A 114,152-nucleotide genomic window follows, 5' to 3' on the forward strand; every position below is an offset into this window, starting at 1 on the left:
CGTCGGGCTGAACATAGGTGACGCGCGCCATCAGTTCGTGCCCTTCGCGTGCGCCGGGCAGCCCGCCGCCGCCGCCAGCGCATCGAGATCGGCCGGCGCATGCGCCGCGGCGACTCGCCGCTTGTAGCGCACCCGGCACGGCTGGTCGGGCCAATAGGTGCCTGCACCGGCGATCGGGCGCGGCGTGTCGATCAACTCCATGCCATAGCGCTGGAGCAGGATGGCGATCAGCGCCTTCATCTCCATCCGCGCGAAATTGACCCCGGCGCAGCGGTGCATGCCGCCGCCAAAGCCGATCAGGCTGTTCGATTCGACCTTGGCATCCGCGCGTTCGGTGTTGAACCGTTCGGGATCATAATCGTCGGGCCGGTCGAACAGCTCGCTCATCCGGTGGCTGACCGACGGCGCGAGCAAGACCCAGTCGCCTTCGCGAACCTGATATCCGTCGCGCTCGAAATCGGCCGCCGCCTTGCGGATCATCGTGAAGGCGACGGGGTGCAGGCGCTCGGTCTCGCGCAGCGCGAGATCCATCTTCTGCATCGCGATCGCCTGCTCCCAGCTGAGGTCGGCGCCCGATGCCGAACCCAATATCGCCCCGATCTCTTCGCGCAGCACCTGCTGATAGTCGCGGTTCTGAAGAATATCGATCATCGCCCAGCTGACCTGTCCGGCGGTCGTTTCATGCCCGGCCCAGACGAGCAGCAGGATCATGTGGATGATCAGTTCGTCGGGAATCGGACGGCCGTCGGGATAGGTCGACGCGACCATGTCCTGAAAAAAGTCGGCGGGCTCGACCGGATGCGCGCGCCGCTGCTTGATCCAGTCGCCGAGGATGCGGTGGAGCTTTTTCTTCGCGGCCTGGCTGCGACGCATCTTCTTCGTCGGGAGCCAGAGCGGCAGGACGAATTCCATCCCGCCCGAAAAGTCGCGGAACAGATCGAAGAATTCATGGCCGAGCTTCTGCTTGAAATCGCGCCCCATGAAGCTGTGCGCCGCAATGTCCATCACCACCGGGCCGAGCGTCGAGACCAGATCGAACTCGCCGCTGTCACCGAGCCGGTGACACAGCGCCATCGCCTCCTCGGCCATCACCGGCACATATTGCTTCATCGCCGACGCCTTGAAGCGCGGCATGATGACCGCGCGCTGGTTCAGATATTCCTCCATCTCGGCGAAGGAATAAAAATCGGGCGAGAACATCTTGTGGAAAAAGGGCATCGATTCGCGGATCGACAGCAGCTTGTCGGTTTCCTGAAAGACGAAGCGATTGTTGTCGGGGCCCAGCATCACGACCATGTTCCGCCCGCCCATGCGGAAGGAATAGATCGGGCCATGGTCGTGATAGCCCTTGCGCAGCAGGCCCACGGGGTCCTTGAAGAAGCTGGTGAGGTGGCCGAGGAACGGCATTCCGCCGTCCATCGCGGGCGGCTTCATCGCAATTGCCGACATGCTGATTCTCCTCTCGACGCCGTCTGCGCGGCCGACGGGAAGGAGTATCGCGCGCGGGCGGCGCATCGCCGAGCGCGCGGCGTCCAAGTAGCGAATTTCAATCCTTAGAGGATCGCTTGGCGCGCCTTTCGGTGCCGAGCGAGCCCGACCCGACGTCGCGCGCGACCATCGGCAGCGGAATCGGAGTCGAGGCGATGAGCAGCCCGACGTTGGTCTTGACCGCGGGCGGCAGCGGCGCGTCGCGCGCAATCAGGTCGCGAACCTCGCGGAACAGGCTCGCGAGCCGGCGTTCGAGCAATGCGCGCGACGCGTCGGACAGCTCGCCGATCTCGAATTCCCATATCGATCCCGGGGTGGAGAAATCATATTGCAGGAACTCCTCCTTGACCCGCCGGTCGAAGAAGCGCCGCATCGGCCCGCCGCGCCGCCAGCCGATGCTGCGCGCGGTCATCAGCCGGATGACATTGCCGGGGAGGAGCTGGATCAGCCCGATCCGCTCGAGCTTGAGCAGCGCGGGGATCAGCTGCGTCTGGTCGATGCCATAATCGGCTTCGATCCGCTCGACCGTCCAGCCGCCGAGCGCGAGGTGAAAACAGAAAAGCGCGAGCGGCTCGTCGACCAGCGCCTGTTCCTGCGCGTCGGTGAGCGTCGCCGGCATCGCGGGCCGCATCTCGTCGGCCATGCGCGCGAGCGCGAGGAAGTCGATGCCCGCGATCTCGCAGATCTCGTCGATCCGCGCGAGCGTGAAGCTCTGCTGCGCAAAGGTGCGCCGGACGCTCGCATGGCTGATGCCGAGCGCGCTCGCGACATCGGCGTAGGTCAGCCCGCACTCCTTCAACACACGCTTCAGCGCCTCGACCAGATAGGCGCTTTGCGTGTGCAGGGGCTCGGCTGCCGTCATCGGGCGCTTATCACCCTAAAGGATCGACGCCTCAAGCGCGCAGAAACTGTGGCACAACCGCGCATCGACGATGCGGTCGGGGCATTCGGGATCGAACCAGCGGTCGATCCGCGCCCAATGATAGGGGTGCATCATATAGGGGCCCATCAGCCCGCCGGCGTCGGCATATTCCTGTTCCCACACATGCGTCCAGCGCCGCGCGCCGACCGCGGCTTCGGCGCGACTGAGCTGCCAGTTGCGGATCGCGGGGATGTAATGCGGCATCATCTGCGTTTCGGCCTCGAAGCCCTCGACAATGGTGGGATCGGTGCCTTCGTCGACGCTGAGCAGCAAGACGCGGTAGACGCCGTCCGCGAGGTCGGGCGCCTGCTTGCCGCCCGGCGAACCCTGATAGTCGGCGCCGTCGACCGCATCGCCCGCGAGCAAGGGCGCGAGCGCCGCCCCGAAAGCGTCGCGCTGTTCGGCGCTGTCGAACGCGAAATGCGCGAGCAGGTCGCCGCCGCAATGGCTGCCCGGCAGCGTCGGCCCAACGAGCGTGCGATACGCCGTATGTGTCCTTGCAAGCGCGCGCAGTTCGTCCGCGAGCGGCGCCAGCCGCGCGGCGTCGGCAAGCGTGACGAGACGGGTCAGCTTAAACATCGCAGAGGCTTTCGATGTCGTCGGGCGCGGCCGCGAAGAAGCGGCGGCGGCTCACCGCGCGCGCGTCGACCTCGGCCCACCAGGCCCCGATATCGGGGTTGTTGCCGCCGACGAAACGCATCTGCCACCACGCCCCCGGACCGGCGAGCGACCAGCGAAACACGAGCGTGTTGGACTGATCGTCGAGCCACATCGGCGGGCTGACGAGACATTGTTCAAGAACCATCCCCCGCGCCCGCGCGCCGGGCGCATAGCGCGCCAGATAGTCGTCGAGCAGCGCCTTGCCCTCGCCGGGCTTCGCGACGATCTCGTCGATCGCATGCACCATCGGCGCGGCGGCGGTCGGGTCATCAGCCGTCATGGGGCGTCACCTCCAGGATGATCTTGCCGCGGACATGCTGGCCTTCGATGCGGCGGTGGGCTTCCGCGGCCTCGCCGAGCGGCAGGATTTCGATCGCGGGCGGCCGGACCGCGCCCGCATCGCATAGCGCGGCCAGCTCCTTGAGGTGCTGCGGAAGGCGCATGACGGCATTCATGTTCGACAGGATGCTCACCCCGTTCGCCGCGGCATGCGCAACCTCGTCGGCGCTCGCCTGCGATACCAGCGTTGCGATCTCGACATAGCGGCCGCCCGGCGCGACGATATCGACCGCGGACGGGAGCAGGCTGCCGAGCCCGACCGCGTCGAGCACCAGATCGACGCCGCCCGGTGCCCATTTGCGCACCGCCTCTGCGACATCGCCGGCGCGATAATCGATCGCATGATCCGCGCCGAACTCCCGGACATAGGCGATGTTGTCGGGGCCGCAGGTCACCGCGACGCGCGCGCCGAGCGCATGGGCGATCTGGATGCCGATGCTGCCGACCCCGCCCGCGCCGCCGTTGATGAGGACGGCTTGCCCTGCCTTCAACGCGCCGACATCGGCAAGCCCGCCATAGGCCGTCGTCCCCGCAACCGGCAGCGTCGCCGCCTGCGCGAAGCTCCATCCTTGCGGCAACGGCGCAAGAAACACCGCGTCGGCGATGCAATATTCCGCATAGGAACCGTCGCGCCCCTGCCCCTGTTTCGACATGCCGAACACGCGATCGCCGGGGCCGAAGGCCTCGACGCCCTCGCCCACCGCCTCGACGATACCGGCGAAGTCGAAACCGAGCACGAACGGGAAATAATATTGGATATAGGCCGACAGCTTTCCCTCGCGCGTCTTCCAGTCGGCGGGGTTTACCCCGGCGCATACGACCCGCACCAGCACCTCGCCCGCCGTCGGCTCGGGGGTCGGCAAATCGCCCCAGTGCAGCATGTCCGCACCGCCGAAATTCTCGATGATCATCGCACGCATGGTGCCTCCTTATTTCGCCGCCTGCGCCCGGAAATGCGGGATCACATGCGTTCCGATGTTGCGGATCGTTTCGAGGATCGCCTCGTGCGGCACCGCGCCCATCTGGAAGAGGAAGAGGATTTCGTCGGCGCCCGCGTCGAACAGGCGCTGGACGTAACGGATGCAGTCGTCGGCGGTGCCATAGGCGTCCTGCACCTCCTCATAGGCGCCGGTATGCTCGGTCCCGATGCTGATCTTTTCCTCGGACAGATAGGCGACGACCGCCGCCTTTTCCTGCTGCAGGATCGCCGCCTGCTCGTCGCCCGACAGGTCCTCGACGGTCGGCTTGGGCCCGCCCTGATACCAGTAACCGAGCGATTCGACGAAGAAGCGCTGGCCGCGCAGACCGATCTTGCGCGCTTTCTCGCGGTCGTCGAGGACGAGCGCCGGGCAGAGCGCGGCGAGATGCTCGGTCGGCCGGAAACCGACCTGGTGCTCGGCTTTGCGGTTCGCCCAAGCGGCGCGATAGATCGCATTCTTGCTCGCGATGTCGTCGGGTCCGGCGAAGCCCAGCACCAGCGCGCCGATGCCGCGCGCGCCCGCGGTGGTCAGCGCGTCGGCACGCGTGCACGCCATATAGAGCGGCGGGTGCGGGTCCTGATACGGCTTGGGATGGATCGGTCGGCGCGGGATGCGGATATGCGTGCCGTCATGCTCGATCTCGTCCTCGACCATGATCTTCGGGATCAGATACATGCTCTCGTCGATCATCGGCTGGAGTTCGGCGAGGTCGTAGCCGAAGGTGCCCGCTTCCTGCTGGGTGCCGCCCTTGCCCATGCCGAAATGGACGCGGCCGTTCGACAAGATGTCGAGCGTCGCGATCCGCTCGGCGACCTTGACCGGATGGTTCATCGCGGGCGGCAGGCAGACGACGCCGTGCCCGATGCCGAGCCGCGTCGTCTTGCCGGCGAGGAAGGCGAGAAAGGTCTCGGGCGCCGACATATGCGCATATTGGGTGAGCGCAGTGTGCTCGACCGCCCACACGGTGTCGAAGCCCATTTCCTCGGCGAGCACCGCCTGCTCGATAATTTCGTGAAAACAACGCGCTTCGTTCTCGCGCGAGGTGTCCACCATCTGCGCTTCGTAAATGATCGAGAATTTCATGGCCCGCGATCCTCTCCGCCATCTGCTTTTCGGCGTGCATAGGGCGGCGGAAGGGCTCCGTTCCTCGTCCAATTGGATCAATTCGCGCCGCGCCGCCGATGCTAGGCAAGGCACGACATTGGGCAGGAAGAGGAATTGCGATGAGCATGTTCGACGGCAAGGTCGCGCTGGTGACCGGCGCGGCTTCGGGGATCGGCGTTGCGGCGTCGCTTCGCTTCGCCGAAGAGGGCGCCGCGGTCGTCGTTGCCGACATCAACGAGGCCGGCGCCGAAGCGATCGCCGATCGGATCCGCACCCTTGGCGGGCGCGCGCGCGCGATCCGCTGCGACGTCAGCAGCGCCGCGGACAATGACGCGATGGTCGCCGCCGCGCGGCAGGATTTCGGACGGCTCGACGCGGCCTTCCTCAACGCCGGCGCCTATGCGCAGACCGGCTTCGACGAGTCCGACGCTGCGACGTTCGACAGCATGATCGCGATCAACCTGAAGGGTGCGTTTCTCGGCCTGCAGGCGGTGCTGCCCGCGCTCAATCCGGGCGGCGCTGCCGTGGTCACCGCCTCGACCTCGGGAATGATCGGCCTCAACGTCGCCGCGGCCTACAGCGCCGCCAAGCACGGCGTGATCGGCGCGGTGCGCTCGGCCGCACAGAGCTTCGCGCGGCGCGGGCTGCGCGTCAACGCGATCTGCCCCGGGCCGGTCGCGACCGCGATCCTCGGCGTAAACGAATCGGCGCCGATTCAGCCCGCCGACGCGCTGGCGCTTCCCGGTGCCGATGGCGTGCTGCTGCCGCAGCATATCGCCGAGATCGCGCTGTTCCTCGCCAGCCCGCGTTCGGGCGGGATCAACGGACAGTCGCTGATCGCCGATGCCGGCTTTCTGTCCAGCTATCCCCCCATGCCCGAATGAGCCGAGGATGGCGTCAGTCGCGCTCGACGCGGATGCGGCTAAGCCGCGTCTTCGCGATCAGCCAGCGGCCGCGCGCCTTGCGATAGCAGTCATGATAATGCCCGAAGCCATGGCGCGAGCGGCCGGCAAGATCGCTTCCCTCACCTGCCCAGAAATGGTCGTCCATCGCCCAGATGCCCTCGGCGTCGCGCGCGCCGGTGAAGCGGATTTCGAAGCTGTGGACATGGTGGACGGTCGCGGCTCCTTCGAGCGCCGCGGTGACTCCCGCCACAAAATTATCGGCGCCGGTGGTCAGCAACTGCTCGTCGGGCTCGCCGCCCGGCATTTCGCGGAAATCGCCGACCATGTCGTCGGTCAGCAGACTGCGCAGCAAGGGCCAGTCCTTGGTGTCCAGCGCGCGCAGATAGCGCGCCTTGAGCAGTCTTATCTCCTCGATCGCGGCGAGGTTGACGGCTTCGGTCATGATCTATTTCCCCTCCAGGAAGGCGGCTCGATAGGCCGCGAAACGCTGTTCGACATCGGAGCGGACCAGACCGAAATCTTCAAGCGTATATTTGTGCGGCGCGCGATCCTCGCGCTTGTTCGCCTCGATCCACTCGGCCATGCCCGCGCGCACCGCGTCGGTGACCGCGACCCCCGCAGCTTCGAGCACGCGCGTCCCCTGCGCGATCGGGTCGCCGAGCAGGTCGGCATAGCGGACGTCGATAAAATTCTGCCCTGCGACCGCACCGCGCACCGCCATGAAACGCTCGAGCAGTTCGGCAAGCCGCGGCACCCAGAAGGCCGCGACACTTTCGCGATCCACATCGTCCGAGACCATCTGGTAAAGGCTGTGTTCCATGCTGCAATAGCTCGGCACCGTCGCGACCGGATCGCGGTGCGTCATCACGATCTTCGCCTCGGGGAACACCTCGATCACCGCGTCGAGCGCGAGCAGGTGGCCGGGGGTCTTGAGCACCCATTTGGCGCCCTTGCGGCTTTGGTCCTGCCATTGCAGCGACTGGAGGATTTGCCCCAGGTCGCGGTAGCATTGAACGCGGTCGTTCTCGGTCAGCCAGCGCGCATAGCCCGGCACATGATAGGTCCCCTCGATCATCGTGCTCGAATAGAGCTGGCCGAGGATGATCAGTTCCTCGTCGGGCTGGTCGATGCTCATCGGATGGATCGACATCAGATCGGGGATCGTCGCGAGCATATAGTCGAGGAAACCGCGCGCCGCCTCACGCCGCGGTTCGGGATCGCCGCGTTCCTCGCCCGGGAAAGGCGCATAATTCTGCGTCTCGAACCAGCGCGTGCCGGTCATCCCGGGCGCCGACGCGAGCATGCGGTGGAGCATCGTGCTGCCCGTGCGCGGCAGTCCGACGACCACCGCGGCAACCTCGACCGTCTCGTCCAGAATTTCGGGATGGCGCTTGATCAGATCGACGTGGCGCAGCCGGTTGACCAGGCCGCTCACGATCATCGCCGCCGCGCTGCCGACGCCCGCTTCGCTCAATCGCGCCTCGTCGTTCAGCGCGGGAATCAGCGCGTCGATATTGGCGAAAAACCACGTGTCGCCGAAATCCGAAAGCCCCGTCTGCTCGCATGCGCGCGCCACCAGCGTCGCGCGATCCGGCACTCGGCCAACCATCTCTCCCATCCCGTAAACCTTCCGCATTACGTAGATACTTTGCCAATCCAAATACGATATTCGTATATAAATGACGTATCATCTACGCAAAATAGCATACAAAGGTCAAGGGCTGCCGCGTTCGGGCATTCCGGCATGGAGCAGATGGACGAGCTGCGACTGGCGGCGCGCGCCGGTTTTCGCAAAGATCGAGCGCAGGTGCGAGCGCGCCGTATTGTGCGCGATGCCGAGCCGGTCGGCCGCCTCGACCAGCGAGCCGCCGCCGGCAAGCGCCGCAGCCAGCATCGCCTCCATACGCGTCAATTGGAACAGGTCGCGGATCGCTTCGGGATCGGGCGCCGCCTCCTGCCCCGGATCACTGACGAACAGCGCGAGCGCCGCGCCCTTGCCGCCGCGCATGAACGCCGGGGTCGTCACCGCCTTGGCGACGACGCCGAGGTCGCGCCCGCCCGACGGCCGCTCGATGCGGAAGCGCTGCGGCGGCGCCGCGACCGGATCTGCCTCCGAGCGCAGCATCTTGAGCAGCTTTTCGAGCGCGCGGTGCGCGTCGGCGGCCGCGAGCCGCAGTTTTCCACCCGCGACAACGACGCCATCGGCCTCGGCGAGCAGCCGCTCGGCGACGGCATTGGCGCGGACCACCTTGCCGTCATGGTCGAGGATGATCGCCGCGACCCCCATTTGCTCGACGACGCCGCGATAGACGCCATGTTCGGCGCCCGATGCCTGCAGCCGTTCGAACAGGCGGATCGCGTTGTGCAGGTGCGGCACGATATCCTGCAGCGCCTCGCGCTCGGCGACCGCGAAATCGCTGCGGCTGTTGTCGCGCGTCACGCGCAGCCGCGCCTCGAACCCGCTGTCGAAACGCAGGTCGACGCCAAGGATCTGGTCGCCGCCCGCCGCCTCGAGGAAGTCGCGCCAGAAATCGCTCATCCGCGTGTCGCCCTGCACGAAGTCGGTGAACGCGGTCACCTTGCCTTCGGGCAGCCCCTTGAACGGGTCGTCGACGAAAAAGCTTTCGATATAATCCTCGGCGGTCTGCGGATCGCCGCCCGGCGTCACCAGCGTCCCCGGCCGGCTCGCGCCCGGCATCGTCAGGATCAGCGTCGCATAGCTCGCGTCGAGACAGAGCGCGAGGCTGCGGAGAAAATCTTCCCACGGCGTCTCGGCCAGCAGGCCGCCGAACAAATCGGACAGCAGGCCGGAAAACGCCGCGTTCATCCCGTCCGTTCTCACCGCCATTTCCTCATTTCCATCCATTCCATCCCACAAACAGGAGAGCTTTGCCATGCCCGTTGATCCCGCCCTCGTGCCGCTCCTCGATATGATCAACAACCTGCCGCACATGAACCCGCCGTTCGATGCGGCGGCGTTCCGGCTGGGCGATGAACAGCCGATGCCGGCGTTCAAGGCCGATGTCGCCGAAGTTCGCGACCTGACGCTCGACACCGCCGCCGGTCCGGTTCGCGCGCGCCTTTACCACCCCGCGCCCGGCACCGCGCTGCCGCTGCTTTTCTTCATGCACGGCGGCGGCTGGGTGTTCGGCACGATCGAGACGCACGATCCGCTGTGCCGCGCGCTCGCGTCGGCGGCCGAGGTTGCCGTGCTGTCGCTCGAATATCCGCTGGCGCCCGAGCATCGCTATCCGGTCGCGCTCGACACGATGCGCGCGGCGCTCGCCGCGGCGGTCGATCAGGCCGATACGCTCGACATCGATCCCGCGCGCATCGCGGTCGGCGGCGACAGCGCCGGCGGCAATCTGTCCGCCGCGCTCTGCCTCGACGCGCGCGACAAGGGCGGTCCCGCGATCGCGCACCAGCTGCTCCTCTACCCCGTCATCGACAATGATTTCAGCCGCGCGTCGCACAGCGAAAATGCCTCGGGCTACCTCCTCAGCAGCGCGATGATGCAATGGTTCTGGGGGCAATATCTGGGCGACGCGGAACGGACGCCCGAAGCTCTGGCGGCGCCAATCCGCGCCGCGAGCCTCGCCGGCCTGCCGTCGGCGACCGTGATCACCGCCGAATATGACCCGCTGCGCGACGAGGGCAACGCCTTTGCCGAGCGGCTTGCCGCCGAGGGAGTCGCGGTGACGCACAGCCAGGTGCCTGGCGTGATCCACGGCTTTGCGAGCATGCTCGGCATGCTGCCGCAAGCCGACATCGCGGTGGGCACCGCGGCCCGCGGCCTCCGGACCGCTTTCAAGATGGACGCCGTGACGGCGTAATCGCGCGGCGGGGGTCTGCACCGTCCGGTTCAGCCCCCGTAACCGCCCGCAACCGCAATCTGCTGCCCGGTTATGTAGGCGGCTTTGGACGAGGCAAGGAAGACAGCGGCATGACCGATTTCCTCGGGACGCCCCCAACGCTTGAGCGACAGATTCTTGTGCACCTCGGCGGTCCAGGCGTCGTCGAACACGCCCTGTTTCGAAAGCTCGAGAAACATGCCGGCCTCGATCACGCCGACGAGGATGGAGTTGGCGCGAATGCCATGCTTCCCCTCCTCGCGCGCGATGCCTTTGACCAGCGCCTCGTTCGCGGCCTTGGGCGCGACCGAGAGGCCGTCCTTGTCGGGCCAGCGCAGGTCGCCCGCCGACCCCAGATGCACGAACGAACCGCCACCCTTCGCGCGCATGTGCGGAATGACATGGTGCGCGGCGTTGAAGAAGCCGTGGACTTCGACATCGATCGCGCGGCGCCATTGTTCGGGGGTCGTGTCGGCGAGGTGGACCTGCGCGACGAGCGGGCCCGCGCCCCACAGCAAAGTGTGGATGCGCCCGTGCGCGGCGACGGCATCGGCGATGGCGGCGACCAGGCCGGTATCGTCGGTGACGTCGCACTGGTGCAGGCTCGCCTTGCGCCCCGATGCCTCGATGCGCGCGGCCAGCGCCTCGGCCTCCGCCCGTTTCGAGCGCCACGCGATCGCGACATCGCTCCCCGCCGCGGCAAATTCGCCCGCGACCGCGGCGCCGATGCCGCCGGTCGCGCCGAAAATCAGCGTCGCGCCTTCGGGAAATTGACGAACTTCACCCATATTCACCCTCCTTGACCCGCAGAATATTGCATAATGTTGGTAATAGTGAGATATGTTATCGAAATGCGATGGCATCGCAAGTTTTCAAAACGCATAGAGACAATGCCTGATCCGAAACCGGGCATGATGGGAGATTTTCAATGGCGACAACCGCAGACTATGGACTGGGCGAACAGGTCTTTCCGCGCGGCTGGTTCATGATCGCCGCCGCCGCCGAACTCGAAGGCACGAAACCCCTCGCCGTCCGCTTTTTCGGCCGCGACCGGGTGCTCTATCGCGGCGAGTCGGGGCAGGTCTATCTGGTCGATGCCTATTGCCCGCACATGGGCGCGCATCTGGCGAAGAACGAAACGAGCTTCGTGATCCGCGACGATGAGCATGTGCAGGGCGACTCGATCCGCTGCCCCTATCATGGCTGGCGCTTCGGCCCCGACGGCAAATGCAACCAGATCCCCTATTCGCCGCAGCGGATCCCCGCGGCGGCCAGGCTCGAGAATTGGCCGGTGATCGAACGCGCGGGCTGCATCTGGATGTGGCACGATCCCGAAGGGCTCGAACCCGAATATGAGCTGCCGTCGTTCGAGGAATATGATCAGCCGCATTGGGTGAAGTGGGAGCTCGACCGGCTGGGCGAACTCGCCAGCCATCCGGTCGAGATCCTCGACAATATGGCCGACCGCGCCCATTTCGAACCCGTCCACGGCAATGACGCCGTCGACCTGTTCGAGAATGATTTCGACGGCCACCGCGTCGTCCAGCGGCTGCGCGCGGGGCACCGCACGCTGCAGGGCGACGCGCCGCTCGAAACCGACACCTGGTATACCGGACCGGGCATATTGCAGTCGCGCATGTCGGGACAATTCCCCTCGATCATCATGATCGCGCACACCCCCGTCGACGACGGCGTGGTCAAGGTGTGGCACGCGCTGCTGGTCAAGGTGCCCAATGCCGAGCCCAACGCCGACGATGTCGCGATGGCGCGCGCCTATCAGGCGGCCGCCTGCGCCGCCTTCGCGCAGGATTTCGAAATCTGGTCGAACAAGAAGCCGTGCGTCAACCCGATGGCGGTGCAGGGCGACGGCCCGATCGGCAAGCTGCGCATCTGGTATCGCCAGTTCTACAACCCCCGCGCGCGCGCCGAAGAGTTTCAGAAGCGCGTCAACGGCACCCACGTCACCCGCGGCACCTTGTCGGCACCGTTCGAACAAAAGGTCGCCTGACCGGCGGCACCATAAACAGAAAACAGGAGAAATTGCGTGGCAAGACTCGCAGGTAAGGTTGCGATTGTAACGGGTGCGGCACAGGGAATGGGCGCCGCGACCGCGCGGCTCTTCGCGGCCGAGGGCGCCAAAGTGGTGCTGTGCGACGTCGTCGAGGACAAGGGACAGGAAACCGCGGCCGAAATCGGCGAGAGTGCCGTCTTCGAAAAGCTCGACGTGCGCTCGGAGGCCGACTGGGACCGCGTCGTCGCCGCGACGGTCCAGCGCTTCGGCCAGCTCGACATCTTGATCAACAATGCCGCGGTCGTCCATTTCAGCCCGATCGAGGCGATGCCCGCCGGGGATATCGAACGCGTCCTCGCGATCAATGTGATGGGAACGATGCTCGGCGCCAAATATGCCGCGCGCGAAATGACCAAGGCCGGGCGCGGCGTCATCGTCAACATCTCGTCGGTCGACGGCCTTCGCGGCTGCAACGGGCTGTCGGCCTATACCGCGAGCAAATGGGCGGTGCGCGGGCTGTCGAAATCGCTCGCCTTTGAACTGGGCCCGCGCGGCATTCGCGTCTGCACCGTCCACCCCGGCGGCGTGAACACGCAAATGGGCAACCCGACGGGGCTCACCGGCGACGCGGTCAATGTCGGTTACGAGCGCGTGCCGCTCCAGCGCATCGGCGAGCCCGAGGAAATCGCGCGCGCCAGCCTGTTTATCGCCTCCGACGATGCGAGCTATATCAGCGGCGCCGAGTTGGCGGTCGATGGCGGCTGGTCGGCGGGCTATTACCAGCCCTTCCTTCCCGGCGCGCCGGCAAGCCTGATGGGGCAGCCGTGATCCGCGTCGATTTCGGCTGACGGGGGCGCGGCGATGCAAACGGCCGTGGGTATCGCCGACCCCTTCGACCCGGTGCGGATCGGGCCGATCACCTTGCGTAACCGCTTCATCCGTTCGGGCGCGAACGAGATGATGAGCAAGGCGACCCTCCCCACCCGCGCGCTCCTCGACTTCCACCGCGCCTATGCGCGCGGCGGCGTGGGGATGACGACGCTCGCCTATCTTGCGGTCTCGCCCGACGGACGGACACTGCCCGGACAGGGAATGTTGAGCGCCGAGAGTGTGCCGCATTATCGCGCGGTCACGGACGCGATCCATGCCGGGGGTGCGAAGGCGTCGGCGCAGATCACCCATGGCGGCAGCTTTTGCCAGATCGACGACCTGTCGACGCCGCGCGCGATGTCGGCGTCGGGCGGGATCGACAAGATGGGAGTCTTGAAGGGCCGCTTTTTCCAGCGCGCGATGACGCGCGCCGACATGGCGATGGTGACGGGCGAGTTCGAGCACGCCGCCGAGCTGGCCGAAGAAGCGGGTTTCGATGCGCTCGAAATCCATATGGGGCATGGTTATCTGCTCAACCAGTTCATCTCGCCGCTCTCCAACTTCCGCAAGGATGGCTATGGCGGATCGGCGGCGAACCGCGCGCGTTTTCCCGCCGAGGTGCTGGCGGCGGTCAAGCGGGCCACGGGCGGGCGGCTCGCGATCCTCGCCAAGATCAACCTGACCGATGCGGTGCCGAGAGGTGCGACCGTCGACGATGCGATCGTCACCGCGCGCGCGCTCGAAGCGGCGGGCGCCGACATGCTGGTGCTGTCGGCGGGGCGCAATATCGAAAGCACCTGGGCGATGTTCGGCAGCGCGCTGCCCTATGACGATCTGGCCGCGATGCAGGGCGGGTGGCTGGCGAAACTGCAATTCGCGATCCTGAAACGCAGCGTGCCGAAGCTGCCGCCGTTCCGCGAAAATTACCTGATGGAATCGGCGCTGAAGCTGAAGGCGGCGCTGGGTCCCTCGCCGATGAAGCTCGCCTATCTCGGCGGCGTCCAGTCGCTCGCCGGGGCGCGGCGCGCGGTGGCCGAAGGGTTCGATGCGATCGCGCTGGCCCGCGCGCTGATCCACGACCCCGCATTGATCGGAAAATGGCAGAGCGGGACCACCGACATATCGGGCTGCACCGCGTGCAACCGCTGCGTCGCCGCGATGTACGGCCCGTCGGGAACGCATTGCCCCGAGGTCGGCAACGCGCTCGACCCCGGACTCAAGGATATATTTGCGGGAGAAGAATATGCCGAACCTGCTTGAGAAGAAGGTCGTCGTCATCAGCGGAGTCGGCCCCGGCATGGGACAGGCGATGGCGCGGATCGCCGCCGCCGAGGGCGCGAAAGTCGGGATCGGCGCGCGCAACAAGGATTTCATCGAAGCCGTTGCCAAAGAGATACGCGCGGGCGGCGGCGAGGCGGTCGCGGTGCCGACCGATGTTGGCAATGCGGACGCGTGCGCGGCGCTGGCGAACGCGACCGCCGACGCGTTCGGACGGATCGACGGGCTGGTCAACACCGCCTATATCCACGGCGAATGGGTGACGGTGGACGAGGCCGATCCCGAGGATTGGGCGAAGGTGTTCGACGTTAATTGCCTCGGCGCGCTCCGGATGACGCAGGCGGTGCTCCCCGCGATGAAGGCGGCGGGCGGCGGCGCGGTGGTCAACGTCGCCACCATGTCGCAGGTCAACCCCTTCCCCGGCGAGGGCGGCTATGCCACCGGGAAAGGCGGGCTGACCACGATGACCAGGCACATGGCCAAGGATCTTGGCCGCTTCAACATCCGGGTCAACGCGACGCGGATGGGCTGGATCGGCGGCAGGCCCGTCCATGATTATATCGACCGCGCGGTCGCGGACGGCGCCGATCGCGACGCCGTGGTCGGCGAGATCACCGGGCGCATCCCGCTCGGCGTCATTCCGCCCGAGGAGGATTGCGCGAAGAGCGTGCTGTTCTTCCTCTCCGATTATGCGAAAATGGTCACCGGCGCGACGCTCGACGTCAACGGCGGCCAGTATATGGCGCCCTGACGATGACCGAGGGCCCTATCCTGTCGCCCGATGTCTGGCGCGCCTTCTGCCGGCGGCTCGAGGCCGCGGGCGAGATCGTGACGGGTCTGGAATCCGCCGCAAACCCGCTCGACCGCGCCGAGGGCTATCGCTACCTCACCCGGCTGCTCCGCATCGCGCTCGACATGCAGCTCGAGCATGCCGACCCCGATTTTCCGAGTTTCTACGCCGCGTCGCACGAAACGGCGAAGATCGGCGCCGACAATCCCGACAACATCTATATGAACGCGACCGTGTCGGGCGCGCGGCGCTATCGCATCCGGGGCAAACGCGGCAGCGTGCCGATCCTGAGTTTCGGGACGAAGGCCAATCGCTATGCCGTCGATGGGACGATGGCCTCGACCGGCGAGCTCGATTCGGCCGACATGGCGGTCGCCCCCGACGGATCGTTCGAGATCATCGTCAGCCGCGACAAGGCCGAGGGCAACTGGCTGCCACTGGCCGACGACAGCTCGATGGCGATCGTGCGCCAGACCTTTCTCGACCGCCGGACCGAAGTGCCCGCGGCGGTGACGATCGAGGCGATCGACGGCCCCGCTTACCCCGCGCCGCTTTCCGCCGACGCGCTCGCGGCGGCGCTCGAACGCACCACCGCCTTCGTCGCCGGCACCGCGCAGACCTTCGTCCAGTGGGCCGAGGATTTCCGCGCGAGCCAGATGAACCGGCTGGCGACGATCGACCAGACGCGCTTTTTCCGCGCCGGCGGCGATCCGACGATCTTCTATCTCCACGGCTGGTGGCAGCTCGAACCCGGCGAGGCGCTGCGCATCGACACGCGCATCCCCGCGTGCAGCTTCTGGAATTTCCAGCTCGACAATGTCTGGATGGAATCGCTCGATTATCGCTACCACCGCATCCATGTGAACGGGCGCAGCGCGCGGCTGAACGACGACGGCACGCTCACGCTGATCGTCGGCACGCGCGATCCGGGCTTCGGCAACTGGATCGATACCGCGGGGCACCATCAGGGCACGATGCTGCTGCGCTGGATCGGCGCCACCGAGCATCCCATCCCCGAAACGAAGGTGATCCGCATCGATGACCGACCTTGAATCCCGCATCGCGCGGCTCGAAGCCGAAAGCGATATCCGCCGCCTGAAGGCGCGCTACCTGAACGCCTGCGATGCCAAGGATGTCGATGCGATCCGCGCCTGCTTCACCGAGGACGCGGTGATCGATTTTCCGCCGATCGGCGAATTCGGCCTCGACGGGCTGATCGACGTGTTCACGCAGATGGCGGCGACGACGCCGATCACCGACGTGCATCAGGGGCATAATGCCGAGATCGAGGTGACGGACGACGCGGCAAGCGCGCGCTGGAACCTCGGCTATGCGACCTATGACCCGCGCGCGGGGACTTTCCGGTTGCTCGCCAATTTCTACCACGACCGCTATCGCCGCACCCCCGACGGCTGGCGGATCTGCTACACGCGGTCCGAACCGCGCGCGATCGTCGACGGCGTATTGGCGAAGGACGGGATCAGGGCGAGTTGGATCGCCGGCTAATGCTCAATCGACGAGCGCGCACCAGCGATAGTCGTGCTTGATGAAATTCTGCCCGAGGCTGTAGCGCACCCGCCGGACGCCGGGGATTTTGTCGATCGTCTGATGGAGGAAATCGGTCAGTTCATTGCCGTTTTCGACCAGCGTCATCGCCAGCACGTCGGCGCGGCCGAGCGTCGTCGCGACAAAGCCGATCTCGGGCAGGCTCGCCAGGCTCTCGGCCACTCGCTCGATATCGGCGGCGCTGTCCGCCTCGACCCACAGATAGGCGAGGATCGGGTTGCGGAGCCGGTTGGCGTTGGTGACCGCGGCGACGCGGATCACCCGGTTGTCGAGGAGGCGCTTCAGCCGCGAGCGGATCGTGCCTTCGGTGAGGTCGAATTCGCGGCCGATCTCGCGGTTCGAAACCCGCGCGTCATGGCCGAGGCGTTCGATGATCTTGTGATCGAGGTCGTCGAGGCTGATCCTCGTGCTCATAGCGGGGCCCACTCCGGATTATATTTGAATACTTTGAGCGCGAGGCTGGGGAATATCCGCTCGACTCCGTCGATCTTGGCAATCACGCCGGTCAGGAGATGCTGCATCTCCTCGAGCGTTTCGGCGACGACCTGGATTTCGAGGTCATGCGTGCCGATCGCGACATTGACGGTGATCACCCGCTCCAGCTCTGCGATTTCGGCGCCGACGTCGCCCGCGGACCGCCCCTTCACCTGCACGCCGACGGGCGCGAGATAGCCGAAACCCATCGCCGCGAGGTCGCGCATCGCGACGACACGCACCATCCGGGCATCCTCCAGCCGGCGCAGGCGGGTGCGCACGGTCGCTTCGTTCAGCCCCATTTCGCGCGCGATGTCGCGGTTCGCGATCCGGCCGTTCTTGCGAAGCGCGGCGATGATCTGCTCGTCGACATCGTCGAGCGCGAGCATCGCGTCGCCTTGGCTCGCGTTCGCGGCCTTGCCCCGCGTCCTTTTCCCGGCCTTGGTTGCCGTACGCAACGCCCGTTCTCCCCTGTTGAACCCGCGCCCCGTGCGGCGGCGCGCCGGTGCGATCGATCAGGGCTTCCACAGACCGCATCGCCGCGCCACTGTCAACATTCATCGACCGCGACGCCGGATATATAACAGTTTGCGTAAAGATTTTTCCTTTCAAAAACGCAATCATTATGTAGAACGACATATAGACCGGAAATAGCGAGTTTTCCGAGGCAGGAGCAATAAGGGTGGCCGTTCACGAAGTCGACATATTGGTGATCGGATCGGGCGCGGGCGCCCTGACCGCGGCGTTCACCGCCGCCGACGCGGGCGCCGAGGTGCTGGTTGTCGAGAAAAGCGCGCGTTACGGCGGGACTTCGGCGACCTCGGGCGGCGGCATCTGGATTCCGAACAGCGACGACGCGCGCGCCAGGGGCCATGCCGACGATCCGCAGGAAGCGCTCGGCTATATCAAGACGCTGATCGGCGACGATGTGCCCGAAACCAAGCTCGCGGCCTATGTCGACAATGCGCACCGGATGCTCGCCTATCTCGAGGAGCGTTCGCACGTCCACTATACCGCCTATGCCTATTCGGACTATCATATGGACGTTGCCGGCGCGCGCGACGGCTGGCGGACGCACGATCCGATCCCGCTGATGGCCGACCGGCTGGGTGCCGATTTCGAGCGCATGGAACCGCCGCACACGCTTACGCTGACTTTCGGCCGCTTCACCTGGACGATGGAGGAAGCCAAACTGCTCCTGACCATGAGCCCCGGCGCCAAGCCTCTGCTCTTCAAGCTGATGCTCAAATATATGTTCGACCTGCCCTGGCGCTTCAAAACCAAGCGCTCGCGACGGCTGACCGGCGGCAATGCGCTGATCGGGCGGCTCAAGCTGTCGATCGACGAAAAGGGCGTGCCGATCTGGCTGAACGCGCCGATGGTCGAGTTGGTTAGCAACAGCAAAGGCATCACCGGCGCGATCGTCGAGCGCGACGGCGAACGGATCGAGGTCCGCGCGCGCCGCGGCGTGATCATCGCGAGCGGCGGCTTCGACCATGATGCCGCGCTGCGCGCGAAATATCTGCCGCAACCGACCTCGGCCGACTGGAGCGCCGGGGTGCCGAGCAACACCGGCGATGGGCTGAAGGCCGGGCTCGCCGTCGGCGCCGCGACCGCGCTGATGGATTCGGCATGGTGGGGGCCCGGCTTCCTGCTCGAAGGCGAGGATCGCGCGCGAATCCTGTTCGTCGAACGCGCGCTGCCATCCTCGATCATCGTCAACCAGGCGGGCAAACGTTACATGAACGAGGCGGCATCCTATCATGTCGCGGGGGGCGAGATGCACCGCCGCAACACCCCCGAAGCGCCCACCGCGCCGTCGTGGTTCGTGTTCGACGCGCGCTATCGCGGCAAATATATGCTCGGGCCGATGATGGCGGGCAAGCCGTCGGCCGACGGCCGCATCCCCGAGGCGATGCGCAAGATATTGAAGAAATCCGCGACGATCGCCGGGCTCGCCAAGGAGATCGGCGTCGACGCCGCGGTGCTGTCGAAGGAAATCGCGCGCTTCAACGCCAATGCGCTCAAGGGCGAGGATCCCGATTTCGGACGCGGCGCGTCCGCCTATGACCGGCATTATGGCGATGCCTCGGTGACGCCGAACCCGACGCTCGCGCCGATCGCCGAAGCGCCCTTCTATGCGATCCCGATCTATCCGTGCGATCTCGGCACCAACGGCGGACTGCTCGCCAACGACAATGGTCAGGTGCTCGGCGAGGATGGCAAGCCGCTCGGCGGGCTCTATGCGATCGGCAACGCCTCGGCGGCGGCGATGGGGCGGACCTATCCGGGCGCGGGCGCGACGCTGGGTCCGGCGATGACCTTCGGCTGGCTCGCCGCGCGCCACGCGATGCGGGTGAATCAATAACGTCAACGTCGGGAACCGCCGGAAGCGGACAGAAAATCCTCCCTGTGGCAAAGCCATGGGGAGGTGGCAGCCCGTAGGGCTGACGGAGGGGCTAATGACGCAGCGTCGCTGCCCCTCCACCACTCGCTTCGCGAGCGGTCCCCCTCCCCATCGCTTCGCGACAGGGAGGATCTTAGGGTAGCTCCCCACTCCCAGCCCGGAGTGAGAGGGTGCCCCCTCAGCGCGCCAGATAGCCGCCGTCGACCGCGAGCGGGTGGCCCGTGATGAAGCTCGCCTTGTCCGAACAGAGGAAGATCACCGCGTCGGCGATCTCCTGCGCTTCGCCGATGCGGTTCATCGGGTGCATTTCGGCGACGAAGCGCGCCGCGGCTTCTTCCTTCACCACCGCATCGACCATCGGGGTGCGGATCGCGCCGGGGCAGACCGCGTTGATGCGGATGCCCTGCGCGGCATAGCGCATCGCCGCCGAGCGCGTGAGCCCGACGACCGCATGCTTCGACCCGCAGTACCCGGCGCCGCCGGCGCCCGCCATGCCCGCGATCGACGCCGTGTTGACGATCGCCCCGCGCCCCGCCTTTTCCATATGGCGAAGCTCGGCCGTCATGCAGAGCAGTAGCCCGCGCTGGTTGACCGCGATGCTGCGGTCATAGGCGTCGAGGTCGCCCCAAGGGGTTTCCATGCCTTCGAGCGCGACGCCGGCATTGTTGAAGGCGCAATCGAGCCGTCCCCAGCGCGCGGCGACATCGTCGACAAAGGCATCGACCGCACTCGCATCGGTGACATCGAGCGCGCCATGATGCGCCTCGCCGCCGTCGGCGCGGATCAGCGCGGCGGTTTCGGCGGCGCCGTCGGCGTTGAGATCACCGATCGCGACCTTCGCCCCCTCGGCGGCAAAAGCCAGCGCCGCGGCGCGGCCGATGCCGCTGCCCCCGCCGGTGACGAAAGCCGTTTTTCCTTCGAACAACAGCGCCATCGCCGCCTCCTTTTGCTTCAGACGATTTCGAACAGGCCCGCGGCGCCCATGCCGCCCGCGACGCACATCGAGACGACCGCATAGCGGACGCCGCGGCGCTTGCCCTCGATCAGCGCATGCCCGACGAGGCGCGAGCCCGTCATCCCGAACGGATGGCCGATCGCGATGCCGCCGCCGTTGACGTTGAGCTTGTCGGGATCGATGCCGAGCTTGTCGCGGCAATAGAGCGCCTGGCTGGCGAACGCCTCGTTGATTTCCCAGAGGCCGATATCGTCGACCTTGAGCCCCGCGCGGTCGAGCAGCTTGGGAATCGCGAAGACCGGACCGATGCCCATTTCCTCGGCCTTGCAGCCCGCGACCTGAAAGCCGCGATAGATGCCGAGGACCGGGAGACCTTCCTTCTCGGCCATCGCGCGGTCCATCACGACCTGCGCCGAGGCGCCATCGGAGAGCTGGCTCGCGTTGCCCGCGGTGACATAACGGCCTTCCTTGACGACCAGCCCGTCCTTGAACACTGGCTTGAGCCCCGCAAGCTTTTCGGCGGTGGTGTCGCCGCGCACGCCCTCGTCGCGCGCCAGCGTCACTTCTTCCTTGCCCGTCTCATTGCCTTCCTTGTCGAACAAAGCCTTCTCGACGGTGATCGGCACGATCTCTTGCGCGAAACGGCCCGCGGCCTGTGCCGCGCCCGCGCGCTGCTGGCTTATGGCCGAAAACTCGTCCTGCGCCTCGCGGCTGATGCCATAGCGATCGGCGACGATCTCCGCCGTCTCGATCATCGCCATATAGGCGTGGGGATCGGCGGCCTTGACGAATTCGGAGCGGTTGCGGAACTGCGGCGCGTGTTTGTTGAGCGTGAGCGAGATGTTCTCCATCCCGCCCGCGACCGCGACGTCGATCTCGTCGCACATGATCCCGCGCGCGGCGAGCGCGAGCGCGTTGAGCCCCGACGAGCATTTGCGATCGAGCGTGAAGCCACCGGTGCTGTCGGGCAGCACCGAACCATGCACCGCGAGCCGGCCGAGATTATAGCTTTGCGTGTTCCAGTGGTTGCCGACGCCCAGATAGACGTCGTCGACGCGCGCCGGATCGATCCCGGCGCGTTCGATCGCAGCGTTGACGACATGCGCGGCGAGCACCGGCGCCTCGGTGTCGTTGAACGCACCGCGATAGGCCTTGCCGACGCCGGTGCGCGCGGTCGAAACAATCGCTGCTTCGCGCACCATCTCAGCCCTCGACCGCGCGCATGTTGGCGGGGCTCCAATAGGCGCGCATCTCGGTCACCTTGCCGTCGGCATCGAATTTGAAGGTATCGATCACCTCGATCTCCTTCGGCCCGTCGAAGTCGACGAGCACGGTGAAGGCGAAGGCGGCATAGTCGCCGCCGGTGCGGACCGGGCCGTCGAGGCGCAGCTTCGCCTTCGCCTGCATCGACATCGAATAAAAAGCGTGGATCGCGTCGCGACCCTGGTGGATCGGGGTGCCGATCGGATCCTCGACCGTCGCGTCGGCGGCGTAGATATCGGCCGCCATGCCGGCGTCACCCTTGTCGAACGCTTCGACATAGCGCTCGACGGCGCGGACCATTTCCTCGTGACTGGGCATGATATTATTCTCCGATAGATTGGGGCAAAGGTCAGCGCGGCGTCAGCCGCCGAAGTCCCATTGGTGACCCCATTCGTCTTCCTTGATGCTGATCGTCGGGGTGAAGCTGTTCCAGTCGGGCTGGATGCCGCCGAAGCCATATTCGATGTCGAAGCCGCCGGGGCTGCGCATGTAGAAGCTGACCATCTTGTCGTTCATATGCTTGCCGAGGCTCGACGAGATATGGACACCCGCCGCCTTGGCGCGGTCGAGCGCGCGGCCGACATCGTCGAGCCCCGGCACCTCGACCATCATGTGGACGAGCCCGCTCGGCACCGGGAATTCGGCGAGCGCGACGCTATGATGGCGCGGATTGTCGCAATGGAGGAAATGAAGGCCGAGCCCCGGATCGTCGGGACCGCCGCCCTGCATATAGACGCGCATCTCGTCGGTATCGCCGAAGCCGAGCAGCTCGATATAGAAAGCGCGCGTCTCGGCGAGCTTCGCCGCGGGCAGCACGACATGCCCCATCCCCATCTCGCCGGTGACGAATTCGGACACGCCCGCGGGCGAGACGAAGGGGTCGCCGTCGACGACGCGGCCCCAGCCGATTTCGAGCCGGTTGCCCGACGGATCGGCGCAGCGGACGAATTCGACGACATGGCGATCCTTCGCCTCGTCGGCCGACGCGGGCTCGACCGCGACCCCCGCATCGCGCAGCCCCGCGATGCCGCGATCATACGCGGCCTTGTCGGGATAGACGAGCCCCGCGGCGTGGAAGCTTTCGCCGTCGCGCTTGCGAATCAACATGCGGAACGGCCGCTCGTCCATGCGCAGGCGCAGCCCGCCGTCATGATCGATCGCCTGCATTCCCAGCACATTCTCGCCGTAGGCGCGCCATGCTTCGACGTCGGCCGTATCGACCACGACATAGGCCAGTGACCTGATTGCCATTCGCTCAATCCCCTACATCCATATGCGCATCCGGCGCACCAATTTGAGCGGAAGCTACAAGCGAAATCTAGCCTTATCAAGTGTAATACGTAGAGATTTGCATTAAAATCTACGCAAACCGTATATTCAAATGCGCGTCGTCATCCGGGTGCGATCGCTCCGGCGCGCAACCGCCGCTACGGCAAGCGATGCTTTGCGTATCGCGGCCGCAGCCACGCTACGCAGCCCGGCCCTTCAAACCGCCCTCCTCGCCATTTTGCACAGAAAGTCGATTGACAGCTTGCGTAGAAAAATGCATCATTCACTACGAATATTGAAGCAATAGACTCATGCGGGCGACCGCAAGCGCACAAAATACCCGAGGAGAGCATATGGCCACCGCCCCGAAGCAAGCCGCCGACACCGCGCTGCCCACCCCCTCAGCGCTGGTCGAACGCGCCCGCGCGATGATCCCGACGCTCAAGGCGCGCGCGCGCCAGACCACGCTCGACGGCAACGTGTCCGCAGCAACCGTCGCCGAGATGCAGGAGGCGGGATTCTTCCGCATCCTGCAGCCGAAGCGCTGGGGCGGCTATGAAATGCACCCCAATGTCTTTTTCGAGGTGCAGAAGGCGCTCGCCGAAGGCTGCATGTCGACGGGCTGGATCTATGGCGTGCTTGGGTGCCATCCCTATGAACTCGCGCTCTTCCACGACGAGGCGCAGCGCGAGGTGTGGGGCGACAATGGCGGCGCGATGCTCGTCTCGTCGACCTATCAGCCGGTGGGCAAGGTCGAGAAGGCCGAGGGCGGCTTTTACCTGTCGGGCCGCTGGGGCTTTTCCTCGGGCTCGACGCATTGCGGCTGGGTGCTGCTCGGCGCGCTCAACTTCGATACCGATGGCGGCCCGCCCGATATGCGCACCTTCCTGCTCCCGCGCGGCGACTATCAGGTCATCGAGGGGACGTGGGACGTCTTCGGATTGCAGGGCACCGGCAGCTTCGACATTCTCGTCGAGCGCGTCTTCGTCCCCGAGCACCGCACGCACCGGGCGAGCGACGGCTTCGCCTGCACCAACCCCGGGCAGGCCGAGAATGACGGCCCGCTCTATCGCCTGCCCTGGGCGCAGGTCTTCGTCCGCTCGGTATCGACCGCGGCATTCGGCGGCGCCCGCGCGGCGGTAAACGCCGCGATGGAGATCATGCAGGGCCGCATCTCGACCAACACGGGCAAGGCGTCGAAGGCCGACCCGCTGCTCCACGGCGCGATCGCCAAGGCGCATGCGCAGATCCTCGAGATGGAGCTGACGCATCAGGCGACCTTCGACCGGCTGATGGCGAAGAGCGAGAGCGGCGAGCCGATCACGCTCGAGGAACGCGCGCTTTATGCCTATCAAAGCTCGACCGTCGTGCGGCGGCTCGCCGAGCTGGTCGACGGCATGGTCCAGCTTCTCGGCGGCCGCGCGATCTATATGTCGAGCGCGATCATCCAGCCGTGGCTCGACCTCAACGCCGCGCGCGCGCACGTCGCCAACGACCCCGGCAATCGCACCACCGACGTCGTGATGACGATGCTCGGCGAACCGCCCGCCTTCACATTCATGTAAGCGAGGAAACGATCATGGGAGAGATGACGGAAGCGACCCACCGCGTCGCGGGCGGATATGACATCCACATCAAGGAAGCCGGCGAAGGTCCCGCGCTGGTGTTCGTCCACGGCAGCGGCCCCGGCGCGTCGGGGCTGTCGAACTTTCGCCAGAATGTCGATGCGTTCGTCGCCGCCGGATACCGCGTCATCCTGCCCGACATGATCGGCTATGGCGCCTCGTCGCAGCCCGCCGACATCGATTATACGCTGACGCTGTTCACCGACACGCTCTATGAGGCGCTGAAGGCGCACGGGATCGAGCACGCGACGCTGATCGGCAATTCGCTGGGCGGCGGCGTCGCGATCCAGATGACCGCCGACCATCCCGAATTCGTCGAGCGGCTGATCCTGATGGCGCCCGGCTGTATCGAGGAGCTTGACGTCTATTTCGCGATGCCCGGCATCGCCGACATGCGCTCTTCCTTCGGCAGCCCCGATTTCGACCTCGCCGCGCAGCGCCGCCTCGGCGAAAGCCTGGTCCATGACCCGAAGCACATCACCGAGGCGCTGGTCGAGGAGCGCTTCGCGGTCGCGAGCAAACAGCCCAAGGAAGTGATCACGCGGATGCGGACGCACAATGTCCGCCCGCGGCTTGGCGAGATCAAGGTTCCCATCCTGCTTTTCTGGGGCCAGAACGAACGCTTCATGCCGCTATCGGGCATCCAGTATTTCTTCGAGGCCTGCGACGATGTGCGCTGCGTGACCTTCAACAAGGTCGGCCACTGGGTGCAGGTCGAGCGCGCGAACGAGTTCAACCGCTATGCGATAGAGTTCCTCGATGAGCATCGCTGAAACTTACGGACGTGAGCTTTACGACGCGCTGCGGGCGCGCCGCACGGTCGCGCCGCTGATCGCGCGCGACGCGGCGCTGACGATCGACGACGCCTATGCGATCAGCCTCGACTTCCTGTCGCGGCGGCTGGCGGACGGCGAGCGCGTCGTCGGCAAGAAGATCGGCGTGACGTCGAAGGCGGTGCAGGACATGCTCGGCGTCCACCAGCCCGATTTCGGCTTTCTCACCGACTGGATGCATGTCGAGGGCGACATCGACGTCGATGCGAAGGCGCTGATCGCGCCGCGCGCCGAGGCCGAGATCGCCTTCATCCTGAGGGACGCCCTCAACGGCCCCGGCGTCACCGCCGCCGACGTCATCGCGGCGACCGAAAGCATCGCGCCCTGCTTCGAAATCGTCGACAGCCGGATCGACGACTGGAAAATAAGTATCGTTGACACCGTTGCCGACAACGCCTCGTGCGGGGTCTTTATACTCGGTAAGGAACGGATCGATCCGCGCAGGCTCGATCTGCCGAACCTTCATGTCGCGGTGGCAAAGAACGGCACGCCGCTCTCCGAAGGCTATGGTCACGCGGTGCAGGGCGACCCTGCGCAGGCGGTCGCCTGGCTCGCCAATACGCTTGGCGCGCATGGCGTCACGCTCGATGCCGGCGACATCATCCTGTCGGGCAGCCTCGTCCCGCTCGCGCCCGCGGTGAAGGGCGACATTTTCGAAATGATCCTCGGCGACGGCCGCCGCACGCTTGGCCACTGCGTCGCGCGCTTTGTATAAGGAAGACCCATGACCCGCGTGAAGGCAGCGATCATCGGTTCGGGTAATATCGGCACCGACCTGATGATCAAGATGATCAAATATCCGCAGAATATGGAGCTGGTCGCGGTCGTCGGCATCGACGAGAAGTCCGAGGGCCTCGCGATGGCGCGCGAACGCGGCGTCGCGACGACGCATGAGGGGCTGGGCGGGCTGAAGGCGATGGACGTCTATCCCGAGATCGGCATCGTCTTCGACGCGACCAGCGCCTATGCGCACAAGGTCCACGACGCCGCGCTGCGCGCCGACGGCAAGCAGGTCGTCGACCTGACTCCGGCGGCGATCGGCCCCTATACGATCCCGACCGTCAACGGCGACGCCAACCTCGACGCCGGCAACGTCAATATGGTGACGTGCGGCGGGCAGGCGACGATCCCGATGGTCGCCGCAGTCTCCCAAGTCGCCACCGTCCATTATGCCGAGATCGTCGCATCGGTCTCGTCGCGCTCGGCGGGCCCCGGCACGCGCGCCAATATCGACGAGTTTACCCGCACGACGGCCGGAGCCATCGAAAAGGTCGGCGGCGCCGCGCAAGGCAAGGCGATCATCATCCTCAATCCCGCCGAACCGCCGATGATCATGCGCGACACCGTGTTCACCTTGTCCGAAGGCGCCGACGAGGACACCATCCGCGCGTCGGTCGAAGCGATGGTCAAAAAGGTGCAAGCCTATGTGCCCGGCTACCGCTTGAAGCAGGAGGTGCAGTTCGAGCGCTTCGGCGACAACAACAAACTCAAGATTCCCGGGCGCGGCGAGTTCACCGGCATCAAGACGATGATCCTGCTCGAGGTCGAGGGCGCGGGCGATTATCTGCCCCCCTATTCGGGCAATCTCGACATCATGACCGCGGCGGCGAAGGCGACGGGCGAGCTATTGGCGGAACGCATCCGCGATGGAAAGAAGGTGACGGCATGAGCGTGAAGTTCAACGTCGAAGCGGGCGACAAGCTCTATATTCAGGACGTCACGCTCCGCGACGGGATGCACGCGATCCGCCACATGTACGGCATCGACCATGTGCAGGCGATCGCCAAGGCGCTCGACGAAGCGGGGGTCGACGCGATCGAGGTCGCGCACGGCGATGGCCTCAATGGCGCGAGCTTCAACTATGGCTTCGGCGCACACACCGACTGGGAATGGCTGGAGGCGGTCGCTTCGGTGCTGACGAAATCGGTACTCACGACGCTGATCCTGCCCGGCGTCGGCACCGTCGAGGAACTTCGCCGCGCCTATGACCTCGGCGTCCGCTCGGTGCGCGTCGCGACGCATTGCACCGAGGCCGACGTCTCGAAGCAGCATATCGGCATCGCGCGCGACCTCGGCATGGACGTCGCGGGCTTCCTGATGATGAGCCATATGATCGACGCCGAGGCGCTCGCAGCGCAGGCGGTCCTCATGGAAAGCTATGGCGCCCAGTGCGTCTATGTCACCGACAGCGGCGGCGCGCTCGACATGGACGGGGTGAAAGCGCGGCTCGAAGCCTATGACCGCGTGCTGGGGCCCGAAACGCAGCGCGGCATCCACGCGCACCATAATCTGTCGCTCGGCGTCGCCAACAGCATCGTCGCGGCGCAGCAAGGCGCGGTGCGCATCGACGCGTCGCTTACCGGCATGGGCGCGGGCGCGGGCAACGCGCCGCTCGAAGTCTTCATCGCCGCCGTCGACCGCAAGGGCTGGAACCACGGCTGCGACGTCAACAGGCTGATGGACGCGGCGGAGGATCTGGTGCGTCCGCTGCAGGATCGCCCGGTCCGCGTCGATCGCGAAACGCTCGCGCTCGGCTATGCGGGCGTCTATTCCTCCTTCCTGCGTCACGCCGAAAAAGCGGCCGAAACCTATGGCCTCGACACGCGCACGATCCTCGTCGAACTCGGCCGCCGCAAGATGGTCGGCGGGCAGGAGGATATGATCGTCGACGTCGCGCTCGACATGCTGAAGGCGCGCGAGACCGCCGCATGACGGGCTTCTCCGCCGCTCGCCCCTTTTCTCACGAACAGGTCGAGCGCTGGGACGCCGAAACCGATGTCGCGATCGTCGGCTTCGGTGCCGCGGGCGCCTGCGCGGCGATCGAGGCGGCGGAAACCGGCGCCGCGGTGATGCTGTTCGAGGCGGCGTCGGGCAGCGGCGGCGCTTCGGCCTTGTCAGGCGGCGAAATCTATCTCGGCGGCGGCGGCGGCACCGATGCCCAGCGCGCCGCGGGCTTTACCGACACCACCGAAGCGCTCGAAGCCTATCTGATGATGGCGGGCGGCCCCGATGCCGATGCCGCAAAGGTCGCGCTCTATGCGCGCGAAAGCCTCGGCCATTATCAGTGGCTCAAGGATCAGGGGATTCCGTACAAGGGGAGCTTCCTTCCCGGCAAGATCATCGAGCCCGCCGATGACGACACGCTCATCTGGTCGGGCAGCGAGGCGGCCTGGCCCTTTTCCGAAACCGCGACGCCGGCGCCGCGCGGACACACGATCCAGTTCATGGGCTGGGGCGGCGGGCGCAAGCTGATGGACATATTCGAGACGCGGGTTCGCGCGCTCGGCGTCAACGTTCAATGCGACGCCCGCGTGCTGTCGCTCGTCGCCGACATGTACGGCCGCGTCACCGGTCTGGTCGTCCGTATCGACGGCCAGCCGCGATATATTCGCGCGCGGGGGGGCGTGGTGCTCGCGACCGGCGGTTTCTGCATGAACGACGACATGCTCCGCCGCCACGCACCGCAGACGCTGCGCCTCGCGAACCCGATCGGCGAGAACGACAATGGTTCGGGTATCTTGATGGGCATGGGCGTCGGCGGCGACGCGATCCACATGGACGAGTTTTTCACGACGTGCCCGTGGATCATGCCCGAAAGCCTCGTGAAGGGCATTTTCGTCAACGAACGCGGGCAGCGCTTCATCAACGAGGATTGCTATCACGGCCGCGTCAGCCGGACGATGCTCGACCAGCCCGGCGACCGTGTCTTCCTGCTCGTCGACAACGCGATTTTCGCGCGGCCGCTCGACCTTGCGCAGATCGAGATTGCCGCAGTGGGCGACAGCTGGGAAGAGGTCGAACGTGAACTGGGGATGCCCGAAGCGACGCTCGCGGCGACCGTCCAGACCTTCAACCGCTATGCGGTCGAAGGTCATGATCCCGTATTCCGAAAGGCGCCCGAATGGCTGAAGGTGCTGGACGAAGGCCCGTTCGCGGCGCTGGAACTCAATATCCGCACGAGCTTCTTTTCCTTCTTCACGCTGGGCGGGCTCAACACGCGGCCGTCAGGCGAGGTGCTCGACCGCACCGGCAAACCCGTCCCCGGCCTATATGCTGCGGGCCGCGCCACGTCGGGCCTGCCGCGCTGGGGGCATGGCTATAGCTCGGGCCTCAGCCTCGCCGACTGCACCTTTTTCGGGCGCATGGCGGGGCGGCAAGCGGCGGGCGCTGGCTAGTATACCACCGCCGGATTGGGCTCGCGCGGGCTGCCGAGCATCTCGCGGTGCGATGGCGGCGTCTTGCCGCGGTCGGTGATGCCGTAACGCCCCGCGATCTCGGCGCCGATCAGCGTGTGCCCCGAAAGCTCGTCGCCCTTGGGATCGCTGGCGATCGCGTGGATGATATGCCCGGTGAACTGCGGCATCTCGGCCATCGCCATGAAGCCCTCATATTGCTCCTTGTGGACCTCGGCAGCATTCAGCGCCCGCTCGGTTATCTGCGGCCCCAGCCAGATCGACACGGCGCGCACTCCGTGCGGGCGGAAGTCGACCGCCATGTCGTGCGCGAGCTTGTCGACGCCGGCCTTCTGCGCGCCATAGGCGGGGCCGTGCATATAGCAGCTCGCTCCGAAGGAGGAGGTGAAGGCGATCAGCCCCTCCCCCTGCTCGACCATCATCTTCGCCGCGTGCCAACTCGCGACATAGGCCGAGCGCAGCCCGACATCGATAATCCCGACCGCCGCCAGTTCCTTCTCCCAAAAGGGCGCCTGCTCGATCAGCTGATGATGGATATGCGTCGCATTGTTGACGAGAATGTCGATCCGCCCCGCCTCGGCACGCACGCGGTCGAACAGCGCCGCGATCTGCGCGTCGTTGCCATGGTCGCAGGCGACCGCGATCCCCTTGCCCCCCGCCGCGGTCACCGCCGCCGCGGTTTCGTGGATCGTCCCCGCAAGCGGTTTGCCGTCCCAGCCGACCGCATGGCTATGGCCGACGCTGCGCCCGGTGACGAAGACCGTCATCCCTTTTTCGCCGAGCCCGATCGCGATGCCCTTGCCCGCGCCGCGGCTGGCGCCCGTCACGACGGCGACTGCCGGATTCGTCATATGCGTCTCCTCGAATGCGCGGCCCGTCAGGCCGGAAGCCTTGCGTCCACCATCTCGAAATCGGCAAAATCGGGCGCCGCCATCACTTCGGCGAAGCGGCCATAGCTCCATGGCCAGGTCATCGGCACGCCGTCCTTGCCGAGATACCAACTCGAACAGCCCGACGCGAAGATCGTGCCTCTGGCGGCCTCGGTGCGCGCTTCGTCATAGCGCGCCATCGCATCGGCGGTGACGCAGATTTCGGCGCAATCGCCGCTCGTAACCCGGTCGAGAAGCTGCTCGATATAACCCCATTGGCGCTCGGCGACGTCGATCAGCGAGAAATTGCCGACCGGCCCCGTCGGCCCGTTCAAAAAGAAGAAGTTGGGGAAATCGGGGAGCGAGATCGCATTATAGGCGGCCGCATGGCTACTCCACATGGCGTCGAGCGACGCGCCGCCGCGCCCGGTCACCACCGCGGGGCGGATAAAGCGGTCGGCGTGGAAGCCCGTCGCGAGGATGATGAGATCGAGTTCGTGGAGCACCCCGTCGCGGGTGCGGATGCCCGCGGGCTCGATCCGCTCGATCCCCTCGATCACGACATCGACGTCATGCTGCTGCACGAGCTGATAATAGTCGGGCGAGAAAATGAGCCGCTTGCACGCCGCGCGGTAATCGGGACGCAGCTTTTCGCGAAGCACCGGGTCGGCGACCCCCTGCTCCAGATTGTCGCGCACGATCGTCTCGATGATGTGCATTTCCTCGCTGTCGGGCTTGATGATGCCTTCGGTGAAGCGGAACACATTGGCGAGATAGTCGGGGTCGTAGCGGATCGCATCGATCAACGCCGGGTCCTCGCGGAACGCCGCGCGCTGCTCCTCGCTATAGGGAATGTTCGGCATCGGCATGATCCATTGCGGCGAGCGCTGGAAATGACCGAGCTTGCCCGCACGGCCCGCGAGCGCCGAGACGAGCTGCACCCCCGTCGAGCCGCTGCCGACGACGCCGATGCGCTGCCCGTCGAGCGGAATATTTTCGTCCCAGCGTGCGCTGTGCGCGACGGTGCCGGCGAAACTCTCGAGCCCCTCGATCTCTGGCATGCGCGGGTGATGGAGCACGCCCGTCGCGGTGATCACGACATCGGCCTCGACGGTCATCCCGGCCTTGGTCGTGACCGTCCAGACGCCGCCCGCATAGGTGCAGCTGTCGACCTCCTGCCCAAAATGCGCGATTTCGCGCAGGTCGAAGCGGTCGGTGACGTCCTCGAAATAATCCTGGATTTCGGGTCCGGGCGCCAGATAGCTGCTCCATTCGGCGTTCGGCGCGAAGCTGTAGGTATAGGCGTGCGCGGGAACGTCGCAATTGAGCCCCGGATAACGGTTTTCGCGCCAGGTGCCGCCGACGGTATGCGCCTTTTCGAGCAGAGTGACGTTACGATGGCCCGCCTCGCGGAGCCTTATGCTCGCCAATATGCCCGACATGCCCGCCCCGATGACGACATATCGCAAATCCAGATTGCGCTGCACGCTGTCCACTCCGCTTGATTGTTTCGCTATTCCTCCTTCCCTAGGCAGCCCTTCCGGGCCCGACATCACTCAAACGGACGATATCGTACGGCCGTGTCAGCCTTCGACCGCGCGCCGGTAGTGCGGCAGCGCGACGAGCAGCAGCGCGACGATCAACGGCAGCACGACCGCGCCGGCGATCGCGATCGAATAGCCGAGCGCCGCCTGGTCGCCGAAACCGAAATCGGTGATCGCGGCGATGACGCTCGCGCCGAGCCCGGTGCCGATCAGGTTGACGCAGAGCAGCGAGATCGCGGTGACCTGCCCGCGCAGTTGGTTCGGCGTGACATCCTGGATCGCGGTCAGCATCACCCCCTGCGACGCCTGTCCGATCAGCGTGCCGATCGCCATCATCGTCAGCGACAGGAAGGCCGTCGGCATCAGCGGCGCGGCGATCAGCGGCAGGCCTTTCAGGATCGTGGCGATCAGCACGACGCGCATGTTCGCGTCGGCGCGCCCGCTCTGCATCAGCCGCCCCGCGAACCAGCCGCCCGACAGCGTGCCGATCGTGCCGCAGGTCAGCATGATCATCCCGTAAGACATCCCGACTTCGGCGGGGCTCATGCCATAGCTGCGGATCAGGAAGGTCGGAAACCACAGCGCCGTGCCGATCGCCAGAAGTGCAATCAGGGCGAGCGAGCCGATCAGCGAACCGAACAGCGCCCAACGCTCGGAAATATAGTCGAACCCTTCGCGCAGGCTGCTTTGCACCGACAGGTTCGCCGCGAGTTCCTGTCGCGCCGGCTCGCGAATCATCATCATCAGCGCGGCGACGATCAATCCGGGCGCCGCAACGCACAGGAACACCATCTGCCACGGTTCGAAACTGCCGAGCCATGGCAATGTCGCACCGCCGGCTTTTGTGAACCGCGCGAGCAGCCAGCCGCCGATCAAAAGCGCGAGGCCGCCGCCGATCGGATAGCCGATCGCATAGAAACTGATCGCCAGCGCCCGCCGCCGCCGCTCGAAATAGTCGCTGATCAGCGAATAGGCGGTCGGGCTGAGCGTCGCTTCGCCGACCCCAACGCCAACGCGCGCGAGGAAGAGACCGATAAAGCTGCTGGTAAAGCCGCAGGCGGCGGTCATCGCGGACCAGAACAGCACCCCCCAGACGATCAGCGTCGCGCGCCTTTTGGTGCGGTCGACAAAGCGGCCGATGGGCAGCGCGGCGATGCTGTAGAGCAAGGAAAAGGCGAAGCCCTGGAGCAGGCTGATCTCGAAATCGCTGAGGCCGAGGTCTTTCTGGATCGGCTCGACCATCAGCGTCAGCACGCGCGCGTCGATCGCGCTGAAGCAATAGCCGACGAAGAGGATAGCGACGACAAGCCAGCGATAGACGCCGCGAGAGGGTGCGGCGCCTGTCGCCGGCTCGTCGGCTGCCGCTGCCGCGGTCACCATGCCGAGGGCGGATCCCGCCGCGCCAGTATCTGTTCGGTCCGCGCAGCAATCAGCACATCATTCTCCCCGCTCTCGGGCAGCAGCCAGAAGCGCCCCGCGCGCACCCCGTCAAGCGCGAACGCCGAAACCTCGTCGGGCTCGGTCAGTTTGAGCTGGAGCCCGGTGGTGCGCACCAGATCCTCCATCGTGCGATAGGCGACCTTCGTCTGCGCTTCATTCTCGACATAGTCGGCCGGCCGCACTTCGCCCGACGCCATGATCGCGGTGTTCACCGTGTGCGGGCCGGGGAAGAGGACAGCGGCGCGCAGCTTGCCGCCCTCGCGCAAAAGCTGCTGATGCAGCACTTCGGAGATGCTGGTCACCGCGGCCTTGGTCGCGGCATAGATCGGCGTGTTGGGCAGCGAGCGCAGCCCGCCGTTGGTCGAGCTGGTGTTGATCACGACGCCCTCTTCGCCCGCCTCGATCATGCGCGGCACAAAGGCGGCGATGCCGTGGACGACGCCAAGGACATTGACGTCGATCCCCCAGCGCCAGTCGCTGAGCGGCAGCGTCCAGATCTTGCGCTGCGCCTCGCCGAGGCCGACCCCGGCATTGTTGAAGAGCAGATGCACCGTGCCGAACCGCTCGAACACCCGGTCGGCGAGAGCGCGCACCGACGCCTCTTTCGTCACGTCGCACGCGATCGCCAGCACCTCGCCGTCACCCAGCGCGTCGATCTCGGCGCGCACCGCTTCGAGCCGCGAAGGATCGATGTCGGCGATCACGACATGCGCCCCGGCGCGCGCGAGGTCGGCGCACAGACATTTGCCGACCCCGCTCGCTCCGCCGGTGACGACCGCCACCCGGCCCGAAAAATCCCGCATCAGGCGGCCTTCCGCGCGCCGAGTTCGAGACCGGTGTTGCGCGGGTCGTCATGACGCCCGACCCAGTGCGGCGCGATCCATTCGCCGGGCACCTTGCGCAGCAAAGTGCCGCCGGTCGCGGTGCCGCCCTCGACATATTCCATGTCGATTAGGCGGCGGACGGGGATGTCGGCGAGCGGGTCATACGGCGATTCGCGCAAGGTGATCGTCCCCGTCATGGCGCGGCGGCCGTTGTAATTGCGCTGCCAGTTGAGGCGAGTGAGGAAGACGTCGCCGTCGAACGCGCCCGGGGTGTCGATCGACGGCATGCCCTTGTAACAGAAAAGATGCTCCTCGAAGGTCAGCGGCGCGTCGATCGCCTCGCCGATCACCCCCTCGATCTCGAAATAGGCGACGCCGTGGCGCGAGCAGGTCGCGCGCAGATGGTCGCCGTTGCGTTCGAAATTCGTCTCGGCGATCTTCTTGGGCTCGCCGAAACGTTCGCGGCCCGAGGTCACGACGGTTTCGCCCTCCATCGCCATGTGGAAGCAATAGGCGCCCGGTGCGCCCTCGTGGGTGCAGTTGACCCCGACGGTCAGCGCGCCGATCTCGACGGTGTCGGTCTCGGTGACGTGCATCGCGACATGGACCATCTGGAGCCAGATTTCGGGCCGCTCGATCGCCACCAGCGGCTGCGGCAACAGCGCCGCGATCACCTCGGGATCGGTTTCATAGGTGGCGCGGATTCCGTAGACGGTGTTTTTGAGCATTCCTGGCGCGCGCGTTTCGACGGGCCCCTGAACATAACGCAGTCTGGACATCGCAATTCTCCCGATGGCGCCCGCGGGCGCGGTGAGCGGATCGATCCGCATGGAACAGAAATGGGTTGCTATTCGGCCGCTTCGACGAGGCGGCTTCCGTCGGGCCCGTCGGCGTAAAATTGCTCGAAATAGCGGCGGAAGCGCAGGATCGGGCCGTCGCCGTCGCACAGATACGGCCGCGCGCGATGGATCTTGTTGTGCCAGATCGGAATGTCGCCCTCGACGCCCTTCTGTCCGCAGGTATTTTCGATCGCCGCCTCGATCGCCTTTTCCTGCGGCGATCCGGGCTCGACCTTCGGATGGGTGAAGCAGAAACGGAGCTCGACATCGTCGGCCTCGACCGGGGTCGCGATGACGAGCAGCGACAGCTCGACGAGCCCGCTCAGCCGCGTGAACTTCTGCCCCGCGCCGTTCTGGACCGTCTCGACCGAGTAAGGGAGCTGCTTGCGCTCGCCCGTCGGCAGGTCGATCGTGCGGTGGCCCCGCGCGACGCTGCGCCGGCGGACGCCGTCATAATCGGTCTCGCCCTCGGGCACCGCGTCCATCGCGTGGACATAGGCGAAATGCGCGACGTCGACGCCATTTTCGGCAATTTCCTGCGGGTTGCTGGCGAAACGCCATTCGCGCTTCGTCGGTTCGGCAAAGGCCGGGTCGGTGAATTCGGGATAACCGATGACGTCGAACATCGGCGCCGCGTCGTCGGGGTGATACCAGGCCCAGATCACGCCGCTGCTTTCGATCACGGGGTATGACTTCGCCAGCGGCTCGCGCTTGGCGCGTGGCGGGAAAGCCTTGGCATAGGGAATCTTGCTGCAGAAGCCGTCGGGACGGAATGCCCAATGGTGGAAGGGGCAGCGCAGGCTGTCGCCCTCGACCTGCCCGCCATGCCCCATATGCGCGCCGAGATGCGGGCAATAGGCGTCGAGCAGCCCGGCCTCGCCGCTTTCGTTGCGGAAGAGCACGAGGTCGCGCCCGAAATAATGGACAGGCCGGACGTCACCGACTTTCAGCTCTGCACCATAACCGACCCCGAACCAGCCATAGGGGATGGGCATCGGAAAGCGTTCAACCTTTGGCAACGTCAGTCTCCCGGATGGCCGTCCTTGCCGGGCGGCTCTTGTGAGGCGAGTGTATCGATTGCCGCGCCCGAGGTAAGACCCAAATGGCGCACAGTTTGTGCGTCGTGACGAACAATGGCGATCTGTCGGGGCAACAGCCTTTGGCCAGGCCGGCGAAGCTTTGGCAAAGCTTGCGCGTCAGCGCCGGCTGTCCACCGCAACCCAGTTGGTTTCCCAGTTCGCCCCGCCGTCGGCCGAAAACGCCTGTTCAAAGCGCGCGGAGTTCGACCCGACGTCCAGGATCAGGAAGCGAACGAGCACGGTCCGATCGCCGACGCTATCCACGCCATAGAAGACCCCCCGCCCCTCGCCATCGAACGCGCCGGTCACCGGCGACGTGAGGAGTCCGCTGCGGACATTCGCGAAGTTGAGCGTCCATTGGCGGGCTTTGGGATTATAGAGCCGAAGCGAAACACCCTCGATCTTGCCCGCTGGCCCTTCGACCGAAAGCTCAACCAGATTGGCGCGGGCGCCCATAATAGCCCGAACCTCGCTTGTGCCGCGATATTCGACCCAGCGCGTCGATCCGGCCAAGGGCTCCGGCAGATAGCGCAGCTGCGTCGTCCAGCTTCCGATTTCCCAATCGAAATCGCGGCTTCCGTCGCGCGGCTGCGCTACGCTTGGCGATTCATCCTGGGCGAAGGCTGGTGTGGCGCAGCAGGGAACCGAGACGGCTAGGGCAAGCGCGCCCACGATATACGTCAGCGACGCGTTCACCATGGCTCTCTCCCTCTCGTCAGGCAATATACGGTTCCGGCTCGTCGGTAACTGAAGTGCCCCTAATATCGCGCCGCGAGCGATGCCGCCATCGACGGGCGGACCTTCACGCGCGAGAATTGGCGAACCAGATAGTCGATGAAGGCGCGCGTCGCGACCGACATGATGCCGGGCGAATAGACGACCCAGCATTTGCGGTCGTAAAAGGACCATTCGGCATCGAGCGCGAGCATCCCGCCGCTCGCGAGGTCCTGGCGAACGATGCTGACCGGCAGGCTCGCGATGCCGAGCCCCTTGCGCGCCGCGCTGCGCAGCGCGATGCCGCTGTTGCTCATCCAGCGCGGACCCACCTTGACGCTGATCTCGTCGTTGAAACTCATCGTCGCGCTGAGGTCGGTCAGGCAGTCGTGCTCGATCAAATCCTGCGGCGTTTCGGGCCAGCCGCGCGCGGCGACATATTGGGGCGCGGCGCACAGACAATAGGAGAGGTAGCCGAAGGTGCGCGCGCGCAGGTTCGAATTGGGCAAGACACCGTAACGGATAACGACGTCGAACCGCTCCTGCACGATTTCATTCTCGTTGAGATAGGCGATCGGCTCGATCACGATGCCGGGATGGTCGGTGCTGAATTCGGCCAGCAGCGCCGACATGAAATCCGACCCGAAGATGTCGCTGAGCCCCACGCGCAGGCGCCCGACGGGTTCGGTGCTGTAACGCCCGACCTGCTTTTCGACTTCGCTGAGGCGCATCTGCAGTTCGGCGCATTCGCGGTGGAAGCTTTCGCCCGCGCCGGTCAGCGACAGGCGGCGGGTGGTGCGGACGAGCAGCTGGACGCCCAACCGCTCCTCCAGTTCGTGCACCGTCTTGCTGATATAGGATTTGGAAACCCCCAGATGATCGCCCGCGGCAGTGAAACTGCCCTGCTCGACAACCGCCAGAAATTCCTCGATTCCACGCCAGCTCGACATCGTCCCATCCCAAAAGGCCGGGATGCTCTATCAAGCAGGCGCCCGAATGCAATCGGCTATCGGCCCCTCCCCCGAAGGGAAGGGGCGCGGTTCGTCACTCCGCCGCCTGCTTGACGAAGAGTTCGCGGCGCGGGCCAATTTCGCTCGCGACCTTCCACAGCGCGTCGGCATCGACGTCGTAAACATCGAGCGCGTTGATCCCGAGCATCGCCTGGATGTCGTCGTCGGGCAGGCCGCCGAGGCTGACCGTCATCTTCTCGAGCGTGCTCGGCCAGGTGCCTTCGGGGTGCGGATAGTCGGTGCCCCACAAGATACGGTCGACGCCGATGTCGTAATAGGCCTGCGTCGTTTCCTCGTCGGGCAGCGCCGAACAGCCGACCCACACGTTGCGCGCGAAATACTCGCTCGGTTTCATGCTCATATTGGCATAATAATCACCGAGCTTGCCGCTCGTGTGCTTGGCCGAGGCGCGGATGTCCATCAGCTGCATCACCCACGGGAACCAGAATTCGCCGCCCGCCTCGGTGAAACAGACCTTGAGCTCGGGATACTCCTCGAACACCCCGCCGAAGGTCATCGACCACAAGGGCCGCGTCATCCAGAAGGCGAATTCGCAGAGATAGGTGCCGATCCAGCCTGGCTGCGTCGTGTCATAGCCCGGCGACGCCCCCGAATGGAAATGCAGCGGCATGTTATAGTCCTGCAGCATCGCCCAGATCCGGTGATATTTGGTGTGGTTGTAAAGGTCATACCCCTCGGTCAGCGCCGGGAAGAAGACGCCCTTCAGCCCGTTCTTGCGCGCCCATTCGATCTCCTTCGCGGTTTCGTCGAGATCGTAGAGCGCGGGGATCACGGCGAGGCCGATGCGGCGGTGCGGATCGTCCTGGCAGAATTCGGCGAGCCAGCGGTTGTGCGCGCGCGCGCCCGCCCATTGCAGCTCGGCACGCGCGGGCGACGGCTTCAACCCGATGTCGGCGCCGAAGGGCGGCGCGTTGCGTTCGGTGATGCCGTCAGGGAAGAGCACTTCGGCCGCGACGCCGTCCTGATTGAGCACGCGGTTGCGGATCGTGCCGTCCCACGCGCCTTCGAGGCCGTCGCCGACGCGCGCGCGCCACTTGGTGTTGAAATCGTCGATCAGGAAGCGCTTCTCATGCTCTTCGCGCGCCTTGATCTCGAGCTGGACGGTCTCGTCGAATTGCTGATGATATTTCGATTCGAGATAGTCGCGATAGCGCTCGGGCGGGAGGCCGACGTGGCCGTCCGACGAAATGACAAGATAACGGTCCATATTTCCTCTCCGCTTCATTTTTCCAGATGCGCGCCCCGCCCCGCTCAAGCCGGACGGGCGCATCGCCATGACCCGACACTATGCGCTTCGCGCGCGGGAAAAAGCGGCCCGGCGGCAACGCACTATCGCTCGTCATGGACAATGGCCGGGCAAGGGAGCCGGGTCATGGGGCCGGATCAGATGGTCGAGCAGCAGCAGCGCGCCGATCGCCACCGCGATGGCGAAGGGCGCGGGCTGCCACCATTGATAGGCCATCGAGGCCAGGATCGGCGGCAAGGTGATCGACGCACCCGCGATCAACGTCGTCGCCGAGGCGATGCCGACCTGCTCCCTCGCCGAGCCGGCGAGCGACGCGGCGGCGCTGAAGCCCGGCCGCGCCAGACCATAGCCGAAACTGGCGAGCACGAACCCCAGCACCGCCGCCGCGATGCCGCTATCGAGCGCCGCCGCGGCATTGCCGGCGACGGCGAGCGCGACGCCCCAGCGCATCATCGACAGGGGCGAAAGCGTGAGCAGCCGCACGAGTCCCCATTGGGCGAGCAGCGCGGCGACGGCTCCCGCCGTCATCGCGATGCCGATCATCTGCTGCGCGGTCATGGCGCCGCCGCGCGCGCGGTCGATGATCACGAAGCCGATCGTATAGAGGTTGATCGCCTGCGCCGAGCACAGCAGCAGCCCGAAATTGAGGTGCCGCCCGATCGCCTTGCGCCGCCACACATCGGTGAGCGACGGCGCGTCGCGGTCGGATGAGACCGCCGCCGCCGCGGGCGGCGCCTTCGGAAGCAGCCGCCACGATCCCGCCAGCGCCAGCGCGCCCAGCAAGGCGAAGCCGAGCATCGGTCCCAAGGGGCCCAAAGGTTCGATCATCATCGCGGGGGCGATCGCGGGCCCGACGATCGTGCCGAGGCTGAGCGCGCCGGCAAGCCCGGTGATCGCGTGCGTCCGCTCCGCCCCCTCGGTCCGCGCCGCGACCAGCGCCTGCGTCGCGGTCGCCGCCGCCGAACCGAGCAGGCCATAGATGGAGCGCAGCAGGGCAAAGCAGCCGAAGGTCGCGAGCGGCGGCAGGATCGCGAGCAGCCCGAGCTCGACCGACAGCGCGCAGCCGCCCATCGACAGGATGAAGCCGACCAGCCCGGCCCGAATATAGAATGTCGGCCCGGCGCGCCCGATCCGCGCCACCCAGAAGGGCGAGCTGACCGCCCAGGTCAGCGCCGACACCGAAAAGATGCCGGCGACGAGGAAATCGGGGATACGCAGCATGCGGCCGATCGCCGGCATCACCGACACGAGGCCGATGTTGCCGATCGCCGTCAGAAAGGTCACCGCCCCCAGAAAGGGCAGCACCCATCGCGACCCCGCCGAGGACGGGGAGAGAAAGGCCGGCATCGGATGGCCCCGATCAGAAGCGGATGCGCAGCTCTCCGCCGAAGCTGCGCGGATCGCCGAACTGGCTGAGCGTCAGCACGCCGAGATTGATCGCGCTGACCAGATATTCCTTGTCGGTCAGATTCTTGCCCCACAGCGCGACCTCGGCCGTGGTGCCGCCGCCGAGTTCGATATCGGTGAGCGCGATGCGCCCGTCGAGCAATCCATAGGACGGCATCTTCGAGAGCGGGTCGGGGGTGATCGACGAATATTGGCTGCTGCGCCAGCTGTAATTCAGCCCCGCCTCGATCCGCCCGGCGCCCACATCGTGGCGATAGAGCGCGCCGATCTGGTAATTCCACTTGGGCACGCGCGACAGGACATAGGTGTCGGTGACGTCGGTGCCGTCGGGCAGGATGAAATCGGTGTAGCGCGCATCGACATAACCGCCGCCGAAATTGATCGTGAAGCCGTCGACCGGACGCAGCGTCCCCTCGACCTCGAAGCCGGTGAATTTCGCCTTGCCCGCGTTGATGATGTTCGTCGTCACCAGCGAGGGCACGAACACCCCGGCCTGGAAATCCTTGTAGACCGAATGATAGACTGCGGCGTTGAGGTTGAGCGCGTTGCCGAGCCCCGCATATTTCATGCCGAGTTCGAACGAGGTCAGCTTTTCGGGATTATAGGCCGTCATGAAGGCCGTGTTGGTCGCGGCGGTATCGTTGATGCCCCCGCTCTTGAACCCGGTCGCGAAGCGGCCGTAGACCGAAAAATCGGGCTGGAATTTATAGAGGATGTTGAATTCGGGGTTGAAGCGTTTCCACACCCCCGAATTTTCGAGCGGGATGAGGTCGGTATAGCCGATCCCGCCCGCCCCCGGCCGCGCGCCGGCGGCGGGTTCGCCGCTGCGGGTGACCGGATTGCCGTTCGCGTCGCGCTCGAACACGCCCGATCCGGGCGCCGCCGGATTGGCACGATAGGCCGAATTGGACAGCAGAAGCTCGTAGGCATGCTTCGATTCGCGCGTGTAGCGCAGCCCGACCGACGCGGTCAGCTTCTCTTCGAGCGCCTGCGGCGTCCAGGCGAGCTGGCCATAGCCCGCATAGGATTTGGACCCGCCGCCGCGTTCGCTGATGTCGAAGGCGTTGCCCCCGAACTGGAAGTTCCAGCGCGGATTATAGACGTCATAATCGTCGTTCAGATAGAAGAAGCCGAGCGTGTATTTGAAATCGCCCGCGGTCCCGATCGCCTGCAATTCCTGCGTGAACTGCTTGTAATCATTGTCGAGGATGATGCGCAAAAGGTCGAGCGGGCTGCCGTCGAAGTCGCTCGCCGACCGCGTTATCGCGGTGCGCCGCGCAGTGATCGACTTCAGCGTCAGATCGCCGAGCCCCGGCTCCCATTCGAGCGTCAGCGCATGCCCGTTGGTGCGATAGTCGCTGCGAAGCGCGCTCTGCGCCCCGATCTCGCGCGTCCGTCCATCGACGACATAAGGCGCCATCAGCGCGTTGACGAAAGCGGTCGCGCCCGACCCGGTGACCGCGGTCGCGGCGAGCTGGTTCGGCGTGCCCTTGCTGTCCGAAATGTCATAGCTGTAGAGCGCGCTGAAGCTGTCCGACGGCCGCCACAGAAGGTCGGCGCGCGCCGCCCATAATTCTTCCTCGCCGAAATTCTTCCCCGTCGCCGAATTGCGATAATAGCCGCCGTCGAGCTTGGTGATCAGGCCGACCTTGGCGCTGAACCCCGCGACCTCGGGCAGGTCGACCGAAATGCGCTGGTTGAACTGCCCCCAACTGCCCGCACCCGCCAGAAATTGCCCGCCGAACTCGCCGCTCGGCTTGCGCGTGATCAGATTGACCGCGCCGCCGATCGTGTTCTTGCCGTACAAGGTGCCCTGCGGCCCGCGCAGCACCTCGACGCGCTCGAGGTCGACGGTGTCGAAGGCGGCACCGGTCGACTTCCCGATCGGTACGCCGTCGATATAGAGCCCCACCGGCTGGTCGCGGGCAAGGCTGGTATCGGCCGACGGCGACAGGCCGCGGATCGTGATCAGCGGACCATAGCTGTTGCCGATCGTTTCGTTGATCTGGATGTTCGGGACGACCGTCGCGATGTCCGACACGGTGCGAACCTGCGCGCGGTCGATCGCGGCGCTGCTGACCGCGGAGACCGAAATCGGCACGTCGACAAGCCGCTCCTCGCGGCGCTGCGCGGTGACGACGATATCGCCCTCGGCTGGCGCGGAACTGTCCGCCGCTTCGGCTTCGGACGCCACCTGCGCCATCACCACCGATGAATTGAGCGCCGTCGCGGCCATGACCGCCCAAAGGGCAGCTTTGCGGAATGCCATAATTCCTCCCTCTCCAACCGCGGCTCTTTGTGGCCGCCCATATCCGGGCTTCTTCCTGTTTGGCCCGATTACGGAGCGGGACGATAACCGACCCTCGATGGCGATAAAGCGCGCCATCGTAACTACACTGTTCACCCTTGTGGCGAATAAGAAGCCGGGTGACCGCAACAATGCGCGAGGCATTTCGCCTTCCTGCGCGGGATTTTTCAGGGCCTGAACGCGCCGGTCGAACGGGAAATGGCGCCATTCCGATAGGATCGCAAAACGCAGCCTGAAAGCCGGAATCACGAAGCGGCGGCGCGATCGATCACGCCAAGCCGATCGGCAACCGGCTCAATAGATCGTGTATCCTCCGTCAATCACGATCGCATCGCCAAGGTGAAAGCTGGAGTGCTTGCTCGCGAGATAGACGGCGATGGCAGAAAAATCGTCGCCGTCGCCCCAGCGACCGACGGGCGCGCGGCTGATCACATTCTCGTTGAACTTGTCCCAACCCTGCAGGCGCTCGGTCATGTCGGACCGCGTCCAGCCGGGCAGGATGCTGTTGACGCGGATAGCATGCGGCGCGAGCTCGACGGCCATCGCACGGCTGAGCGACAGGACCGCGCCCTTGGTCGCACCATAATGCTCGTTGCGGGCGGCGCCGTGAATCGATGCCGTCGAGGCGATCGAAACCAGCGATCCGCCGCGGTCGCCCGACTTGCCGCGTTCGATCATATGGGCGGCCGCCTCGCGCAGCGTGTAGAAAACCCCATATACGTTGATCGATTGCAGCTTTTCGAAATCGGCCTGGCTGATCTCGAACATGTCACGGCGGGGAATGCCGATGCCGGCATTGGCGATCGCCTGATCGATTCGGCCGAACTCCTCGACGATCGCGGCGATGCCGGCCTTCACCGCCGCTTCGTCGGCGACGTCGACCTGCGCGCAGCGAACCGCCCCGCCGAACGCCTCGAGCTCGGCGACGGCGCGCTCGTTCTTTTCAGCCTTGTTGCCCCAGATCACGACGCTCGCGCCGTGCATCGCAAGGCCCTTCGCCATGCCGAGCCCGATCCCGCCATTGCCGCCGGTCACCAGAGCGACCTTTCCCGCAAGATCAAACAATCCCTTGCTCATTTCCATCCTCCCGAAGGCCGCACCCGGCCGGTTCTCGCCAAGTTTCTGTCCTGCTCACCCCTTTCTGACAAGCCGTGTTTCGACAAGCGATCCTGGAAACTTCGCGGCTTCCGTAGATTGCATGGAAGGGCGTTTAACTATAGTATATAGATAATGCAAAGCCTGCAGAATGACGGCCCGGCCGGGCCGAAAAGGGAGAGGCAGATGGCGGGCCGGTTAGACAAAAAGATCATCGTCCTTTCGGGCGGCACCCGCGGAATGGGCGAGGCGCAGGTCCGCGGGATGGTTCGCGAGGGCGCGCAGGTTATTTTCGGCGGGCGGGACAGAGCGGCGGGGGCGGCGATCGAAGCCGATCTTGGCGGCGGCGCGCACTATCGGCCGCTCGACGTCACAAGCGCGGACGACTGGAAAGCCATCATCGACTCTGCCGTCAGCCGGTTCGGCCGGGTCGACGGGCTCGTCAACAATGCGGGCGTGGGTGCCACCCACGCTCTGACCGAGATCAGCGACGAAGCATGGGCGGACATCATCGCGGTCAATCAGACCGGCGTCTTCTTCGGAATGCGCGAGGGCGCGCGCGCGATGCTGGAAACGGGCGGCGGGTCGATCGTCAACGTCGCGTCGCCCGCGGGAACCAAGGCGCATTCGATGCTCGTCGCCTATTCGGCCGCGAAGGCGGCGGTGATCGGAATGTCGCGCGCCGCCGCGAAGGAACTTGCGCCGCACGGCATCCGGGTGAACACGATGATTCCGGGCTTCTTCGCCACGCGCCTCCTCACCGAGACGACGAATAGCCAGGCGCTGGAACGCGGTGCGCAGCTGACCCCGCTCGGGCGGGTGGCGCAGCCGGACGAGAGCGTGGGAGCGATGCTGTACCTGCTTTCGGACGAAAGCAGCTTCGTGACGGGGACGCAGATCGTCGTCGACGGGGGCTATACGGCGTGAGCGATGCCCCAACGGTCACGGTCGACCACGAGGGGGCGGTCGCCGTCATCCGCTATGCCAATGCGCCGTCGGGCCTTATCTCGAACAAGGGCGCCACGCTTCTGGCCGACAGGATCGGCCATGAACTGGCGCGCGAGGCGACGCGATGTCTGGTCCTGACCGGCGGCGAGGAAGGCGTGTTCATCCGGCACGCCGACGTGTCGCAGATCAGGCGCGCCGGCGACGCCGTCGCGAGCGGGACGATACGACCCGAAGATTTCGCCGCCTCGCCTTTCGCCCGCATCGGCCATATGCTCGACGCGTCGGAAAAGCCCGTGATTGCCGCGATCAACGGCGTCTGCATGGGCGGCGGTCTCGAAATCGCGCTGGCCTGCACCTTGCGGATCGCGGCTTCCTCCCCGAACTATCCGATCGGTCTGCCCGAGATCCGGATCGGAATTTTCCCCGGTGCGGGCGGGATCGCCCGCTTGGCGCGGCTGATCGGCGCGCACCGTGCGCGCCGTTTCGCGCTCGAGGGTGCGATCGTAAATGCCGGGGCGGCCGCCGAATTGGGGTTGATCGACGAACTGGCGGCGGATCCCGTCGGGCGCGCGATCGATTTGGCGACCATATTTACGGGCCGCCATCCGGCGGCCGTCGCGGCGATCATGGAACTTGCCGCCACCGAGGATGACGACAGCGCGATCGAGCGGTCCATGATTCGTTTCGGCGAACTGGTCGGAGGGTCCCGCGAAATCCGTCACAGGCTCTCCGCTTTTGCGAAAGGCAATCGCTCGCTGGAGGATATGGACTGACGCGACCGGCGCCTTATGGTTTCGAGGTCAGGCGTTCCTCTCGAACGCATATTGCCCCTCGGGCAGGCTCACCCACGGCAGCGCGGTCGAGGTCCAGACGCTGACCGTCGGCACGAACGGCGCGGGATCGTCGAGCGTTCCCGCCTTGACGATCAAAAGCCCCTTGCCGTCGGTGGGCTCCGAGAAGATCGGCGAGCCGCAGCGACCGCAGAATTTGCGCAGCACCGCATTGCCGGAGAAAGTGTCCCTGTCTTCATAGACCGCGAGGTCGCCTTCATGGCTGACCGCTGCCCCTTTGAAGAGCAGGTTGACCGAAAAGGCGCTGCCCGATTGCCGACGGCAATTGATGCAATGGCACTGCGCCACCACCATCGGATCGCCCTCGGCGCGATATCGCACCGCGCCGCAATTGCACCCGCCTTCGATCACTGCGTTCGATCCTTCTTGCCATAACGGAACCGGAAACCGTCGAGCAGGATATCGAGCGTCTCGACGAACAAGGCCTCGTCGGAAACCGGCGACTTCGAGAGCGCTTCGGCGAGACGGGGATATCGCGCTTCATCGACCGCCGGCATCGCCGCGTGATGATGCGCCTTCGCCGCCGCGTCGAAAAGTGCTTTGCCATAGGTCAGCTTTTCGAGCGCCTCGAGAATGGCGAGGTGGTGCTCCGGCGCATAGGGACAGTCCGAAAGGCCGCGTTCATAGGCGCCAAGCATCAGTTCGCGCGGGAAGAAGCGCAGCATCAGCGGTCCGGCATGGGCGTGGCACAGCATCACGCGCCGCGTCGCAACGGCAAGGTCGACGACGCGCTCTTCCCAGGACGAACCCGGCTTTTCACCGCGTCCCACCTCAACCAGCAATGTCTTCGCGATCATGTGAAGCAGCTCGTCGCGGTTCTTGAAATGATAATAGAGCGACGGCGCCTGGACGTTGAGTTCGCGCGCCACGGCCTGCACCGAAAGTGCGTCGAGACCCTTGCGATCGAGAAGCTCGATCGAGGTGCGGACCGCAATCTCGCGCGTGATCAGCGGGGTCAGCGGCCTCCCCGGCCCCTGCCTTCGCTTCGCTTGGCTGGACGGCAAAAGCATTCCTTTCCTATTGGCGTTAGGCCAATAGATGCCATCCCTGCGCCGCTTTGAACAGTAAAAGCCGCCTTTCCTTCTCCTGGCGCGCTCAAAACCGCTCCGTGCGATCACGCGAAGCGCCATTCGCGCAGCGTTTCGCTCGCCACGATCCTCCCGGCCGCGCCGACGGGGTCGGCGTCGGGATCGACCAGCCGTCGTAGCGTATCATTGTCGCCGGGCGGCACATGGGCGAGCGTCCGCGCATTATCGGGTGTCCGGGCCACGACAACGCCCGCCTTGGGCGAGCCGTCGCGTCGGTAGAGGACCGTGTAGCTTTCGATGGTCGCGTCACCAAGATGGTCGCGCGCCAGCGCCGGAATATCGTCACGCATTGCATCAGCCTCCGCTTGAAAGTCGTAGCTGCGGGGAAAGGACGCGGCCGGGATCGGTGCGCTGCTGATCACGATGCTGTGATTGTGCGTCGCATAGCCGCCGTTGGCGAACAAAAGCCCATTCCCCCCCGTCTTGCGCAGCCGGTCGGTCATGCTCGCGATCGCATGGCCCATATAATTGCCGATCGGGCCGCCGCCGAAGGTGAGGCCGCCGAAAACCGTCGCCGGCCGGTCGACGGGCCAGTCGATCAGCCGCCGCGCAAGCTTGGGAATGCAAGGGAAGCAGCTATAGAGTTCGACGACGTCGAGATCGCCCGGATCGACCGCATTCAGCGTCAGCGTCCGGCGGATCGATACCGCCATGCTCGCGCTATGATCGTAACGGTCGCGCTGGAGCGGGCTGTTCGGCTCGTGCGCCGCCGCCCCATTGCCGATGTAAATCCATCGATCCTCGGCGATCCCGCGCCGGCGCGCCTCGGCCACGCTGGTGACGATGAAAGCGGCGCCCTGATTGACCGAAGCGTTAGCGACCATCAGCTTGTTGTATGGAAAGGCGATCGGCCGGTTGCTCTCGGAAGCGGTCGTCACCTCGGCGGCGCTGACACCCTTGCGAATCCACGCGTGCGGGTTGGTGGCGGCAACTTCCGAAAAAAGCGACCATATCCGGCCGCTTTCATCCTGCGCTTCGGCGAGGCTCTGCCCCAGCGAAGCGCGCAACGCATTTTCGTAGAGCGGATAGACATCGACCGGCGCGACCAGCCCATATTGCTGCGCATAGCTCGGCTCGCGCCGCGCGGCCGCCTCGCGCGTCGCATCGACGCGGCGTCCCGGCTCCTGCGCCGCGGCGCGCGCGGCGGCCGTCCGCAGTGCCTCGGCGCCGCACACGAGCGCGATCCGGCACTCGCCCGCACCGACGCGATTCGCCGCTTCGTTCAGCAGCATGACCGGGCTGTCGCCGTTCGGGCCGTCGGTCTGCAGCATCGTCGCAGGCGCGATCCCGAGTTCCGCCGCCAGCGGACCCTGCGCGTCGCGGATTTCGCGGAACGAGATCTGCTGAACGATGCCGAGAAAATCCGCGTCCGCCAGCAGGGCCTGGCCCGCATCCTTCTCCGCGATCCGCAGCGCCGCCGCCATCAGTTCGATCGGGCTGCGCCCCTCGGCGGGAATCTCCGGCCGGTCGTTGATCTGGCCAACGCCGACGATGATCGGGGTCTTTTCTTCCGTCATACCGATATCCTCAGCGCGCCTGCCAGACCGGCTCGCGCTTCTCGGCGAAAGCCCGCGGCCCCTCGCGCGCGTCCGCCGAAGTGAAGACAAGACGCGTTTCCTGCTTGTTCGCCTCCCAGAACGCATCGTCGGTTGCGATCCGGCCTTCGGCGATGCCCTTCGCGATGCGTTTGCTCGCCTGGACGGCGAGCGGCGCATTGATGGCGATACGGCCCGCAAAGTCGATCGCCGCGTCCATCAGTTCGCTTTGCGATACGACGCGGTTCACAAAGCCGAGATCGAGCGCCCGCTGCGCGGTGATCGGCTCGCCGGTCAGCAGAATCTCCATCGCCACTTTCTCGGGCAGTTGCTGCGCGATACGGAACGCGCCGCCCGCCGCGGCGATGATCCCGCGCTTCACTTCGGGCAGCCCGAACTGGGCCGTGTCGGCCGCGATGACGATGTCCGAAGCCAGCGCAAGCTCCGTTCCCCCACCGAGCGCGAAGCCGTTGACCGCGGCGATGATCGGCTTGCTGATCGGGTGGCGCACGAAGCCCGCGAAGCCCCATGCCCGCTGCGCCTTGTCCTCGGGCTCCAGCCGCTCGCCGCGCGCGACGGCCTTGAGGTCGGCGCCCGCGCAAAAAGCCTGATCGCCGGCGCCCGTGACGATCACGACACGGATATCCGGATCGGTATCTGCCTGTTCGAGCCCTTCGCCGAGCCCGACATGCACCGCGGCATTGACCGCGTTGCGCGCTTCGGGCCGGTTGATCGTCAGGATCAGCACATGGCCCCGGCGTTCGGCGAGCACCGCTGGGGGTGGCGTGTCGGTCATCTTCTTTCTCCGAACTCGGGCGACTAAAGGCCCATTATCTTGGCGATGATGTTGCGCTGAATCTCGTTGGTCCCCGCATAGATCGACGCCGCGCGCTCGCTGACGTAGCGCATCGGTGCGATCGCGGCCTCGCGCGGCCCGACGAAGCCATCGTCGGCATGCGGGAAATGGACAGGGCCCGCCGAGACCCCGGCTTGGGGTTGATAAGCCATGCCGTAGCGGCCCGCGGCGAGCAGGCGGAGTTCGGTGATGCGCTGCTGAAGCTCGGTGCCGCGGATCTTCATCAGCGACGGGATGGCGTGCGGGTAGCGCCCCGCGCTGGCGTCGCTCATCGCGCGGAATTCGAAAACCTCGAGCGCGAGCACGTCGATCCGCGCCTGTGCGATCGCGTCGGCAAAGGCGGCATCGTCGATCAGGCGGCCGCCATCGTCGCCGCGCACCTCGCCCGCGAATTGCTCGATTTCGTCGAGGTCGATCTGAAGCCCCGGCGCATAGGCCGATCCGCCGCGTTCGAATTCGAGCAGATATTTGGCGACGGTCCAGCCATCGCCGATCGCGCCGACGACGTTGGACTTGGGCACGCGCACGGCGTCGAGAAAAATCTCGTTCTGGATATTCTCGCCCGCCGGCGACACGGTCGGAACGACGGTGACCCCTGGGCTCGCCATGTCGATGAGCAGGAAGGTGATCCCTTGCTGCGGCCGGTCGAGCGTCGCGGTGCGCACCAGGAAGAAGCCCCAGTTGGCGGCGTGCGCATGGGTGCTCCACAATTTCTGCCCCGTGACGACGAGGTGATCGCCATCATCCTCGGCGCGGCATTTCAGGCTGGCGAGATCGGATCCCGATCCGGTTTCGGAATAGCCCTGGCACCAGAAATGCTCACCCGACAGCATGCGCGGCAGGAAGAAGGCTTTCTGCGCATCGCTACCATGGCCGATGATCGCGGGCCCGCACATCTGCACCCCCATCGGCGACACCGGCGGCGCGCCCGCCGCGATGCGTTCGCGCTGCCAGATATAGCGTTGCGCAAGGCTCCAGCCGGTGCCGCCATGTTCGACCGGCCATGCGGGTGCGACCCAGCCCTTTTCGTGCAGGATCGCCTGCCAGGCGCGGGCATGGCCGGGATCGGCATAGACGCTTGTCATATGCGCGCCGCTCGCGCGCAATTCGTCGGTAAGTTTTTCGGTGAGAAAGGCGCGCACTTCGTCACGGAAGGCGATCTCTTCGGCGCTCCAGGCGATTTCCATCACGCTCTCCTCAGTCCGCGCGCGACAGCGCCGCGAAGCGGCGGCGATGATAGTCGGCCGAACCGAATTCGCTTTCGATGACGGTGGCGCGGCGGAAATAATGGCTCACCCGGACCTCGTCGGTCATGCCCATGCCGCCGTGGAGCTGAATCGCATTCTGCCCGACGAAGCGGCAGGCGCCCGCAACCGTTACCTTCATCGCCGATACGGCGCGGGCGCGCTCCGCCGGCGCGGCATCGAGGCTGAGCACGGCGCGATAGACCGCCGAGGTCGCCAGCTCGGTCTGCATATACATGTCGACCATCCGGTGCTGCAGCACCTGGAAGCTCGCGATCGGTTGGCCGAACTGGCGGCGCTCCTTCGTGAAGGCGATAGTGTCGTCGAGCATCACGCGCATAACGCCCAGCGCCTCGGCGCCGAGCATCGCCGTCGCGATATCGCAAAGCCGCTCGATCGCCTCTTCACCGCGCAGGAGAAGTGCTGCTTCTGGAAGCGATACCGCATCGAACAGGACATCGGCGGCGCGCCGGCCGTCGATCGTCGGATAGTTTTGCAGCGACAGGCCCGCAGCGTCGGCCTCGACGAGCAAGAGCACGGGTTCGTCACTGTCGCGGGCGGTGACGAGCAGGTGCGTGACATAGGGCGCCGCCGTGACGACGACCTTGCGCCCGTCGATGCGCCAACCCGCCCCCGTCCCGGTTGCGGCGGTTGCGGGCGCTGCCGGATCGAAGCGGCTTTCCGCTTCGGCCCAGGCGAAAGCGCATCGCATAGCGCCCGACACGATCGCCGCCAGTTCGGCTTCGCGTCCGCCTGCGGCGCCGAGTGCGGCTGCCCCGATGACCGACGTTTCCAGAAACGGTTCGACGAGCAGATTCGCGCCGAGTTCCTCGGACACGACCATCATATCGATCGCGTTGCCGCCGGCCCCGCCCGCCGTTTCGGCGACACCAACGCCCAATATGCCGAGGTCTTCGGCGAGCCCGCGCCACAGCGATTCGCTCCAGCCCGACGCGCTGCGGGCGCTCGCCGTGCGCGCCGAAAAGCCGTTTTCGCGTTCGAGATAGCCCCGCAGCGCATCGCGCAGCTGGTGCTGATCATCGGTAAAGCTGAAGTCCATCGGCACCTCTCCGTGAGATGCCCGCTAACATAGATGTCTCGCTGCCGCAAAAAGAATTAGTCGATTAATTAACTTTTCTTCTGCCCTTAGATATGGCAAGCGGCGGGTCTGCCCGAACCGCCCTCATCCGGGACGGCGGCGAGCGGACAAGCGCTGCAAAGCGGAAAGGTGTGAATATGTCCAACCGGCCGCTTTCCGGCATTCGCGTTGTCGACGGCGTACGGGGACCGCTGGCGATGATCGGGCGATATCTGGCCGACCTCGGCGCCGAAATCGACCGCTTCGTGCCGGCGGAGGAGGACGATAGCGCCGAAGCGATCGTCGCCAACGCCGGGAAACGACACCACGCCGGGGATTTGGCGAGCGCGGCCGCCGCGAAGGCGATCGAACGGGCGCATATCGTTCTTGCCGGTCCGGCGGCGGGTATCGACCTCGCTTCGCTTCGCCGCACGCGCCCCCGCCTCGTCACGATGACGGTCAGCGATTTCGGCGAAAGCGGCCCGCTTTCGGACTGGCGCGCGACCGGACCGGTGCTCCATGCGCTGTCGGCCGTCCTGTCGCGGTCCGGCATCCGCAGCCGCGAACCGCTGCTCCCGCCCGGCGACCTCGCCTATCAATGCGCTGCGCCGCAGGCGGTATTCGCGCTGCTGGGGGCGCTCTATCGCGTGCTCGGCGGCGGCGACGGCGCGCATTTCGATTTCGCGGCGCTCGACGGCGCGGTGCAGGGGCTCGACCCCGGCTTCGGCATCAACGGCAGCGCGACGATGGGCAAGCCCGTGGGGCTGTTGCTGCGCGACCGCCCGCGCGCGGGTTTCCAATATCCGATTCTGCGCTGCGCCGACGGCTATGTGCGCATCTGCCTGCTCGCCAAGCGCCAGTGGCGCGGTATGTTCCGCTGGATGGGCGAGCCCGAACAATTCGCCTCGCCCGACTTCGACCGGACGTCGCACCGCTACGCTTCGGCGGAATTGCTGCCCTATATCGCCGGCTTCTTCACCGACCGGTGCCGCGTCGACCTCGAGCGCGAGGGACAGGAGCATGGCGTCCCGATCGCGTCGGTGCTGACGCTGGGCGAATTTCTGGACAGCGAGCATGCAGCGGCGCGCAGCGCCGTCACCACTCTCCCGGACGGCACGCGGCTGCCCAACGGGTTCCTGACTATCGACGGCGAGCGCATGGGGCCGCTGCCCGCTCCGGAAGACACGACGTTTCCCGAGCTTCGCACCGATGCGCCCCTCGCCCCCTTCGGCGGCCTCAAGGTCCTCGACCTCGGCGTCATCGTCGTCGGTGCGGAAGGCGCGCGCCTGCTCGGCGACCTCGGCGCCGATGTTGTCAAGATCGAGAGCCAGGCCTTTCCCGACGGTAGCCGCCAATCCTATCTGGACCACGGCATGTCGGTCAGCTTCGCCGCCGGCCACCGCAACAAGCGTAGCCTGGGCATCGACCTGCGCAGCGACGAGGGGCGCCGGCTCTTCCTCGATCTTGTGAAGCGGGCCGACGTCGTCTGCTCCAACTTCAAGCCGGGCACGATGGAGAAACTGGGGCTCGGCGAAGCCGAACTGCGCGCCGTCAATCCGCGAATCGTCGTTTCCGAAAGCTCGGCCTTCGGCGACACCGGCCCGTGGAGCGGACGGATGGGCTATGGCCCGCTCGTTCGCGCCTCGACCGGGTTGACGCTCGCCTGGCGCTATCCCGACGACCCGCAGAGCTTCAGCGATTCGATCACCGTCTATCCCGACCATGTCGCGGGCCGGATCTGCGCGATCGGGGTTGCCGCGCTGCTGATCCGGCGGCTGCGCACGGGGCGCGGCGGTGTCGCCAAGGTCGCGCAGTCCGAAGTGATGATCGGCCATTTCGCCGCCGACGTCGCGCGCGGCACGCCAGCGGGCGGCGCACCCGCCGACTGGCCGTGGGGCGTGTTCCGCGCCGCGGGCGAAGACGAATGGTGCGTCATCACCATCACCTCGGACGCCGACTGGGCGCGCCTGTGCGATGCAATCGGCTACGCCGAAGGACTGGCGTTCGATACGGCGGCCCAGCGCCTCGCGGCGCGCGAAGCCATCGACGCGCGGATCGGGGCGTGGCTCGCGGACAGATCTCCCCGCGAGGCTGCGGTAGCGTTGCAGGCGGCGGGCATCGCCGCCGCCCCGATGCTGCGCCTCGCCGAACTCCCCGACTTTCCCTATTATCGCGAGCGCGGCTTCTATCGCATCGAGGATCATCCGTGGTTGCAGGAGGATGTGGTCGGCGACGCCTATCTCGCAAAGACCACCGACCTGCCCGCCCCGCCGCAGCGCCCCGCCCCGCTGAGCGGCGAGCAGAGCGGCGAGGTCATCGCCGAATGGCTCGGCTTCGACGAAGCGGCCATCGAAGGTTTGACCGAGGCCGCGATCCTCGAACCGCTCGCCGAAACGACGCGCCGACAGGCCGAAGACCATATGGCAAGCCGCGAACCCGCGACCGCCACCAACCGCTGGAAATAGACCGGCCGCTTAGCCGATAACTCGATAATCTTCCGAGAGGAAGATCGGCGAATTGGGCAGGTCGATGAACTTCCTCTCGTCCGCGAGCAGCAATGCGCCCGCCTCCCGTCCCGCCTCGGTCGCGCCGGCGGCGGCAAAGCTTTTCATATCGTCCCACCAGAGCTGCGCGACGCCGTCGAAATCGAGCCCCGCCGAGCCGCGAACGTCGGCGAGCGGAAAGGCACCGGGCAAGGTCAGGCTGTGCGACTGGACATATTTGCGGATGCCGAGCGCCGCGGCGTGCGCGCGAACCAGCGGCGCGTGCCGGTTGCGCCAATAGTCCTGGAACGCCTCGCGCGTCAGGTCCGGCAGTCGTTTGAGGCAGAAAGTCACTCGCAGCATTCGCTTTTCTCCATTGCTCGGCGCATCGGCGCGCCTAGCGCGCCACTTCGTCATTGCACCCTTTCCTTAAATCTATATATAGTAGATAAAAGATGCAACGGGCGCGCGAGCGGCGTGGCGGGAAAGGATGACGGGGCGAATGAGCTATCAATCGGCAACGGGCCCGATCGGCGCCGAAGGGCGCTACTGGGACGCGCTTCAGGAGGGACGGCTGGAACTGCCGCGTTGCACGGGATGCGGGCAATGGCACTGGCCCGCCGTGTGGCGGTGTGGCGCCTGCGGCGGCTGGGATCATGAGTGGGTCGAACAGCCGATCAAGGGCGAGGTCTTCACCTATACCCGCACGCACCATCCGTTCGGCGGAGCCGAGGCCTTCACAAAGCCCTTTTCGACGCTGGTCGTCACGCTGAAGTCGGTTCCGATCCGCCTCGTCGGTGTGCTCGAAGGCGACGAGACGGGACTCAGGATCGGCGCCCCGGTCACCGGAACGATCGCGCGCACCGCGTTCGGCGACGCCCAAATCCCCGCGCTGCGCTGGAGCCTCGCATGAGCATCAATCTGTCCGGCCTGACGGCGGCCGCCGGCGTCGGTTATCATCAGTATAAGCGCGGCACCGCGCCGCTTCCCGAACGCGGCGTCCTCGTTCGCGCCATCGTCGATGCGTGCGAGGATGCGGGCTTCGATCCGGCCGATGTCGATGGCTTCGTCTCCTATGGCGACGACAAGAACGAGCCCGTGCGGCTGATGCCCGACCTCGGCACCAAGGCGATCAACTGGTCGGCGCAGGTGTGGGGCGGCGGCGGCGGCGGGATCGCCGGGGCGTTCGGCATCGCCGCGTCGGCAATCCTGACCGGACAGGCACGCGCCGTGGTCGTGTTCCGCGCGCTGGTCGAGGGGAACAGCGGGCGGCTGTCGGCGGCGGTGATGGCGCATCACCTCAACGATCATATGGTGGCATCGGGCATCCTCGCGCCTGCGCAGGTCTGCGCGATGCGCGCGCAGCGCATGTTCGAATATCATGGCGTGCCCTATGAGCTTTGCGAGGAACTGGTTCGCGCCTCCTACTATCATGGTAGCCGCAACCCCGATGCGGTCGCCTATGGCAAAGACTTCGACCATGAGGAATATCGCGGGTCGCGGATCATCGCCGAGCCCTTTCACCTGTTCGATTGCAGCCGCGAAAATGACGGCGCGGGCGCGATCCTGCTCGTGTCGACCGAGATGGCGCGCGACCTGAAGAAAAAGCCGGTCAAACTGCTGTCGGTCGCGCAGGGGACCGAGGCGGGTTATGGCGACCTGCTCGAAAATGACGCGACCGAGCTTTATCCGACGGCGGGTTTTCGCGCGATCCGCGACCGGCTCTTCGGCACCGCGGGACTGACCCCGGCCGATATCGACATCGTCCAGCTCTACGAGAATTTCAGCGCGCAGGGCATCGCGTCGCTGATCGATCACGGCTTCTGCACTTATGAAAATGTCGCCGATCTGGTCCGTTTCGAAAATCTGATCGCGCCCGGCGGCAAGCTGCCCGTCAATACGTCGGGCGGCAATCTGGCGCATGGGTTCGTCCACGGCTTCGTGACCGCGGTCGAAGCCGTGCGCTGCCTGCGCGGCGAAAGCCCGAACCCCGTCCCCGGCGCGCGCACCTGCCTGCTCGCGGGCGGGCCGGGCGCGCCGACGATCAGTTCGGCGATCTTCGGGGTCGATTGATCAGGTGACGGTGTAGATGCCGCCGCTAACCGGCAGCAGCACGCCCGTCACCCATGCCCCGGCGCGCGAAGACAGGTAGATCACCGCGCCCGCGATATCGTCCATCTCGCCCGCCCGCGCGCCGAGCGGCGTGACGAAGCTCTTGGGCACCGCGTCGCCCGCGCTCATGCCGAGAAATTTTTCGGTCAACCGCGAGGGGAAGAGCCCGGGCGCGATGGCGTTGCAACTGATGTTGCGCTTGGCAAGATGGCGGCCGAGGTGGCGCGACATCATCGCGACCCCCGACTTGCTCGAGGCATAGGCGAAATTTTCGAGATGGCCCGGATTGAGCGCGGCGATCGACGCGATGTTGATCACGCGCGCGGGGTCGCCAACCGCAGCGCCGCTTTCGAGGCTTGGCAGCAATTTGCGCGTGAGCAGGAAGGGCGCGGTCAAGTTGAGGCTCAGCACGGCGTCGAAATCCTCGCGCCCATCGGCATCGAGCGGCGTCGGACGATCGGTTCCAGCGTTGTTGACCAGGATATGGAGCGGCCGGTCGCCAAGCGCCTCCGCAACGCGCGCGATCCCTTCCTCGGTCGCGACGTCGGCTGCGACGCCTTGCGCATGGCCCCCGAGTTCGGCGACGATCGCCTCGACATCGCCCGCGCCGCGCGCGACCACCCACACCTCGACGCCCGCCTGCGCCAGCCCGCGCGCGATCATCCGGCCGATACCCGAGGTTGCGCCGGTCACCAGCGCGCGCTTGCCCGCGACGTCGAACAGCCCGGCGATGTAATCTGCGCTCATGCGAGCGCGCCGGGAGCCTGCGGCAGGAACACGGTCTTGACCTCGGTGAAGGGCTCGATGCCCTCGGGCCCGCCTTCGCGGCCGACGCCCGATTTCTTGAAGCCGCCAAAGGGATTGGTCAGGTCGAAGTCGCGGCCATTCTGGGTGAAATGGCCGGTGCGGATGCGTCGCGCGACGCCGTAGGCGCGATCGGTGTCGTGCGTATAGACGCCGCCCGACAGGCCGAACTGGCTGTCGTTGGCGATCGCGATCGCCTCCTCGACGCTGTCATAGGGGATCACCGCGGTGACCGGACCGAAGATTTCCTCCTGCGCGATGCTCATAGCGTTGGTCGCGTCGGCGAAGACCGTCGGCTCGACATAATAGCCGCTGTTCAGCGACGGCGGGCGGCGGCCGCCGGTCGCGATCCGCGCGCCCTCGGCGACGCCCTTGTCGAAATAGCTCGACACTTTCGCATGGTGCCGCGCCATCGCGAGCGGCCCCATCGCCGTCGCCGCATCGAGCGGGTCGCCGACGCTGGTCGCCGCCATCGCCGCGGCGAGGCTTTCGACATAAGCATCCTTGCGCGCGCGCGGGACGAGGACGCGGCTGAAATTGATGCACACCTGCCCGCAGAGCAGGGTGATCATCGGCGCCAGCGCGGGTCCCATCGCCTCGGGCTCGAAATCGTCGAGAACGATCGCCGCCGACTTGCCGCCCAGTTCCATCGTAAAGCGCGCCATGCGGCCGGCGCAGACCTGCGCGATATGCAGCCCGACCTCGGTCGAACCGGTGAAGGCGACCTTGTCGACGCCCGGGTGGCGGACAAGCAGGTCCGACGCCTCGCGGTCGGCGGGCAGCAAATTGATCACGCCCTCGGGGAAACCCGCCTCTTCGGCGGCTTCGGCGAGCATGAAGGCCTCGAGCGGGGTTTCGGGCGCGGGTTTCAGGATCACGGTGCATCCGGTCGCAAGCGCGGGCGCCAGCTTGATGAGCAGCGAAGCGAGCGGACCGTTCCACGGCGCGATCGCTGCGACGACACCGACGGGCTCGCGCACCACCACTGCGACCTTCGACATCATGCCGTTCGAAGGACGCACATCCTCGAACGGATAGGCTTCGGCGAGCCCGGCATAATAGTCGAGCAGCCCCGCGGTGCCCGCGCCCGATCCCTGCGCCATCCCGATCGGCACCCCGACCTGCGCGATCCACGCGCTGTCGAGCGCCGCGCCGCGCCGCTGCAGCGCCTGCGACAGCGCGCGCATATAGGTCGCGCGTTCGGCCGCCGACAGACGCGGCCACGGCCCCTCGTCGAATGCCTTGCGCGCCGCCGCGACCGCGCGCTCGACCTCGGGCGCGCCCGCCGCGACGACCTCGCCGAACGCCTCTTCGGTCGCCGGATTGATCACCGTAAAGCGGCCGCTGCCCTCGACGGGGATCCATCGCCCGCCGATGAACAGCTTGTCGGGATGCGCCACTTGCGCGTTGGCTTGGCCGATCATTCTACTCTCCTGATGTCATATTCAGCGTTTGTGGTCGTCGTGCTCGGACAGGAATGTGCCGAAGGTCTCGCCCCCGCCGGGCGCATCGGTCATGCTCGCGATCATCCAGTCATATTCGGCCTGCCAGCCCGCGAGCGGTGAGCGCGTCAGGCTAGCGTCGACGAGCGACTTGATGCCTGCGATACCCTGCGGCGGATTGGCGGCGATGGCGGAGGCGAGCGCGAGCGCGCGCGCCTCGAGTTCAGAAGCCTCGACGATTTCGTTCACCAGCCCGATGCGTTCCGCTTCTCCCGCGCCGACGACCTGCCCCGTCATCAAGATCGCCTTGGCGCGTGGCGCCCCGACCGCCCGCGGCAGCGACCATGTGGCGTTGGCGCCGCCATAGCCGACCGCCGTCACCTTGAAGCGAAAGCCGGGGGTCGCGATGCGCATGTCACAGGCAAGCGCGAGCAGCGCGCCGGCGCCGAAACAGATGCCGTCGATCGCGGCGATGACCGGCAGTGGATGCGCGGCGACGCGGCCGAACACCGGGTCGCGCGCCTCGAACGCGCGGCGCATCGCTGCGGCGTCGAACCCCGCCATTTCATGGATATCGAAGCCCGCGCTGAACGCCTTGCCGCCGCGCGCGCCGATCACGATCGCCCGGATATCGGGGTCGGCTGCGGCCCGGTCGAGCTGCTCGGCGAAGGCCAAGAAGGTCGGCGTATCATAGGCGTTATGCACCTCGGGCCGGTTGAAAATCAGGTGCAGTACGCCCGGAGCGGGGGCCTCGACGATCAGCGTCGGTTCGGTCGTCATCGGCGGATCCTCAACTTTTGGACGGCATATGCGCCGCCTGATCGGGGTCGAAGGCAGTCACCATTTCATAGCCCAGCGACGCTTCGAAAATCGGCATCGCGCTGCGCAGCCAATGGTTGAGCGCGCGCTTGCTGAGCTCGACCGCGAGCGGCGACCGTTCGGCGAGCGTCGCGGCATAGCGCAAGGCAAGCGGCAGCACCTCGGCGGGCGGCACGGCGTCGGACACCAGCCCGATCCGCTCGGCCTCGCGTCCGCTGAGCTTGTCGCCGGTGAGCAGGTAACGCTTCGCCTTCGCCATCGAGCAAAGCAAGGGCCAGACCATCGCGGCATGATCGCCCGCGGCGAGGCCGATGCGGAGATGCCCGTCGGAGAGGTTCGCCGCTTCGTTCACCACCGAAATATCGGCGATCAGCCCGAGCGCAAGGCCGATCCCCGCGGCGGGCCCGTTGATCGCCGATACGAGCGGTTTACGCATCTCGATCAGCGCGGTCAGGATCTGCGACGTCTCGCGCATCATCCTTATCTTGTTGGCATAATCATTGCCGTCGCCCGCGATATCGGCCCAGTCGCCGCCGACGCAAAAGGCCCGCCCCGCCCCCGTCACCACCGCGGCGCGCGCCTCGGGATCGGCGTCGATCAGCGCGGGCAGCCGGGCGAGTTCGCTGTGCAGCGCGTCGTTCGTCGCATTCATCCGCTCGGGGCGGTTCAGCGTCAGCAGGACGACGCCCGGCATCGGGCGCTCGGCCGTGATATGCTGAAAATCATAGGCGGCGGCTTCGCTCATGCGGCGGTGCGGATCATTTCGGCCGCCTTCTCGCCGATCATGATCGTCGCCGCATTGGTGTTGCCGCTGGTGATCTGCGGCATGATCGAGGCGTCGGCGACGCGCAGTCGCCCGACGCCGCGGACGCGGCATTGGGGATCGACGACCGAGCCCGCGTCCGATCCCATGCGGCAGCTGCCGACCGGGTGATAGGTGATCATCGCCTTGGCGCGGACATATTCCTCCCAGCCCGCGTCGTCGCGCGGCACCGGGTCGGGCGACCGGTCGCCGAGCGTGATGGCACTCAATGCGGGCATCGCGAACAGCTTGTCGACCAGCTTCATCGCGCCGATCAGCGTGTCGACGTCGGCGCGCTCGCCGAGCAATTTATGATTGATCACCGGCTCAAGCGCGTCGCCGAGTTCGACCCGGCCGCGCGACTTCGGCCGCGTCAGCGACACATTGATGCTGACGCATGGCTCCTTGGGCATCACCGCCTCGGCCGACGACACCGTATCGGGCTCGACATTGTAGGCGAGCGGCATGAAGTGGAGCTGGACGTCGGGTTCTTCGAGGCGCTCGCGCGTCCGCGCAAGTCCCATCGCCTGCACCGCGGGCGCTCCCATCGGGCCGGACTTGTTCCAGAAGAATTTGGCGAGATGCCGGACCATGTCGAGCGGCCCGACCTGGCTGTTGAGCGTCGGCACGCTGACGAACTTGTTCTGGGTGATGCCGGGATGCTCCTGCAGATTATGGCCGACCTCGCGCCGGTCCGCCTGCACCGCTATCCCGCGTGCCTGCAGATAATCGCCCGCGCCGATGCCGGAGCGGAGCAGCAAGGCTGGCGAACCCATCGCCCCCGCAGCGACGATCACCTCGCGGCGGGCGCGAAGAATCTTCGCATCGCCGCCTTGCCGGTAGCGGATGCCGACCGCCTCGCCATTCTCGATCAGGATCGTTTCGACATGCGCATTGGTGATCGTCATCAGGTTCGGACGCTTCCGCGCCTCGCGCAGATAAGCCTTCTCGGTGCTGCACCGCCAGCCGTCGCGCTGGGTCGCCTGCGTAAGATACGCCCCCTCCATCTGCCCGCCATTATAATCGTCGAGCCGCGCCAGGCCATATTGCTCGCAAGCGCGAAGGAACAAGTCGCACAGCGGGTGCGGGTCGCGCATCGGTGACACCGACAGCGGCCCCTGCAACCCGTGGTTCTGGTTCGGCGCTCCCGCCCAGCTTTCGCTGCGCAGGAAATAGGGAAAGACGCTGTCGAAGTTCCAACCCGTCGCGCCCAGCCGCTCCCACGCGTCGAAGTCGGCGCGGGTGCCGCGGATATAGACCTGACCGTTGATCGAACTGCCGCCGCCGAGCATGCGCCCACCGGACCAGATGAAGCGCCGCCCGTTGATCGATTCGTCGGGTAGCTGCCAATATTTCCAGTCGTAACGGTCGTCGACGAGCATTTTCGCGAAGCCGACGGGCATCTGAACCATCAGCCCGGTCGATTCGCCGCCCGCCTCGACCAGCGCGACGCGGACCGCGGGATTTTCGCTCAGCCGTGCCGCCAGCACGCAGCCCGCGCTTCCCCCGCCCACGACGATATAGTCCGCCTCCTCGCCCAACATGCACTCTCCATCAATCGACTAATTAATTTTACGCTCCATAGGCGCGTTCGTTGACACGGTCACCATGCAATATTAATTGATCAATTGAAAGTGGGTTGATCCACAGCGACCGGGACAGGAAAAACCATATGCCGAGCGTCAATTTCCATAATGCCGACGGCAGCGTCGAGACCGTCGAAATCGCGGCCGGAAACTCGGTCATGCGCGGTGCGCGCGACAATATGGTCGAGGGGATCGAGGCCGATTGCGGCGGCGTCTGCGCCTGCGCGACCTGCCACATCTATGTCGCCCCCGAATGGCTGGAGCGCGTCGGCCCCGCTGGCGCCGACGAGAGCGAGATGCTCGACTGTGTCAATGACCCGCGCCCGAACAGCCGCCTTTCTTGCCAGATCGCGATGACCGACGAACTGGAGGGCTTGACAGTCTTCCTGCCCGAGTCCCAACGATAGGCTGGGCGAACATATCGGACATGGGAATGGCCAGGGGAATGGACGGAGAGAGCGGCTTGACGATCAAGGCGGCGCGGCGCGAGGAACGGTCGGCATCGGCCGAGGCGCTTTTGAACGCGACGGCGCAGCTTCTGTCCGAGGCAACGACGATCGACGTTTCGCTGAACGAGATTTCGCAGCGCGCGTCGGTCAATTCGGCGATGATCAAATATTATTTCGGCAACAAGGAAGGGCTGTTGCTCGCGCTTCTCGAACGCGATGCCGAGACCGCGATGACCGCGCTCAAGGCCTTGAGCGAAATGGAAATTCCGGCGCAAAAGAAGCTGAAGATCCACATCAACGGCATCATCAACGCCTATTATCGCTCGCCCTACATCAATCGGCTGATCCACTATATGGTCGAGTCCGGAAGCCCCGCGGCGAGCAAGCGCGTCGCGCAGATCTTCATCGAGCCGATGATCGACGTCTATCGCGACATCGTCGCGCAGGGGGTGCGCGAAGGCGTGCTGAAGGAGGTCGACCCCGGCCTGCTCTATTATTGCCTCGTCGGTGCGGCGGACCATATTTTCCACGCGGGCTATTCGGTGCCGTCGACGCTCGGCGTCGACCGGCTCGACGACGGCATCAAGCAGAAATATGCCGAACTGGTCTGCGACATCTATCTGCGCGGCCTCGCACCCTGACATCACGCCGGGTGTAGCGCCGTCAGTTCGACCGCGATCCCGTCCATCAGCGTCGTCCCCGACACCGCCTCGACCACGTCGGGGCCGTGGCCGAGCAGGATGTTCACATTCGCGCCGCCAGCGCGGTTGGCACGCTGCCAACCGCCGGTGCCGTGACCGAAGCAATGCGGATAGGAGACGGTGCCGCGCCGGTGGTCGTCATTGATCTCGACCTCGACCTCGATCGCCCCGAACCGGTTCGACAGCGTCGCGCGGTCGCCGTCTGAGAGGCCGCGTTCGGCGGCATCGTCGGAATGGATATGCAGCGTCGGCTTTTGCGAGCGGATCAGCCGGTCGACATTGTGGAGCCAGCCATTGTGAGAGCGCATGTCGCGTCTTGAAAGCAGTTTAAGACCGTCGACCGGCGCCGCCGCGAACAGCCGGTCGAGTTCGGCGCCAACCATATCGTCCCACAGGTGAATCCTGCCGTCGGCGTGCGCGATCTTCTCCTGATTGCCCCAGGGGATCGGGATGTCGAGCATCACGCCATGCGGATGGTCGCGCAGCTTGTCGATCGACCAGTCGCCATGCACGCCCGCCGGCCCCTGCCGGATCGCGCCGTCGAGCACCTCGAGCGGGCGCATCTGGCCGCCCGCCGCCTGCGCCGCGACCTCGTCGGGCGAAGCGGCGGGCATGCGCAGCCTCATCCGCGCCAATATGTCGCAGAAGGTGTCGAACTCGCTCCGCGCTTCCCCGACCGGCGCGATCACGGGCTCGGTATATTGCAGGAAGGGTTGCACCATGCTCATGAACGGCACCATCGGCAGGTCGGCTCGCTCGTAAAAGGTCAGGCCCGGCAGCACATAATCGGCGTAGGACCCCGCCTCGTTGATATAGAGGTCGAACGAGACCGACAGCTCGAGCTGCTCGAGCCCGCGCCGCAGCCGGTCGCCGCCCGGCGCCGCGAGCAGCACATTGCCGCCGAGCGACAACAGCGCGCGAACCTTGCCGGGGCCGGGTTCGAGGATGTCGTCGGGCATCACCGCCGAGGGCAGGAATTGCGTCACGCTCGGGAAATTTCCGACGCGGCTGCGCACCTCGTCATAGCCGCCGGTCGTGGCGCGGTCGCTGCCCGCGAGCACCGGGGTCGCAAAGGTGCTGCCGCCTTCATGGCCGAAGGTGCCGCCGACCATGTTGAGCGCCGAGAGCAGGAAATTGGCAAGCGTCGCATGCGGCCCGCGGCAGATGCCGACACGGCCGTAGCACACCGATTTCGGGCTGGCGGTGAGCCGGCGCGCGAGGGACTTGATCGTCTCGACCGCCATGCCTGTGCGCCGCGCCGCATCGTCATAATCGATTCCCGCGAGCGCTGCCCGAAGCTCGGGCCAGCCCGCGCAGCGTTCCGCCAGAAACGCCTCGTCGGCCAGCCCCTCGTCGGCGAGCGTCTTGAGCATCGCCAGCATCAGCCAGCAGTCCGAATTGGGCTCGATCGCGACATGTTCGTAGCGCGCCGCGGTCTCGCTGCGCCGCGGATCGACAACGACGACCCCGCCGCGCGCCGCGACCGCGTCGAGCTGGTGTCGGACGCGCGGGGTGAAGATCAGCGATCCGTGCGAGATCAGCGGATTGGCCCCGAAGATCAGCATGAAGTCGGCGTTGTTAACGTCGGGCACGTCGATCGTCAGCGGGCTGCCGTAGAGGATCCAGTTGGCGGTGAAGCGGGCATTGGTGTCCTGCGATCCCGCGCCATAAATCTTCGTCGTGCCCAGCGCCTTCAGGAACATGCGGAACCCCGTCATGCCGTCGGTCGCATAGGCGGGCGGATTGCCCTGATAGCTCGCGACCGCATCGGGGCCATGTTCGGCGATGATCGCCGACAGCCGCGCCGCGATATCGTCCAGCGCCTCGTCCCAGCTCACCGGCTCGAAGCGCCCCGGCGCGACGCGCTTCATCGGCCGTGTTACCCGGTCGGGATCGTGCGTCACGCCATGATAGGCGATCCCCTTGACGCAGGCATGCCCCTGCGACGACGGATTGTCGGGGTCGGGCCGCGCCCGCACGACCTTGCCATCCTCGACCGTCGCCACCAGCCCGCACACCGCGGTGCAGATGCGGCAGAAGGTCACATGGTCGCCGTCCTCGCCCGTTGCTGGCCGCATGATTCGCTCCGGTTAATTGATCGATTAGAACCTTTCATTCTTTTCGCCGACTGTCCAGATTTCCGTGAATGTAAAGCCAACCCAACGGCATAGAAATCACCATAAGGCGCCGATTTCTCTCATGCGGAGCTATATAACAGTTAATCGATTGGTTGACACGACTCGCCATTTGATCGAAATTGCCTCGCGAAAAGACTTATGGGCGCACAGGCGAGAGGATCGAGCGATGGCGGACGTCAAAGATTATGCGGTGGAAGAGTTCAGCCAGCACGACCGCGCACTGATGCAGCGCCCCTATGATTTCTACGACAAGGTGCGCGAGACCGGCTGCCCGGTCGCGCGGTCGGAGCAGCTCGGAGGCTTCTGGTACACGACAAACTATGCCGCGACGCGGCGTGTCTACGACGATTTCCGCACCTTCAGCTCGGCCGACGGCACCGCGCTTCCCAAACAGCCGTTGCCGCTCTATCCGATCGACCTCGACCCGCCGCAACAGACGCGGATGCGCAAGCTGCTGAACCCCATCTTCCTGCCCGACGCGATTCAGAAATATCGCCCGCGCTTCGAGGCGATCATCACCGAACTTCTGGACGAGATTGCGCCCAAGGGTGAGGCCGAACTGCAGGAGCAGCTTGTCCGGCCCACGCTCGCCACGGTCATCATGCCCTTCCTTGGCGTGCCGAGAGACGATTGGGAGATGCTGGCGCACAAGCTGGACTTCCTGACCCGGATGCGGGTCGAGGATCCCGAAACCTGCGCGAAATATGGCGTCGAGCTCAGCGACTATCTCTATGAATTTGCGACGCGGCGGCGCGGCACGCCGCCCGAAGACGATCTGATGCAGATATTGATCGATGCGCGAATCAACGACGAGGCGCTGACCGACGAGGAAATCGTCGGCATCGCGACGCTCGTCCTGTTCGGCGGCCTCGACACGACCAGCGCCGTCGTCGGCATGGCGCTCTGGTATCTGATCGAACACCCCGACGACCGCGCCCGCCTGCTGGGGGGCGAGGTGGATTTCCCGAGCGCACTGCACGAATTCGTCCGCTACACCTCCCCGATCCAGGGGCTGCGGCGAACCGTCACGCGCGACACCGAACTCGAAGGCTGCCCGCTGAAGGCCGGGGACTATGTCATGGCGATGAACGGCGCCGCCAACCACGATCCCGGCAAATTTCCGGACCCCGACCAGGTTCGCTTCGACCGACCGATCGGAAACGAACATGACCATCTCGGCTTCGGCGGCGGAGCGCATATCTGCATCGGGCAGCATTTCGCCAAGACGCTGATGGAAACACTCATCCGTGCAATATTCGACCGCCTGCCGGACCTTCGGATCCAGCCGGATTTTCAGCCCGCTTTCGCGGTCGGCGAGTCGCGGGTGCTGAAGACATTGCCGGTCACCTTCCGCGCATCCTGACCATCCTATAGGGTGGACCGCAACCCGCGTTCCGCCCCATCAACAGGATCATGATGTGCTGAAGCTGACCGCTGAAGAAACCGCCTTTCAGGGCGAAGTGCGCGCCTTTTTCGCGCGCGATTATCCCGCACATGTCATCGCGAAGAACGGGGCGGGGCAGCGGCTGACCAAGCAGGATCATATCGACGCGCAGCGCGCGCTTCACGCGCGTGGCTGGCTCGGCGTCGGCTGGCCGCGCGAGGTCGGGGGTACGGGCTGGACGCCAACCGAACGCTATATCTTCGATCAGGAGCTCGAACTGGCGCACGCCGCGGCGATCATTCCGATGGCGGTGATCTATATCGGGCCGATTATCGCCGCCTTCGGATCGGATCAGCAAAAGGCCGAATGGCTGCCCGCAATCCTCGAATCGCGCAGCTTCTGGGCACAGGGCTATTCGGAGCCCGAAGCCGGGTCGGACCTCGCTTCGCTGCGCTTTTCGGCGGTGCGCGACGGCGAGGATTATATCCTGAACGGCACCAAGATCTGGACCTCGGGCGCGCAGTGGGCCGACTGGATCTTCTGCCTCGCGCGCACCAGCCGTGAAGAGCGCAAGCAGCAGGGCATTTCGCTGATCTGCGCCCCGCTCGACCTTCCAGGCATCAGCATCCACCCGATCCGCCTGATCGACGGCTCGGACGAACTCAACCGCATCGAGTTCGACAATGTCCGCGTTCCCGTCGCCAACCGCATCGGCGAGGAGGGGCAGGCGTGGCACTATGCCAACGTCCTGCTCAAGAACGAGCGCCTGTCCTACGCGCATATCGGGGCCAAGAAGCGCGATCTGGCGCAGCTGCTCAAGGAAGCGACGCGACTGCCCGCGAACGGCGGCGGCACGATGAACCGCGACCCGGCCTTCCGCCTTGCCCATGCCCGCGTCGAAGCGCGGCTCGCGGCAATCGAGGCGTCGATCCTGCGCGCGCTGCGCGGCGAGATTTCGATGGCGACCGCGGCGGCGCTCAAGAGCGCCTGCACCGAATGCGCGCAGGCGATCACCGAACTCGGCATCGACCTTGCCGGCCGCAGCCGGCTGCCGATGCTCGACCGCGATCGCGCCGATTGGGCGGCGACGGCGCCCGCGACTTCGCCCTTCGGCCCGGCGGCCGTCCAATCCTATCTCTTCGAGCGCGCGCAGACCATCTACGGCGGATCGACCGAAGTGCAGAAGAATATCATCTGGCGTGCGCTCGCGGGGATGGCGCGATGAGCGGCGCATCCGAAGCCGAACAGGCGATGCTGCGCGATGCGGTGCGCGCTTACCTCGCTAGGGACAGCAAGCCCAGTTGGGCCGATTTCGCGGACCGTCTCGGCATCGGCGCGGCGCTGCTCGACGCGCGGCAGGGCGCGATCATCGCCGAAGAGATCGGGCGAGCGCGAGCGCCTCTGCCTTTTGCGGAGGTGGCGACGACGACCTGGCTGCTCGACCGCTGCGGCGCTCCCGCCCCGCCCGCCACGGCGATCGCGACGCTCGCCTGGGCCGAGCCCGGCCTGCGCTACGACTTTGCCGGAATCGCCGCGACCGCGCGCCGCGAAGGCGGCGGCTGGCGGCTCAACGGAACAAAGTCGGTCGCCGGCTGGGCGGCCGAGGCCGATACGATTCTCATCACCGCGCGTACCGGCGACGACAGCCTGTCACTCTTCCGGATCGATCCCGCCAAGGCCGCAGGCCTCAGCCTCTCAACCTATCGCATGATCGACAGCCACCCCGCCGCCGACCTGTCATTCGAGAATCATGCTCTCCCCGCCGACGCATTGATTGGTCCCGAAGGCGGGGCCAGCGACCTGCTCGAAGAAGCGCGCGACCGCGCGCTAGCGCTGCTCGCCGCGGAGGCGGTGGGGCTGCTCGACAGCCTGCTCGAACAGACGGTCGCCTACACCGGTCAGCGGCGTCAGTTCGGCCAGCCGATCGCCGGCTTTCAGGCGCTGCAGCACCGGATGGTCGACATGTATCTCGAATGCGAGCTGGCGCGTTCTTCGGCTTGGCTGGCGGTGGAAGCTCTCGACCAAGAAGCCCCCGGACGCGGCCGCGCGGTGTCGAGCGCGATGGTCAATATCGCCCGCGCCTGCCGCTTCGTCGGCCAGCAGGCGATCCAGCTCCACGGCGGGATGGGGATGACCGACGAGCTGCCGATCGGTCACTATGTCAAGCGCGCGATGGCGATCGAGGTGTTGTGGGCCGACGCCGACTGGCACCTCGCCCGGATCGCCGGGCTCTAGGGCCGGACGCGCATGCCGGAGCAGCGCGCCCTTTACCGCCCGTCAGGCCGACTTCTTGGGCACGAAGATCACCTTGGGAAAGGTGAATTCGCGCAGGCCATCGGCACCATTTTCGACGCCGAATCCCGACTGTTTGGCGCCCGCAAAGGGGATATGCGGGCCATTCTGGAAATTGTCGTTGATCCACACCGTTCCCGTCTCGATCCGGTCCGCAACCGCGACCGCCGCGTCGATATCCTTCGACCACACCGCGCCCGCAAGGCCGTAGTCGCAATTGTTCGCGCGCGCGACGACATCGTCGATGCTAGAAAAGCGCAGCAAAGGCAGCACTGGGCCGAACGCCTCCTCGGTCACCACCGCCGCATCCTCGGGCGGGTTGTCTACAAGCGTCAGCGGAATGAAATAGCCATCGCCCTCGGGCACCTCAGCGCCCTGCAGCAAGCTCAGCCCCTCGGCGCGCGCGCCGTCGATCAGCGTGCGGACCCGGTCGTACTGCGCCCGGTTCTGCACCGGGCCATATTGAACGCCCTGCTGCGCCCCGTCGCCGACCACGGCTTCCTTCGCCAGCCGGTGAAAGGCCTCCAGCATCTCGTCATAGATGTCGTCGTGGATATACATGCGCTTGGTGGCGATGCAGACCTGCGCGGTGTTGTAGAAGGAGCCGAAGAACAGCTTCGGCGCGACCTCTTCCACATCGACATCGGGCAGTACGATCGCGGCGTCGTTGCCGCCGAGTTCGAGCGTGATGCGCTTGAGGTCGCGCGACGCCGCCTCCATCACCCGTTTGCCCGTCGCGGTCGATCCGGTGAAGCTGATCTTGGCAAAGCCCGGATGCGCGGTCATCAACGGCCCGAGCGCATCGTCGCCCGAGATGACGTTATAAACGCCGGGCGGCAGGATATCGCGCCACAGTTCGGCGAGCTTCAGCGAACAGAGCGGGGTGTAGGGCGACGGCTTCAGCACCATCGTATTGCCCGCGAGCAGCGCCGGCGCGATCTTCCACATCGCCAGCAGGAACGGAAAATTCCACGGCACGATCGCCGCGACGACACCGAGCGGCTCGTGCTTGACGATCACCTGCCGCGTCTCGCTATCCTCGACGATCTCATTGGCGAGTTCCTGCCGCGCGACCGATTTCAGCCACCAGGCGCCCATCTGCACTTCGCCCTTCGCGAGCGCCGTCGGCCGCCCCTGCTCGGCGACGAACAGGGCGGTGAACTGGTCGAGATGCGGCTCGATCGCCTTCGCCGCCTTGACCAGCAGGTCGCGCCGCCCTTCCCAGCCGAGCGCCTTCCACGCGGGCAGCGCGCGCTTCGCCGCGGCAACCGCCAGATCGAGCTCGGCCTGCCCGGCACAAGGCGCCGACGCGAAAGCCTTTCCGGTCGCCGGGTTGATCACATCGACGCGCGCGGCTGTGTCGACCGCGGCGCCATCGATGGTCAGCGTATAATCGTTGGTGAAGTCCATTTTTCCCTCGCCCTGCCTGATCGGAAATCCAGCTTTTCCAAACCGGTTTGCACCATTTGCCCGGATAATCAAATACTATTAGATAATGAGTGATATTTATGAGGAGAAGGCGATGAACGAGAGTCCGGCGACGCGGCTGCGGCCCGGTGAGGACGGCGTGCATTTCACCTTCTGCCGTTTGTGCGAAGCGCATTGCGGGCTTGCGGCAAAGGTCGAGCACGGGCGCATCACCGACGTCCAGCCCGACAAGGCGAATCCTCATTCGCAGGGGCATGTCTGTCTGAAGGGGATTACCTTCCACAATGTCACTTACGATCCCGACCGCATCCTGACACCGATGAAGCGTGTCGGCGGCCCGGGCGAATTCGTGTCCGTAGGCTGGGACGAAGCGCTGGACGACATCGCCGCGCGGCTGGGCGCCGTGATCGATACGCACGGCCCCGACGCGGTCGCGTCGTACAAGGGCAATCCGATCGCCTTCGGCATCGACGTGTCGTTCAGCCTCAAGGCGTTCCTGGGGACGCTGGGCATCACCAAATATTATGGCGCGGGGTCGCAGGACACCAATGCACGGCTGACCGCCTGCTACATCGCCTTCGGGTCGGCGGTGACCTATGAAATTCCCGATCTGCCGCATAACGACATGCTGCTGATGTTCGGTGCCAACCCGCTGGTCTCGAACGGATCGATGGTCTGGTCGCCGCGCGTGCGCCACGATCTCGACGCGATTGCGGAACGCGGGCGCGTCGTCGTGGTCGATCCGCGCCGCACCGAGACCGCGCGCCGCTACCAGCATGTCGCGGTGCGCGCGAACGGCGACGTCTGGCTGCTGCTCGGGCTGCTCCGCGTCTTGATCGACGAAGAATTGTACGATGCCGCCTATATCGACGCGCATAGCAATGGCTTTACCGATCTCGCCGGCGCGGTGACGCAATATGCGCTGACCGACTGCGCCGAGCGCGCCGGCGTCGATGCCGACACCATCACCGAACTCGCACGCAGCTTCGCCGCAACGCCGCGCGCCGTCGCTTATGGCCGCCTCGGCGTCTGCCGCGGACCGCACGCGACGCTCGAGAATTTCCTGCTGATCGCGCTCAACCTGCTCGGCGGCAAATTGGGACGAAAGGGCGGCGCGATCTTCAGCCGCACGATCCTCGGCGGGGCGCAAAAGGTGCTGACCGGCGGTTATGGCGATACGCGCAGCCGCGTCGGCGATTTCCCAAGCGTCGCGCAATTCCTCGCCTCGGCGATGCTGCCGGCGGACATATTGGAGCCGGGCGAGGGGCAGGTGCGCGCGATGATCCTGACCGGCGGCAATATGGTGATGTCGGCGCCGGGCGGGCAGGCGCTGATCGATGCGCTGCAACAGCTCGACCTGATCGTCGCGCTCGATCTCTATCAGACCGAGAGCAACCGCTATGCCGACTATATCCTGCCGGTACCGACCTTCTTCGAGCGCGACGATTACCCGATGGCGGGGCTCGGATCGATGATCCGCCCGTTTGTGCAAGTGACCGATGCGGTCATCCCGCCGGTGGGCGAGGCGCGCTCCGAATGGGAGATTTTCAATGCGATCCTGACCCGCATGGGCAAGCCGACGCATGGCCGGCCGATGGACGATCTCGACAAGGCCTTCCGCCTCGGCCCCGCCGGCGACCAAATGGGCGCGAGCGACGGCTGGAGCTTCGACACGCTGCGCGAGGTCCCGCATGGCGTGATGGTCGACCTGCCCGATCCCTATGACCCTTGGCCGAGGATTGTGTGGCCCGATGGCCGCGCGCTGCTGTGGCACGAGATGATCGCCGCCGAATTCGCGCGCCTGATGCCCGCGCCGTCCGACACGCTGCGCCTGATCACGCACCGCGACATCCGCTCGCTCAACAGCTGGCTGCACAATGTCCCGCGCCTCGTCCGCAGCCAGCATCCCGATCTGCTGATGCATCCGGGCGATGCCGCGCGGCTCGACCTTGCCGATGGCGAGGCCGTCGAGCTGTCCACCGGCACCGCCACCGTCACCGTCCGCATCGCAATTACCGAGGATATGCGCCCCGGCACCGTCAGCTATCCGCACGGATGGGGCCATCATGGCGGCTGGCGGCACGCCAATGCGCAGGGCGGCAGCAACATCAACTGGCTGCTACCGATCGGCGAGCAAGCGGTCGAAGCGATTTCGGGTACGACGATCATGGACGGGCTCGAAGTATCGATCCGGAAACTGGCTACCATCGCTGAAACAACCGCCGCCTGAGAGGAGCGGCCGGCGCCGCGCCGCGATTTTGCGACTTGTTCGCATTGCCAGCCTTGCTAACGACGTCGCGATGCAGCATTCCCGGTCGGGAGCAGGAGATCGGCAATGGACAGCGGCCCGGCGGCAGCCCGGACGGACGATAATTCGACACAGGAGCGCATCCTGCGCGCCGCCTATGATTGTTTCGAGCAATATGGGATTGCAAAGACGACGATCGAGAATATCGCGAGCCGCGCCAAGGTGTCGCGGCCGACCGTCTATAAATATTATCCGAGCAAGGATGCGATCCTCGACGAGATTTCGGTGCGCGAGACGTGGCGCGTCAACAGCGAAGTGCGGCGGCGGCTGGTGCGCTCAGACGATTTTGCCGATTTCCTGACCGATACGCTGCTGCTCGTCATCCGACTGGCCAACGAGAATATCTATATCCGCCGCATGGTCGAAAGCATCGAGTTTCAGGAGTCGGTGATTTCGCCGAGCAGCCTGATGCAGCAGTTGCAGCGCACCTGGTGGACGAACCTGTTCGAACAGGCGCGCGCGCGCGGCGAAATCGCGGCCGACCTCGAGATCGACGAGATTATCTATTGGCTCGCCCGCGCGCAAGCGATGCTGATGCTTCAGGTCGCCTCGCCGCAGATCGACGATGCCGAAAAGCGTCGTTTCATCCGGCGCTTCATCGTCCAGCCCCTGCTCGCCGGCAGCGAAATACGATAACGCCTCCATCACCGACTTGACGGCCCCTCGCCAAGCTGACACAGATATTTAATCAATTGATTAAGTAGCCGGGCGACCAAGCCGCGGGCATGGGAGATCTGCGACCGATGACCGACGATCTGGCGGGCCCGATGCCCGCCAATCCCCGATATGGTGACGGCTATTTCGTCCGGTCGACGGTGTTTCGCCGCCGCGCTCCCGATCGGGTCGAGGCGGTAATGGAGGATCCTTTCCACGCGTTGGCGCTGTCGATCCATCACGACGATCGCGCGCTGACCGCCGTGGCGAGCCGCTGGGAACGCCATCCGCTAACCAGCTGCGCGGGTGCCGAGCGCGCGCTGTCCGGCCTTGCCGGCCTACCGCTGATCGCGGATTTGCGCACGCGCTGGCTGCAGACCGAACCGGCGCTGCAATGCACCCATATGTTCGACACGCTGCGCCTCGCCGCCGCGCATATCGCGCAAGACCGCGACGATCGGCGTTATGACGTCATCCTGCCCGACGCCAATGCCGACAAGCAGCCGGTCCGCCTCCTTCAGGATGGCGCGCCCGTGCTGGAAATCGAAATCGACGCCGAATTCCGGATCACCGCGCCCTCGCTCTATGCTGGCGCCCCCTTGCTCGCAGGCTTCGCGCGCTGGGCGACCGAACGGCTGTCGGCAGAGGAGTTCGAACGCCTATTCCTGATCCAGCGCGGCGCCTTCGTCGGACGCGGGCAACGCATGGACATCACGCAATATTATGGACGCGCGGGCGCCTTGTCGGGCCCATCGCCCGCCGCCTGTTTCGGCTCGCAGCCCGAACGCTATGCGACCTCGCTCCGCCTCGCCAATGCACGCCCCGGCCTCCGCCGCGAGGATGCCGCCCGCTTCCCCTTCGCCTGACTGCTGCAGGAAGAACCGATGTCCGATATGCCCTTCCCCACTGCCGAACAGGCGATCACCCGCCATCTGCTCGAACGACAGGCGCGCGAGCATCCCGACGATCTCTACATGCGCTTTCAGGACGGCAGCGAATGGAGTTTCGCCGAGGCGCTCGATCAGGCGCATCGCGCCGCAGCCGCCTTGCAGAAACTGGGCGTCGGCCAAGGCGACCATGTGTTTAACTGGTTGCCCAACGGCAAGGCGGCCGTGCGCGCATGGCTCGGTACGCATATGCTCGGCGGCGTTTTCGTGCCCGCCAATCTCGCCTATCGCGGCAGCCTGCTCCGCCACGTGCTGTGGCTCGCCGACGCGAAGGTCGGGCTGGTCCACCGCGACCTCATGCCCCGTCTTGCCGATGTCGAGCGCGGCATGCTCGAACAGGTGATCGTTATCGGCGGCGACGCCGATCCCGTCGACGGCCTCACACTCCACGGCGAGGATATTTTGACCGCGCCGGGCAGCGCGGGCGACCTCGCCCGGCCGCTCGCGCCGTGGGACAATATGGCGATCATCTTCACCTCGGGCACCACCGGCCCGTCGAAGGCGGTGATGTGTTCCTATGCCCATATGTGGACCTTCTACCATGCGGCGATGCCGGCGATGATCGGACGCGAATATCGCCATCTCGCACATCTGCCGATCTTCCATTCGGGCGGCTTCGGCTGCCTTTACGGACAGCTCTCGAACGCCGGCTCGGTGGTGCTCGTCGAATCGTTCAAGACCGACCAGTTCTGGCAGATCGTCCGCGAGCATGGGGCGAATACGACGACGCTGCTCGGGGCAATGATCCCCTTCCTGCTCAGCACCCCGCCGTCGGACGACGACAGGAACCACAGCCTCAAATCGGTGAGCGCGGTTCCCTACACCGCCGACGTCAAGGCGTTCACCGCGCGCTTCGGGGTCGGCGCCTTCGCCGCCTACAGCATGACCGAACTCGCCAATCCGGTGCAGAGTCCGCTCAATCCCGACAAGATCGGCGTCGCCGGGCGGCTGCGCGCGGGGCAGCATATCCGGCTGGTCGACGAACATGATATCGAGGTGCCCGAAGGCGCGGTCGGCGAGGCGATCCTGCGCTGCGACCAGCCCTGGACGATGTTCACCGAATATTACAAGAATCCCGAGGCCACCGCCGAAACCTGGCGCAACGGCTGGCTGCACACCGGCGACCTGCTGCGCCGCGACGCCGACGGCGATTATTTCTTCGTCGACCGCCGCAAGGACGCGATCCGCCGCCGCGGCGAGAATATCTCCGCCTATGAGGTCGAACAGGAAATCCGCGCCTTTGCCGGCGTCAAGGAAGCCGCGGTGATCGGGGTCGCGAGCGACAAGACCGAGGATGAAGTGATGGCGTGCATCATGCCCGCCGAAGGCGCCGAGGTCGACCTCAAGACACTGACCGATTTCCTCGCCACCCGCCTGCCGCATTATATGGTGCCGCGCTACTTCCGGCTGATGCCCGACCTGCCGCGCACCCCGACGCAGAAGATCCAGAAATATGCGCTGCGCGACGACGGCATTACCGCCGACACCTGGGACCGCGAGGCGGCGGGGATCAGGTTGCGGCGGGAACGGATCGGCTGAGCCGGTCCCACGTCGCCGCGTTCACCGGGCTTTCGCGGAGCCCCGCCTTGCGAATCTTGCCCGTCGGGGTGCGCGGCAGGTCGTCGACGAACTCGACGAAGCGCGGCACCATATAGCGCGGCAACCGCTCGGCGAGATAATCGACAAGCTCGCCCTCGCCGAGCGGCGCCGAACCGTTGAGTTTCACCGCGATCTTGATCTCGTCCTCGTCGGCCCGCGCATTGCCCGGAAGCGCGGGGACATCGGCCGCCTTCACTCCGATCGCCGCGGCTTCGGCGACCGCCGGATGCGCGCGCACCTCGCCTTCCAGTTCCAATGAGGAGACATTGTTGCCGCGCACGCGCAGATAATCGTTGGCACGGTCGAGGAAGTAGAAATAGCCGTCGGGATCGCGGCGCAGGATATCGCCCGTCGCATACCAGCCGTCGCGCCACGCTTTCCGGTTCGCCTCGGGCTTATTGAGATAGCCCCTCGTGATCAGGAACGGCGCCTTGCCACGGATCAGCAGTTCGCCCGCCTGCCCGTCGGGTAGATCGCGGCCCTCGGCATCGACGATGCGCACCTCGTAAAGCGGCGACAATTTGCCGCAGGTCTGCGCGTTCGGCAGGTTCGACGCGTTCAGCGGAAAGCCGATTTCGGTCATCCCCCAGCCTGTGCAGACCCGGACCCCGAAGCGCGTCTCGAAATCGCGATAGTCGGGCAGCACCGGGTTCATCAGCACCCCTTGCAGCGGATTGTCGGCATCATCGACTCGCCGTTCGACGTTCATCAGGAAACCGGCGATCCCCATCAGCTGCGTGTGCGTGCAGCCATGTTCGCGTACATCGGCCCAATAATGGCGGACCGAAAACCGGCTGCGGAACACCATATGCCCGCCGCGCACCGCCGCGAAAACGAAGCCGACGCGCCCCGACGAATGGAAGGTCGGCCAGGGCGAATAATAGACCGGCACCTGATCCGGATCGATCACCTCACCGCTGAAATTATGCTGCACCTGCTGGATCGAACCCCAGGCCTGCAGCACGCCTTTGGAGGGGCCGGTGGTGCCCGAGGTGTAGATGACGGCGTTGGTGTCGGCGAGCGTGGGTTCGGCGTGATCGATGCGCGGCGCGTCCGCCTCGACCGACGCCAGCGTCGCGATCGATATGGCACTGGCGCAGACCTCATCGTCGATCGTGATGATCCGCTCGAGCGTTTCGAGCCGGTCGCGGACCGCATTGACCTGATCGACGCAGGCGTTGCTGGTGATCAGCACCCGCGCGCGGCAGTCGTTCAGCGCATAGGCCAGCAGATTGCCCTTATATTCGGGATTGATCGGCACCTCGAGCGCACCGCGCCAACCAAGCCCGATCCACGCGCAATAGGCCGCAAGGCACGGATCGAGCATCGTCGCGACGCACTCGCCGGGTTCGATACCCAGCGCGGCCATCGCGTCGGCAACACGGAGCGCGGCGTCGTGGAACTCGCCGCCGTTCATCGTGCCGCCCGCCACGTCGGTGATCAACGGCGCCGACGGATCGCGCGCCGCACGTTCGCGGATCAGCACCGGGACCGAGGGCATATTCAGCGTGTCGACCATATCTCTCCCCGCGCTTCGCTTTGCCGGAACACCGGCGCGTAAAGTCGCATTTTCCACAAAGCCCTTTTTATATAGGTTTTTGCTATTTACAATGCTACATATATGTAAAGGCAATTGCTCCACATATCGCGCCGAGCCGTTGCTGTCCGATCAGAAAATGCGGAGAGTCGAATGTATCTGAGCCCCGAACATAACCGTCAGGTGGCGGAAAAGCTGTTCCGGCATATCCGCGACAACAGCACCGACATGATCGAGGAAACCTACGAATATCCGCTTTCGGTCTATTCGGACCCCGACATCGCCGTCGCCGAACGCGAGAAAATCTTCGAACATTATCCGATGATGGCGCTGCACAGCAGCCAGCTGCCCGAATCGGGCAGCTATGTGACCGTGAAACTCAACCGCAGCGAGGCTCTCGTCACACGCGGCAAGGACGGCCAAGTCCGCGCCTTCCTCAACATGTGCCGCCATCGCGGCGCGACGCTGGTGACGCAGGCCGAGGGCAAGCAAGGCCGCTTCTCCTGCCCCTATCACGGCTGGACCTACACCAACGAGGGCGAGCTGATCGGCCTGACCTTCAAACAGACGCTGGGGCTCAGCCTGCCGTGCCGCGAGCGCAATCTGATCGCTTTGCCGTGCGAGGAGCGTCACGGCTTCGTCTGGATCGTCGAAAATCCCGAAGGGTCGATCGACGTCGCCGCGCACCTCGGCCCGGTGATGGACGGCGTGCTCGCCAATTACGGCCTCGACCGCCAATATTTCTATCGCGAGGCCTTTTTCGAGTTCGACCAGAACTGGAAGATCATGGTCGACGGGCTGACCGACGGCTATCATGTCCAGTGGGTCCATGGCCCGACGATCCGGCCCTATTTCTACATGAATATGATGGCGCGGGTCGAGGGCACCGGCGACCATGCGGTGACGACGACGCCGCGGCGCAAGATCGACGAGATATTGGGGAGCGAACCGGGCGAACACGACCTCGACCCCTATGTCGTTTACGGCAATATGGTCTTCCCGAACGTCAGCATCCAGCTGCACCCGCATCATGCCGAATTCTGGACGATGTATCAGGACGTCCATAATCCCGGCCGCTCGCGCGTCCACTTACGCTTCCTCACACCCAAGGCGCCCGGCGACTATGACGAAAAGGGTCAGGCCGTCCTCGCCAAGAATTGGGACATCGCCGAGGCCGCGATCCTGAATGAGGACGTGCCGGTCGGCGACAGCATCCAGCACTCGGCGAATATGCCCAATACCGGCACGATGCTGCTCGCGCACAACGAAGTCATCAACCAGCAGTTTCACCGCAGCTACGACCGGGTGATGGCGGGACCGGCCGTGGTGCCGATGCAGACGCGCGCCGTACGCGGCTGACGAAGCTTTCCTCGCCTTTCGCTACACGCCAAGCTTGGCGAGTGTCTTGAGGTCCGAAATCGCCGCACAGGCGCGTTCGCTGTTCGCCGAACACACCGCTTCGGGATGCGCCTCCACGGGGCACATCACCCACATGAAGGCCCACATGGCATAACGCGCATAATCATCCCATGCCGCGCCGAAAGCTGGCGCGGCGACCCCGGCATCGGTCAGTGCCGACAGATAGTGCCGCAGCAGCGCGCGCTCATGGAGCCGCCGGTCCTCGACCGTCAGCGAGGTCATCATGAATCCGGCAAGATCGAAGGCCCAATGGCCGATCATCGAATGCTGCCAGTCGAGATAGCCCGGCGCATCGTCGATGAAAAACAGGTTTCCGCCCTGCGAATCCCCATGGAGCACGCACAGCGGATGATCGCGCAAATGATCGATCAGCCGGTTTAGCGCCGCTTGCATCCGCGGCCTGTCGGTCTGTTCGGCGGTAAGGAAAGCGAAACGCGGCAGTCGCTGAGCATTGTCCCACAGACCGAAATACTGATCGACCACGCCCGCGCCGGCGATCGCTCCGCCAGGGACGAGCCAATCGAGATGCGCCGTATCGCGGCCGCTCCAGAATCGCGCGTGGAGCCGCGCCTGTATCGTCAGAACCCGGGCCGCCATGTCGGGGGTCAGCGGCTCGGTCGCCCGCCCGAAGCGCGCACCACGCAGCAACAGGTCTTCCAGCACGACGACGCCGTTGTTCGTCGCCTTGTCGATCGCGCCGTAAAAGCTGTCGGGCAGGCTGATATCGAGCAACGGTGCAAGGTCGCGGTAAAATAGCACTTCATTGGAAAAGGCATTCCCCTGACTGGCTCCCTTCGGATCGAACCCACCCTTGACCCACAGCGACGGCGGGCCGCTGGGGGCGCCGACGTCATAGTCCAGTTCAAAACGGCATTTTTGGGCCGTACCGTCGACAAACCCTTCCATGCGCGCCGCCGCGACGCGCGCGCCGGGGAAGCGGCCGGCGAGCGAGCGTCCGATCCAGTCGGCAGAGATATCCGCAATTGTCGCGGGTACGCTGGCGGCCAACATCAGAGCGCCAGCTCCGCCTTCATCGCGGCGGTCAGGACCTTCAGCTCATTGACTTCCAGAAAGCCCTCGCCGATGCGGCCGCCGCATTCATATTCGGTCAGCCCGTTCATCGCGTGCCAGCCGACGCCCCCCATCAGCGCCGCATCGCGGACACGGCCCTTGACGTGGTAGCGGCGGCCGGATGCTGTCGCGATCCGCGCATCGCATCCGCGCGGGGTGATGCCGTCGTCGGCGACCACCGCGTCGAAACGCACCGCCGTCACCAGGTGGATCTCGCCGCCGTCCCACACCCAGCCAAAGGGGAAATAGCCGTCGTTGCTAACGAATCCGAACACGCTGATCGCGAAATCCACACCGAAGGACGCCCAAAGCCAGCGGTGCGAGATATTGGTCGAAAAATCGCGCGCGCCCCAGCTATGATCCGACCAGCCCGACGCCTGGAGGGCGATCGAGCGCGATGGCGTCCGCAGCGTCCCCGACACCTGCCCCATCAATTCATAATGCCGGTCGCCGAGCACCACGTCGCCGCGATCGAGCGACAGCTCGACGGGATCGCAACTGGCCGCGAAGTTCAGATCGAGCATGACGCCGTTCGCATAGTCGACGCCCAGCGCCAGCCGCCGCGGATCGTCGCTCGACCGGACGTGCAGGGCGCCGATCTTCATATCGTCATAATCGCTGTCGGGCATCGGCATCCCATGCGCCTGCGATCGGCCGATGACCTCCCCGTCGACCATGGTCCAGCTCCACACATGGGTGTCGCGGTGGCCGACGGGCGCGAGGCTGATGTGATTGGCGCCGCAAGCCCGATTCTCAAGATCGACCCAGCCGACGTAAAAGCTTTCCTGCCAGCGCGGATCGCCGTCCGGCTGATGGCGACGGCAGTCTTCGATTGTGACCTTGTGCATGATCAATCCTTGTCGGGGGTGGAGCGGAGGGGAGGAAAGCCGGGGATCATCGCCGTCACCGTCGGTCGCGGCATGTGGCTGGCGGCATAGGCGCCGCCGTCGACGGGGATGCTCGCGCCGTTGATGTATCGGCCCTCGCCCGAAAGGAGCAACGCCGCGATACCGCCGATATCGTCAGCTTTGCCCCAGGCGCCGAGATGAAAATCGAGCAATTGCTGACGAAAGCCCGGATGGCCGAGAACCGTTTCGATCCGGTCGGATCCCGAATCGACAAAGCCGAGATTCAGGCAGTTGCAGCGAATGTCGTAGCGCGCATAATAGGCGGCGATCGAGCGCGTCAGCGCGACGATACCGCCCTTTGCGGCACTATAGGCATCATGACCGATGTTACCGCGCACGCCCGCGAGCGAGCCGATCGTCAGCAGCGCACCGCCGCGCCCTCCCTTCAGCATAGCCCTTGTTGCATGCTTCGCGGTCAGAAAAACCGACGTCAGATCGGCGGCGATCAGCCGGTTCCAGCCGTCCAGCGTGATTTCGGTGACCGGCCCGTCGAGCGCGCCCAGGCTCAGATCGGCGGCGTTGGCGACACAGCCGTCGAGCCGCCCCCAATGCTGGAGGCATTGGTCAAAAGCGCGCGCGACGGCCGCCTCGTCGGTCACGTCGATCGGCACGAACCGCGCGTCGCCGCCGTCGGAAGCGATGGCGGCGCACACCGCCTCTCCCCTTTCGACGTTGCGCCCGGTGACGACGACCCGCGCTCCGGCCCTCGCGCATCGACGCGCGACCGCCTCGCCCACGCCGCGCGTGGCGCCGGTGACCAATATGACCTCGCCGTCGGAAAAGGCTGGCATCGTGCGGACCTTCACCAGCCGTCAGTACCGGAAGGACAGTTCGACGCCCAAACGGCGCGGATGGCCATAGTTGGCGGGCCAACTTTCCGATTGTTGGGTGACGACCGCGTAATAATCCTTGTTGGTCAGATTGGTCCCGAACGCCGCGATCGTCACATGCCCGGACGGGTCGGTCCACGCCAGGCGCGCATCGACGAGCGTATATTGACCCTGCCGGGTTTCCCCGAACGGATCGAACCGAATCCGGCTCTGGTATTTGACCGCGGCATTGGCCCGGAATTCGCCGCCGGCAAGCGGGGCATGAAATTCGATCGCGCCGCGCGCCGCAAACTTGGGCGTCCGAACCATCGGGTTACCCGACGCGTCATCGGGGCCGTTCACGATCACGCCGTTGCCCAGATATTCATAATGGTTGGCGCCGGTGAAGTCGCGATATTTGGCATCGGTCCAAGCGGCGTTCGCCGACAATGTCAGATAGTCGCCAACATCCTGTTCCAGATTGACCTCGGCGCCATAGATTCGCGCCTTCGCCGCATTGGTGAGTTGCGCGGTCGCCCCGACATAGCTGACGAACTGCAGATCCTTGTAGTCATAATAATAGCCCGCGACCTCGAACAGGGTGCCGCCCGACCGCATCTTGTATCCCGCCTCGAAGGCGTCGATCTTTTCGGGCCGCACCGGTACTGGGCTGAGACCGGTCGGGTTGAAAGTCCCCGCCTTGTACCCCTGATTGTAGGACAGATACAGGCTGCTGCTCGCGGTGGGTTCGAAGCGGATGACCGCACGCGGGCTCAGATTTTCGAATGTTTTGGAAAAGGATGCGGGAACATAATTCGACAGGATCGAATCGAACGTCTCCGTCACCTTCTCGTTGTTGTAGCGCATCCCGCCGGTCAGGTAGAGGCCCGGCGATACCTCGTAAGTGACATCGGCGAAAGCGGCATAGGCCTTCGACTCAAGCCGCGCGTTGAGGAAGGTGAAACGCGGCCCGCCCTGCGTCACGCCAAGGTCGAGATAGCCCGCCTTGTCATGATAATAATAAAGCCCGGCGACCCATTGCAGCGGCCCGCTCCCGGTCGAGGAAATGTCGATTTCCTGCGTGAAGGTCTCGTCGACCGGACGAAAATCGATGTACTGAAAAGCGAAGGCGGTCTTGTCGCTGTCGAGCTGCACATAATCGCGCTCGTCGCGATAGCCGGTGTAGCTTTTGATGTTCACGCCGCCGAGATCGACGTCGGCGGTGAATGTCACCGCATCATAGTTGACCCTGGATTCGGGCGGCAAGGTCGCGGCGACCTCCTTAGGCCGGTCCGGCACAACCACGCCCGGAATCCCTGCCGCTGCCGACACGCCGCGATAGGCAACCTGGGCGACGCCCCACGGATCATCGATGTCGCCGTGGGTATAGGCGAGGGTGAAGCTGACATCGTCCGAAGGCTGGAACAGGACTTTCCCGCGGACCACATATTCTCTCGCCTTCTGGAGCGGCGCGTTGGTCACAATATCGCGGGCATAGCCGCGATCATGTCGATAGAGGCCCGACAGCAGCACGGCGATCTTGTCGGTGAGCCCGGTCGACACCACAGCCGTCGCGGTGATGTCGTCATAGCTCGCATAGCTGATCCGTGCGCGCGCCATCGGATCGAAACTCGGCGCGAGTGTCGTCACCAATATCGCGCCGCCCGTCGAATTGCGTCCGAAAAGCGTTCCCTGCGGCCCCTTCAGCACTTGGACGGAGGCCACGTCGGCAAGGCTGAAATCGCTGGAAACGGTGCTCGGCTGATAATAGCCGTCGATATAGGTCGCCACGCTCGTGTTGATACCGGGACCGGTCACCGACGACCCGATCCCGCGGATCGTCGGCTGCGAAAAGGGACCCGCGCGGTCCATCGACAGCCCCGGGGTCACCTTGCCCAGATCGCCGGTGGTCAGCACGCCGGCCGCCTCGAGCGTATCGGCGCCGAGCGCGGTGATGGAGATCGGAACGTCGGTCGCCCTTTCGGAGCGGCGCTGCGCGGTGACGACGATATCGTCGCTATCGGCGGCGGTATCCTCCGCCACTTCCTGCGTCTGTGCGGATGCGGGGCTGACCCATAAGAACGGCTGGATCGCGAGCCCCGCGACCAACGCGCGGCACGACATGCTGTGGCGATTCCTGGAACGCATCTGCCTCTCCCTAAGCACCTAGCCCGGCCGGGACTTTGCCCGGCGTAGAGGCTGGTCGTCGGCCGCGGCATTCTCTGTCACGGGTTCGCGCGGAACGTCTGCGGCCGACCTTTCATTAGTCACCGGACAAGAGGTACGCGATGCGCGGGCGCGCCAAAATCTTCACATTTTGCGCCAGCCAGTCCCAACGAAGGCGGGTTGTTTCAGGCTACGGCCATGCCGTTGCGATACTGGCTGGGCGTGACTCCGGACAGGCGACGGAAGGCGTTGTTGAAGGCCGAGACATTGTCATAGCCCGTGTCGAGCGCAACACGGCTCACGGGATGGCGGGTCGTAAGCAACAAGCGGCAAGCGTGTCTGTGGCGCGCAAGCGCGGCCAGCTCCCGATAGGAAAAACCCCGGTCGCCCAGCTTGCGCTGCAAGCTGCGCGTCGATAGCGCCAGTTTTCGCGCCGCATAGTCGACACTGTCCTGCCCTTTACTCTCGTCGAGCAGGGTCAGCACGCGGTCGACGAGGTCGCCTTCCCGATGGGCCGCGGCCAACAGCCGGTCACAGGCGCTGCGATAATAATCATGGAGCACCGGATCGCTGTGCGGCGGGCGCCGCTTGTCGAGGCGCACCGACCAACGCCAGCGATTGAACTCGCTGTCGAAATGAAGGTCGGCATCGGGAAGAAAGCGGCGCACGAACGGCTCATCCCGCGCCGGCACCGGCAATTCGACGGTATCGAACGGGAAGGGCTCTCCCCACAGTTCGGAAAAGACCGTGCAATTGACGCCAACGTCGCGCAGCGCCGAAAAGCGCCGCATATCGCGTGGCAATTCGACCGGCAGCGAGCGAAAACCGATCTGCCGGCCGTCCTCGGCGAAGATGCCTTCGGCATCGGCCAACATGTAGTAAAGGTCGCCGTAAATGAAGCCGATCTTGATTGCCGCATCGACCGTCGGCGCGGTCGACATCAACAGGCCATAATCGGTGTGGGCGTGCGTCAGCAGCCTGTATCGCGATCCGAGTTCCACCCAGACCTCGGGCTGGTCGGGCGTCTGCTGCATGAACGCCCGCTGGAACTCGACCTCCTGCAATCCCGTGACCAGCGCGGCGGGGTCCTCGATATCGCCGGCCGTCAACCCTACCTGCCGCAACGCCTGTTCGACGTCGGCGCCCAGTTCGCCGAGCATGATCGCCATCAGCTTGATGCTATGGTTGGGCAACTTAACCGCGGACAGCGTCGCCAGATGCATCGTTTTTCCTCGCCATTAGCGATCCGGGCGGTGGCGGCCTCGCCTTACCCGACCAAAAGGTCGCGCATCCGCCAGCGTTCGTCAATCGATTGGCTAACTGATGCACTACAAGGATCGCGAAGGACCGACCGAGCCGGCCCACTGGCAACCGTCAACCGTCGCCCAGCCCGAATTCGTCGCGGATGGCGTCGTTATGCTCGCCCAGTTCGGGGGCTAGCGGCATCGCGAAATCCTGTCCGCCGACATGGATCGCCGACGAGGTCAGCGTGACGTCACGGCCGTCTTGCAGCGCGACCCGATAGGTATTTTCGCGCGCGCGGAAATGCGGGTCGGCAATGACGTCGGCGAAGCTGTTCACCGGCATCGCCGCCACATTGTCGCGCGCGAAATCGGCGAGCCAGTCGGCGCGCGGGCGCGAAGCGAAGATCGGGATCAGCGCGGCGTTGACCTCCGCATCCTCCGTCCCGGTCTGCGGCTCGCGCGTGTAGATCTCATCGAGATCGGGCCGGCCGATCAGTCCCAGCAGCGCCTGCCAGCTCTTCGCTGTGAAGGTCATCAAAAAGATCAGCTTGCCGTCGGCGCAGCGGTAATTTTCCATCCGCGCCCAGAAACGCATCTTGCCGCTGGCATCGAGGAATCCCGGCCGCGCGAAGGTCGTATCGGGATTGAGCAACGGATCGAGCGCCTCGGGCATCCAGTGCGCCGAACAGTCCGCCGCGGCAACCTCAATCGCCGCGCCCTCGCCCGTCCGGCGCGCGCGAAGCACCGCCGCGACGACGGCGAAAGCCGCCTCGAGCCCATAGGCGTACATGCCGATCGACGGCGCCTGCGGCCCGTCATAGCGCGAAATGCTTTCCCCGACCGGCATGCCGAGCCCGCCATAGGCGTCGAACGACGGGCCGTGCGAGGCCAGCTTCGCATAAGGTCCGCTTTCGCCCAGTCCCGACAAGGAGCAGAAGACGATCGCCGGATTGACCGCCTTCAGCGCCGCATACCCCAGCCCGAGCCGCGCCATCACGCCCGCGCGCATCCCTTCGATCACGACATCGGCTTTTTCCGCCAGCATCAGGAAATCGGCCCTGCCCTGCTCGCTCGCGAGGTCGATGATCACGCTTTCCTTGCCACGATTCCAGCGCAGGTGGAGATAGGAAAAGCCATTCTCCTCCCCCACCGACCACGGCCCCGCGCGGCGGACCGGATCGCCGCCGTCGGGATCCTCGACCTTGATCACCCGCGCGCCCATGTCGGCGAGCCGGCCGCCCAGCGCGTCGGGGCCGAAATGCGAAACTTCGAGAACCAGCAGGTCGGTCAGGAAGTCATAGGGCATGGAACTGTTTCTCCATCGCCGCGACGGCATCGGCGGCGGTCACGATCTCGGCGAGATAATTGCCGATCAGCCGCTCGGCATCCTCTTGGTCGCGCGCCGACAGCGTGCCGGTGCAGTCGGCGACCAGATATTGCCGGTATCCAAGGTCGAACCCCGCGGCAACGCTAAGCAGCACGCAGGCGGTCGTCACCACCCCGGCGTAAAGGATCGTGTCGATCCCTTCGCGCCGGAGCAGGAAGTCGAGTTCGGTTCCCCCGAAAGCCCCCGACCCGGATTTGACGACCGAAAGATCGCGCGGTTCGTCGCCGACCTCGGCGATCGGCATCGCAGCGAGCGATCCGTCGCGTGCCCCCGCCGCCTTCACATAGGGACGCAGCGCGGGAACGATATCGGCATAGTCCGGATGGCGGCTCGCCAGCCGCGCATGGACGACCCGCACGCCCGCGCGGCGCGCGGCGGGTAACAACCGTTCGAGATTGGGTCCGATGGTGTCGGCGAAGCGCGCCAAAAGATAATCGGCGCGCTCGGGATGCCCCGCCGCGCGGATCGCGGCGATCGAGGGTCCGGAGGGGTCGACCTGCCAGTTGATCAGGTCGACGAGGACCAGCGCGGTGCGAGCGGGATCGAACGCCCTCCACGGCTCGCCGGGCGCAAAATCGTCCGCATTATACCAATGCGCCGAAAGATCGGGCGGCAACATCCCGCCGTCGGCGCCCGGGGAAGTGGCCACGTCGCTCTCCTCAAAAAAACGCGGCCGCCGGCAGTGCCCGTGCCGGCGGCCGTGCCCCCTTTTTCCTACCGCTGCGATCCGAACTTCGTCCCGATCGTGACCCCTGCCGTCGTCCCGCGCGAAAGCATCGAATAATAGCCGAAGGAGGTCGTCGAAACGTTGCGGAAGATGTCGTTCTGGTTGAACAGATCCTTGCCCCACACCGATACGTAGAAAGCATCGTCGGGCGCATGGAAGGTGACCGACATGTTCAGCGTCTCGGTCGCCTTCTGGAAGGGCGCGCGGCCGATACCCGCCGGATAGGCACCGGCGCCGGTCCCGCCCGCCGGATAGGCGCCATAGGTCGCATGGTCGAATTGATCGACATAGCTGAACAGGCCGTTGAGCTCGAGCTTGCCGCCGTTGGCCAGCGGAACATTGTAGGTCGACTGGATGTTGAAGCTGATATCGGGCGTGCCCGGCAGGTCGAAGCCCGAGCAGTCCGCGTTCGGCGGCACTGCGAGACCTGAAGCCGCGCGACGATAAATCGCGCAGTTTTTGAAGCTGTCATACTCGGACTTGAAGAAGGTCGCGAAACCTGCCGAGAGCGAGAAGCGGTCGCTGGGATTATAGGCCAGCTCGACTTCCATGCCCGAAATCGTCGCCTTGGCGGCGTTGATCGACTGCTGGGTATTGGTGACCGGATCGACAACCGGCACCTGCAGATTGTCATATTTGTAGTAATAGGCCGCGGCGTTGAACGTCACCTGGCGGTCGAAAAGCTTCGATTTGAATCCGACCTCGAACGCGTCGATCGTTTCCGGCTCGGTCGCGATCACATTGGGGATCGACGAAATATTGTAAACGCCGCTCTTGAAGCCCCGGTTGTAGCTTGCATAGGCCATGAAATCGTCGGTGAACTTATAGTCGAAAACGGCGCGATAGGTGAGTTCGGAGAAGGGCGTCGACAGGCCATCGCACGCCGGATTGGCGGCGCAGATCGCAGCCGAATTGCGCGGTATCGCGATCACCCCGCCCGTCCCGTCCGGGACATAGGTCGTCCCGGCATTATCCTTGTCGAGCGTATGCTTCTCGTCGGTGTAACGAAGGCCGAGCGTCAGCTTGGCCGCCTCGCTGAACGCATACGAAGCTTCGCCGAACACGCCGAGCGACTTCACCGTCACGAACGCCTGCTGGTCGATATAAGCAAGCCCCGAAGTCGGGCCGGCGCCTGCCGCCGAGGCATCGAGCAGCGCCTGCGGCACCGTGTGTGGCCGCAACGTCGCCGGAACCGGCAGCCCGACATATTGATCGAGCTGCTCGTAACCGTCGCGATAGTTGAGGTAGAAGCCGCCGAGGATCCACTGGAACGGCCCGTCATTCATCGACGTGATGTCGATTTCCTGCTGCCAGGTTCGGCTTTTCAGGCCGGTATCGAACCAGAAAACTGGCGCTGGCGAGCCGTCGAGATCATATTCGACGCCCGAGGTGCTGTGGCTGTAGCCCGAGATCGACTTGATATTGACCGGGCCGACATCGGCGTCGAGGGTCAGCGACGCGCCATAGCCCTCAAAGCGGACTTCGGGATCAATCTCGCCGTAATAGGAACGCTGCGGCCGGCTGATGTCGATGCCCGACGCCACCTGACCGACGGTGGTCGTTTCCCCGAGGATCGGCTGAAGCGCAACGACGTTGTTGGTTTCGCCCTTCGAATAATAGCCCGCCACCGTGGCCGAGAAATCGGGGGTCGCCTCCCAGCGCAGCTGTCCGCGCACACCATAGCTCTTGTCGCCGCCGACATATTTGTCTGCGCCGTTGATCGCCTGAGAGCGATTGCGGACATAGGGGCGCTCGTTACGATAGAAGCCGCTGACGCCGATCGCCAGATTGGGCCCGAGGCCGGTCGTCACGAAACCGCGCGCGCCTTCCTCGTCGGTGCCATAGGTCCCCTCGAACATCGCGCCAAAATCCTGATCGGGCTGCAGCGTCGTGACAAGGATCGCGCCCGACGTCGCGTTGCGGCCGAACAGCGTGCCCTGCGGCCCGCGCAGAACCTGCACCGACTGCACGTCGGGAAAGCTCTGAAGCATGATGCCGGTCTTGTCGGTCTGGTAGACGCCGTCGACATAGACCGCCGTCGTCGCCTCGTTCCCCGGCGTGATGTTCCGGCCGCCGACACCGCGGATATAGGGCTGCGCCTGGCTCGACCCTTCGGTGATGAGCAGCGACGGCGTCACCGCGGCCAGATCGAGCACGTCGGAAATGCCGCTGTTCTGAAGCTGCTCGGGCGTGAAGGCGGAAACCGCGATCGGCACGTCCTGCAGTCGTTCGTCGCGCTTCTGCGCCGTGACGACGATTTCATTCGCTCCGGCGCTATCGGCCTCGGCCTCCTGGGCCATCGCTGCAGTAGAAACAGCCGAAACCGCAATCGCCATCGAGCAAGTGGCGAGCTTGTAAGCAGAGCGCATAACATCCTCCCATTTGCGGCGCCCCACCCTTCTTTGAGGGTGGCGCCGCGCAGTCCTTCACCGTGGGAGGTGCGCTGTTCCGGCGATCATACCGACCGCCTTGACCAGCCTTTTAGCCTTGCATCTCTCCCGAAAGATTACAGACAACAAAATCAATAAAATGTCAACTCCGCTCGCAGTGCGGAGAGCGCGGGAAATGGGGGTCAATCTATATGATGTAGTTTACTATCTAAAAAGCCTCATAAATCTTGGCACGACAGCCCAAACTTGCCACTTGGCAGGGATGGGACGTTTGCGGTCCGTGAAGGGCGATTCGCGAATCGCCGTCCCGGCCGCTCCACCATTCAGCTTGACGGCGTTGATCGATTGACAAGCAGCGGCTCGACAACAAAGCGGCGGACCATATGACGCAGCTTTTCCTCGTCGCCGCCGAACTGGTCGAGGACGCGAAGCAACATCACCTGATTGCGCGAGAGCCAGCTCACGACCTCCGCCGGATCGAGGTCGGCGGCAAGTTCGCCGCTGGCCTGCGCGCGCTTCATCACCGATTCCCACCGGCGCCGCGCCTGTTGCTGATAGGGGCTGGTGGGGAGCTGGCTCTGCGCCGACACTTCGAGATCCTCGACGAAGCGACGGATATAGGGATTCCCGCTGGCGACGAGCACCGACGCCACGATCGCCTCGGTCGTCATATCGGCGAAGCCAAGATCGGGCTTGATGCGCGCGCGGACGAGCTCCTGGATCTTGTCGAGTTCGCCGAAACCGATGTGGTCGACGATGTCCATCTTGCCCGCGAAGAATTTATACACGGTCGGCCGCGAGACGCCGGCCGCCTTGGCGATATCCTCGATCGTCGTCTTCTCTATCCCGTATCGCTCGAAACAGCGCCGCGCGCCGTCGACGATTTTCGCGCCGGTCTTCCCGATGTCGCGTATGGCTCCATCCTGGCGACTTTCCGAAACGTCCAAACCCTTTTCGTCCTTCCGGTTGCCCGGCTGTGCGCCGGGTCGTTGACCAGCCGAAGCGCCACCGAAGCCCGGCGCGGCCTGCAAGCTACGCCCCTTCATAGCATGAATATTTACATTTTCCATTTTTTGTTATTTGATGCCTGCATCAATTTCCGACGCGTAGAGGACCAACGGCATGCAGTATCGGACATCATCGCTCAGCGCCGCGCTGACACTCTTCCTGACGATCCCCCCCGCAACCGCGCAGGATTCGCGGCCGGTTGCCGTGCCCGGCGCGGCAGCGGCGGCCTGTTCACCGGAAGCCATCGGCTGGGCGGGCAAGGATGTCACGATCCGGTCGGTCCGCTGGCTGGCCAAGCCCACGCCCTATTGCCGGGTCGACGGCATCGTGCGAACCGACAATCCCGGACCCAATACGGTCGGTTTCATGATCGCGCTGCCGCAAAGCTGGAACGGCCGCTATCTGATGGTCATCCCCGGCGGATCGGCAGGCTATATCGTCAACCCGTCGCGCGAGCATATCACCGCGGGCTATGCCGTCGCGACCACCGACAAGGGATCGCATTCGGGCGGCGCGCTGGACATGTCGTTCCGCGCCGATCCCGGAAAATCCGAAGATTATGCACATCGCGGTACCCATGTCGCGGCGATCGCGACGCAGGCGATTGCGCGCGGCTACTATGCGCGCGAGCGGATGCCGCGTTACATCATGGGCTGCTCGGGCGGCGGCGTGAGCACGCTGATGGAAGCAGAAAAATATCCCGGCGATGCCGACGGCTTCATCGCCGCCGGAGCGCCCACCAATGCCTATGTCCAGACCTTCTGGGCTTTTGCCGCGCAGCATGTCGCGCGCGATCCCGCGCGCTGGATTTCGCCCGCCGAGATGTCGCGCGTCGGACAGGCGATCATGGCGCGCTACGACGAATCCGACGGCGCGCGCGACGGGCTGATCTGGGACCCGACGCAGATCGCGCTGACGCAGTCACTCTTTCCCTTTCTTACCGACGCACAATATTCGACACTCGAAGTGCTGGCCGGCGGCCTGCCCGAAGTCGCGGGATCAGAGGTTACGGCGCCCGGCTTCTGGATGGCGAATCCGTCGTTGCTCGGACCGATCGGGCTCGGCACCGCGGCGCCGCCGTGGAACGAGGCGACGCGCCCGCCCTTGTTCGGTTCGACTGTGCTGAGCATGAAGGCGTTGCGCGGCGAAGGCTATGACGCGCTGACGCAGATGGACTTCACCGACGCGCGCCAGCTCGCCGAAGAAAAGCTGCTCTGGGATCGCGTCGGCGGCTATGGCTATGCCCCGTCGAACCTTCGAGGTCTTAGCCGGTCGGATAGCAAGCTGATCCTGTGGACCGGCGCATCCGACGAGGCGATACCGCCCGCCTATACCGCCAACTACAGCAAGGGCGTGCGCGCAATATTCGGCGCCGACAGCGCCGACTTCTTCCAGAGCTTCTTTGTCCCGGGCATGTTCCACTGTCGCGGCGGCGAAGGATCGCCCACCGACAGCACGCGCACGATGCTCGAGGCGATGCAACGCTGGGTGGAAGCCGGGGAACGGCCAAGCGAGTTGGTGATGTCGAACACGCCGCGCGAGATCGAGGTCAACTCGACGTCGAACACCTCCTTATATGTGTCGGGCATGAGCACCGAAAAGCCCGCCGGCGGCCCGGCACCCGCGCCGCCGCGAACCTTCCGCATCTGCGCTTTCCCAACCGTCGCGCAGTTCAGCGGCAATCCGGGGAGCGACATCAACGACGCGCGCAATTGGCGCTGCACCGGGACAATGAAGCGGTAGGAAGAGCTGAACCGATCGCGGCTATCGTTGACAGGCTGGCGTCCCTTCCCTCGAAGCGAGGGAAAAGGAATGTTGCTACGGTCGCCCGCCCTATTTCCCGAACAACGGCTTCGCCTGTTCGGGAACCGCCGGGAAAAGCCCGCGCAGCGTCGGCTTGGAAACCTTGCCCGACAAGGTGCGCGGCAGCGGTTCGTCGATAAAGACGACGCGGCGCGGCCGCTTGAACGGCGCGAGCTGCGCCGACCCGTCGCATTCGAACGCCGACATCGCGGCCGCCTGGTCTCTCACCCCGCTCGCGACGATCATCGGCACTTCGCCCCAGTCGCTGTCGGGCACGCCGATCACCGCGAGTTCGGCGATATGCGGGTTCGCCGACAGGATCTTCTCGATCTCGGCCGGGTAGACGTTGATGCCCCCCGAAATGATCATGTCCTTCGACCGGTCGACCACCTTCACGAAACCTTCGTCGTTCATCATCCCGGTGTCGCCGGTACGAAGCCAGTCGCCCGCGAAGGTCGCCGCCGTGGCTTCGGGATTGCGCCAATATTCGCGCATGACATGCGGGCCGCGCACCATGATCTCGCCGACCTCGCCGTTGGCGAGCGCATTGCCGTCGGCATCGCCGATCTTCATCTCGCTGCCAACGATCGGGCGCCCCGCCCAGCCGATGTGCTTGATCGCATCCTCGCCGTGCATCGTCGCGGCAAGCCCCGAGGCTTCGGTCAGGCCATAGGACTGGATCAGCGAAATGCCCTTGGCGCGATAGGCCTCGATCAGGTCGATGCTGACCGGCGCGCCGCCCGCGGCGGCCGAGATCATGCTCGACAGATCGGCGCTCTCGAACCCCGGCGAACGCATCAGCCGTTCCCATACCACCGGCACCGTGGTCGCGGCGCTGACCCGGTGGCGCTGGATGACGTCGAGATAGCGGTCGATGTCGAAATCGGATTCGAGCACCATCGTGCCGCCGGCGTTGACTGTGAACTGGATGAAACAGGAAACAATCGCGCCGGTGAAGACAAAGGGCACCGCGACCATGATCGAATCACGCCAGGTCAGCCCCTCGGCGATATTTTTCGCAAGGCCGGGATACATCGCGCTGCCATGCGTCAGCAGAGCGCCCTTCTGGCGTCCCGTCGTTCCCGACGTGTAGCAAAGGAACCCCGCGTCATTGAGACCGATCGCTTCGGTCGGCACCGCACCGGTTTCGACGCAGAGCGATGCAAAGCTCGGCACATCGCTGCCGTCGAGGCTGTGGATGGCGAAAGGCAGCTTCGCCGCGGCTATTTCAAGCCGGTCGAGATGCTTCGCCTGGCTGACGACGATCTTGCAATCGGCGTCCTCAAGCAGCGGCAGGATTTCGCCGCCGGTCAGCTTGAAATTGAGCGGAACGATCATCGCGCCGAGCTTCAGGCACGCGACGGTCAGCAGCGGCGCCTCGATCCGGTTGTCGAGATGCATGCCGACGCGGTCGCCCTTGCTCACCCCCGCGGCGCGCAGGCCGCGCGCGATCGCGTCACTGCGCGCGTCGAACTCGGCCCAGCTCGTGCGGACGTCGTCGGCGATGACGGCGGTGTGATCGGGTCTCCAGCGCGCCCAGTAACGAACAAGTTCGGCGATATTCATGCAGTCTCTCCCGAGACGGTTCCGGCTCGTTGGCCGGCCGTCCCTGTTTACATCATCCGTAAGGCGCGCGTCAGGCCAGCGCTTCGAACTCGCGCGCCATCTGCAGGTGCAGGTGCTGCGTCGGCACTTCGTTGGCGCCATAAAGGAAGTCGGTCGTCGGCAACGCCGCGGCATTGGCCTGGATCATTTCCTCCATCGGGAAATCCTCCTCGGTCGCCGCCTGCCGCAAGATATCCCAGCTGCGGTTGATCCGCGCCGCGACCTCGTCGGTCAGCTTGGCGGGATCGGTCAGGAAGCGGATATGGACATGGCATTTGCCGGGGTCGGTCAGGTGCGGCCACACCGTCCAATGCTCGATATGGTCGGGCGTCGGGATCACGCTCATGTTTGGAAAGATCATGAGGTTGCCGGTCAGATAGCGGAAACCCTTGTCGATCGGTTCGCCCGCCTTGAGCTTGCGCGCGAGGCGCTTGCGCGCCGAATAGGACTGGCCGTGCCGCCCGAGATCGAGCCAGACGGCGGCGCCCGTCTGGATCAGCTTGCCGACGCCTTCGGCGTGCAGGAATTGCGGGTGAAGCACATCGATCGCGCCGTCCATCACCAGCTTCCAGTTGATGTCGAGGTCGATCTTCTGGTCCATGAACACGACGAGCCGGTCGATGTCATAAGCCGCGAGCCGCTCGTCGGCGTCGCCCAGATAGTCGGCAACGCCCGGGTCCTGCGGCGCCTGCGGCAGCTTGATCCAGATCAGCCCGTGGCGTTCCTCGGCCTCGACCGCGAAGAGGTTGCGGCACCCTTTGTCGAGCGTGCCATATTGCTCTTCGAAGGGCACGCCGCGCAAACTGCCGTCACCCTTGAAGCTCCAGCCATGATAGGCGCAGACGAAAAAGGGCTTCTTGCCCTTATCGGCCTGCTCGACCTTGCCGCCGCGGTGGCGGCACATATTGCGAAAGACCCCGACGCTGCCGTCCTTCTGCCGCACGATCAGCAAGGGCACGCCCAATATGTCGCGCGTCACGAAGCTGCCCGGTTCGGGAATCTCCATGCTCGTCGCCGCGGCGAGCGGCTGGCGGCGGAAGACCTCGAGCTCGCGGGCGAGATGATCGGCGTCGGTGAAGTGGGCCGCAGGCACTTCAATCGAATCCGCCGCCATATCGGTGGTGCCATTTTCCAGATGGTCGACAATGCGGCGATAGATCGCATCCAGTTCGATTTTCATATGCTGTCCCTCGCCATCTCGATGTTTACACTTTACGAAGATTGTAATTCATCTATAGTACATCGTCAAGCATCCGGCGATTGATAGACACGAGGTGTGCGGGAATGAGGAAGTATCGGTTTTTCGGTATCGCGGCCGCCTGTCTGGGCGCCGCAGCGATCGCGCAGACAGCATCCGCCGCCGCTGGCGACCAGCCCCGGATCGGCAAGACCTTCGCCGATTCGGTTCCCGGGCCGATCAACCGCACAACCGCCCCCGCGGGCGCACCCAACATCCTCGTCTGGGTGATCGACGACATGGGCTTTGGCCAGCTCGGCAGCTATGGCGGGCTCATTGAAACCCCGAACATCGACCGCGTCGCGCAACGCGGACTGCGCTACACCAATTATCACACGACGCCGATCTGCTCGGCGAGCCGCGCCGCGCTGCTCACCGGCCGCAATTCGCATCGCGTCCATATCGGCGGCCATTCGGCGATCGCGGTCGGCTTCCCCGGACAGGATGCGCTCGTCCCGCGGAGCGCGGGCACCGTCGCCGAAAATCTTCGCCAGTCGGGCTATCTCACCTATGCGATCGGCAAGTGGGATCATCTGCCGCAGGCCGATGCGTCGGCCGCGGGTCCCTTCACCTATTGGCCGAGCGGACAGGGCTTCGATCGCTATTATGGCTTCCTCGCCTTCGACGCCGACAATTTCGACCCGACCTTGTGGACGGACCATCAGCCGGTCAGCCTGTCGCCGCGCCCCGACTATCATCTCAGCGCCGACATGGCCGAAAAGGCGATCGGCTGGATCGGCGCGCGCGACGCGACCGACCCGCACCGCCCCTTTATGATGTATTGGGCGACCGGCGCGGTGCACGCGCCGCATCACGCGCCGCGACGCTGGCTCGACCACTACAAGGGCCGTTTCGATGCGGGCTGGGACGCCGCGGCGCAGCAGATCCTCGACCGGCAGAAGAAGCTCGGGCTCGTCCCCGCCGACATGGCGCTCCCGCCGCTGCCCGCCGGGGTCAAGCATTGGGCCGACCTCAGCCGCGACGAGCAGCGGATGTTCGCGCGCCAGATGGAAGCCTTCGCGGCGCAGCTCAGCCACGCAGACGAGCAGTTCGGCCGCATCCTCGATGCACTCGAAACGCGCGGCGAACTCGACAACACCGTCGTCCTGATCACCGCCGACAATGGTGCCAGCGCGGAGGGCGCGCCGCAGGGCACTTTCAGCGAACATTATTTCGCCAACGCCTATTTCGCGACGCTCGACGAGAATCTCCGGCACTATGACGATTGGGGCGGCCCCTCGACCTATCCGCATTATGCCAATGGCTGGGCGGTCGTGGGCAACACCCCGTTCCGCTATTACAAGCAGACGGCCTATGAAGGCGGGACGCGCGTGCCGCTGATCCTGTCGTGGCCCAGCGGCATCGCGGCGCGCGGCGAAACGCGCGGCCAGTATCAGCATGTCACCGACATCACCCCGACGATCCTCGACGCGGCGGGCATCGCCCCCGCGGCGATGGTCAACGGCGAGCGGCAGATGGCGTTCGACGGCGTCAGCATGAAATACAGCTTCGCTGCCCCCGCCGCGCCGACGCGGCACCCGGCGCAATATTATGAAATGTACGGCAACCGGTCGATCTATGCGAACGGCTGGAAGGCGGTCGTCCCGCACCGGCTCGACGTGTGGGATTTCATGAACCGGCCGGTGTTTAGCGGAGACAAGTGGGAGCTCTACAATCTCGCGACCGACCCCGGCGAACAGCGCAATGTCGCGGCGGCCAACCCGCGCAAGCTCGCCCAAATGAAGGCGCTGTTCGATCGCGAGGCGAAGGCGAACAATGTCTATCCGCTGACCAACACCAGCGAAGCCTGGGGCTTCGTCCGCAAGCAGCTCGCGGCCGACATGGCGCGGCGCAATTTCCTCTGGACCTATCACGGAGCGACGGCGCGCATTCCCGAAGCGCTCGCACCGCCCGTCCCCTCGACCAGCTTCACCATCGAGGCGAAGCTCGATCTCGACGCCGGGGCCGGCGGCACCGTCGCCGCGATCGGCGGTCGCCACGGCGGCTTCGCGCTGCATCTGCGCAAGGGCCGCCCGGTCTTCACCTACCGCAGCCTCGACCTCAAGCTGACCGAGATCGCCGCCGACCGCGCGCTGCGCCAGGGGCCCGCGACGATTTTGCTCCGCTTCGAGCGCCGCAGCGAAAGGGAGGCGGTCGCTCACATCCTCGCCGACGGCGTGGAAATCGCCAGCGGCACGATCCGCGGCGCCTTGCCCCGCCTATCCTTCTCGCCCAGCGAAACCTTCGACTTGGGGCAGGACAGCGGGTCGGGGCCGCTCGCCGACGGCAAGACAGCGGGCGCGCTCGACGGCCGGATCCGGACGGTAAATATCCGCATCACCCCGCCCGAGGCGCGGTGACCGACACAAGCAGGAAGGAAGGGAGCGGCACATGGCCTTTACCACCATCCCCGGCGCCGACGGCGACCATGTGACCTATTGCCGCGTGTGCGAGGCGCTGTGCGGCATGGTCGCGACGGTCGCGGACGGCAAGATCGTCAAGATCCGTCCCGACCGCGACAATCCGCATTCGCGCGGCCATATCTGCGTCAAGGGTCCGGCGCTGGCCGACGTTACCTATGACCCCGACCGCGTCACGACGCCGCTGAAGCGCGTTGGCGGACCCGGCGAGTTCGTGCCGGTCGGCTGGGACGAAGCACTGGGCGATATCGCGGCGCGCCTGTCCGCTTCGGTCGTCCAGCACGGCACGCAAAGCTTCGCGATGAACAGCGGCAACCCGCCGAGCATGGGTTGGCCCAGTTCGATGGGCACTTATCTGTTCAGCCGTGCGATGGAGTGCACCAAGCTGTTCACCCCGTCGTCGGAGGACATCACGTCCGTCGTGCTCGCGACGGAACTGATCTTCGGCACCCACGGCTTCGTCTTCCCCGACCTCGCACAGTGCGACCATCTGCTGATCTTCGGCTCGAACCCCCTCGTCAGTCACGGCTCGCTGCTCATCGCCCCGCGCTTCAAGGAAGATCTGGTCGAGATCGCCGAGCGCGGCCGGGTGATCGTCGTCGACCCGCGCCGCAGCGAGACCGCGCGCAAGTTCGAACATGTCTCGATCATCCCCGCCGGCGACGTCTGGCTGCTCGGCGCGATGGTGCAGACCGTCCTCGCCGAAGGGCTGGCCGACACGGACTTCATCGAACGCCATTGCACCGGCTTTGCCGAGCTTCGGGCCGCGATCGACTGGATCACCCCCGAACGCGCCGCCCCGCGCTGCGGCATCGAAGCCGGCGACATTCGCACGCTCGCGCGCGATTTCGTCGCCGCGCCGCGCGCCGCCGCGATGGGGCGCATCGGCATCTGCCGCGCGAGCTATTCGACGCTGACCAACTATTTCCTCCATCTGCTCAACGTCGTCGGCGGCAAGTTCCACAAGCCCGGCGGGGTCGGCTGGGGCCATGGCGGCACCGCGACCGACGCCCAGTCAAAGGGTCCTGGTCAGGCGCGGCACAAGCGCCACAGCTCGCGCGTCAGCGGCCAGGCCTCGGTCTGGGGCACCCAATCGAGCCTGACTTTCCTCGAGGAAATGACGACGCCGGGCGAGGGCCGGATCAGGACGCTGCTGACCGTCGGTGCCAATCCGGTGCTGTCGATGCCCGGCGGTCCGCGCCTGCCCGAAGGTTTCGCGACACTCGACCTGATGGTGTCGGTCGACCTCTATATGACCGAGACGTCACGCCACGCCCATTATATCCTGCCCGCAACCACCGCGCTCGAGCGCGAGGACATCAACCAGTTCTTTATGAACCATATGGTGCGCCCCTTCGCGCAATACGCCCCCGCAGTCATCGCGCCGACGGGCGAGGCGCGCGGCGAATATGAGATATTGCGCGACCTCGCGGCGCGCATGGGACGCGCCGATGCCTTCGGCAACATGACTCCGTTCGAGATGGCCGACGGGGCGCTGCAAGCGGGGATCGAGGGGCGGGATGGCCTTTCGCTCGCGAAGCTCAAGGAAAATCCGCACGGCGTAATGATCGAGCGCGGCCGCTGGGCGTTCGACTTCGAGAAAAGGATCGGCCATCCCGACGGCAAGATCCACCTGTGGGACGATATTGCGGGCGAAGAGGCCCTCCGGCTTCGCGCCGAGCCCGCACCCGATCCGAACGCGCTGCGGCTCATCAACCTGCGCAAGCTGCGATCGATCAACAGCTGGATGCACAATGTCGACAAACTCGTCCGGTCCGACGAACCGCGCCTGCTGATCAACCCGTCGGATGCGGCGGCGCGGCAGATCGACGACGGGATGGCGGTCAGGCTTTCGAGCCAATGGGGCGCGATCGAGGTCGTGGCCGAAGTGACCGACGAAGTGCGCGCGGGATGCGTCGCCTATCCGCACGGCTGGGGGCATCGCGGCGCCTGGCGGATCGCCAACGCGAAGCCGGGCGCGAACCTCAACTCCATCACCCCCGCGACGCCCGACCAGGCCGAACAGGTATCGGGCATGAGCTGGCTCGAAGGTTTCCCGGTCGAGATTTCCGCGGCATGACGGCCACGCCATGGCCGTCGCTGCGCCGCGCCTGGTATGTCGCCGGGCTACTCTGCCTGATCGCGGCTTTGTCCTATCTCGACCGCTATATCATCGCGCTGCTTGCCGATCCGATCATCAAGGATATGGGCATCGATGCGACCGCGATCGGGCTGCTGATCGGGCTCGGCTTCGGGCTGCTCTATGCGCTGTCGGGCGTTCCCGTCGCCTATCTGATCGACCGCGGGACGCGCGTGCGCATCGTCGGCATCGGCGTGATCATCTGGAGCCTGTCGACCGTCGCCTCGGGTTTCGCCCCCAATTTCGAGATACTGCTCGTCACGCGCGCCGGCGTGGCGATCGGCGAGGCGGTGCTTGTTCCTGCGACGGTGTCGATCGTCGCCGACCTCTTCCCGCCCGAGAAGCGCGCATTGCCGATCGGCCTGTTCATGGCGGTGTCGACGTTGATGGCGTCGGGCGCCTTCCTGATCGGTGCGTGGGCCTTCGAACTGGCGACCATGTTCTCGCCCGATCTCGGGCTCAGCCCCTGGCGGCTGACGCTCGTCATCGTCGGCGTGCCCGGCCTCATCCTCGGCCCGCTATGGCTGCTGAGCGTCGCCGAACCCGACCGCGTCGAGGAACCCGGCCAGGCCGACCAGACCAGCGTCGGGGTCGCCTTCGCCTACCTCCGCCGCCACTGGCGCTTCTACCTGCCCTTCTATCTCAGCTTCGGGGTATCGGCGCTCGCCAGCTACAGCTTCATCGCGTGGACAGCGACGATGCTGACGCGCAGCTATGGGCAGAGCGTCGCCGATGCCGGCGCGATCTTCGGCTTCGTCGGGGTCGTCGCGGCCGCCATCGCCGCCTTTTTCTGGCCTGCGATCAGCGCCTGGGCGACGAAGCGCGACCGTGCCGAACTGGCCGTTCTCGCACTCGCCGTCGGTCTCGGCATCGGCCATGCGGCGGTCGCCGCCTTCCTTCTGACCGGGGACGTCAACGGCGCGATCGCGGTCATCGCCATCGCCACCTTCGGCTATGGCGCCGCCGGCGGCCTCGCGGTGCTGATCATCCAGCACATCGCCCCGCCGCGCATGCGCGCCAAGATCACCTCGCTCTACGTCCTCGTCGGCAATCTCGTCGGACTGACCTGCGGCCCGGCGCTGTCGGCGTGGATGTCCGATGCGGTGTTCACCGGCGACGACGCGCTGCGCCAGAGCCTTTCGGTGCTCGCGCTCGTCATGCTGCCACTGACCGTCGGGCTGATCCTGCTCGCGATGACCGCGCACCGCCGTGTCGCGAACGAGGGGCGCTGATCCGGCTAGGGCCTGCAGGTCGCCGAAATGGGCCGGCCTTCGAGCACCGCCTTGGCAAAACGGATCGCGTCGGGCGCGGCGGCATTCACGACGCCCGAATGGTCCTTGTCCTTGTAGATATGCGCCTCGACGACATTGCCGCGGCTGCAGAGGTCGTTGACGAGGGTCAGCGTCGTCATCGGCAGCGCGGCCGTGTCCGTTGCGCCGATCCCGAAAAATACCGGTGCCGCAAGGTCGAGCGTCGGGAAGGAGCGCAGATCGACGTCGGTATCCCAGAGCCGCTTCAGCATCCCCGGCCGGAAGGCTTTCGGCGGATCGAGCTCCCGCGCCGCCGCCGCTTTCATGAGATCGGGCAGGCACGCCGAGCCGACCATCGCTTCGATCTCCAGCCCAGCTTCGGTGAACACCGTATCGGCGTCGAGTTCGGCGTGCGTGCGCGTCAGTTCGTAACCGATCATCGCATAGGCGCCGGTGACCATCACATCGGTCGCGCTCGACGCGAGCCCGCTCTCGATTGCTTCGCGCGACAGATTTGGCGCGCCGGTCGCGACGACGCCGCGCAATTTCAGTTCTGGCGCGTAGGTGGGGGCATAACCCGCCGCCGCAACGACCACGCCCGCTCCCTGCGACTGACCGGCCAGAACGACCGCATTCGCCGCGCCATAGCGCGCATCGCCGATGACCGCGCGGGCGCTGTCGAGGACGCTGTACGAACTGGCGCGATAGTTGGAATAGGGGTGGATGCCCGGCGTACCCAGCCCCTGATAGTCGCTCGCGACCACTGCAAAACCCGCTTCGAGCCAGCTTGTAATATAACGGCTGTCGCGCTCGCCGCGCGGGCGGGCCGACGGCGCGCAGATGTCGGCGATGCCGGTGGTGCCGTGCGCCCAGGCCATCACCGGCCAGCCGCCCGCCGGCGGCGCGCCGCGCGGCAGGAAGACCGCCGCCGACACCGGCACGACGCCCTTGTCGTCGACGCCGTCGCGCGCGGTATAGAGGATGCGCACCGCCTTTCCGGCCGCCGGGACGGAAAATGCGTCGGGCAGCGGCGCCTCGGTCAGCACGACGCCGGCCTCGCCGGGTAGCGCCCCCGGCCATGCATAAAAGGCCGGAACGCCTCCGTCGCCGACATCGGATGGCGCGCCGGTCGCCGGCCCCGCGACGATGCCGGACAAGGCCAGCACTGCCCCGAAACGCATGGTGACGGTGCCGCGCGAAACGCGACCGCCCATCAGAATTTCACGGACGCTTCGATGTAGAACTCGCGCGGATTGTCGACGAAGGCCGACAGGTCGCTGAGCACGCCCGGCCCAGCGGTCCCCGTGCCGGTCCCCCCGGTGAACGGGATTTCCGACCCGCCGGTCACGACATATTTGTTGCTGAGGTTGCGGCCGATCAGCGCCAGGGTCCAGCGATCCTCGGGGCCCTTCAGCCGCAGCGAGGCGTCGAACTTGGTGAAGCTCGGCTGGACCGCGTCGGGACGCAGCGTGTCCGAGAAATTATACTTCGACGAATAGCTCATGTCGCCGCTCGCCTCGAGCCGCAGGCCCGATCCCGACAGCTCGACCTCATAGCTTGCGCCGAGGCGGCCGGCGAAGCGCGGCGCCTTGGGCGGCGTCAGCCCGTCATAATCCTGGCTGGTAAAGGCCGCTCCGGGTGCCGGCGCGAGCAGGTTACAACCCAGCGCGATCGTCTGACCGCCATAGCATTGGCCGACATAATCCTTGTAGGTCGCATCATTATAGGCCGCCGCGCCGCGAAGCGAGAAGCCGCCCGAGCGCCAGTTGAAATCGCCCTCGATGCCCTTGACCCGCAGCGTGCCCGCGTTCGCCACCACCTGTCCGATCGTCACGGGATCGAAATTCTGCACCTGCAGGTCGAGATAATCATAATAATAGGCCGTGGCATTGAGCGACAGCGCGCCGCCCATCAGGATCGCGCGCGCGCCGACTTCGCCGCCGCGGGCGCGCTCGGCGCCGAACTCGCCGGCCGCGACCGTCGCGGCGGGGGTCAGCGTTTGCGAGATATTGAACCCGCCCGACTTGAAGCCTTCCTTGTAGGCGGCATAGAAAGTCAGGTCGCGCGACGGCTTGTAACGCAGCGTCACCTGCGGCGACACATCGGTTTCGCGATAGCGATCGTCGAGGCGCAGTCCGCCCGGAAAGGCTGCTGCAAAGGCCGGATTGGCCGCAAGCGACTCCTGGAAGCTGTCGCGCGATTCGTAACTCCAGCGCGCGCCCCCTGCGAGTTCAAGACTGTCGGTCAGATTCGCCGTCACTTCGCCGAAGGCCGACATCGAACTGCCCGAAAAGCCGTTGTCGCGCTTGAAGGTCACATAGGTCGTGCCCGCCGCGACGGCCGGCAAGGGGAAGATATAGGCGTCGGTGTTGAAGATGAACTTGTTGCTCGAGACGAACAGCCCGAACAGCGCATTGACCGGCCCGTCCCACTTCGACTGGAACCGCAGTTCCTCCGACGTCTGACGATAGTCGGCGAGCTGCGAGAAGGTGGCCGGATAGGCCTCGCCCGACACATTGTTGAGGTCGTTCTGCTTGAAGCGATAATAGGAGGTGATCGAGGTGACGTCGAACACGTCGCTGGTCAGCGTCGCGGTCAGGATGCCGAAGCCCGATTTCAGCCGTGAATACATGCGCCCGTCGCCGGCATAGCGATAATCGAGCTGCGCCACCTCGATCGGGATCGTCGAGCTGTCCGAGCGGCCGTCGATGACGCAATCGGCGTTGGGGCTCGGCGGGATGCCGTTCGCGGCGAAGGGCACGGTGCGGCCGCCGCCGCAGATGCGTTCGATGATGTCGGTCGGGCCGCCATCCTTCTGATCGGTGTAGCCGCTCTTGACCTGAAAGGTCAGATTGTCGGCCGCGTCCCATTCGATCGTCGCGCGGCCGCTGTAGGTCCGCCCATAACCGCGGTTCTTGCTGTTGCGATGACGTTCGAGGCCGAACGGATCGATATAGGTTTCCGCGGCCGTGTTGGTGAAGGCGCCCTCGCTGTCCGAAATGCGGAACGCCAGGCGCGCGCGCAGCCCGTCGGCGAGCGGCCCCGAAATATAGCCCTCCCCATATTTCTCCTGCGCCTCGAAGCCATAGCCGACCTTGAGCCCGGCTTCGAATATGTCGCGCGGGTTGTTGGTGGTGACCGAGATCAGGCCCGCGGTGGCATTCTTGCCAAAGAAGAGCGCCTGCGGTCCCTTGAGCACCTCGACGCGCTGGACGTCATATTGGCTGAGGCCGATCTCGCGGCCGCGGCTCATCGGCATGCCATCGACGACGAAGGACACCGACTGGTCGAAACCGGCGCTGAGCGCGGTCGACCCGACGCCGCGCAGAAAGATGCTCGCCGACGAACCCGATGCCGCCTTGCCCGCCACCATCGTCGGCACGAGCTGGGCGATATCGTTGAATTCGGTGACCGCATAATTGTCGAGCGCGGCGCCGCCGAGCGCGGTGATCGCCACCGGCGCGTCGATAAGGCGCTCGTCGCGGCGGCGGGCGGTGACGATAATCTCGCTATCGGCCATGCTGCCGGTCGCGGCCTCGTCGGCGGGCGGCGGCGGAGCCGGATCGGTCTGGGCGAAGGCGGGCGGCGCTACCGCTGCGAGGGCTATGACCGATGCCAGGCAAGCGTAGCGAATTGCCGGACGCGTAACGTTGCGATCCATGACCGTCTCCTCCCAAAGATCAGGCCATTATCTGCGGCCTTGAGGATTAACCTACAGTCATTAGATTTAAAGTCAATCGCAAATTTAACGTCATAAGGTTTTCGCAGAGACGGTAATTTTGATATTTATTTCAAATTGATAGATGTGAATGACGAGAGAGGATCGGACGCCAAAAGCCGCCGGGCGAAGGCGATCACTCCGTCATTGAACGCATCATTGCGGTCGCCCGCGACCATATGTCCGGCGCCGAGCACGTCGAGGATTTCGAGCCGCGGCATCTGCCGCCTGAACGCATCGACCCCCGCCTCGCTCACGACGTCGCTCGACAGGCCGCGCACGAGCAGAACCGGAATGTCGGTCAAGGCCGCGAGCGTGTCGGCCGCGCGCGCGACGGCGGCATGGTGGATCGCCGGCGCGGTCTCTAGGATGCGCGGATCCCAATGCCAATAGAGGCGCCCGTCATCGCGCGGACGCAAATTCTTCATCAGCCCGCGCGTGTCGCTCGGCCGTTCGCGCTGCGGATTATAGGCCGCGACCGCCGCCGCGGCCTCGTCCACGCTCGCGAAACCACCCTGATGCCCGTGCATGAAGCCGACGATGCGTTCGATGCCGCGCGGGTCGGGCGCGGGCACGATATCGACGAGGACGACGCCCGCGGGCCGCAATCCCTCATGGACCGCCTCGATCGAGGTTGCCCCGCCGAGCGAGGCGCCGATCAGGATAAAGGGGACGCGGAGATCCGCCGTCACTGCGGCGAGATCCGCCGCGCGATCGGTCAGCGCATAGGCGCCGCCGGGCGACCAGTCGCTGTCGCCATGCCCGCGCGCGTCGAAATTGATCACCTGCAGTCCGGCGTCGAGCAGCCGCTCGACCGCGCGGCTCCAGCTGTGGCGCGTCTGCCCGCCGCCGTGCATCAGCACCGCGCATGGTGCGTCGATCGGGCCGCCGTGATCGCCGACCAGTCTGACCCCGTCGGGCGATACAAAAGTTTTGCGTTGCAGGCGGTTGGTCATCGCATGGCTCTCCTCGCTCTCGACAATGGCTTCGCGCTTATCTAACGTCAATAGATTGAACGCGCCGCACGAACCCGGCCGATTTTTGCGCTGGCCCTCGCCGTTCGGCGCTGCCAAGAGCGACGGGCAAGGAGAGATCGACATTTGGCAAGACCGTCCAAACCGCTGATATCGCGCTCCAATGCGGCCGAAGCCGCACTGGAAGTCATCGACGAAGTCGGGCTCGAGGAATTGAGCCTCAGCCTTGTCGCACGCAAACTCGGCGTGCGGCCGCCTTCGCTCTACCATCATTTCAAGGACAAGTCGGAGCTGCTGCAGGAAGTTGCGCGCATGATGCTCGTGCGCATGCCGACCGTGAACGATGCGACCCAGTCGTTCGAGGAGCAGATTATCGCGCGCTGCGTCGTCACCCGCCGCACACTCCTCAAGCATCCCAATGCGGCGCCGCTCATCCTGCGCTATTTTCCGCGCCACCTCCTGCTCGCCGCCTATGAGCGCGCCGCGGCCGAGGAACCCTACCCGACAGCGATCCACCTGACGGTAATCGACGCGATCGAGAAATATACCTTCGGCACCGCGCTCTTCCAGGCGTCGGCCGAGGTACGCGGCATTCCCCCGATGCCGGCCGTCGATGCCGCAAGATATCCGAGCTTTGCCAAGGCGGTGGCCGACAACCCCTTCGGCGACGAGGAATTGTTCGTCGAATCTTTGCGCATGTTCCTCGTCGGCGTCCGCCAGCGGCTGGCGACCGAAACGATCGGCAAGCCGCTCGACCAGATCGGCTAGATCAACCGGCGACGTCCCATTCGATCGGCAGCGATTCGAGCGCCATCACCGTCCCGATGCGAAAACCGTGCTTTTCGCCGGGAACCGCCCGGAACGCCGGGATGCGCTTCACCCATTCCTCGGTCAGGATACGCAGCTCGGCGCGCCCGAGAACATGGCCGACGCACAGATGCGGCCCCGACGAGAAAGTCAGGTGGGCGGTCTTCCGGCGATCGAGATCGAACAGGTTCGGGGCCTCGAACTTCGCCGGGTCGCGGCTGCCGAGGCAGAGGATGTTGAGGAGCATTTCGCCCTCGCGAAACTTCGCCTCGCCGATCTCCTGATTCCGAACCACCAACCGCGGCGTGTTGACGACGCCGTAGAGCCGCACCGCCTCGTCGGCGAAGGCGGGGATCAGCGACGGATCGGCCGCGAGCCGGGCCTGCACCTCGGGCATCTGCGCCAATTGCTGGAACGCGAAGCCGGTGACGTTGGTGACCGTGTCCATGCCGCCGAGAAAGAGCACGAAGCTCATCGCGAGAATTTCATCGTCACTCATCCGGCGACCATCGATATCGACGGTGATGAAATGCGACATCAGCTTGTCGTCGGGCGCCGCCTTCTTCGCCTCGATCAGCGCCTTCATCTCGCCGAGAATCGCGGCGCTGAGCCGCCCCATCTCGGCCTCGTCATTCTGGGCCGAGAAAAACGCCTCGGCGAGCGAACGAAAATCCTGGAGCCGCGCGAGGTCCATCCCCATCAGTTCCATGAAGACGCTGACCGGAAACACCTTCGACACATCGCCCTGAAAATCGCACGCGCCCTTGTCCGCGATCGCATCGACCAGTTCGACCGCCCATTCGCGAATGCGCGGTTCGAGCGCCTTGATCGCGGCGGGGCCGAACATCGGCATCATCGCGCGGCGGTAGGGCAGGTTCTCGGGCGGATCGAGGCTCAGCGGAATGAAGAAAGGCGGGTTCTCGACGCGCGGGATCTGCATCTCGCGCACCGAGAAATGCTCGGGGTCGAGCACGACCTGGCTGATCGCGTCGAAGCTCTTGACGATCCAGTGCCCGCCGTTGAGCCGCGTCCAGAAGATATCGGGCGCGTCCGACAATGCCGTAGCGTAAGTGCCCTGCACATCCTCGCCGATGCGCGGATCGGCATAGATGTCGAAATCGAAGACGAGATGCGCCGGAACATGCGGCGGCACCGGCGTCGCGGCGAGCCCGAGTGCGGTCATCTTCTGCTCCTCATCGCACGCGCTCCATCGTCTCGTGCGCGCCGGCATAAAGCACGCGCACCGCGGGTTTGGACAATTTGCCGGTGGCGAGACGCGGCAGCGGGTCGGCCGAAAAGGCGACGTAGCGCGGCACCTTGTAGTTGGAGAGGTTGACGTTGCAGTGGTCGATCAGCGCCCGGACGTCGACCTCAGCCGCGCCGTGGTAAACGACGAAGGGCGTCTCGCCGAACTTCTCGTCGGGAGCGGCGATCGCCAGCGCTTCGACCACGCCCGGAAACTCGCACACCACGCGCTCGACCTCGGCGGCCGAGATATTGAGGCCGCCCGAAATGATCAGATCCTTCATCCGGTCGACGAATGTCAGGAGGCCGCGCTCGTCGAGCGTCCCGATGTCGCCCGACCAGAGCCAGCCGTCCCTGATGACCTTCGCGGTCTCCTCGGGATTGCGCCAATAGCCCTGCATCATCCCGGGCGAGCGCATGACGATTTCGCCGGGTTCGCCGGGTTCGCAGTCGCTGCCGTCGGGACGGACGACGCGCAGATCCATGAACACGCATCCCCAGCCGCATTTCTCGGGCTCGTCCATCGCCAGATGTTCGGGCATCATCGTCGCGTTGCCACCGATTTCGGTCTGGCCGTAAATCTGGCGGATCGTCACGCCCTTCGCCTTGTAGGCGTCGAGCAACTGGCGGCTTACGCGCGCGCCGCCCGCCGTCGCGAGGCGGATCGACGACAGGTCGGCATCGGCGAAACCGGGGCAGCGCGCGATCGCCTCGAAGAAGGTCGGGACCGCGCCGAAGCAATTGATCTGTTCGTCCTGCAGCAACTGCAGGATCGCGTCGGGCGCGAAGACCGGCTCCATGAAGATCGTGCAGCCCTGAACCGTATAATGCATCAGCTGGACGAAACCCGCGGAAGTGTTGAGCGGCGCGAGGCTGATAACCCGCGCGCCGGGCGAGGAGGCGGTTTCCTCAACCGCCCAGTTGGCGGCATAGGCGGTCATCGAGCGGTTGGTGAAGACGACGCCCTTGGGCTTTGCCGTCGAACCGCTCGTCGCGATGATGACGACCGGCGTGTCGGGATCGGGGTCATGGCGGACCGTCGCCGGCTCGCCATCGCGCAACGCTTCGATCTCGGCCATCGCGCGCGGGGTCAGGCCTGCGGCGATGACATTCGCCTCGAAATCGGGCGCGACGAAGGTGAAGCGCGGCTCGCTCGTCTCGCACAGTTCACGGATCTCGCGCGGCGTGAAGCGGAAATTGACCGGGTTGGCGATCCCCCCGGCACGGATGATACCCATAAGCAACGCGCAATAGGCCAGGCTGTTGGTCGAGCAGATCGCGACGCGGTCGCCCGGCTGCAGCCCGTCGGCCTCGAGCATCGCGGCGACCCGATCGGACCACGTCTTGTAATCGCCGTAACCCAGCCGGTCGCCGCCGAGCACCACGGCGGGCTGTTCGGGCCGCATCCGCGCCCACCAGGCTAACGCGCCGGACAAAGTCTGCGCCATTCAGTCCTCTCCATCCGGTCTTTTGCCGGTCAACCGATCAAAGAAGCGCTTCGATCGCCTCATAATAACGCACGATATTTGTCTCGAGCCCGCAATAGACGGTCTCCTCGGGAACCCCGGCATTCAGACCCTGCTGGCTGATTTCGGCGGCGCGAAAATCCTCGCCGCCGAAAACGCCGAGAATAAGCTCGTAGGAGCGCGCGAACACCTCCTCCGCCTTCGGGGTCGCCGCCGCTTCGGGGGTCAGCATGAAATATTCGACCGTCGTGCGATCGGCGTCGCGCGGCATGAGCAGCATCACGCTGGTATAATATTGACTCGTCACGATGACGCAGTTGGGGAAAGCCGTATAGGCGTGCGTGACGAGCTTGTGGACGTTCGCCGACGGATCCTCGTCGAGCATTTCGGGAACATAGCCGATGCGTCCCGACACCTGACGGATATTCGCCCCGAACATGTCGACGATGTTCGGCGCATCCTGAAACTTGTCGCCGATCGACGCGGCGTGAAGCCGCTGGACATGATAGCCTTCGAGGAAGGGTTCGAGCACCACCTTCCAATTGGCTTTGAGGTCGAATGTCTTGCGTCCGTAGACATGCGCCGACGGGATGCCCAGCGCGTCGAAATCCTCGGCGACCTGGTCCGACAAGTGCGACCAGTCCGCAGGAATATCGCGATCGAGCTGGACATAGACGATGCCGCCCCATTCGCGCGCTTCGAGTTCGGCGAGGCCGCGCTGGCTCTTGTCGAAACCCTCGAAGGCCTCGCTCCGCGACACGCCGATCAGCTTGCCGTCGATACCATAGGTCCAGGCATGATAGGGGCACGTCACGCGCCCTTGCTTGTGGACCGCGCAATCCTCGATCAGCTTCGACCCCTTGTGCTGGCAGGCGTTGACGAATGCCTTGATCGTGCCGTCGCGGGTCCGCGAGACGAGCATCGGAAAGCCGTAGCTGTCGTTCGCCACGATGCTGCCGGGTTCGAGCAACGCCGACACGGTGACCGGCACCGGATAGCGGCGAAAGATTTTTTCCTGTTCGAGGTCGAAGCGCTCGCGGCCGGTGAAGATGGCATTGGGGCGGGTCGCGCCGAAAGGAACGACCACCGCGTCCTTCTCGGCGGGGATCTTGCGGATCGCCTCGATCTGGCTCGGCGTCAGGTCATCGAGCGTCGTGACCTTGCGTGCCGGCCGTGAAACTTCCGCAACATCGCTCATTTGCAGATCCTCTCCTTGTCGTTGGCATCAGCCTATTCGACGCTTTACCTAATGACAATAGTTTTTTATGGACCATGCAAGAGCGCCGCAGAAGTGGCCAAAATCAAGGGATATGAGGATGGATTTCGACTATATCATTTGCGGCGCCGGCGCCGCGGGCTGCGTTCTCGCCTATCGATTGTCGGAGGATCCGAACGTCAGAGTCGCGCTGATCGAGGCGGGGCCGCGCGATCGTCATCCCTTCATCTCGATGCCCAAGGGCCTCGCGAAGGTCATGCAGGATCCGAAGCATCTCTGGGTCCATATGAGCGAACCCGAGGCCTCGACCGCCGGCCAGTCCGAAGCCTGGGTGCGCGGGCGCGTGCTCGGCGGTTCATCATCGGTCAACGGGATGATGTATGTGCGCGGCCAGCCCGCCGACTTCGACGCCATCGCGGAGAAATCGAGCGACGACTGGAGCTGGACGCATATCGGCGCGGCCTACCGCGCGCTCGAGAATCACGAGCTGGGCGGCGCCGAGACGCGCGGCGATGCGGGACCGCTCAAAATTTCGATGCCGACGCAGCGCCTGCCCATCAGCGAAGCGCAGGTCGCCGCGGGCGAAGCGATGGGCTGGGCGAACAAGCCCGACGTCAACGCGCCCGACGACGAGGTCGCGATCGGCTATGCACCGCGCACGATTTTCAGGGGCAAGCGGCAGAGCGCGGCGCAAGCTTTCTTGCGGCCCGCGGAGAAGAGGCCCAACCTTACCGTCCTGACCGAACGCACCGTCAACCGCGTCCGGTTCGACGGCACGCGCGCCGTCGGGGTCGAGGTGGTTCATAATGATATGCGCGAGACGATCGACGCGGCGCACGAAGTGATATTGTGCGGCGGCGCCATGGCAAGCCCCGCCATCCTCGAACGTTCGGGCGTCGGCGATTCCGGCCTTCTTGCCCGGCTCGGCATCCCGCTCGTCCATCATAATTCCGAAGTCGGCGAGGGGCTGATCGAACATCGCGGGATCATCATGCAATGGAAGCTGACTAGGCAAGCGCTGTCGCAAAATCGCGTCTTCGGCGGCTGGCGCCTGCTGCTCGCGACGCTGCAATATTATCTGACCGGCGATGGGCCGATGTCGGCCGCGGCCTACGAGATCGGCGGGTGGTTCAAGACGCGACCGGGGCTCAACCGCCCCGACGCGCAGATGCTCATCGCGCCGTTCAGCTTCGACATGGCGACCCAGCGCACCCAGCTCGAAAAACATCCCGGCATGAACGCGGTCATCTATCCGCTGCGCCCGACCTCGCGCGGCAGCATCCACATCGCGACGCGCGACCCGGACGTGGCGGCGAGCTTCAAGCCCAACTATCGCGCGACCGACGAGGACCGCGCCGCGATGGTCGGCGCGGTGCGCGTGATGCGCGAATATGCGTCGCAAGCGCCGCTCGCGCAAATGATCGCGGAAGAGACCATGCCCGGCCCGGCGTTCGACAGCGACGCGGCCATCCTTGATGCCTATGACCAGTTCGGGACGTGCGGCTATCACGCCGTCGGCAGTTGCCGCATGGGAAAGGACGATACCTCGGTAGTCGATCCCGCGCTTCGCGTCCGCGGAGTCGAGGGCCTGCGGATCATCGACACCTCGGTGATGCCGGTGATCCCGTCGGGCAACACCAACGGCCCGACGATGGCGATGGCCTGGCGCGCCGCCGACATCATCCTGCGCGATCGGCTGCCGCGCTGACCGCCCGCCCTTGCCATCAAACGCCAAGCGGTCCAATGCATAATTTAATATGCATAGATATTGGAGTCGCGCGACGTTGCGGCGTGCAGGGAAAGGGAAAAAATGGCTTACGATCAGATTCGCCTCGACAAGCATGAAGGCATAGCACTGCTGACCCTGCACCGGCCCGAGCGGATGAACGCATTCACGGTCGAGATGATGCACGAGATCATCGCCGCGATCGACGAATGCGACGCCGACGATGGCGTGCGCGCCGTGATCTTCACCGGCCATGGTGACAGGGCTTATTGCGCCGGGGCGGACCTCAGCGCGGGGGCATCGACATTCGATTACGACAAGCAGGGCGGCGCGGCGGGCGGCCCCGTCGCCGCCGACGGCACGGTCGACTGGTCGCACGACCTTGTCCGCGATGGCGGGGGCCGCGTATCGATGCGGATCTTCGACGCGAAAAAGCCGGTGATCGGCGCGATCAACGGCGCCGCGGTCGGCGTCGGCGTGACGATGACACTGCCGATGGACGCGCGGCTCGCGAGCGACAATGCCCGTTTCGGCTTCGTTTTCGCGCGGCGCGGGCTCGTCCCCGAAGCCGCGTCGAGCTGGTTTCTGCCGCGCATCGTCGGCATCGCGAACGCGGTCGACCTCTGCTATTCGGGGCGCCTGATTTCGGCGGCCGAGGCTTTGGACAAGGGCCTCGTCCAAGCGGTGCATCAGCCCGGCGAGCTGATCGATGCGGCAATCGCCAAGGCGCGCGAGATGACCGCCGACAGCGCTCCGGTTTCGGTCGCGCTCACCCGCCATATGCTGTGGCGCATGATGGGCGCCCCACACCCCATGAGCGCGCATCGCTGGGACAGCCGCGTGATCTTCGCGCGCGGCCGCGGCCCCGATGCGGCCGAGGGCGTGTCGAGCTTTCTGGAAAAGCGCCCCCCGGCCTTCGCCGCGAGCGTCGCGAACAACTATCCCTGGTTTGCCGAGTTTGAAGAGTCCCCGCCCTATGCGTAGGCGATCGCGCGCGAGCGGAGCATGAGCCATCGCATCGAGTTAGCCAGACCGGGCGCGGCCCCGTGCCGGGCCTCGCTGGCATTCGACGACGCCATCGCGATCCTGTCGAACGCGGCAAATGCGCTCGGACACGAGTCCGTTGCGCTCGGCGCGGCCGCCGGTCGCCGTCTGGCGGAGCCGGTCGTGGCGCGGATCGACGGCCCCCGGTGGGATTGCGCGGCGATGGATGGCTATGCGGTGCGCAATCGCGATCTGGACGCCGGGCTGCGGCGCTTCGCCTCGCTCGGCGAAATCGTCGCCGGCGATGTCGCGCCGACGGCTGTTACCCGGGGATCGACGATGCGCGTGATGACCGGCGCGCCCCTGCCCGAAGGCGCGGATCGGGTCGTCATGATCGAATATTGCGCGAAGATCGCCGGGGCGGTCGAGATACGCGCCGATCCCGGCAGCAAGCCCCATGTGCGTCGGCGCGGATCCGACTTCACGGCCGGGCGGACGCTGCTGAACAAGGGTCGCGAGTTGACCCCCGTCGCGCTCGTCGCGGCGGCCGCCGGCGATGTTTCGCACGTCACCGTCTGGCGACGGCCAAGGGTTCACATCGTCGCGACGGGCGACGAACTCGTCCCGCCCGGCGAGGCGGCCGGTCGCGCGGACCGCATCCCCGACAGTCTGACGGCGGCGATCGCGCTCCTCGGCAACCAATGGGGCGGGTGCGTAGTGCGCGAGACGCGTACGGGCGACGATCCGGATGCCATTCGCGACGCCTTCTCCACGGAAGATGATGTGACCGTCATCATCGGCGGCGCCTCGCGCGGCGACCGCGATTTTGGCCGGTCGGCGCTGGTTCCGGTCGGACTTCGTCTCCTCTTCGCCGACGTCGCGATCAAGCCTGGCAAGCCGAGCTGGTACGGCAAGGTCGGCGACGCGCATGTCCTGGGATTGCCCGGCAACCCCACCGCGGCACTGACCGTCGCACGCCTTTTTCTCGCGCCGCTCTTGACGGGTCTCGGCGGCGGCGAGCCGCGATCCGGGCTCGCATGGACGTATTTACCCGCGGCTCGGGAGGTCGAGGCCCAAGGGGAGCGCGAGGCGTTTCTGGTCGGCGATATCGTGGACGGGGCGGCGCTCATTTTCGATCGTCAGGAATCGTCCGCGCAGAATCTGCTCG

The 114,152-nt window shown here is 65.5% G+C and carries 99 protein-coding genes (2 of these 99 only partly in view); 38 read left to right on the forward strand and 61 right to left on the reverse strand.

Going from position 1 to position 114,152, the window contains the following annotated elements; all coding sequences use genetic code 11:
• The 7 genes from VFG17_RS07585 to VFG17_RS07615 form a co-directional block, all read right to left on the reverse strand.
• A protein-coding gene (locus VFG17_RS07585) for a 2Fe-2S iron-sulfur cluster-binding protein (RefSeq protein ID WP_325028846.1) crosses the window boundary here: on the reverse strand, nucleotides 1–31 show its start. The gene continues 305 nt to the left of window position 1, outside the view; only the first 31 of its 336 coding nucleotides appear in the window; it begins with the start codon at nucleotides 29–31; the stop codon falls past the left edge of the window.
• The gene (locus tag VFG17_RS07590; RefSeq protein ID WP_325028847.1) at nucleotides 31–1,449 is read right to left on the reverse strand and encodes a cytochrome P450; all 1,419 of its coding nucleotides are present in this window, start codon (nucleotides 1,447–1,449) and stop codon (nucleotides 31–33) included. Before VFG17_RS07590 ends, VFG17_RS07585 begins: the two co-directional genes overlap by 1 nt.
• Before the next feature lie 97 nt (nucleotides 1,450–1,546).
• On the reverse strand, nucleotides 1,547–2,350 hold the full coding sequence (locus VFG17_RS07595) for a helix-turn-helix domain-containing protein (RefSeq protein WP_325028848.1): 804 nt from the start codon (nucleotides 2,348–2,350) through the stop codon (nucleotides 1,547–1,549).
• 15 nt (nucleotides 2,351–2,365) lie between these two features.
• The gene (locus VFG17_RS07600) at nucleotides 2,366–2,989 is read right to left on the reverse strand and encodes a Dabb family protein (protein WP_325028849.1); all 624 of its coding nucleotides are present in this window, start codon (nucleotides 2,987–2,989) and stop codon (nucleotides 2,366–2,368) included.
• Nucleotides 2,982–3,350, reverse strand: a complete 369-nt coding sequence (locus VFG17_RS07605) for a hypothetical protein (RefSeq protein WP_325028850.1) — start codon at nucleotides 3,348–3,350, stop codon at nucleotides 2,982–2,984. The genes VFG17_RS07600 and VFG17_RS07605 overlap by 8 nt, the downstream gene beginning before the upstream one ends.
• Nucleotides 3,340–4,329, reverse strand: a complete 990-nt coding sequence (locus VFG17_RS07610; RefSeq protein ID WP_325028851.1) for an NADP-dependent oxidoreductase — start codon at nucleotides 4,327–4,329, stop codon at nucleotides 3,340–3,342. The genes VFG17_RS07605 and VFG17_RS07610 overlap by 11 nt, the downstream gene beginning before the upstream one ends.
• Nucleotides 4,330–4,338: 9 nt before the next feature.
• Nucleotides 4,339–5,472 carry an LLM class flavin-dependent oxidoreductase gene (locus tag VFG17_RS07615; RefSeq protein WP_325028852.1) on the reverse strand — a complete coding sequence of 378 codons (1,134 nt, stop codon included), beginning with the start codon at nucleotides 5,470–5,472 and terminating at the stop codon, nucleotides 4,339–4,341.
• Between the two features lie 140 nt (nucleotides 5,473–5,612).
• On the opposite strand from VFG17_RS07615, the gene VFG17_RS07620 reads away from it, so the two are divergent.
• Complete coding sequence (locus VFG17_RS07620; protein ID WP_325028853.1) at nucleotides 5,613–6,377, forward strand: SDR family NAD(P)-dependent oxidoreductase; 765 nt, start codon at nucleotides 5,613–5,615, stop codon at nucleotides 6,375–6,377.
• A 13-nt stretch (nucleotides 6,378–6,390) separates the two neighbouring features.
• On the opposite strand, the gene VFG17_RS07625 is transcribed toward VFG17_RS07620, so the two are convergent.
• From VFG17_RS07625 to VFG17_RS07635, 3 genes are all read right to left on the reverse strand, one after another.
• Nucleotides 6,391–6,840, reverse strand: a complete 450-nt coding sequence (locus VFG17_RS07625; protein WP_325028854.1) for a nuclear transport factor 2 family protein — start codon at nucleotides 6,838–6,840, stop codon at nucleotides 6,391–6,393.
• Nucleotides 6,841–6,843: 3 nt separating this feature from the next.
• Nucleotides 6,844–8,034 (reverse strand): sulfotransferase, encoded by a 1,191-nt coding sequence (locus VFG17_RS07630; protein ID WP_325028855.1) that lies wholly within the window; start codon nucleotides 8,032–8,034, stop codon nucleotides 6,844–6,846.
• 78 nt (nucleotides 8,035–8,112) lie between these two features.
• Nucleotides 8,113–9,246, reverse strand: coding sequence for a LuxR family transcriptional regulator (locus VFG17_RS07635; RefSeq protein WP_325028856.1), 1,134 nt, complete (start codon nucleotides 9,244–9,246; stop codon nucleotides 8,113–8,115).
• A 46-nt stretch (nucleotides 9,247–9,292) separates the two neighbouring features.
• Here VFG17_RS07635 and VFG17_RS07640 point away from each other — a divergent pair, with 46 nt between their 5' ends.
• Nucleotides 9,293–10,231 carry an alpha/beta hydrolase gene (locus VFG17_RS07640; protein ID WP_325028857.1) on the forward strand — a complete coding sequence of 313 codons (939 nt, stop codon included), beginning with the start codon at nucleotides 9,293–9,295 and terminating at the stop codon, nucleotides 10,229–10,231.
• A 29-nt stretch (nucleotides 10,232–10,260) separates the two neighbouring features.
• Here the strand turns inward: VFG17_RS07640 and VFG17_RS07645 are convergent, their stop codons facing one another.
• On the reverse strand, nucleotides 10,261–11,037 hold the full coding sequence (locus VFG17_RS07645; protein ID WP_325028858.1) for an SDR family NAD(P)-dependent oxidoreductase: 777 nt from the start codon (nucleotides 11,035–11,037) through the stop codon (nucleotides 10,261–10,263).
• Between the two features lie 140 nt (nucleotides 11,038–11,177).
• Here VFG17_RS07645 and VFG17_RS07650 point away from each other — a divergent pair, with 140 nt between their 5' ends.
• From VFG17_RS07650 to VFG17_RS07675, 6 genes are read left to right on the forward strand one after another with little or no spacing between them, the layout of a single operon-like run.
• Nucleotides 11,178–12,257, forward strand: a complete 1,080-nt coding sequence (locus tag VFG17_RS07650) for a Rieske 2Fe-2S domain-containing protein (RefSeq protein ID WP_325028859.1) — start codon at nucleotides 11,178–11,180, stop codon at nucleotides 12,255–12,257.
• Nucleotides 12,258–12,293: 36 nt separating this feature from the next.
• Nucleotides 12,294–13,088 carry a glucose 1-dehydrogenase gene (locus VFG17_RS07655; RefSeq protein ID WP_325028860.1) on the forward strand — a complete coding sequence of 265 codons (795 nt, stop codon included), beginning with the start codon at nucleotides 12,294–12,296 and terminating at the stop codon, nucleotides 13,086–13,088.
• 33 nt (nucleotides 13,089–13,121) lie between these two features.
• Nucleotides 13,122–14,390, forward strand: coding sequence for an NADH:flavin oxidoreductase (locus tag VFG17_RS07660; RefSeq protein WP_325028861.1), 1,269 nt, complete (start codon nucleotides 13,122–13,124; stop codon nucleotides 14,388–14,390).
• Nucleotides 14,374–15,159 carry an SDR family oxidoreductase gene (locus VFG17_RS07665; protein ID WP_325028862.1) on the forward strand — a complete coding sequence of 262 codons (786 nt, stop codon included), beginning with the start codon at nucleotides 14,374–14,376 and terminating at the stop codon, nucleotides 15,157–15,159. The genes VFG17_RS07660 and VFG17_RS07665 overlap by 17 nt, the downstream gene beginning before the upstream one ends.
• A 2-nt stretch (nucleotides 15,160–15,161) precedes the next feature.
• Nucleotides 15,162–16,250: a DUF1214 domain-containing protein gene (locus VFG17_RS07670; protein ID WP_325028863.1), complete on the forward strand. Its 1,089-nt coding sequence runs from the start codon at nucleotides 15,162–15,164 to the stop codon at nucleotides 16,248–16,250.
• Nucleotides 16,237–16,704 carry a nuclear transport factor 2 family protein gene (locus VFG17_RS07675; RefSeq protein WP_325028864.1) on the forward strand — a complete coding sequence of 156 codons (468 nt, stop codon included), beginning with the start codon at nucleotides 16,237–16,239 and terminating at the stop codon, nucleotides 16,702–16,704. The genes VFG17_RS07670 and VFG17_RS07675 overlap by 14 nt, the downstream gene beginning before the upstream one ends.
• Nucleotides 16,705–16,707: 3 nt before the next feature.
• Here the strand turns inward: VFG17_RS07675 and VFG17_RS07680 are convergent, their stop codons facing one another.
• Both VFG17_RS07680 and VFG17_RS07685 read right to left on the reverse strand, forming a co-directional pair.
• Complete coding sequence (locus tag VFG17_RS07680) at nucleotides 16,708–17,178, reverse strand: Lrp/AsnC family transcriptional regulator (RefSeq protein WP_325028865.1); 471 nt, start codon at nucleotides 17,176–17,178, stop codon at nucleotides 16,708–16,710.
• Nucleotides 17,175–17,696, reverse strand: coding sequence for an Lrp/AsnC family transcriptional regulator (locus VFG17_RS07685; protein ID WP_325028866.1), 522 nt, complete (start codon nucleotides 17,694–17,696; stop codon nucleotides 17,175–17,177). Before VFG17_RS07685 ends, VFG17_RS07680 begins: the two co-directional genes overlap by 4 nt.
• 224 nt (nucleotides 17,697–17,920) lie before the next feature.
• Here VFG17_RS07685 and VFG17_RS07690 point away from each other — a divergent pair, with 224 nt between their 5' ends.
• Nucleotides 17,921–19,606: an FAD-dependent oxidoreductase gene (locus tag VFG17_RS07690; RefSeq protein ID WP_325028867.1), complete on the forward strand. Its 1,686-nt coding sequence runs from the start codon at nucleotides 17,921–17,923 to the stop codon at nucleotides 19,604–19,606.
• Nucleotides 19,607–19,823: 217 nt separating this feature from the next.
• Here VFG17_RS07690 and VFG17_RS07695 read toward each other — a convergent pair whose 3' ends face one another.
• Genes VFG17_RS07695 through VFG17_RS07710 form a run of 4 tightly spaced genes read right to left on the reverse strand, consistent with a single transcriptional unit; the run spans nucleotide 19,824 to nucleotide 23,114 of the window.
• Nucleotides 19,824–20,579: a glucose 1-dehydrogenase gene (locus VFG17_RS07695; protein ID WP_325028868.1), complete on the reverse strand. Its 756-nt coding sequence runs from the start codon at nucleotides 20,577–20,579 to the stop codon at nucleotides 19,824–19,826.
• Nucleotides 20,580–20,596: 17 nt separating this feature from the next.
• Nucleotides 20,597–21,799: an acetyl-CoA C-acyltransferase gene (locus VFG17_RS07700; RefSeq protein ID WP_325029094.1), complete on the reverse strand. Its 1,203-nt coding sequence runs from the start codon at nucleotides 21,797–21,799 to the stop codon at nucleotides 20,597–20,599.
• A 4-nt stretch (nucleotides 21,800–21,803) separates the two neighbouring features.
• Nucleotides 21,804–22,181: a nuclear transport factor 2 family protein gene (locus VFG17_RS07705; protein WP_325028869.1), complete on the reverse strand. Its 378-nt coding sequence runs from the start codon at nucleotides 22,179–22,181 to the stop codon at nucleotides 21,804–21,806.
• 42 nt (nucleotides 22,182–22,223) lie between these two features.
• Nucleotides 22,224–23,114, reverse strand: a complete 891-nt coding sequence (locus tag VFG17_RS07710) for a VOC family protein (RefSeq protein WP_325028870.1) — start codon at nucleotides 23,112–23,114, stop codon at nucleotides 22,224–22,226.
• 371 nt (nucleotides 23,115–23,485) lie between these two features.
• On the opposite strand from VFG17_RS07710, the gene VFG17_RS07715 reads away from it, so the two are divergent.
• Genes VFG17_RS07715 through VFG17_RS07740 form a run of 6 tightly spaced genes read left to right on the forward strand, consistent with a single transcriptional unit; the run spans nucleotide 23,486 to nucleotide 29,765 of the window.
• Complete coding sequence (locus VFG17_RS07715; RefSeq protein ID WP_325028871.1) at nucleotides 23,486–24,697, forward strand: acyl-CoA dehydrogenase family protein; 1,212 nt, start codon at nucleotides 23,486–23,488, stop codon at nucleotides 24,695–24,697.
• 14 nt (nucleotides 24,698–24,711) lie between these two features.
• A complete protein-coding gene (locus VFG17_RS07720; RefSeq protein WP_325028872.1) occupies nucleotides 24,712–25,530 on the forward strand; it encodes an alpha/beta fold hydrolase in 819 nt (272 codons plus the stop codon).
• Nucleotides 25,517–26,305, forward strand: coding sequence for a fumarylacetoacetate hydrolase family protein (locus VFG17_RS07725; protein ID WP_325028873.1), 789 nt, complete (start codon nucleotides 25,517–25,519; stop codon nucleotides 26,303–26,305). The genes VFG17_RS07720 and VFG17_RS07725 overlap by 14 nt, the downstream gene beginning before the upstream one ends.
• Nucleotides 26,306–26,314: 9 nt before the next feature.
• Nucleotides 26,315–27,259, forward strand: coding sequence for an acetaldehyde dehydrogenase (acetylating) (locus tag VFG17_RS07730; RefSeq protein WP_325028874.1), 945 nt, complete (start codon nucleotides 26,315–26,317; stop codon nucleotides 27,257–27,259).
• Nucleotides 27,256–28,302, forward strand: coding sequence for a 4-hydroxy-2-oxovalerate aldolase (gene dmpG, locus VFG17_RS07735; protein WP_325028875.1), 1,047 nt, complete (start codon nucleotides 27,256–27,258; stop codon nucleotides 28,300–28,302). Before VFG17_RS07730 ends, dmpG begins: the two co-directional genes overlap by 4 nt.
• Nucleotides 28,299–29,765, forward strand: coding sequence for an FAD-dependent oxidoreductase (locus tag VFG17_RS07740; protein ID WP_325028876.1), 1,467 nt, complete (start codon nucleotides 28,299–28,301; stop codon nucleotides 29,763–29,765). Before dmpG ends, VFG17_RS07740 begins: the two co-directional genes overlap by 4 nt.
• Here VFG17_RS07740 and VFG17_RS07745 read toward each other — a convergent pair.
• The 12 genes from VFG17_RS07745 to VFG17_RS07800 form a co-directional block, all read right to left on the reverse strand.
• Nucleotides 29,762–30,634 carry an SDR family NAD(P)-dependent oxidoreductase gene (locus VFG17_RS07745; RefSeq protein WP_325028877.1) on the reverse strand — a complete coding sequence of 291 codons (873 nt, stop codon included), beginning with the start codon at nucleotides 30,632–30,634 and terminating at the stop codon, nucleotides 29,762–29,764. The genes VFG17_RS07740 and VFG17_RS07745 overlap by 4 nt on opposite strands.
• A gap of 26 nt (nucleotides 30,635–30,660) precedes the next feature.
• A complete protein-coding gene (locus tag VFG17_RS07750; protein WP_325028878.1) occupies nucleotides 30,661–32,139 on the reverse strand; it encodes an NAD(P)/FAD-dependent oxidoreductase in 1,479 nt (492 codons plus the stop codon).
• A 96-nt stretch (nucleotides 32,140–32,235) separates the two neighbouring features.
• The gene (locus VFG17_RS07755) at nucleotides 32,236–33,576 is read right to left on the reverse strand and encodes an MFS transporter (protein ID WP_325028879.1); all 1,341 of its coding nucleotides are present in this window, start codon (nucleotides 33,574–33,576) and stop codon (nucleotides 32,236–32,238) included.
• Nucleotides 33,570–34,439 carry an SDR family NAD(P)-dependent oxidoreductase gene (locus tag VFG17_RS07760; protein ID WP_325028880.1) on the reverse strand — a complete coding sequence of 290 codons (870 nt, stop codon included), beginning with the start codon at nucleotides 34,437–34,439 and terminating at the stop codon, nucleotides 33,570–33,572. The genes VFG17_RS07755 and VFG17_RS07760 overlap by 7 nt, the downstream gene beginning before the upstream one ends.
• A complete protein-coding gene (locus VFG17_RS07765; protein WP_325028881.1) occupies nucleotides 34,439–35,239 on the reverse strand; it encodes an acetoacetate decarboxylase family protein in 801 nt (266 codons plus the stop codon). The genes VFG17_RS07760 and VFG17_RS07765 overlap by 1 nt, the downstream gene beginning before the upstream one ends.
• Before the next feature lie 68 nt (nucleotides 35,240–35,307).
• Complete coding sequence (locus tag VFG17_RS07770) at nucleotides 35,308–36,318, reverse strand: Rieske 2Fe-2S domain-containing protein (protein ID WP_325028882.1); 1,011 nt, start codon at nucleotides 36,316–36,318, stop codon at nucleotides 35,308–35,310.
• A 177-nt stretch (nucleotides 36,319–36,495) separates the two neighbouring features.
• Nucleotides 36,496–37,077, reverse strand: coding sequence for a hypothetical protein (locus VFG17_RS07775; RefSeq protein WP_325028883.1), 582 nt, complete (start codon nucleotides 37,075–37,077; stop codon nucleotides 36,496–36,498).
• Nucleotides 37,078–37,136: 59 nt separating this feature from the next.
• Nucleotides 37,137–38,042: a LysR family transcriptional regulator gene (locus tag VFG17_RS07780; protein WP_325028884.1), complete on the reverse strand. Its 906-nt coding sequence runs from the start codon at nucleotides 38,040–38,042 to the stop codon at nucleotides 37,137–37,139.
• A gap of 94 nt (nucleotides 38,043–38,136) precedes the next feature.
• Nucleotides 38,137–39,330, reverse strand: a complete 1,194-nt coding sequence (locus tag VFG17_RS07785) for an amidohydrolase family protein (protein ID WP_325028885.1) — start codon at nucleotides 39,328–39,330, stop codon at nucleotides 38,137–38,139.
• A 132-nt stretch (nucleotides 39,331–39,462) separates the two neighbouring features.
• Nucleotides 39,463–40,716 (reverse strand): MFS transporter, encoded by a 1,254-nt coding sequence (locus tag VFG17_RS07790; protein WP_325028886.1) that lies wholly within the window; start codon nucleotides 40,714–40,716, stop codon nucleotides 39,463–39,465.
• 13 nt (nucleotides 40,717–40,729) lie between these two features.
• A complete protein-coding gene (locus tag VFG17_RS07795) occupies nucleotides 40,730–43,045 on the reverse strand; it encodes a TonB-dependent receptor (protein ID WP_325028887.1) in 2,316 nt (771 codons plus the stop codon).
• Between the two features lie 333 nt (nucleotides 43,046–43,378).
• The gene (locus tag VFG17_RS07800) at nucleotides 43,379–44,161 is read right to left on the reverse strand and encodes an SDR family NAD(P)-dependent oxidoreductase (RefSeq protein WP_325028888.1); all 783 of its coding nucleotides are present in this window, start codon (nucleotides 44,159–44,161) and stop codon (nucleotides 43,379–43,381) included.
• A gap of 204 nt (nucleotides 44,162–44,365) precedes the next feature.
• On the opposite strand from VFG17_RS07800, the gene VFG17_RS07805 reads away from it, so the two are divergent.
• Both VFG17_RS07805 and VFG17_RS07810 read left to right on the forward strand, forming a co-directional pair.
• The gene (locus tag VFG17_RS07805) at nucleotides 44,366–45,106 is read left to right on the forward strand and encodes a glucose 1-dehydrogenase (RefSeq protein WP_325028889.1); all 741 of its coding nucleotides are present in this window, start codon (nucleotides 44,366–44,368) and stop codon (nucleotides 45,104–45,106) included.
• The gene (locus VFG17_RS07810) at nucleotides 45,103–45,900 is read left to right on the forward strand and encodes an enoyl-CoA hydratase/isomerase family protein (RefSeq protein ID WP_325028890.1); all 798 of its coding nucleotides are present in this window, start codon (nucleotides 45,103–45,105) and stop codon (nucleotides 45,898–45,900) included. Before VFG17_RS07805 ends, VFG17_RS07810 begins: the two co-directional genes overlap by 4 nt.
• Before the next feature lie 27 nt (nucleotides 45,901–45,927).
• Here VFG17_RS07810 and VFG17_RS07815 read toward each other — a convergent pair whose 3' ends face one another.
• The 6 genes from VFG17_RS07815 to VFG17_RS07840 form a co-directional block, all read right to left on the reverse strand.
• Nucleotides 45,928–46,329, reverse strand: a complete 402-nt coding sequence (locus VFG17_RS07815; RefSeq protein WP_325028891.1) for a GFA family protein — start codon at nucleotides 46,327–46,329, stop codon at nucleotides 45,928–45,930.
• Nucleotides 46,326–46,982 carry a TetR family transcriptional regulator gene (locus VFG17_RS07820; protein ID WP_325028892.1) on the reverse strand — a complete coding sequence of 219 codons (657 nt, stop codon included), beginning with the start codon at nucleotides 46,980–46,982 and terminating at the stop codon, nucleotides 46,326–46,328. Before VFG17_RS07820 ends, VFG17_RS07815 begins: the two co-directional genes overlap by 4 nt.
• Before the next feature lie 110 nt (nucleotides 46,983–47,092).
• Entirely contained in the window at nucleotides 47,093–48,583 is a 1,491-nt protein-coding gene (locus VFG17_RS07825; protein ID WP_325028893.1) for an acetyl-CoA acetyltransferase, read from the reverse strand.
• 10 nt (nucleotides 48,584–48,593) lie between these two features.
• The gene (locus tag VFG17_RS07830; protein WP_325028894.1) at nucleotides 48,594–49,397 is read right to left on the reverse strand and encodes a crotonase/enoyl-CoA hydratase family protein; all 804 of its coding nucleotides are present in this window, start codon (nucleotides 49,395–49,397) and stop codon (nucleotides 48,594–48,596) included.
• 23 nt (nucleotides 49,398–49,420) lie between these two features.
• Nucleotides 49,421–50,644, reverse strand: a complete 1,224-nt coding sequence (locus VFG17_RS07835; protein ID WP_325028895.1) for an acyl-CoA dehydrogenase family protein — start codon at nucleotides 50,642–50,644, stop codon at nucleotides 49,421–49,423.
• Nucleotides 50,645–50,654: 10 nt separating this feature from the next.
• Nucleotides 50,655–51,761: an acyl-CoA dehydrogenase family protein gene (locus VFG17_RS07840; RefSeq protein WP_325028896.1), complete on the reverse strand. Its 1,107-nt coding sequence runs from the start codon at nucleotides 51,759–51,761 to the stop codon at nucleotides 50,655–50,657.
• Nucleotides 51,762–51,937: 176 nt separating this feature from the next.
• Here VFG17_RS07840 and VFG17_RS07845 point away from each other — a divergent pair, with 176 nt between their 5' ends.
• The gene (locus tag VFG17_RS07845) at nucleotides 51,938–54,244 is read left to right on the forward strand and encodes a CoA transferase (RefSeq protein ID WP_325028897.1); all 2,307 of its coding nucleotides are present in this window, start codon (nucleotides 51,938–51,940) and stop codon (nucleotides 54,242–54,244) included.
• A 9-nt stretch (nucleotides 54,245–54,253) separates the two neighbouring features.
• Here the strand turns inward: VFG17_RS07845 and VFG17_RS07850 are convergent, their stop codons facing one another.
• Nucleotides 54,254–54,679 (reverse strand): EthD domain-containing protein, encoded by a 426-nt coding sequence (locus VFG17_RS07850; protein WP_325028898.1) that lies wholly within the window; start codon nucleotides 54,677–54,679, stop codon nucleotides 54,254–54,256.
• Nucleotides 54,680–54,764: 85 nt separating this feature from the next.
• Between VFG17_RS07850 and VFG17_RS07855 the strand changes: the two genes are divergently transcribed.
• Both VFG17_RS07855 and VFG17_RS07860 read left to right on the forward strand, forming a co-directional pair.
• Complete coding sequence (locus VFG17_RS07855; RefSeq protein WP_325028899.1) at nucleotides 54,765–55,175, forward strand: Zn-ribbon domain-containing OB-fold protein; 411 nt, start codon at nucleotides 54,765–54,767, stop codon at nucleotides 55,173–55,175.
• Nucleotides 55,172–56,335 carry a thiolase C-terminal domain-containing protein gene (locus VFG17_RS07860; RefSeq protein ID WP_325028900.1) on the forward strand — a complete coding sequence of 388 codons (1,164 nt, stop codon included), beginning with the start codon at nucleotides 55,172–55,174 and terminating at the stop codon, nucleotides 56,333–56,335. Before VFG17_RS07855 ends, VFG17_RS07860 begins: the two co-directional genes overlap by 4 nt.
• Here the strand turns inward: VFG17_RS07860 and VFG17_RS07865 are convergent, their stop codons facing one another.
• Genes VFG17_RS07865 through VFG17_RS07885 form a run of 5 tightly spaced genes read right to left on the reverse strand, consistent with a single transcriptional unit; the run spans nucleotide 56,336 to nucleotide 61,785 of the window.
• Entirely contained in the window at nucleotides 56,336–57,121 is a 786-nt protein-coding gene (locus tag VFG17_RS07865) for an SDR family NAD(P)-dependent oxidoreductase (protein ID WP_325028901.1), read from the reverse strand.
• Nucleotides 57,118–58,602: an aldehyde dehydrogenase gene (locus VFG17_RS07870; RefSeq protein ID WP_325028902.1), complete on the reverse strand. Its 1,485-nt coding sequence runs from the start codon at nucleotides 58,600–58,602 to the stop codon at nucleotides 57,118–57,120. The genes VFG17_RS07865 and VFG17_RS07870 overlap by 4 nt, the downstream gene beginning before the upstream one ends.
• Before the next feature lie 21 nt (nucleotides 58,603–58,623).
• Nucleotides 58,624–59,400: an enoyl-CoA hydratase/isomerase family protein gene (locus tag VFG17_RS07875; RefSeq protein ID WP_325028903.1), complete on the reverse strand. Its 777-nt coding sequence runs from the start codon at nucleotides 59,398–59,400 to the stop codon at nucleotides 58,624–58,626.
• Between the two features lie 10 nt (nucleotides 59,401–59,410).
• A complete protein-coding gene (locus tag VFG17_RS07880) occupies nucleotides 59,411–60,184 on the reverse strand; it encodes an enoyl-CoA hydratase-related protein (protein WP_325028904.1) in 774 nt (257 codons plus the stop codon).
• On the reverse strand, nucleotides 60,181–61,785 hold the full coding sequence (locus tag VFG17_RS07885) for a GMC family oxidoreductase (protein ID WP_325028905.1): 1,605 nt from the start codon (nucleotides 61,783–61,785) through the stop codon (nucleotides 60,181–60,183). The genes VFG17_RS07880 and VFG17_RS07885 overlap by 4 nt, the downstream gene beginning before the upstream one ends.
• A 128-nt stretch (nucleotides 61,786–61,913) precedes the next feature.
• Between VFG17_RS07885 and VFG17_RS07890 the strand changes: the two genes are divergently transcribed.
• Together VFG17_RS07890 and VFG17_RS07895 are read left to right on the forward strand one after the other, a co-directional pair.
• Nucleotides 61,914–62,234 (forward strand): 2Fe-2S iron-sulfur cluster-binding protein, encoded by a 321-nt coding sequence (locus VFG17_RS07890; RefSeq protein ID WP_325028906.1) that lies wholly within the window; start codon nucleotides 61,914–61,916, stop codon nucleotides 62,232–62,234.
• 56 nt (nucleotides 62,235–62,290) lie between these two features.
• On the forward strand, nucleotides 62,291–62,917 hold the full coding sequence (locus tag VFG17_RS07895) for a TetR family transcriptional regulator (RefSeq protein WP_325028907.1): 627 nt from the start codon (nucleotides 62,291–62,293) through the stop codon (nucleotides 62,915–62,917).
• A 2-nt stretch (nucleotides 62,918–62,919) separates the two neighbouring features.
• On the opposite strand, the gene VFG17_RS07900 is transcribed toward VFG17_RS07895, so the two are convergent.
• Nucleotides 62,920–65,055 (reverse strand): molybdopterin-containing oxidoreductase family protein, encoded by a 2,136-nt coding sequence (locus tag VFG17_RS07900; protein WP_325028908.1) that lies wholly within the window; start codon nucleotides 65,053–65,055, stop codon nucleotides 62,920–62,922.
• Between the two features lie 226 nt (nucleotides 65,056–65,281).
• Between VFG17_RS07900 and VFG17_RS07905 the strand changes: the two genes are divergently transcribed.
• Genes VFG17_RS07905 through VFG17_RS07915 form a run of 3 tightly spaced genes read left to right on the forward strand, consistent with a single transcriptional unit; the run spans nucleotide 65,282 to nucleotide 68,734 of the window.
• Nucleotides 65,282–66,478 (forward strand): cytochrome P450, encoded by a 1,197-nt coding sequence (locus tag VFG17_RS07905; protein WP_325028909.1) that lies wholly within the window; start codon nucleotides 65,282–65,284, stop codon nucleotides 66,476–66,478.
• Between the two features lie 55 nt (nucleotides 66,479–66,533).
• Entirely contained in the window at nucleotides 66,534–67,724 is a 1,191-nt protein-coding gene (locus VFG17_RS07910; protein ID WP_325028910.1) for an acyl-CoA dehydrogenase family protein, read from the forward strand.
• Nucleotides 67,721–68,734 (forward strand): acyl-CoA dehydrogenase family protein, encoded by a 1,014-nt coding sequence (locus tag VFG17_RS07915; protein ID WP_325028911.1) that lies wholly within the window; start codon nucleotides 67,721–67,723, stop codon nucleotides 68,732–68,734. The genes VFG17_RS07910 and VFG17_RS07915 overlap by 4 nt, the downstream gene beginning before the upstream one ends.
• 42 nt (nucleotides 68,735–68,776) lie before the next feature.
• On the opposite strand, the gene VFG17_RS07920 is transcribed toward VFG17_RS07915, so the two are convergent.
• Nucleotides 68,777–70,201: an aldehyde dehydrogenase family protein gene (locus VFG17_RS07920; RefSeq protein WP_325028912.1), complete on the reverse strand. Its 1,425-nt coding sequence runs from the start codon at nucleotides 70,199–70,201 to the stop codon at nucleotides 68,777–68,779.
• 112 nt (nucleotides 70,202–70,313) lie between these two features.
• Here VFG17_RS07920 and VFG17_RS07925 point away from each other — a divergent pair, with 112 nt between their 5' ends.
• The 4 genes from VFG17_RS07925 (at nucleotide 70,314) to VFG17_RS07940 (ending at nucleotide 75,667) form a co-directional block, all read left to right on the forward strand.
• Entirely contained in the window at nucleotides 70,314–72,449 is a 2,136-nt protein-coding gene (locus VFG17_RS07925) for a molybdopterin-containing oxidoreductase family protein (protein WP_325028913.1), read from the forward strand.
• A 105-nt stretch (nucleotides 72,450–72,554) separates the two neighbouring features.
• On the forward strand, nucleotides 72,555–73,163 hold the full coding sequence (locus VFG17_RS07930) for a helix-turn-helix domain-containing protein (protein WP_325028914.1): 609 nt from the start codon (nucleotides 72,555–72,557) through the stop codon (nucleotides 73,161–73,163).
• Nucleotides 73,164–73,270: 107 nt separating this feature from the next.
• The gene (locus tag VFG17_RS07935) at nucleotides 73,271–74,047 is read left to right on the forward strand and encodes a DUF2889 domain-containing protein (RefSeq protein WP_325028915.1); all 777 of its coding nucleotides are present in this window, start codon (nucleotides 73,271–73,273) and stop codon (nucleotides 74,045–74,047) included.
• Nucleotides 74,048–74,065: 18 nt separating this feature from the next.
• Complete coding sequence (locus VFG17_RS07940; RefSeq protein ID WP_325028916.1) at nucleotides 74,066–75,667, forward strand: AMP-binding protein; 1,602 nt, start codon at nucleotides 74,066–74,068, stop codon at nucleotides 75,665–75,667.
• Here VFG17_RS07940 and VFG17_RS07945 read toward each other — a convergent pair.
• Nucleotides 75,639–77,246, reverse strand: coding sequence for an AMP-binding protein (locus VFG17_RS07945; RefSeq protein WP_325028917.1), 1,608 nt, complete (start codon nucleotides 77,244–77,246; stop codon nucleotides 75,639–75,641). The genes VFG17_RS07940 and VFG17_RS07945 overlap by 29 nt on opposite strands.
• 171 nt (nucleotides 77,247–77,417) lie before the next feature.
• Here VFG17_RS07945 and VFG17_RS07950 point away from each other — a divergent pair, with 171 nt between their 5' ends.
• Nucleotides 77,418–78,623 (forward strand): aromatic ring-hydroxylating dioxygenase subunit alpha, encoded by a 1,206-nt coding sequence (locus VFG17_RS07950; RefSeq protein WP_325028918.1) that lies wholly within the window; start codon nucleotides 77,418–77,420, stop codon nucleotides 78,621–78,623.
• Between the two features lie 21 nt (nucleotides 78,624–78,644).
• Here VFG17_RS07950 and VFG17_RS07955 read toward each other — a convergent pair whose 3' ends face one another.
• From VFG17_RS07955 to VFG17_RS07995, 9 genes are all read right to left on the reverse strand, one after another.
• Nucleotides 78,645–79,694, reverse strand: a complete 1,050-nt coding sequence (locus VFG17_RS07955; protein WP_325028919.1) for a phosphotransferase — start codon at nucleotides 79,692–79,694, stop codon at nucleotides 78,645–78,647.
• Nucleotides 79,694–80,602 carry a DUF7064 domain-containing protein gene (locus VFG17_RS07960; protein ID WP_325028920.1) on the reverse strand — a complete coding sequence of 303 codons (909 nt, stop codon included), beginning with the start codon at nucleotides 80,600–80,602 and terminating at the stop codon, nucleotides 79,694–79,696. The genes VFG17_RS07955 and VFG17_RS07960 overlap by 1 nt, the downstream gene beginning before the upstream one ends.
• Before the next feature lie 2 nt (nucleotides 80,603–80,604).
• Nucleotides 80,605–81,453, reverse strand: coding sequence for an SDR family NAD(P)-dependent oxidoreductase (locus tag VFG17_RS07965; RefSeq protein WP_325028921.1), 849 nt, complete (start codon nucleotides 81,451–81,453; stop codon nucleotides 80,605–80,607).
• A 21-nt stretch (nucleotides 81,454–81,474) separates the two neighbouring features.
• Complete coding sequence (locus tag VFG17_RS07970) at nucleotides 81,475–83,619, reverse strand: TonB-dependent receptor (protein WP_325028922.1); 2,145 nt, start codon at nucleotides 83,617–83,619, stop codon at nucleotides 81,475–81,477.
• A 203-nt stretch (nucleotides 83,620–83,822) separates the two neighbouring features.
• Nucleotides 83,823–84,860 carry a helix-turn-helix domain-containing protein gene (locus VFG17_RS07975; protein ID WP_325028923.1) on the reverse strand — a complete coding sequence of 346 codons (1,038 nt, stop codon included), beginning with the start codon at nucleotides 84,858–84,860 and terminating at the stop codon, nucleotides 83,823–83,825.
• Between the two features lie 151 nt (nucleotides 84,861–85,011).
• Nucleotides 85,012–86,187: a CaiB/BaiF CoA-transferase family protein gene (locus VFG17_RS07980; RefSeq protein WP_325028924.1), complete on the reverse strand. Its 1,176-nt coding sequence runs from the start codon at nucleotides 86,185–86,187 to the stop codon at nucleotides 85,012–85,014.
• On the reverse strand, nucleotides 86,177–86,917 hold the full coding sequence (locus tag VFG17_RS07985; RefSeq protein ID WP_325028925.1) for an isochorismatase family cysteine hydrolase: 741 nt from the start codon (nucleotides 86,915–86,917) through the stop codon (nucleotides 86,177–86,179). Before VFG17_RS07985 ends, VFG17_RS07980 begins: the two co-directional genes overlap by 11 nt.
• Before the next feature lie 65 nt (nucleotides 86,918–86,982).
• Nucleotides 86,983–89,364 (reverse strand): TonB-dependent receptor, encoded by a 2,382-nt coding sequence (locus tag VFG17_RS07990; protein WP_325028926.1) that lies wholly within the window; start codon nucleotides 89,362–89,364, stop codon nucleotides 86,983–86,985.
• A gap of 344 nt (nucleotides 89,365–89,708) precedes the next feature.
• Nucleotides 89,709–90,332, reverse strand: coding sequence for a TetR/AcrR family transcriptional regulator (locus tag VFG17_RS07995; protein WP_325028927.1), 624 nt, complete (start codon nucleotides 90,330–90,332; stop codon nucleotides 89,709–89,711).
• A 175-nt stretch (nucleotides 90,333–90,507) separates the two neighbouring features.
• Between VFG17_RS07995 and VFG17_RS08000 the strand changes: the two genes are divergently transcribed.
• Nucleotides 90,508–92,136: a tannase/feruloyl esterase family alpha/beta hydrolase gene (locus VFG17_RS08000; RefSeq protein WP_325028928.1), complete on the forward strand. Its 1,629-nt coding sequence runs from the start codon at nucleotides 90,508–90,510 to the stop codon at nucleotides 92,134–92,136.
• Between the two features lie 90 nt (nucleotides 92,137–92,226).
• Here the strand turns inward: VFG17_RS08000 and VFG17_RS08005 are convergent, their stop codons facing one another.
• Together VFG17_RS08005 and VFG17_RS08010 are read right to left on the reverse strand one after the other, a co-directional pair.
• Nucleotides 92,227–93,762 carry a class I adenylate-forming enzyme family protein gene (locus VFG17_RS08005; RefSeq protein WP_325028929.1) on the reverse strand — a complete coding sequence of 512 codons (1,536 nt, stop codon included), beginning with the start codon at nucleotides 93,760–93,762 and terminating at the stop codon, nucleotides 92,227–92,229.
• Nucleotides 93,763–93,832: 70 nt separating this feature from the next.
• Entirely contained in the window at nucleotides 93,833–94,981 is a 1,149-nt protein-coding gene (locus tag VFG17_RS08010) for an aromatic ring-hydroxylating dioxygenase subunit alpha (protein WP_325028930.1), read from the reverse strand.
• Between the two features lie 104 nt (nucleotides 94,982–95,085).
• Between VFG17_RS08010 and VFG17_RS08015 the strand changes: the two genes are divergently transcribed.
• The 3 genes from VFG17_RS08015 to VFG17_RS08025 are packed head-to-tail and all read left to right on the forward strand — an operon-like array spanning nucleotide 95,086 to nucleotide 100,830.
• Nucleotides 95,086–97,398, forward strand: coding sequence for an arylsulfatase (locus tag VFG17_RS08015; RefSeq protein WP_325028931.1), 2,313 nt, complete (start codon nucleotides 95,086–95,088; stop codon nucleotides 97,396–97,398).
• 31 nt (nucleotides 97,399–97,429) lie between these two features.
• On the forward strand, nucleotides 97,430–99,538 hold the full coding sequence (locus VFG17_RS08020; protein WP_325028932.1) for a molybdopterin-containing oxidoreductase family protein: 2,109 nt from the start codon (nucleotides 97,430–97,432) through the stop codon (nucleotides 99,536–99,538).
• A complete protein-coding gene (locus VFG17_RS08025; protein ID WP_325028933.1) occupies nucleotides 99,535–100,830 on the forward strand; it encodes an MFS transporter in 1,296 nt (431 codons plus the stop codon). Before VFG17_RS08020 ends, VFG17_RS08025 begins: the two co-directional genes overlap by 4 nt.
• A gap of 5 nt (nucleotides 100,831–100,835) precedes the next feature.
• Here the strand turns inward: VFG17_RS08025 and VFG17_RS08030 are convergent, their stop codons facing one another.
• From VFG17_RS08030 to VFG17_RS08040, 3 genes are all read right to left on the reverse strand, one after another.
• A complete protein-coding gene (locus VFG17_RS08030; RefSeq protein WP_325028934.1) occupies nucleotides 100,836–102,062 on the reverse strand; it encodes a lipase family protein in 1,227 nt (408 codons plus the stop codon).
• Nucleotides 102,062–104,509 (reverse strand): TonB-dependent receptor, encoded by a 2,448-nt coding sequence (locus tag VFG17_RS08035; protein WP_325028935.1) that lies wholly within the window; start codon nucleotides 104,507–104,509, stop codon nucleotides 102,062–102,064. Before VFG17_RS08035 ends, VFG17_RS08030 begins: the two co-directional genes overlap by 1 nt.
• A gap of 125 nt (nucleotides 104,510–104,634) precedes the next feature.
• Nucleotides 104,635–105,522, reverse strand: coding sequence for an alpha/beta hydrolase (locus tag VFG17_RS08040; RefSeq protein ID WP_325028936.1), 888 nt, complete (start codon nucleotides 105,520–105,522; stop codon nucleotides 104,635–104,637).
• Nucleotides 105,523–105,666: 144 nt separating this feature from the next.
• On the opposite strand from VFG17_RS08040, the gene VFG17_RS08045 reads away from it, so the two are divergent.
• Nucleotides 105,667–106,308: a TetR/AcrR family transcriptional regulator gene (locus tag VFG17_RS08045; protein ID WP_325028937.1), complete on the forward strand. Its 642-nt coding sequence runs from the start codon at nucleotides 105,667–105,669 to the stop codon at nucleotides 106,306–106,308.
• A 1-nt stretch (nucleotide 106,309) separates the two neighbouring features.
• Here VFG17_RS08045 and VFG17_RS08050 read toward each other — a convergent pair whose 3' ends face one another.
• From VFG17_RS08050 to VFG17_RS08060, 3 genes are read right to left on the reverse strand one after another with little or no spacing between them, the layout of a single operon-like run.
• Nucleotides 106,310–107,530, reverse strand: a complete 1,221-nt coding sequence (locus VFG17_RS08050; protein ID WP_325028938.1) for a cytochrome P450 — start codon at nucleotides 107,528–107,530, stop codon at nucleotides 106,310–106,312.
• 10 nt (nucleotides 107,531–107,540) lie between these two features.
• Entirely contained in the window at nucleotides 107,541–109,040 is a 1,500-nt protein-coding gene (locus VFG17_RS08055; protein WP_325028939.1) for a class I adenylate-forming enzyme family protein, read from the reverse strand.
• Nucleotides 109,041–109,077: 37 nt separating this feature from the next.
• Nucleotides 109,078–110,256, reverse strand: a complete 1,179-nt coding sequence (locus tag VFG17_RS08060) for an aromatic ring-hydroxylating dioxygenase subunit alpha (protein ID WP_325028940.1) — start codon at nucleotides 110,254–110,256, stop codon at nucleotides 109,078–109,080.
• 118 nt (nucleotides 110,257–110,374) lie between these two features.
• On the opposite strand from VFG17_RS08060, the gene VFG17_RS08065 reads away from it, so the two are divergent.
• The 3 genes from VFG17_RS08065 to VFG17_RS08075 all read left to right on the forward strand — a co-directional run.
• A complete protein-coding gene (locus tag VFG17_RS08065; RefSeq protein WP_325028941.1) occupies nucleotides 110,375–111,982 on the forward strand; it encodes a GMC family oxidoreductase in 1,608 nt (535 codons plus the stop codon).
• 102 nt (nucleotides 111,983–112,084) lie between these two features.
• Complete coding sequence (locus VFG17_RS08070; protein WP_325028942.1) at nucleotides 112,085–112,984, forward strand: crotonase/enoyl-CoA hydratase family protein; 900 nt, start codon at nucleotides 112,085–112,087, stop codon at nucleotides 112,982–112,984.
• A 21-nt stretch (nucleotides 112,985–113,005) separates the two neighbouring features.
• Nucleotides 113,006–114,152, forward strand: partial view of a molybdopterin molybdotransferase MoeA gene (locus VFG17_RS08075; protein WP_325028943.1) — the 5' portion only. It continues 83 nt past the right edge of the window; the window shows 1,147 of its 1,230 coding nt (coding positions 1–1,147); its start codon is at nucleotides 113,006–113,008; the stop codon falls past the right edge of the window.

The organism is Sphingopyxis sp. (assembly GCF_035686825.1).
Taxonomy (GTDB): domain Bacteria; phylum Pseudomonadota; class Alphaproteobacteria; order Sphingomonadales; family Sphingomonadaceae; genus Sphingopyxis.

What these genes read in the sequence shown, in the direction of transcription:
- VFG17_RS07760 (WP_325028880.1), bottom strand. Translation starts at nt 34,439, where the DNA reads ATGCGGGATTTTTCGGGCCGGGTGGCGGTCGTCACCGGCGGAGCGAGC.
- VFG17_RS07805 (WP_325028889.1), top strand. Translation starts at nt 44,366, where the DNA reads ATGGCGGGCCGGTTAGACAAAAAGATCATCGTCCTTTCGGGCGGCACC.
- VFG17_RS08065 (WP_325028941.1), top strand. Translation starts at nt 110,375, where the DNA reads ATGGATTTCGACTATATCATTTGCGGCGCCGGCGCCGCGGGCTGCGTT.
- VFG17_RS07960 (WP_325028920.1), bottom strand. Translation starts at nt 80,602, where the DNA reads ATGCACAAGGTCACAATCGAAGACTGCCGTCGCCATCAGCCGGACGGC.
- VFG17_RS07935 (WP_325028915.1), top strand. Translation starts at nt 73,271, where the DNA reads ATGACCGACGATCTGGCGGGCCCGATGCCCGCCAATCCCCGATATGGT.
- VFG17_RS07665 (WP_325028862.1), top strand. Translation starts at nt 14,374, where the DNA reads ATGCCGAACCTGCTTGAGAAGAAGGTCGTCGTCATCAGCGGAGTCGGC.
- VFG17_RS07765 (WP_325028881.1), bottom strand. Translation starts at nt 35,239, where the DNA reads ATGTCCAGACTGCGTTATGTTCAGGGGCCCGTCGAAACGCGCGCGCCA.
- VFG17_RS07885 (WP_325028905.1), bottom strand. Translation starts at nt 61,785, where the DNA reads ATGTTGGGCGAGGAGGCGGACTATATCGTCGTGGGCGGGGGAAGCGCG.
- VFG17_RS07890 (WP_325028906.1), top strand. Translation starts at nt 61,914, where the DNA reads ATGCCGAGCGTCAATTTCCATAATGCCGACGGCAGCGTCGAGACCGTC.
- VFG17_RS07865 (WP_325028901.1), bottom strand. Translation starts at nt 57,121, where the DNA reads ATGAGCGCAGATTACATCGCCGGGCTGTTCGACGTCGCGGGCAAGCGC.
- VFG17_RS07915 (WP_325028911.1), top strand. Translation starts at nt 67,721, where the DNA reads ATGAGCGGCGCATCCGAAGCCGAACAGGCGATGCTGCGCGATGCGGTG.
- VFG17_RS07630 (WP_325028855.1), bottom strand. Translation starts at nt 8,034, where the DNA reads ATGCGGAAGGTTTACGGGATGGGAGAGATGGTTGGCCGAGTGCCGGAT.
- VFG17_RS08010 (WP_325028930.1), bottom strand. Translation starts at nt 94,981, where the DNA reads ATGAAAATCGAACTGGATGCGATCTATCGCCGCATTGTCGACCATCTG.
- VFG17_RS07795 (WP_325028887.1), bottom strand. Translation starts at nt 43,045, where the DNA reads ATGGCATTCCGCAAAGCTGCCCTTTGGGCGGTCATGGCCGCGACGGCG.
- VFG17_RS07950 (WP_325028918.1), top strand. Translation starts at nt 77,418, where the DNA reads ATGTATCTGAGCCCCGAACATAACCGTCAGGTGGCGGAAAAGCTGTTC.
- VFG17_RS07850 (WP_325028898.1), bottom strand. Translation starts at nt 54,679, where the DNA reads ATGACGAAGTGGCGCGCTAGGCGCGCCGATGCGCCGAGCAATGGAGAA.
- VFG17_RS07615 (WP_325028852.1), bottom strand. Translation starts at nt 5,472, where the DNA reads ATGAAATTCTCGATCATTTACGAAGCGCAGATGGTGGACACCTCGCGC.
- VFG17_RS07975 (WP_325028923.1), bottom strand. Translation starts at nt 84,860, where the DNA reads ATGCATCTGGCGACGCTGTCCGCGGTTAAGTTGCCCAACCATAGCATC.
- VFG17_RS07830 (WP_325028894.1), bottom strand. Translation starts at nt 49,397, where the DNA reads ATGACCGACACGCCACCCCCAGCGGTGCTCGCCGAACGCCGGGGCCAT.
- VFG17_RS08000 (WP_325028928.1), top strand. Translation starts at nt 90,508, where the DNA reads ATGCAGTATCGGACATCATCGCTCAGCGCCGCGCTGACACTCTTCCTG.
- VFG17_RS07845 (WP_325028897.1), top strand. Translation starts at nt 51,938, where the DNA reads ATGTCCAACCGGCCGCTTTCCGGCATTCGCGTTGTCGACGGCGTACGG.
- VFG17_RS07660 (WP_325028861.1), top strand. Translation starts at nt 13,122, where the DNA reads ATGCAAACGGCCGTGGGTATCGCCGACCCCTTCGACCCGGTGCGGATC.
- VFG17_RS07900 (WP_325028908.1), bottom strand. Translation starts at nt 65,055, where the DNA reads ATGCGGCCAGCAACGGGCGAGGACGGCGACCATGTGACCTTCTGCCGC.
- VFG17_RS07855 (WP_325028899.1), top strand. Translation starts at nt 54,765, where the DNA reads ATGAGCTATCAATCGGCAACGGGCCCGATCGGCGCCGAAGGGCGCTAC.
- VFG17_RS07835 (WP_325028895.1), bottom strand. Translation starts at nt 50,644, where the DNA reads ATGGAAATCGCCTGGAGCGCCGAAGAGATCGCCTTCCGTGACGAAGTG.
- VFG17_RS07785 (WP_325028885.1), bottom strand. Translation starts at nt 39,330, where the DNA reads ATGGACCGTTATCTTGTCATTTCGTCGGACGGCCACGTCGGCCTCCCG.
- VFG17_RS08035 (WP_325028935.1), bottom strand. Translation starts at nt 104,509, where the DNA reads ATGGATCGCAACGTTACGCGTCCGGCAATTCGCTACGCTTGCCTGGCA.
- VFG17_RS07755 (WP_325028879.1), bottom strand. Translation starts at nt 33,576, where the DNA reads ATGGTGACCGCGGCAGCGGCAGCCGACGAGCCGGCGACAGGCGCCGCA.
- VFG17_RS07600 (WP_325028849.1), bottom strand. Translation starts at nt 2,989, where the DNA reads ATGTTTAAGCTGACCCGTCTCGTCACGCTTGCCGACGCCGCGCGGCTG.
- VFG17_RS07715 (WP_325028871.1), top strand. Translation starts at nt 23,486, where the DNA reads ATGGCCACCGCCCCGAAGCAAGCCGCCGACACCGCGCTGCCCACCCCC.
- VFG17_RS07605 (WP_325028850.1), bottom strand. Translation starts at nt 3,350, where the DNA reads ATGACGGCTGATGACCCGACCGCCGCCGCGCCGATGGTGCATGCGATC.
- VFG17_RS08030 (WP_325028934.1), bottom strand. Translation starts at nt 102,062, where the DNA reads ATGGGCGGTCGCGTTTCGCGCGGCACCGTCACCATGCGTTTCGGGGCA.
- VFG17_RS07670 (WP_325028863.1), top strand. Translation starts at nt 15,162, where the DNA reads ATGACCGAGGGCCCTATCCTGTCGCCCGATGTCTGGCGCGCCTTCTGC.
- VFG17_RS08050 (WP_325028938.1), bottom strand. Translation starts at nt 107,530, where the DNA reads ATGACCGCACTCGGGCTCGCCGCGACGCCGGTGCCGCCGCATGTTCCG.
- VFG17_RS08005 (WP_325028929.1), bottom strand. Translation starts at nt 93,762, where the DNA reads ATGAATATCGCCGAACTTGTTCGTTACTGGGCGCGCTGGAGACCCGAT.
- VFG17_RS07780 (WP_325028884.1), bottom strand. Translation starts at nt 38,042, where the DNA reads ATGTCGAGCTGGCGTGGAATCGAGGAATTTCTGGCGGTTGTCGAGCAG.
- VFG17_RS08020 (WP_325028932.1), top strand. Translation starts at nt 97,430, where the DNA reads ATGGCCTTTACCACCATCCCCGGCGCCGACGGCGACCATGTGACCTAT.
- VFG17_RS07840 (WP_325028896.1), bottom strand. Translation starts at nt 51,761, where the DNA reads ATGGACTTCAGCTTTACCGATGATCAGCACCAGCTGCGCGATGCGCTG.
- VFG17_RS07745 (WP_325028877.1), bottom strand. Translation starts at nt 30,634, where the DNA reads ATGACGAATCCGGCAGTCGCCGTCGTGACGGGCGCCAGCCGCGGCGCG.
- VFG17_RS07925 (WP_325028913.1), top strand. Translation starts at nt 70,314, where the DNA reads ATGAACGAGAGTCCGGCGACGCGGCTGCGGCCCGGTGAGGACGGCGTG.
- VFG17_RS07595 (WP_325028848.1), bottom strand. Translation starts at nt 2,350, where the DNA reads ATGACGGCAGCCGAGCCCCTGCACACGCAAAGCGCCTATCTGGTCGAG.
- VFG17_RS07610 (WP_325028851.1), bottom strand. Translation starts at nt 4,329, where the DNA reads ATGCGTGCGATGATCATCGAGAATTTCGGCGGTGCGGACATGCTGCAC.
- VFG17_RS07625 (WP_325028854.1), bottom strand. Translation starts at nt 6,840, where the DNA reads ATGACCGAAGCCGTCAACCTCGCCGCGATCGAGGAGATAAGACTGCTC.
- VFG17_RS08025 (WP_325028933.1), top strand. Translation starts at nt 99,535, where the DNA reads ATGACGGCCACGCCATGGCCGTCGCTGCGCCGCGCCTGGTATGTCGCC.
- VFG17_RS07930 (WP_325028914.1), top strand. Translation starts at nt 72,555, where the DNA reads ATGGACAGCGGCCCGGCGGCAGCCCGGACGGACGATAATTCGACACAG.
- VFG17_RS07870 (WP_325028902.1), bottom strand. Translation starts at nt 58,602, where the DNA reads ATGATCGGCCAAGCCAACGCGCAAGTGGCGCATCCCGACAAGCTGTTC.
- VFG17_RS07725 (WP_325028873.1), top strand. Translation starts at nt 25,517, where the DNA reads ATGAGCATCGCTGAAACTTACGGACGTGAGCTTTACGACGCGCTGCGG.
- VFG17_RS07940 (WP_325028916.1), top strand. Translation starts at nt 74,066, where the DNA reads ATGTCCGATATGCCCTTCCCCACTGCCGAACAGGCGATCACCCGCCAT.
- VFG17_RS07875 (WP_325028903.1), bottom strand. Translation starts at nt 59,400, where the DNA reads ATGACGACCGAACCGACGCTGATCGTCGAGGCCCCCGCTCCGGGCGTA.
- VFG17_RS08060 (WP_325028940.1), bottom strand. Translation starts at nt 110,256, where the DNA reads ATGAGCGATGTTGCGGAAGTTTCACGGCCGGCACGCAAGGTCACGACG.
- VFG17_RS07790 (WP_325028886.1), bottom strand. Translation starts at nt 40,716, where the DNA reads ATGCCGGCCTTTCTCTCCCCGTCCTCGGCGGGGTCGCGATGGGTGCTG.
- VFG17_RS07955 (WP_325028919.1), bottom strand. Translation starts at nt 79,694, where the DNA reads ATGTTGGCCGCCAGCGTACCCGCGACAATTGCGGATATCTCTGCCGAC.
- VFG17_RS07825 (WP_325028893.1), bottom strand. Translation starts at nt 48,583, where the DNA reads ATGACGGAAGAAAAGACCCCGATCATCGTCGGCGTTGGCCAGATCAAC.
- VFG17_RS08015 (WP_325028931.1), top strand. Translation starts at nt 95,086, where the DNA reads ATGAGGAAGTATCGGTTTTTCGGTATCGCGGCCGCCTGTCTGGGCGCC.
- VFG17_RS07775 (WP_325028883.1), bottom strand. Translation starts at nt 37,077, where the DNA reads ATGGTGAACGCGTCGCTGACGTATATCGTGGGCGCGCTTGCCCTAGCC.
- VFG17_RS07640 (WP_325028857.1), top strand. Translation starts at nt 9,293, where the DNA reads ATGCCCGTTGATCCCGCCCTCGTGCCGCTCCTCGATATGATCAACAAC.
- VFG17_RS07675 (WP_325028864.1), top strand. Translation starts at nt 16,237, where the DNA reads ATGACCGACCTTGAATCCCGCATCGCGCGGCTCGAAGCCGAAAGCGAT.
- VFG17_RS07695 (WP_325028868.1), bottom strand. Translation starts at nt 20,579, where the DNA reads ATGGCGCTGTTGTTCGAAGGAAAAACGGCTTTCGTCACCGGCGGGGGC.
- VFG17_RS08070 (WP_325028942.1), top strand. Translation starts at nt 112,085, where the DNA reads ATGGCTTACGATCAGATTCGCCTCGACAAGCATGAAGGCATAGCACTG.
- VFG17_RS07945 (WP_325028917.1), bottom strand. Translation starts at nt 77,246, where the DNA reads ATGGTCGACACGCTGAATATGCCCTCGGTCCCGGTGCTGATCCGCGAA.
- VFG17_RS07720 (WP_325028872.1), top strand. Translation starts at nt 24,712, where the DNA reads ATGGGAGAGATGACGGAAGCGACCCACCGCGTCGCGGGCGGATATGAC.
- VFG17_RS07740 (WP_325028876.1), top strand. Translation starts at nt 28,299, where the DNA reads ATGACGGGCTTCTCCGCCGCTCGCCCCTTTTCTCACGAACAGGTCGAG.
- VFG17_RS07650 (WP_325028859.1), top strand. Translation starts at nt 11,178, where the DNA reads ATGGCGACAACCGCAGACTATGGACTGGGCGAACAGGTCTTTCCGCGC.
- VFG17_RS08040 (WP_325028936.1), bottom strand. Translation starts at nt 105,522, where the DNA reads ATGACCAACCGCCTGCAACGCAAAACTTTTGTATCGCCCGACGGGGTC.
- VFG17_RS07920 (WP_325028912.1), bottom strand. Translation starts at nt 70,201, where the DNA reads ATGGACTTCACCAACGATTATACGCTGACCATCGATGGCGCCGCGGTC.
- VFG17_RS07710 (WP_325028870.1), bottom strand. Translation starts at nt 23,114, where the DNA reads ATGGCAATCAGGTCACTGGCCTATGTCGTGGTCGATACGGCCGACGTC.
- dmpG (WP_325028875.1), top strand. Translation starts at nt 27,256, where the DNA reads ATGAGCGTGAAGTTCAACGTCGAAGCGGGCGACAAGCTCTATATTCAG.
- VFG17_RS07970 (WP_325028922.1), bottom strand. Translation starts at nt 83,619, where the DNA reads ATGCGTTCCAGGAATCGCCACAGCATGTCGTGCCGCGCGTTGGTCGCG.
- VFG17_RS07645 (WP_325028858.1), bottom strand. Translation starts at nt 11,037, where the DNA reads ATGGGTGAAGTTCGTCAATTTCCCGAAGGCGCGACGCTGATTTTCGGC.
- VFG17_RS07990 (WP_325028926.1), bottom strand. Translation starts at nt 89,364, where the DNA reads ATGCGCTCTGCTTACAAGCTCGCCACTTGCTCGATGGCGATTGCGGTT.
- VFG17_RS07590 (WP_325028847.1), bottom strand. Translation starts at nt 1,449, where the DNA reads ATGTCGGCAATTGCGATGAAGCCGCCCGCGATGGACGGCGGAATGCCG.
- VFG17_RS07905 (WP_325028909.1), top strand. Translation starts at nt 65,282, where the DNA reads ATGGCGGACGTCAAAGATTATGCGGTGGAAGAGTTCAGCCAGCACGAC.
- VFG17_RS08055 (WP_325028939.1), bottom strand. Translation starts at nt 109,040, where the DNA reads ATGGCGCAGACTTTGTCCGGCGCGTTAGCCTGGTGGGCGCGGATGCGG.
- VFG17_RS07730 (WP_325028874.1), top strand. Translation starts at nt 26,315, where the DNA reads ATGACCCGCGTGAAGGCAGCGATCATCGGTTCGGGTAATATCGGCACC.
- VFG17_RS07980 (WP_325028924.1), bottom strand. Translation starts at nt 86,187, where the DNA reads ATGCCCTATGACTTCCTGACCGACCTGCTGGTTCTCGAAGTTTCGCAT.
- VFG17_RS07880 (WP_325028904.1), bottom strand. Translation starts at nt 60,184, where the DNA reads ATGAGCGAAGCCGCCGCCTATGATTTTCAGCATATCACGGCCGAGCGC.
- VFG17_RS07965 (WP_325028921.1), bottom strand. Translation starts at nt 81,453, where the DNA reads ATGCCAGCCTTTTCCGACGGCGAGGTCATATTGGTCACCGGCGCCACG.
- VFG17_RS07680 (WP_325028865.1), bottom strand. Translation starts at nt 17,178, where the DNA reads ATGAGCACGAGGATCAGCCTCGACGACCTCGATCACAAGATCATCGAA.
- VFG17_RS07620 (WP_325028853.1), top strand. Translation starts at nt 5,613, where the DNA reads ATGAGCATGTTCGACGGCAAGGTCGCGCTGGTGACCGGCGCGGCTTCG.
- VFG17_RS07635 (WP_325028856.1), bottom strand. Translation starts at nt 9,246, where the DNA reads ATGGCGGTGAGAACGGACGGGATGAACGCGGCGTTTTCCGGCCTGCTG.
- VFG17_RS07860 (WP_325028900.1), top strand. Translation starts at nt 55,172, where the DNA reads ATGAGCATCAATCTGTCCGGCCTGACGGCGGCCGCCGGCGTCGGTTAT.
- VFG17_RS07800 (WP_325028888.1), bottom strand. Translation starts at nt 44,161, where the DNA reads ATGAGCAAGGGATTGTTTGATCTTGCGGGAAAGGTCGCTCTGGTGACC.
- VFG17_RS07705 (WP_325028869.1), bottom strand. Translation starts at nt 22,181, where the DNA reads ATGCCCAGTCACGAGGAAATGGTCCGCGCCGTCGAGCGCTATGTCGAA.